This is a genomic window from Paenibacillus oleatilyticus (genome assembly GCF_018998565.1).
In the GTDB taxonomy this organism is placed as follows: domain Bacteria; phylum Bacillota; class Bacilli; order Paenibacillales; family NBRC-103111; genus Paenibacillus_G; species Paenibacillus_G oleatilyticus.
In genome coordinates, this window is record NZ_JAHNZO010000010.1 from 1 (window position 1) to 115,343 (window position 115,343).

101 protein-coding genes (1 of these 101 running past the window's edge) are annotated in these 115,343 nt (G+C 54.2%); 68 read left to right on the forward strand and 33 right to left on the reverse strand.

All coding sequences use genetic code 11. The features are described 5' to 3' along the window. The 10 genes from KQX66_RS14480 to gyrA all read left to right on the forward strand — a co-directional run. Window positions 1–1,911: dynamin family protein (locus KQX66_RS14480; protein WP_253957161.1), on the forward strand; the 1,911-nt coding region annotated here is incomplete at its 5' end. A gap of 413 nt (window positions 1,912–2,324) precedes the next feature. Beyond that, window positions 2,325–4,163, forward strand: a complete 1,839-nt coding sequence (locus tag KQX66_RS14485; protein WP_216793560.1) for an ABC transporter ATP-binding protein — start codon at window positions 2,325–2,327, stop codon at window positions 4,161–4,163. After that, a complete protein-coding gene (locus KQX66_RS14490) occupies window positions 4,160–6,010 on the forward strand; it encodes an ABC transporter ATP-binding protein (RefSeq protein ID WP_438804194.1) in 1,851 nt (616 codons plus the stop codon). Before KQX66_RS14485 ends, KQX66_RS14490 begins: the two co-directional genes overlap by 4 nt. A 113-nt stretch (window positions 6,011–6,123) precedes the next feature. Further along, complete coding sequence (locus KQX66_RS14495; protein WP_216793561.1) at window positions 6,124–6,891, forward strand: sugar phosphate isomerase/epimerase family protein; 768 nt, start codon at window positions 6,124–6,126, stop codon at window positions 6,889–6,891. A gap of 164 nt (window positions 6,892–7,055) precedes the next feature. Beyond that, complete coding sequence (locus KQX66_RS14500) at window positions 7,056–8,480, forward strand: peptidoglycan DD-metalloendopeptidase family protein (RefSeq protein WP_216793562.1); 1,425 nt, start codon at window positions 7,056–7,058, stop codon at window positions 8,478–8,480. A 172-nt stretch (window positions 8,481–8,652) separates the two neighbouring features. Then, window positions 8,653–9,540, forward strand: a complete 888-nt coding sequence (locus KQX66_RS14505) for a GDSL-type esterase/lipase family protein (RefSeq protein WP_216793563.1) — start codon at window positions 8,653–8,655, stop codon at window positions 9,538–9,540. A gap of 18 nt (window positions 9,541–9,558) precedes the next feature. Continuing rightward, window positions 9,559–10,536 (forward strand): ABC transporter ATP-binding protein, encoded by a 978-nt coding sequence (locus KQX66_RS14510; protein WP_216793564.1) that lies wholly within the window; start codon window positions 9,559–9,561, stop codon window positions 10,534–10,536. Beyond that, window positions 10,529–11,521 carry a DUF2705 family protein gene (locus KQX66_RS14515; RefSeq protein WP_216793565.1) on the forward strand — a complete coding sequence of 331 codons (993 nt, stop codon included), beginning with the start codon at window positions 10,529–10,531 and terminating at the stop codon, window positions 11,519–11,521. Before KQX66_RS14510 ends, KQX66_RS14515 begins: the two co-directional genes overlap by 8 nt. Before the next feature lie 54 nt (window positions 11,522–11,575). Next, the gene (gene parE / locus KQX66_RS14520; RefSeq protein WP_216793566.1) at window positions 11,576–13,549 is read left to right on the forward strand and encodes a DNA topoisomerase IV subunit B; all 1,974 of its coding nucleotides are present in this window, start codon (window positions 11,576–11,578) and stop codon (window positions 13,547–13,549) included. A gap of 14 nt (window positions 13,550–13,563) precedes the next feature. Continuing rightward, a complete protein-coding gene (gyrA, locus tag KQX66_RS14525) occupies window positions 13,564–15,999 on the forward strand; it encodes a DNA gyrase subunit A (RefSeq protein ID WP_216793567.1) in 2,436 nt (811 codons plus the stop codon). Here gyrA and KQX66_RS14530 read toward each other — a convergent pair. Next, window positions 15,996–16,163: a hypothetical protein gene (locus KQX66_RS14530; RefSeq protein ID WP_216793568.1), complete on the reverse strand. Its 168-nt coding sequence runs from the start codon at window positions 16,161–16,163 to the stop codon at window positions 15,996–15,998. The genes gyrA and KQX66_RS14530 overlap by 4 nt on opposite strands. 192 nt (window positions 16,164–16,355) lie before the next feature. On the opposite strand from KQX66_RS14530, the gene KQX66_RS14535 reads away from it, so the two are divergent. The 3 genes from KQX66_RS14535 to KQX66_RS14540 all read left to right on the forward strand — a co-directional run bounded on the left by KQX66_RS14535 (window position 16,356) and on the right by KQX66_RS14540 (window position 18,518). After that, window positions 16,356–16,775 carry a MarR family transcriptional regulator gene (locus KQX66_RS14535; protein WP_253957162.1) on the forward strand — a complete coding sequence of 140 codons (420 nt, stop codon included), beginning with the start codon at window positions 16,356–16,358 and terminating at the stop codon, window positions 16,773–16,775. Between the two features lie 150 nt (window positions 16,776–16,925). Next, on the forward strand, window positions 16,926–17,009 hold the full coding sequence (locus KQX66_RS37800; protein WP_220389023.1) for a putative holin-like toxin: 84 nt from the start codon (window positions 16,926–16,928) through the stop codon (window positions 17,007–17,009). Window positions 17,010–17,339: 330 nt separating this feature from the next. Next, window positions 17,340–18,518, forward strand: coding sequence for an oxalate decarboxylase family bicupin (locus KQX66_RS14540; protein WP_216793569.1), 1,179 nt, complete (start codon window positions 17,340–17,342; stop codon window positions 18,516–18,518). Here KQX66_RS14540 and KQX66_RS14545 read toward each other — a convergent pair. Continuing rightward, entirely contained in the window at window positions 18,515–18,889 is a 375-nt protein-coding gene (locus tag KQX66_RS14545; protein ID WP_216793570.1) for a VOC family protein, read from the reverse strand. The genes KQX66_RS14540 and KQX66_RS14545 overlap by 4 nt on opposite strands. 271 nt (window positions 18,890–19,160) lie before the next feature. Here KQX66_RS14545 and KQX66_RS14550 point away from each other — a divergent pair, with 271 nt between their 5' ends. Then, window positions 19,161–20,432: a stalk domain-containing protein gene (locus KQX66_RS14550; protein WP_216793571.1), complete on the forward strand. Its 1,272-nt coding sequence runs from the start codon at window positions 19,161–19,163 to the stop codon at window positions 20,430–20,432. A gap of 72 nt (window positions 20,433–20,504) precedes the next feature. On the opposite strand, the gene KQX66_RS14555 is transcribed toward KQX66_RS14550, so the two are convergent. The 3 genes from KQX66_RS14555 to KQX66_RS14565 form a co-directional block, all read right to left on the reverse strand. Beyond that, window positions 20,505–21,212 (reverse strand): RluA family pseudouridine synthase, encoded by a 708-nt coding sequence (locus KQX66_RS14555; RefSeq protein ID WP_216793572.1) that lies wholly within the window; start codon window positions 21,210–21,212, stop codon window positions 20,505–20,507. Between the two features lie 3 nt (window positions 21,213–21,215). Beyond that, window positions 21,216–22,079, reverse strand: coding sequence for a class I SAM-dependent methyltransferase (locus KQX66_RS14560; RefSeq protein WP_216793573.1), 864 nt, complete (start codon window positions 22,077–22,079; stop codon window positions 21,216–21,218). Between the two features lie 184 nt (window positions 22,080–22,263). Continuing rightward, window positions 22,264–23,391, reverse strand: a complete 1,128-nt coding sequence (locus tag KQX66_RS14565) for a peptidylprolyl isomerase (RefSeq protein WP_216793574.1) — start codon at window positions 23,389–23,391, stop codon at window positions 22,264–22,266. 214 nt (window positions 23,392–23,605) lie between these two features. Here KQX66_RS14565 and glgB point away from each other — a divergent pair, with 214 nt between their 5' ends. The 4 genes from glgB to glgA all read left to right on the forward strand — a co-directional run bounded on the left by glgB (window position 23,606) and on the right by glgA (window position 29,411). Further along, window positions 23,606–25,546, forward strand: coding sequence for a 1,4-alpha-glucan branching protein GlgB (glgB, locus tag KQX66_RS14570; protein WP_216793752.1), 1,941 nt, complete (start codon window positions 23,606–23,608; stop codon window positions 25,544–25,546). Next, on the forward strand, window positions 25,539–26,708 hold the full coding sequence (locus KQX66_RS14575; protein ID WP_216793575.1) for a glucose-1-phosphate adenylyltransferase: 1,170 nt from the start codon (window positions 25,539–25,541) through the stop codon (window positions 26,706–26,708). Before glgB ends, KQX66_RS14575 begins: the two co-directional genes overlap by 8 nt. A gap of 6 nt (window positions 26,709–26,714) precedes the next feature. Beyond that, window positions 26,715–27,824 carry a glucose-1-phosphate adenylyltransferase subunit GlgD gene (glgD, locus tag KQX66_RS14580; RefSeq protein ID WP_216793576.1) on the forward strand — a complete coding sequence of 370 codons (1,110 nt, stop codon included), beginning with the start codon at window positions 26,715–26,717 and terminating at the stop codon, window positions 27,822–27,824. 141 nt (window positions 27,825–27,965) lie between these two features. After that, entirely contained in the window at window positions 27,966–29,411 is a 1,446-nt protein-coding gene (gene glgA, locus KQX66_RS14585) for a glycogen synthase GlgA (RefSeq protein ID WP_216793577.1), read from the forward strand. An 80-nt stretch (window positions 29,412–29,491) separates the two neighbouring features. Here the strand turns inward: glgA and KQX66_RS14590 are convergent, their stop codons facing one another. Then, the gene (locus KQX66_RS14590; RefSeq protein ID WP_308647238.1) at window positions 29,492–29,752 is read right to left on the reverse strand and encodes a hypothetical protein; all 261 of its coding nucleotides are present in this window, start codon (window positions 29,750–29,752) and stop codon (window positions 29,492–29,494) included. A 393-nt stretch (window positions 29,753–30,145) separates the two neighbouring features. On the opposite strand from KQX66_RS14590, the gene KQX66_RS14595 reads away from it, so the two are divergent. Together KQX66_RS14595 and KQX66_RS14600 are read left to right on the forward strand one after the other, a co-directional pair. Beyond that, window positions 30,146–31,447 carry an Nramp family divalent metal transporter gene (locus tag KQX66_RS14595; RefSeq protein WP_216793754.1) on the forward strand — a complete coding sequence of 434 codons (1,302 nt, stop codon included), beginning with the start codon at window positions 30,146–30,148 and terminating at the stop codon, window positions 31,445–31,447. A gap of 135 nt (window positions 31,448–31,582) precedes the next feature. Next, window positions 31,583–32,260, forward strand: a complete 678-nt coding sequence (locus KQX66_RS14600; RefSeq protein WP_216793578.1) for an MOSC domain-containing protein — start codon at window positions 31,583–31,585, stop codon at window positions 32,258–32,260. A 90-nt stretch (window positions 32,261–32,350) separates the two neighbouring features. Here KQX66_RS14600 and KQX66_RS14605 read toward each other — a convergent pair whose 3' ends face one another. Beyond that, a complete protein-coding gene (locus tag KQX66_RS14605; protein WP_216793579.1) occupies window positions 32,351–32,914 on the reverse strand; it encodes a nitroreductase family protein in 564 nt (187 codons plus the stop codon). Window positions 32,915–33,102: 188 nt separating this feature from the next. On the opposite strand from KQX66_RS14605, the gene cls reads away from it, so the two are divergent. The 7 genes from cls to nagA all read left to right on the forward strand — a co-directional run bounded on the left by cls (window position 33,103) and on the right by nagA (window position 40,710). Next, the gene (gene cls, locus KQX66_RS14610) at window positions 33,103–34,548 is read left to right on the forward strand and encodes a cardiolipin synthase (protein ID WP_216793580.1); all 1,446 of its coding nucleotides are present in this window, start codon (window positions 33,103–33,105) and stop codon (window positions 34,546–34,548) included. 181 nt (window positions 34,549–34,729) lie between these two features. Next, complete coding sequence (locus tag KQX66_RS37410; RefSeq protein ID WP_216793581.1) at window positions 34,730–36,118, forward strand: S8 family peptidase; 1,389 nt, start codon at window positions 34,730–34,732, stop codon at window positions 36,116–36,118. A 25-nt stretch (window positions 36,119–36,143) separates the two neighbouring features. Next, a complete protein-coding gene (locus KQX66_RS14620; RefSeq protein WP_216793582.1) occupies window positions 36,144–36,899 on the forward strand; it encodes a hypothetical protein in 756 nt (251 codons plus the stop codon). Between the two features lie 30 nt (window positions 36,900–36,929). Beyond that, a complete protein-coding gene (locus KQX66_RS14625) occupies window positions 36,930–37,508 on the forward strand; it encodes a histidine phosphatase family protein (protein ID WP_216793583.1) in 579 nt (192 codons plus the stop codon). A gap of 30 nt (window positions 37,509–37,538) precedes the next feature. After that, entirely contained in the window at window positions 37,539–38,561 is a 1,023-nt protein-coding gene (locus KQX66_RS14630) for a S8 family peptidase (protein ID WP_216793584.1), read from the forward strand. Window positions 38,562–38,699: 138 nt separating this feature from the next. Then, entirely contained in the window at window positions 38,700–39,464 is a 765-nt protein-coding gene (locus KQX66_RS14635; RefSeq protein WP_216793585.1) for a class I SAM-dependent methyltransferase, read from the forward strand. Between the two features lie 97 nt (window positions 39,465–39,561). Continuing rightward, on the forward strand, window positions 39,562–40,710 hold the full coding sequence (nagA, locus tag KQX66_RS14640) for an N-acetylglucosamine-6-phosphate deacetylase (RefSeq protein ID WP_216793586.1): 1,149 nt from the start codon (window positions 39,562–39,564) through the stop codon (window positions 40,708–40,710). 27 nt (window positions 40,711–40,737) lie between these two features. Here nagA and KQX66_RS14645 read toward each other — a convergent pair whose 3' ends face one another. Then, window positions 40,738–41,793, reverse strand: a complete 1,056-nt coding sequence (locus KQX66_RS14645; protein ID WP_216793587.1) for a LacI family DNA-binding transcriptional regulator — start codon at window positions 41,791–41,793, stop codon at window positions 40,738–40,740. A 240-nt stretch (window positions 41,794–42,033) separates the two neighbouring features. On the opposite strand from KQX66_RS14645, the gene KQX66_RS14650 reads away from it, so the two are divergent. From KQX66_RS14650 to KQX66_RS14675, 6 genes are all read left to right on the forward strand, one after another. After that, complete coding sequence (locus KQX66_RS14650) at window positions 42,034–43,344, forward strand: ABC transporter substrate-binding protein (protein WP_216793588.1); 1,311 nt, start codon at window positions 42,034–42,036, stop codon at window positions 43,342–43,344. Window positions 43,345–43,361: 17 nt separating this feature from the next. Beyond that, window positions 43,362–44,300: a carbohydrate ABC transporter permease gene (locus tag KQX66_RS14655; RefSeq protein ID WP_216793589.1), complete on the forward strand. Its 939-nt coding sequence runs from the start codon at window positions 43,362–43,364 to the stop codon at window positions 44,298–44,300. Window positions 44,301–44,316: 16 nt separating this feature from the next. Then, entirely contained in the window at window positions 44,317–45,141 is an 825-nt protein-coding gene (locus KQX66_RS14660; RefSeq protein WP_216793590.1) for a carbohydrate ABC transporter permease, read from the forward strand. A 39-nt stretch (window positions 45,142–45,180) separates the two neighbouring features. Continuing rightward, window positions 45,181–46,482 (forward strand): alpha-galactosidase, encoded by a 1,302-nt coding sequence (gene melA / locus KQX66_RS14665; protein WP_216793591.1) that lies wholly within the window; start codon window positions 45,181–45,183, stop codon window positions 46,480–46,482. 20 nt (window positions 46,483–46,502) lie between these two features. Beyond that, complete coding sequence (locus tag KQX66_RS14670; protein WP_216793592.1) at window positions 46,503–47,438, forward strand: carbohydrate kinase family protein; 936 nt, start codon at window positions 46,503–46,505, stop codon at window positions 47,436–47,438. Window positions 47,439–47,624: 186 nt separating this feature from the next. Continuing rightward, window positions 47,625–49,175, forward strand: coding sequence for a right-handed parallel beta-helix repeat-containing protein (locus KQX66_RS14675; RefSeq protein WP_438804195.1), 1,551 nt, complete (start codon window positions 47,625–47,627; stop codon window positions 49,173–49,175). 93 nt (window positions 49,176–49,268) lie between these two features. Here KQX66_RS14675 and KQX66_RS14680 read toward each other — a convergent pair whose 3' ends face one another. Next, window positions 49,269–51,032, reverse strand: a complete 1,764-nt coding sequence (locus tag KQX66_RS14680) for a sigma-54-dependent Fis family transcriptional regulator (protein ID WP_306665877.1) — start codon at window positions 51,030–51,032, stop codon at window positions 49,269–49,271. Between the two features lie 247 nt (window positions 51,033–51,279). On the opposite strand from KQX66_RS14680, the gene adhP reads away from it, so the two are divergent. The 6 genes from adhP (at window position 51,280) to KQX66_RS14710 (ending at window position 58,931) form a co-directional block, all read left to right on the forward strand. After that, on the forward strand, window positions 51,280–52,293 hold the full coding sequence (gene adhP / locus KQX66_RS14685) for an alcohol dehydrogenase AdhP (RefSeq protein WP_216793593.1): 1,014 nt from the start codon (window positions 51,280–51,282) through the stop codon (window positions 52,291–52,293). Between the two features lie 95 nt (window positions 52,294–52,388). Then, on the forward strand, window positions 52,389–53,909 hold the full coding sequence (adh, locus tag KQX66_RS14690; RefSeq protein ID WP_216793594.1) for an aldehyde dehydrogenase: 1,521 nt from the start codon (window positions 52,389–52,391) through the stop codon (window positions 53,907–53,909). A gap of 12 nt (window positions 53,910–53,921) precedes the next feature. Next, window positions 53,922–54,287: a DUF779 domain-containing protein gene (locus KQX66_RS14695; RefSeq protein WP_216793595.1), complete on the forward strand. Its 366-nt coding sequence runs from the start codon at window positions 53,922–53,924 to the stop codon at window positions 54,285–54,287. 218 nt (window positions 54,288–54,505) lie between these two features. Then, window positions 54,506–55,759 (forward strand): gluzincin family metallopeptidase, encoded by a 1,254-nt coding sequence (locus KQX66_RS14700; RefSeq protein ID WP_216793596.1) that lies wholly within the window; start codon window positions 54,506–54,508, stop codon window positions 55,757–55,759. 717 nt (window positions 55,760–56,476) lie between these two features. Then, on the forward strand, window positions 56,477–57,196 hold the full coding sequence (gene aac(2')-IIb / locus KQX66_RS14705) for a kasugamycin N-acetyltransferase AAC(2')-IIb (protein ID WP_308647239.1): 720 nt from the start codon (window positions 56,477–56,479) through the stop codon (window positions 57,194–57,196). A 256-nt stretch (window positions 57,197–57,452) separates the two neighbouring features. Beyond that, on the forward strand, window positions 57,453–58,931 hold the full coding sequence (locus tag KQX66_RS14710) for an S-layer homology domain-containing protein (protein ID WP_216793597.1): 1,479 nt from the start codon (window positions 57,453–57,455) through the stop codon (window positions 58,929–58,931). A gap of 74 nt (window positions 58,932–59,005) precedes the next feature. Here the strand turns inward: KQX66_RS14710 and KQX66_RS14715 are convergent, their stop codons facing one another. From KQX66_RS14715 to KQX66_RS14735, 5 genes are all read right to left on the reverse strand, one after another. After that, window positions 59,006–59,704, reverse strand: coding sequence for a response regulator transcription factor (locus KQX66_RS14715; RefSeq protein WP_216793598.1), 699 nt, complete (start codon window positions 59,702–59,704; stop codon window positions 59,006–59,008). Further along, on the reverse strand, window positions 59,691–61,937 hold the full coding sequence (locus KQX66_RS14720; RefSeq protein ID WP_216793599.1) for a sensor histidine kinase: 2,247 nt from the start codon (window positions 61,935–61,937) through the stop codon (window positions 59,691–59,693). The genes KQX66_RS14715 and KQX66_RS14720 overlap by 14 nt, the downstream gene beginning before the upstream one ends. 134 nt (window positions 61,938–62,071) lie before the next feature. Next, window positions 62,072–62,545 (reverse strand): GNAT family N-acetyltransferase, encoded by a 474-nt coding sequence (locus tag KQX66_RS14725; RefSeq protein ID WP_216793600.1) that lies wholly within the window; start codon window positions 62,543–62,545, stop codon window positions 62,072–62,074. Window positions 62,546–62,588: 43 nt separating this feature from the next. After that, entirely contained in the window at window positions 62,589–62,966 is a 378-nt protein-coding gene (locus KQX66_RS14730; protein WP_216793601.1) for a glyoxalase superfamily protein, read from the reverse strand. 57 nt (window positions 62,967–63,023) lie between these two features. After that, window positions 63,024–64,064: a flavin-containing monooxygenase gene (locus KQX66_RS14735; RefSeq protein WP_216793602.1), complete on the reverse strand. Its 1,041-nt coding sequence runs from the start codon at window positions 64,062–64,064 to the stop codon at window positions 63,024–63,026. 366 nt (window positions 64,065–64,430) lie between these two features. Here KQX66_RS14735 and KQX66_RS14740 point away from each other — a divergent pair, with 366 nt between their 5' ends. Continuing rightward, window positions 64,431–65,672, forward strand: a complete 1,242-nt coding sequence (locus tag KQX66_RS14740; protein WP_216793603.1) for an MFS transporter — start codon at window positions 64,431–64,433, stop codon at window positions 65,670–65,672. A 348-nt stretch (window positions 65,673–66,020) separates the two neighbouring features. Here KQX66_RS14740 and KQX66_RS14745 read toward each other — a convergent pair whose 3' ends face one another. The 5 genes from KQX66_RS14745 to KQX66_RS14765 all read right to left on the reverse strand — a co-directional run bounded on the left by KQX66_RS14745 (window position 66,021) and on the right by KQX66_RS14765 (window position 69,854). Beyond that, a complete protein-coding gene (locus KQX66_RS14745) occupies window positions 66,021–66,890 on the reverse strand; it encodes an SDR family oxidoreductase (RefSeq protein ID WP_216793604.1) in 870 nt (289 codons plus the stop codon). Window positions 66,891–66,939: 49 nt separating this feature from the next. Further along, window positions 66,940–67,320 (reverse strand): DUF2188 domain-containing protein, encoded by a 381-nt coding sequence (locus KQX66_RS14750; protein WP_216793605.1) that lies wholly within the window; start codon window positions 67,318–67,320, stop codon window positions 66,940–66,942. 375 nt (window positions 67,321–67,695) lie between these two features. After that, window positions 67,696–68,229, reverse strand: coding sequence for a DedA family protein (locus tag KQX66_RS14755; protein WP_216793606.1), 534 nt, complete (start codon window positions 68,227–68,229; stop codon window positions 67,696–67,698). A gap of 30 nt (window positions 68,230–68,259) precedes the next feature. Then, on the reverse strand, window positions 68,260–68,811 hold the full coding sequence (gene pssA / locus KQX66_RS14760; RefSeq protein ID WP_216793607.1) for a CDP-diacylglycerol--serine O-phosphatidyltransferase: 552 nt from the start codon (window positions 68,809–68,811) through the stop codon (window positions 68,260–68,262). Between the two features lie 5 nt (window positions 68,812–68,816). Further along, on the reverse strand, window positions 68,817–69,854 hold the full coding sequence (locus tag KQX66_RS14765) for an AI-2E family transporter (RefSeq protein WP_216793608.1): 1,038 nt from the start codon (window positions 69,852–69,854) through the stop codon (window positions 68,817–68,819). 195 nt (window positions 69,855–70,049) lie between these two features. On the opposite strand from KQX66_RS14765, the gene KQX66_RS14770 reads away from it, so the two are divergent. The 3 genes from KQX66_RS14770 to KQX66_RS14780 all read left to right on the forward strand — a co-directional run bounded on the left by KQX66_RS14770 (window position 70,050) and on the right by KQX66_RS14780 (window position 74,026). Continuing rightward, window positions 70,050–70,730 carry a response regulator transcription factor gene (locus KQX66_RS14770; RefSeq protein ID WP_216793609.1) on the forward strand — a complete coding sequence of 227 codons (681 nt, stop codon included), beginning with the start codon at window positions 70,050–70,052 and terminating at the stop codon, window positions 70,728–70,730. Further along, window positions 70,727–72,481 carry a sensor histidine kinase gene (locus tag KQX66_RS14775; RefSeq protein ID WP_216793610.1) on the forward strand — a complete coding sequence of 585 codons (1,755 nt, stop codon included), beginning with the start codon at window positions 70,727–70,729 and terminating at the stop codon, window positions 72,479–72,481. Before KQX66_RS14770 ends, KQX66_RS14775 begins: the two co-directional genes overlap by 4 nt. A 156-nt stretch (window positions 72,482–72,637) precedes the next feature. Beyond that, a complete protein-coding gene (locus tag KQX66_RS14780) occupies window positions 72,638–74,026 on the forward strand; it encodes a family 16 glycosylhydrolase (protein ID WP_216793611.1) in 1,389 nt (462 codons plus the stop codon). Between the two features lie 107 nt (window positions 74,027–74,133). Here the strand turns inward: KQX66_RS14780 and KQX66_RS14785 are convergent, their stop codons facing one another. Together KQX66_RS14785 and KQX66_RS14790 are read right to left on the reverse strand one after the other, a co-directional pair. Beyond that, window positions 74,134–76,092 carry a glycoside hydrolase family 15 protein gene (locus KQX66_RS14785; RefSeq protein WP_216793612.1) on the reverse strand — a complete coding sequence of 653 codons (1,959 nt, stop codon included), beginning with the start codon at window positions 76,090–76,092 and terminating at the stop codon, window positions 74,134–74,136. 14 nt (window positions 76,093–76,106) lie between these two features. Next, window positions 76,107–77,132 (reverse strand): LacI family DNA-binding transcriptional regulator, encoded by a 1,026-nt coding sequence (locus KQX66_RS14790; RefSeq protein ID WP_216793613.1) that lies wholly within the window; start codon window positions 77,130–77,132, stop codon window positions 76,107–76,109. Between the two features lie 558 nt (window positions 77,133–77,690). Between KQX66_RS14790 and KQX66_RS14795 the strand changes: the two genes are divergently transcribed. The 3 genes from KQX66_RS14795 to KQX66_RS14805 all read left to right on the forward strand — a co-directional run bounded on the left by KQX66_RS14795 (window position 77,691) and on the right by KQX66_RS14805 (window position 81,244). Further along, the gene (locus KQX66_RS14795; protein WP_216793614.1) at window positions 77,691–78,998 is read left to right on the forward strand and encodes a sugar ABC transporter substrate-binding protein; all 1,308 of its coding nucleotides are present in this window, start codon (window positions 77,691–77,693) and stop codon (window positions 78,996–78,998) included. Window positions 78,999–79,088: 90 nt separating this feature from the next. Continuing rightward, window positions 79,089–80,402: a carbohydrate ABC transporter permease gene (locus KQX66_RS14800; protein ID WP_216793615.1), complete on the forward strand. Its 1,314-nt coding sequence runs from the start codon at window positions 79,089–79,091 to the stop codon at window positions 80,400–80,402. Beyond that, window positions 80,399–81,244, forward strand: coding sequence for a sugar ABC transporter permease (locus KQX66_RS14805; protein ID WP_193394410.1), 846 nt, complete (start codon window positions 80,399–80,401; stop codon window positions 81,242–81,244). Before KQX66_RS14800 ends, KQX66_RS14805 begins: the two co-directional genes overlap by 4 nt. 110 nt (window positions 81,245–81,354) lie before the next feature. On the opposite strand, the gene KQX66_RS14810 is transcribed toward KQX66_RS14805, so the two are convergent. The 3 genes from KQX66_RS14810 to KQX66_RS14820 form a co-directional block, all read right to left on the reverse strand. Beyond that, window positions 81,355–83,097: an alpha-glycosidase gene (locus KQX66_RS14810; RefSeq protein WP_216793616.1), complete on the reverse strand. Its 1,743-nt coding sequence runs from the start codon at window positions 83,095–83,097 to the stop codon at window positions 81,355–81,357. A 178-nt stretch (window positions 83,098–83,275) separates the two neighbouring features. Further along, window positions 83,276–85,426 (reverse strand): alpha-amylase family glycosyl hydrolase, encoded by a 2,151-nt coding sequence (locus KQX66_RS14815; RefSeq protein WP_216793617.1) that lies wholly within the window; start codon window positions 85,424–85,426, stop codon window positions 83,276–83,278. A 268-nt stretch (window positions 85,427–85,694) separates the two neighbouring features. Further along, window positions 85,695–86,429 (reverse strand): TylF/MycF family methyltransferase, encoded by a 735-nt coding sequence (locus tag KQX66_RS14820; protein ID WP_216793618.1) that lies wholly within the window; start codon window positions 86,427–86,429, stop codon window positions 85,695–85,697. A 241-nt stretch (window positions 86,430–86,670) separates the two neighbouring features. Here KQX66_RS14820 and KQX66_RS14825 point away from each other — a divergent pair, with 241 nt between their 5' ends. From KQX66_RS14825 to KQX66_RS14835, 3 genes are all read left to right on the forward strand, one after another. After that, window positions 86,671–87,657, forward strand: coding sequence for an ABC transporter substrate-binding protein (locus KQX66_RS14825; protein ID WP_216793758.1), 987 nt, complete (start codon window positions 86,671–86,673; stop codon window positions 87,655–87,657). 188 nt (window positions 87,658–87,845) lie between these two features. Then, entirely contained in the window at window positions 87,846–88,436 is a 591-nt protein-coding gene (locus tag KQX66_RS14830; RefSeq protein WP_216793619.1) for a TetR/AcrR family transcriptional regulator, read from the forward strand. A 61-nt stretch (window positions 88,437–88,497) separates the two neighbouring features. Further along, the gene (locus tag KQX66_RS14835; RefSeq protein WP_216793620.1) at window positions 88,498–89,727 is read left to right on the forward strand and encodes an FAD-dependent oxidoreductase; all 1,230 of its coding nucleotides are present in this window, start codon (window positions 88,498–88,500) and stop codon (window positions 89,725–89,727) included. Window positions 89,728–89,856: 129 nt separating this feature from the next. On the opposite strand, the gene KQX66_RS14840 is transcribed toward KQX66_RS14835, so the two are convergent. Next, window positions 89,857–90,774, reverse strand: coding sequence for a class I SAM-dependent methyltransferase (locus KQX66_RS14840; RefSeq protein WP_216793621.1), 918 nt, complete (start codon window positions 90,772–90,774; stop codon window positions 89,857–89,859). Window positions 90,775–90,925: 151 nt separating this feature from the next. Between KQX66_RS14840 and KQX66_RS14845 the strand changes: the two genes are divergently transcribed. From KQX66_RS14845 to KQX66_RS14855, 3 genes are read left to right on the forward strand one after another with little or no spacing between them, the layout of a single operon-like run. Further along, a complete protein-coding gene (locus tag KQX66_RS14845; RefSeq protein ID WP_216793622.1) occupies window positions 90,926–91,750 on the forward strand; it encodes a TrmB family transcriptional regulator in 825 nt (274 codons plus the stop codon). Further along, on the forward strand, window positions 91,747–92,481 hold the full coding sequence (locus KQX66_RS14850; protein ID WP_216793623.1) for an AzlC family ABC transporter permease: 735 nt from the start codon (window positions 91,747–91,749) through the stop codon (window positions 92,479–92,481). Before KQX66_RS14845 ends, KQX66_RS14850 begins: the two co-directional genes overlap by 4 nt. Then, on the forward strand, window positions 92,472–92,810 hold the full coding sequence (locus KQX66_RS14855) for an AzlD domain-containing protein (RefSeq protein ID WP_216793624.1): 339 nt from the start codon (window positions 92,472–92,474) through the stop codon (window positions 92,808–92,810). Before KQX66_RS14850 ends, KQX66_RS14855 begins: the two co-directional genes overlap by 10 nt. A 160-nt stretch (window positions 92,811–92,970) precedes the next feature. Here the strand turns inward: KQX66_RS14855 and KQX66_RS14860 are convergent, their stop codons facing one another. Next, entirely contained in the window at window positions 92,971–93,939 is a 969-nt protein-coding gene (locus tag KQX66_RS14860; protein ID WP_216793625.1) for a class I SAM-dependent methyltransferase, read from the reverse strand. Window positions 93,940–94,110: 171 nt separating this feature from the next. Here KQX66_RS14860 and KQX66_RS14865 point away from each other — a divergent pair, with 171 nt between their 5' ends. Together KQX66_RS14865 and KQX66_RS14870 are read left to right on the forward strand one after the other, a co-directional pair. Then, window positions 94,111–94,563, forward strand: a complete 453-nt coding sequence (locus tag KQX66_RS14865; RefSeq protein ID WP_216793626.1) for a MarR family winged helix-turn-helix transcriptional regulator — start codon at window positions 94,111–94,113, stop codon at window positions 94,561–94,563. A gap of 209 nt (window positions 94,564–94,772) precedes the next feature. After that, window positions 94,773–95,687 (forward strand): serine hydrolase domain-containing protein, encoded by a 915-nt coding sequence (locus KQX66_RS14870; RefSeq protein WP_216793627.1) that lies wholly within the window; start codon window positions 94,773–94,775, stop codon window positions 95,685–95,687. A gap of 5 nt (window positions 95,688–95,692) precedes the next feature. Here the strand turns inward: KQX66_RS14870 and KQX66_RS14875 are convergent, their stop codons facing one another. Genes KQX66_RS14875 through KQX66_RS14885 form a run of 3 tightly spaced genes read right to left on the reverse strand, consistent with a single transcriptional unit; the run spans window position 95,693 to window position 97,685 of the window. After that, window positions 95,693–96,928, reverse strand: coding sequence for an adenosylhomocysteinase (locus KQX66_RS14875; RefSeq protein WP_216793628.1), 1,236 nt, complete (start codon window positions 96,926–96,928; stop codon window positions 95,693–95,695). Then, window positions 96,916–97,116, reverse strand: a complete 201-nt coding sequence (locus tag KQX66_RS14880; RefSeq protein WP_216793629.1) for a hypothetical protein — start codon at window positions 97,114–97,116, stop codon at window positions 96,916–96,918. Before KQX66_RS14880 ends, KQX66_RS14875 begins: the two co-directional genes overlap by 13 nt. Window positions 97,117–97,118: 2 nt before the next feature. Continuing rightward, on the reverse strand, window positions 97,119–97,685 hold the full coding sequence (locus KQX66_RS14885; protein ID WP_216793630.1) for a class I SAM-dependent methyltransferase: 567 nt from the start codon (window positions 97,683–97,685) through the stop codon (window positions 97,119–97,121). Window positions 97,686–97,892: 207 nt separating this feature from the next. Between KQX66_RS14885 and KQX66_RS14890 the strand changes: the two genes are divergently transcribed. Both KQX66_RS14890 and KQX66_RS14895 read left to right on the forward strand, forming a co-directional pair. Further along, a complete protein-coding gene (locus tag KQX66_RS14890; protein WP_216793631.1) occupies window positions 97,893–98,546 on the forward strand; it encodes a hypothetical protein in 654 nt (217 codons plus the stop codon). Beyond that, complete coding sequence (locus tag KQX66_RS14895; protein ID WP_216793632.1) at window positions 98,543–99,340, forward strand: metallophosphoesterase family protein; 798 nt, start codon at window positions 98,543–98,545, stop codon at window positions 99,338–99,340. The genes KQX66_RS14890 and KQX66_RS14895 overlap by 4 nt, the downstream gene beginning before the upstream one ends. 71 nt (window positions 99,341–99,411) lie before the next feature. Here KQX66_RS14895 and KQX66_RS14900 read toward each other — a convergent pair whose 3' ends face one another. Next, window positions 99,412–100,692 carry a zf-HC2 domain-containing protein gene (locus tag KQX66_RS14900; protein ID WP_216793633.1) on the reverse strand — a complete coding sequence of 427 codons (1,281 nt, stop codon included), beginning with the start codon at window positions 100,690–100,692 and terminating at the stop codon, window positions 99,412–99,414. Beyond that, window positions 100,679–101,167 (reverse strand): RNA polymerase sigma factor, encoded by a 489-nt coding sequence (locus tag KQX66_RS14905; protein ID WP_216793634.1) that lies wholly within the window; start codon window positions 101,165–101,167, stop codon window positions 100,679–100,681. The genes KQX66_RS14900 and KQX66_RS14905 overlap by 14 nt, the downstream gene beginning before the upstream one ends. A 206-nt stretch (window positions 101,168–101,373) precedes the next feature. Between KQX66_RS14905 and KQX66_RS14910 the strand changes: the two genes are divergently transcribed. The 5 genes from KQX66_RS14910 (at window position 101,374) to KQX66_RS14930 (ending at window position 106,992) form a co-directional block, all read left to right on the forward strand. Then, window positions 101,374–102,069 (forward strand): response regulator, encoded by a 696-nt coding sequence (locus KQX66_RS14910; protein WP_216793635.1) that lies wholly within the window; start codon window positions 101,374–101,376, stop codon window positions 102,067–102,069. A 4-nt stretch (window positions 102,070–102,073) separates the two neighbouring features. After that, window positions 102,074–103,546: a sensor histidine kinase gene (locus KQX66_RS14915; RefSeq protein WP_216793636.1), complete on the forward strand. Its 1,473-nt coding sequence runs from the start codon at window positions 102,074–102,076 to the stop codon at window positions 103,544–103,546. After that, a complete protein-coding gene (locus KQX66_RS14920) occupies window positions 103,543–104,670 on the forward strand; it encodes a WD40 repeat domain-containing protein (RefSeq protein WP_216793637.1) in 1,128 nt (375 codons plus the stop codon). Before KQX66_RS14915 ends, KQX66_RS14920 begins: the two co-directional genes overlap by 4 nt. Before the next feature lie 186 nt (window positions 104,671–104,856). Then, entirely contained in the window at window positions 104,857–105,591 is a 735-nt protein-coding gene (locus KQX66_RS14925) for a polysaccharide deacetylase family protein (protein WP_253957163.1), read from the forward strand. A gap of 15 nt (window positions 105,592–105,606) precedes the next feature. Continuing rightward, on the forward strand, window positions 105,607–106,992 hold the full coding sequence (locus KQX66_RS14930) for an ABC transporter substrate-binding protein (protein ID WP_253957164.1): 1,386 nt from the start codon (window positions 105,607–105,609) through the stop codon (window positions 106,990–106,992). A gap of 714 nt (window positions 106,993–107,706) precedes the next feature. On the opposite strand, the gene KQX66_RS14935 is transcribed toward KQX66_RS14930, so the two are convergent. After that, entirely contained in the window at window positions 107,707–108,453 is a 747-nt protein-coding gene (locus tag KQX66_RS14935) for a hypothetical protein (RefSeq protein ID WP_216793639.1), read from the reverse strand. 306 nt (window positions 108,454–108,759) lie between these two features. Between KQX66_RS14935 and KQX66_RS14940 the strand changes: the two genes are divergently transcribed. The 7 genes from KQX66_RS14940 to KQX66_RS14970 all read left to right on the forward strand — a co-directional run bounded on the left by KQX66_RS14940 (window position 108,760) and on the right by KQX66_RS14970 (window position 114,740). Continuing rightward, complete coding sequence (locus KQX66_RS14940; RefSeq protein WP_216793640.1) at window positions 108,760–109,779, forward strand: helix-turn-helix domain-containing protein; 1,020 nt, start codon at window positions 108,760–108,762, stop codon at window positions 109,777–109,779. A 409-nt stretch (window positions 109,780–110,188) separates the two neighbouring features. Then, complete coding sequence (locus KQX66_RS14945; RefSeq protein WP_438804196.1) at window positions 110,189–110,404, forward strand: aspartyl-phosphate phosphatase Spo0E family protein; 216 nt, start codon at window positions 110,189–110,191, stop codon at window positions 110,402–110,404. Window positions 110,405–110,430: 26 nt separating this feature from the next. After that, window positions 110,431–110,883, forward strand: coding sequence for an AbrB/MazE/SpoVT family DNA-binding domain-containing protein (locus KQX66_RS14950; protein WP_216793642.1), 453 nt, complete (start codon window positions 110,431–110,433; stop codon window positions 110,881–110,883). Between the two features lie 283 nt (window positions 110,884–111,166). After that, window positions 111,167–111,745, forward strand: a complete 579-nt coding sequence (locus KQX66_RS14955) for a hypothetical protein (protein ID WP_216793643.1) — start codon at window positions 111,167–111,169, stop codon at window positions 111,743–111,745. 78 nt (window positions 111,746–111,823) lie between these two features. Continuing rightward, on the forward strand, window positions 111,824–112,693 hold the full coding sequence (locus KQX66_RS14960; RefSeq protein ID WP_216793644.1) for a carbohydrate ABC transporter permease: 870 nt from the start codon (window positions 111,824–111,826) through the stop codon (window positions 112,691–112,693). Then, window positions 112,690–113,580 carry a carbohydrate ABC transporter permease gene (locus tag KQX66_RS14965; RefSeq protein ID WP_216793645.1) on the forward strand — a complete coding sequence of 297 codons (891 nt, stop codon included), beginning with the start codon at window positions 112,690–112,692 and terminating at the stop codon, window positions 113,578–113,580. Before KQX66_RS14960 ends, KQX66_RS14965 begins: the two co-directional genes overlap by 4 nt. A 14-nt stretch (window positions 113,581–113,594) precedes the next feature. Beyond that, window positions 113,595–114,740, forward strand: coding sequence for an efflux RND transporter periplasmic adaptor subunit (locus KQX66_RS14970; RefSeq protein ID WP_216793646.1), 1,146 nt, complete (start codon window positions 113,595–113,597; stop codon window positions 114,738–114,740). Window positions 114,741–114,799: 59 nt separating this feature from the next. Here the strand turns inward: KQX66_RS14970 and KQX66_RS14975 are convergent, their stop codons facing one another. Further along, window positions 114,800–115,343, reverse strand: partial view of a methyl-accepting chemotaxis protein gene (locus KQX66_RS14975; RefSeq protein WP_216793647.1) — the 3' portion only. The gene runs 1,169 nt beyond the window's last position; 544 of the gene's 1,713 nt are visible here — the last part of the coding sequence; its start codon lies off the right edge, out of view — the gene reads right to left on this strand; its stop codon occupies window positions 114,800–114,802.

A 115,343-nucleotide genomic window follows, 5' to 3' on the forward strand; every position in this document is an offset into this window, starting at 1 on the left:
GACGCGCTCGCCGCAGGCGGACACCGGCGGCGGCTGCACGAAGCCGCCGCGCGCCTGGGCGGCGCCGCGCAGGAGCTGGCCGGCGCCGCGGCGCTGCAAAGCATCCGCCGCTCGCTCGAAGAGAAGGCGGAGCGGCTGGCGAACAACCGCTTCACCATCGCGCTCTTCGGCGCGTTCAGCGCGGGCAAATCGTCGTTCGCCAATGCGCTGATCGGCGAACGGGTGCTGCCGGTATCGCCGAATCCGACGACCGCGGCGATCAACAAAATCATGCCACCGGACCCGGAAGAGGGCTGGCCGCACGGCACGGCCAAAGTACGAATGAAAACGCCGGAACGGCTGGCCTCCGATGTCTTTTATTCGTTGGAAGTTTTGGGTGTAGATGTAAATTCGATGGATAAGGCGCTGGCTGCGATTCATAAGCTCGCAGCCGATCAAGTTCCAGGCAAGGGCAAGCCGCATTACGCATTCCTTAAAGCCGTCGAGAAGGGCTGGACGGAGATGAGCCCGCACCTGGGCCAAGAGCTGCGCGTCACGGCCGATGAGTTCGGCCGGTATGCTGCCGACGAGGCCAAATCATGCTTCGTCGAGCTGATCGAGCTGTACTACGCGAACCCGCTTACCGAGCAGGGCGTCGTGCTGGTCGATACGCCGGGAGCGGATTCCATTAACGCGCGTCATACCGGCGTAGCGTTCGATTACATCAAGAACGCCGACGCGATTTTGTTCGTTACGTATTATAATCATGCGTTTTCCCATGCGGATAAAGAGTTTTTGCTGCAGCTTGGACGCGTGAAAGACAGCTTTGAGCTGGATAAAATGTTTTTCATCGTCAATGCCGCCGACTTGGCTTCCTCGGCCGAAGAGCTGGAAGGGGTCGTCAGGCACGTCGAAACGAACCTGCTTCAGCATGGCATCCGGCACCCGCGGATTTATCCGCTGTCGAGCTACTATGCGCTTGAAGGGAAAATCCAGGAGGACCGGGAGACGGTCGAGCAATCGGGCATCTTGCGCTTCGAGCGGGAGTTCGTCCGCTTTACGTTCGCGGAGCTGACCGAGATGGCTGTCCGGGCCGGCGATGCGGATATCCGCCGTGCGGCCGATGTGCTCCAGCGCTGGATGGACAGTGCCCAGGCGGACGCTTCCGAGCGCCGCCGTCAAGCGGAAGCGCTGCGCACGGCGCTTGCCGAAGCCCAGAAGCGGCTTGCCGCCCCGAACACGGACGCGGAAGCCCGCGAGCTGTCCAAGGAAATTCAGGAGCTGCTGTACTATGTCAAGCAGCGCACGTCCTACCGTTTCGGCGATCTGTTCAATACGGCCTTCAACCCGGCCGTATTCCGCGACGACCGCCGCGATTCGAAAACGGTCATGCAGTCCGCTTGGGAGGACCTGAGACGGATGCTGTCCTTTGACTTGAACCAGGAAGTGCTGGCGACCACGCTGCGGATCGAGAACAAAATCAACCGTATGGCGGGCGACGCCTCGAAAAACTGGTCGGAAGCCGTCCGGACCGGAGGAATTCCGTCCTTCGAAGCCCCGGGGTTCGAGCCGTTTAAGCTAAAGACGCCCGAGCTGAATGCGATGCTGGAGGCAGCAGACGTACAGCCGAAGTGGCTGGCAGGCTTCTTTAAAAATGCGAAGCAGTTCTTCGAAGGCGACGGGAAAGCGGAGCTGCGCCGGGAGCTGGAAGCCCGGCTGAACGCGCCGATGACGCGCTTTGCCGATACGCAAGCGGCATTTCTGGAGGAAGCTTACGCGGAGCAGCTGCGAAGCGTGATGCAGGAGCTGGCGGACCGGCTCCGGCAGGCGCTGGAGGAGCATGGCGAAGGGCTGCTGGAAGCGCTAGAAATGAAGATCGATTTGAACGAGCTTCAGGCAAAGCACGGCAAATTGTTGAATTTTATTGGATGAAATGACGATATTTTTAGAGGAATGAGCCTCATTTTTGATGAGTGCCGAACGGTTACATCCGAGGTTGTCCGATGGCGGGCGACCTCGGATTTTTGTTTTCGTGAAAAGGCTTTCATTTCAACGATTTCGTATTATTCGGGAGAAATAGTAGCGCTGTGCTTCTATATTGTGACGATTTGAAGGAATACTCTGGGAAAATCAAGATTATGGGGCAACCCGTATTTGCCGCCCCTTGGGGATGATGCTACACTTCTTCTCATAGCTGAAACGCTTTCGGAGCCATCATTCCGCTTCGAAAGCCATTTTTGCTTTTGCGGCTCTACCGCCGTATTCCATGAGAAAAAAATGTGTCGGCAGAGGCTTTGCGCGGAAAGGAAGCGCTCTCGCAGCAAAGCCGGAGAAGGAGGAGCTCCATGGAAGTATTTAAGCAGCTGAAGGAGTTTTACTGGTCGGAACGAAGGTTTCTGTACGCCTCGATCGTTTGCCTGATGACGGCAACGGCGCTGGGACTCGTGTACCCGAATCTGCTTCGGTACTTGATCGACGAAGTGATTTCGAAAGGGCAGTTCTCGGCCGTCCCGTACCTGGCGCTTCTCGTGGCCGGCGTGATGATCGTCAAGGCGACCTTTCAGTTTCTGCACGGCGCGACCAGTGCACGGCTCGGCAACCAAACCGCATTCAACCTGCGGGCCGCCCTTTACCGGAAGCTGCAGTACTTGTCGTTTCAGTATTACGACAAAGCGCGCACAGGAGATTTGATGTCGCGCCTCACGGCCGATCTGCAAGCTGTACGGGATTTTATCGGCTTCGGCTTCGTCCAGATTTTGAACGTGATCATGATGTTCGCTTTTGGCGTGATCATGATGGTGTCGATCAATTGGCAGCTGACGCTCCTCACCATGATTTGCATGCCGTTCCTCGTCTATACGGCAATCCGGTTCGAGGGAAAAATTCATCCGGCATTCCGGTCGATCCGTCAATCGATGAGCAGCATGACGACCTCCGTGCAGGAGAACATTACCGGGGTAAGGACGGTCAAGTCGTTCGCGAGAGAGCCGCATGAAATCGACAAATTTGCCGAACGCAATGGAAACTACAAGGATAACAACGTGTTGACCGCAGGCATTTGGGCCAAATATTTTCCTCTGATGGAGCTGTTCGCCAACCTGAGCGTCGTCATTCTGCTCGGCGTCGGCGGCTGGATGGTGATGAACGAAAGCATTTCGCTCGGAGAGCTTGTCGCCTTTTTCAGCTTGATCTGGTACATCATCGGCCCGATGTGGGGCATCGGCTTTCATATCAACAACTTTACGCAATCGAAAGCGGCCGGCGAACGTCTGCTTGAGGTACTGCATCAATACGAACACGTGAAAAATAAAGAGAATGCAGTCGTTTTGCAGCCCGACCGGGTACAGGGCCACGTCCGGTTCGACAACGTGACCTTCGCGTATACGGATAAGCAGCCGGCGCTCACCGATTTCAATCTGGATGCGCCTGCGGGTTCGGTCATCGGTCTGCTAGGCGGTACAGGCTCCGGGAAATCGACGGTCATTCAGCTGCTTTTGCGGGCCTACAATGTGAAGGAAGGCCGGATTACGCTCGATGGAACGGACATTCGCGACATCACGCTGGAAAGTCTGCGCAGTCAAATGGCGATCGTTTTTCAGGAGACATTTCTGTTCTCTTCCAGCATCAGAGGCAATATCGCTTACGGCGTTGACGACGTGACCATGGAAGAGGTCATTCAGGCGGCGAAGCTGGCTAAAGCGCACGATTTCATCATGGAGCTGCCGATGGGCTACGATACGATCGTCGGCGAACGCGGCCTGGGCCTATCCGGCGGGCAAAAGCAGCGGATTGCGATTGCGCGGGCGCTGCTGAAAAATCCGAAAATTTTAATTCTCGACGATGCCACGAGTGCCGTAGATATGGAAACCGAGCACGAAATTCAACGAGGCTTCGAAGAGGTGATGAAGGGCCGTACGACGTTTATTATCGCGCACCGGATCTCTTCGCTGAAGCATGCGGATGAAATTTTGGTGCTGGATGAGGGCCGGATCGTGCAGCGGGGCACCCACGCCGAGCTTATGAAGCAGGAGGGGCCGTACCTCGAAACGTACAAAATTCAGTTTGCCGATCAGCCGGAGGAGATCGATGGTGATGCCGGTACCGATGAACAAGTGAAGCACAACGAGTCGACGGCGGAAGTGGCTGCTGCCTCTCAAGCCAACGTAAGGAGGTTTGCCCATTGAGCGGACAACGAAACCATTCATCCGGCGGTTCGAAGCCCGAAGGCGAGGAACTGCTGAAATCCCGGTTCGTCTATCAAGACGACGAGGAGCTTGACAAAGGGTTCGACTGGGTTCAGGTCAAGCGCGTCGGCAAATATATGAAGCCGTATGCGAAGCAGATGGCGCCCGTCATCCTGATTATGATGGCCGTCGGCGCTCTGACGAAGCTGCTGAATCCGCTTCTGATCGCCTTTGCGATCGACAACGCGCTGAAGCAGAAGGACGGCAAGTTGCTCGCACTCTGCGTAGGCGCCATGTTCGTGCTGTATATCATTCAATGGCTCGCGAACAACTACCGGATCCGGTATACGAACGAGATTGGCCAGAGGATCATCTACGATTTGCGCCACGATTTGTTCAGCCATATTCAGCGGCTGTCGTTCCGGTTTTTCGACAAACGTCCGGCCGGCTCGATTCTCGTTCGCGTGACGAACTATGTTAACTCGCTTCAAGACTTGCTGACGAATGGCGCGGTCAACCTGATGATCGACTGTGTGCAGCTGATCGGCATCATCTTCATCCTATTATTTTACAATGTCAAGCTGGGCGCTGCGATTATTGTCACGGTTCCGATCATGTTCCTGATTTCGACTCGGCTGCGCGTGAAAATTCGCCGCGCCTGGCAGGTCGTCCAGACGAAGACGTCGCGCATTAACGCGCATCTGAACGAATGCATCCAGGGCATCAAGGTGACGCAGGCGTTCACGCAGGAAAAGCAGAATATCGCTTATTTCGAGCAAATGAACCAGGATAACCATAAATCGTGGAACCGCGCATCGACCTTGAACCAGTCGTTTAACCCGATTATCGAGGTCACCGGGGCGGTCGGCTACTTTATTTTGTTCCTGCTTGGCGCTTATTTCATTCAAAGCGGGGAGATGACCGTCGGCTTGTTCGTAGCCTTCGCTTCTTACATCGGCAGCTTCTGGGAGCCGATCAACCGGCTCGGCCAAATGTATTCGCAGATGCTCATTGCGATGGCTTCGTCGGAGCGGATCTTCGAATATATCGACGAGCAGCCGAACGTGGCGGAGAAGCCTTCGGCCCGGCCGCTGCCGACGATTCGCGGAGATATCGACTTCAAGCAGGTGGAATTCGAATACGAGCCGGGACGGCATGCGCTTCAGCGAATCGATCTGAACGTGAAGGCCGGCCAATCGATCGCGCTTGTCGGCCATACCGGTTCGGGCAAAAGCACGATCATCAATCTGCTTTGCCGCTTTTACGATGTAACGGGAGGCAGCATTAGCATCGACGGTCACGATATCCGCGACGTGACGATTCAAAGCTTGCGTTCGCAGATCGGGATCGTGCTTCAGGACACATTCATTTTCTCCGGGACGATTCGCGACAACATCCGGTTCGGGCGGCTCGATGCGACCGACGAGGAGGTGGAGGCGGCGGCCAAGGCTGTCCGCGCTCACGAATTTATCGTGAATTTGCCGAACGGTTTCGATACCGAGGTGCAGGAGAGAGGGAACGTGTTGTCGATGGGGCAGCGCCAGCTGCTTTCGTTTGCCCGGGCGCTTCTGGCGGACCCGCGCATCCTCATTCTGGACGAGGCGACGGCCAGCATCGATACGGAGACGGAGCTGAAAATTCAAGAAGCGCTCAAGACGCTGATGGCGGGACGCACGTCCTTCATCATCGCTCACCGGTTGTCGACGATTCGTCATGCCGATCATATTCTCGTATTGGATCACGGACGAATTATGGAACAGGGCAATCACGAGGAGTTGATGCGTCACCAAGGCATTTATCATGGACTGATTCAAGCGCAGTACCGCTTTTTGAAAGAAACGGGTTAACAGATATTGGCCGGTGTGGTATGATTGTTAACGTGAACAATACCCACCGGAAGCGCATTGCCAGGCATCGTCTGCTTATGCGCTCTCCTTAAATCAAAGGAGCTGACATCGTTGTGAAAAACAAGTTTGCGGCACAATTGTATACGCTGCGTGACGAGCTGGAGAAAGATTTTCCGGGCGTGCTGCGGGAGCTGAAACGGATGGGCTGGAGCGGTGTGCAAATTTCCGGTTTGCGGGGCTATACCGCCGAAGAAATCGCATCCGTCCTCAAGGAGACGGGGCTTGGCACCGCCGGGATGCACGTTAGCTACGAAGCGCTGCAAAACGAGCTTGAAACGATCGTCGAGCAGGCCAAGCTGTTCGGTACGCGCGACCTGATCTGCCCGTTCATTGCCGCTGATCTGCGCGGCGAAGAAGGGTACCGGGCGGTACGCGCCAAGCTGAACGAAGTGGCGGCGAAGCTCGCTCCGCTCGGCTTCCGGCTCAGCTACCACAACCATGCGTTCGAGTTCGAGACGACCGTGAACGGGGTATCCGCGCTCGAATATTTGCTGGAGCCGTCCAAGGACAACGCCGTGCTGGCTGAAGTTGACGTATACTGGGTGAAAAAGGGCGGCCTCGATCCGGTGCCGTTTATCCGCCCTTATGCCGGCCGCATGCCGATCATTCACTTGAAGGACATGTCGAATGACGAACGTCAGACGTTTGCCGAAGTGGGTACGGGCGTCATCGACTTCATCCCGATTCTGCAGTGGGGCGAAGTGAGCGGCATCGAATGGTACGCGGTGGAGCAGGACGTTTGTCCGGGCAACCCGCTGGATAGTCTGCAAATCAGCTTAACCAATCTTCATCGCATGGCCGATCAACTGGCGTCCAAGTAAGCGGATCGTCATGTTATGACTGCCCTCGTCGTTTTTGCGCAAGCCGAAACGCCGGGGGTTTTTTGTTTTTTTGTCTACTCGTCGTACCTCCGACATATACATGGGGAAGTGAACTTGTTCGCTGCTACGAACATCGAAACGATCCGTTAAGGGAGGGAATGACGTTGAAAAAGCGCATTGTCACACCCGGCTTGCTGCTGGAGCTGGTGCAATGGGGAACGGCCTTTGCGGTCATCGTCGCCGTCTTGATCTCGGGCCGATGGTTCGCAAAAGCGCAGCCGGTCTATCGGTTTGACGTGTTTTTGGACGATCAGCATGTGGGGACGGTCAGCGACCCGGAAATTGTGAAGAAATGGAAGTTGTCCCGGTACGAAGAAGTAGAGCGGCAGTACGACAATGCGCGCGTCACGTCCAATCTAGAGCGGCTTCGGTTCGTTCGGTTCGAAGGAAACAAAGCGTTCCAAGGCGTATACGACAATGATGCGGTGATCGCCGCGCTGAACGATAAGCTAGTTTTTGCTTTTCTGGCAACGGAGATTCGGATTGACGGTACGGCGGTCGGCGTTGTGAAGGACGTCTTTACTGCCGCAGCCCTCCTGGATGAGGTGAAGGCGCCTTTCTTGAACGCGTCCAAGGAGAAGGGGGTTGCAATCTTGTCGGAAGCAGACGGCGGGTCCCGGCCGAAGGTGAAAGTGACCGCCGAGTTTACCCAGGACGTGCAGCTGCTCGAAACGGCCGTCGCCCCAGGTAAGGTCGAGCCGGTCGAAACGGTGCTGAACCGGCTTTTAAGCGGCGCCGACCAGCCTTTCGCGTATACGGTGCAGAAAGGGGATTGCCTCTCAATAATTGCACAGAAGTTTCAAGTATCTGCCGATGTAATCCGGGCAAACAACCCGCAGATCAAGAAGGATTTGATCCGCGTCGGACAGACGCTTCAGCTTTCGGTCAATCAGCCGCTTTTGTCGGTCAAAACGGTCGAGACGCGTACCGAGCAGGTCCGAATAGCGAGCGGCATTGTTTACGAAAAAGACAGCGAGCTGCAGGCGGGCGTCATTCAGATCGTGGCGAGCGGCAAGCCCGGCTGGAAGCAAGTGACCTACGAAGCCGTTCGCGTGAACGGCGAGCCAGCAAGCGAGTCGGTAGTCGACGAAACGATACTTGAATTGCCGGTACGGACGGTCGTGAAGCAAGGGACGAAAGTGATTCCAGGCGTAGGTACGGGGAAGTTCGCCCTGCCGGTGCTGCAGCCCAAAGTAACGAGCGAATTCGGGCTGCGCTGGGGGAAAAATCACAACGGTACGGATTTTGTCTCGGAGCAAAAGGCGATTATGGCTGCCGATCACGGCGAGGTGACATATGCCGGCTGGAAATCGGGCTACGGCAACTGCATCGTCATCGATCACCAGAACGGGTATGAGACGCTGTACGGGCATCTTAGCAAAGTCGTAGTCCGTGAAGGGGATGGCGTCAAGAAAGGCGAAAAAATCGGCGTGATGGGCAGCACAGGGAACTCGACCGGCGTCCATCTGCATTTCGAGATCATCAAGAACGGCCAACAGCAAAATCCGCTTAAATATTTGAGCGTCTGAACTCCAATTTGACGCTTTTCTTCGCGTGTCGATTACCCTCGGTTATCCCTCTTTCAATCCCCTCTTTTCCCCAAAGTTTGCAAATCGCGCGGCAAACCGCTACTCTAAAATGTATAGTTACTGAAGTGATCAGTCCTTGCAGATGAAGCTGCTGAAAACTGGGGGAGAACGCATGAGATCCACGCGATGGTTGTGGCGGACCGTCGGCTTTGCCGCGCTGTTATCGACGGTGCTGTGTGCTGTCGGATTTGCCTACGGCATCAATCAGATTATTTTTCCGAAGCCCGTTGCGCGCGACGCAACAGAGGCTCCGCAGCAGCCCGCTGCGAAACCGAAGACGGACAATTGGGAAGCGAAGGATCAGATCCGAATCGTGGCGCTAGGAGATTCGCTGAGCGCAGGCACCGGCGATTTGTCGGGCAAAGGGTATGTCGGCGACGTAAGGGACAAGCTGGAGAAGCAGCTGGGAAAGCCGGTGTTCGTCTACAACAATTTTGCGATTCCGGGTTATCGGACGGCCGATTTGCTTAAGGATTGGGACAAGAAAGCCGACATCGCCAAGTCGCTTGCCGAGGCGGATCTGGTGCTGCTGACGATCGGGGGCAACGATTTGTTCCAGGGCGGAGCGGGTATCTTCGGACCGGGCGACGGCGCCGAAGCGCCGAAAAGCACCCCGGGCTCGCCGGATCAGGAGGCCGGAGCGGGCTTTAACCCGAAAGCGGCGGCGGAGCGCATCCCGGATGCATTAAAGAGCCTTGAGCAAATTTTCGACCGGGTTAGCAAGGCGAGCCCGCATGCGCGAATTTTTTACGTCGGCCTGTACCATCCGTTCCTCGATCTGGACCCCCAACGCGAAGGGGCTCCGCTCATCCAGCAGTGGAACGCGGCGGCGTTCGATTTGGCGAACCGGTACCCGAACATCACGCTGGTGCCGACGTACGATTTGTTCGAGCTGAATTTGAACAAGTATTTGTATACGGATCATTTTCATCCGAACCAGGACGGCTACGACCGGATCGCGGACCGGATCGCGGATCGGATCGTCGACATTTTAAAATAGCGGGGAGGACGGAAGCGCATGGCTCAGGCCGGAGAACAGCATCGGAAAGGCAGAGACGCGGACATTGTTCTGGCGGTCGATAACGTAAAAAAGACGATCGGCAAACGGCTGATCATCAAAGGCATTTCGTTCGACGTGCGCGCCGGGGAGATCTTCGGCTTTCTCGGACCGAACGGCTCGGGAAAAACGACGACGATCCGAATGCTGGTAGACTTGATCAAGCCGACGGAAGGCTCGATCCGCATCTGCGGCTACGACGTGAATAAGGAGCATAACGAAGCGCTGCAGTACGTCGGCTGTATCGTGGAAAATCCGGAGCTGTATTCGTACCTCAGCGGTTGGGAAAACCTGGAGCATTTTGCCCGCATGCTGCCGGGCGTGGGGGAGAAGCGTATCCGCGAAGTGGTGGACATCGTCGGCATGGATGCGCGCATTCACGATAAAGTTAAAACGTACTCGCTGGGCATGCGGCAGCGTCTCGGTATCGCCCAAGCGCTTCTGAACGATCCAAAGCTGCTTATTTTGGACGAGCCGACCAACGGACTCGATCCGCAAGGGATCAAGGAGCTGCGGGAATTTATCCGCCAGCTGGCCGAGAGCGGGCTCAGCTTGTTCATTTCCAGCCATCTGCTCAGCGAAATTCAGCAAATGTGCGACCGCGTCGCCATAATAAGCCACGGCGAGGTCATTACGGTCGGCGAGGTATCGTCGCTTGTGGACGAATCCGTCAGCACGGTCGTTTGGAGCGTACTTCCGGCGGAGACGGCGCTAAAGGTTCTGCAATCGCATCCCGAGGTGCAGTCGGTCTCGTTCGCGGATGAGGCCGGGACGGAGATAGGGGTGCCGCGGCTGGTTGCTCTGCAAAATCCGGAGGCGATTCCGGAGCTGTCGAGGCAGCTTATGGAAGCGAGCGTTGCGCTCCACGGCATCGAAATCAAGCTTCCGACTCTGGAAGATTTATTCCTGAAGCTGACGGAGGGTGAGCGCATTGGTTAGTTTGTATCCGCTGGTCAAGAACGAGTGCATCAAAATGATCAAAAAAAAGCGGCTGCTCGTCGTGCTGCTTATTTTGGCCGCGATCATCCCGATGTTCACCTATGCGCAGATGAAAGTGGCGGAGAGCAACCGGAAGCAGTTCGGGACGACCGACTGGCGGGTCGAGCAGCGGCAGAAGATTGTGGACTATACCCGCAGTCTCAGCAGCGGACGCGTGCCTGAGGAATGGAAGCAGTGGCGCCGCGTTGAAGTGAAGCTGGCCCAGTACTATCTGGATAAAGATGTGAATCCGGCCGAGCCGAACGGGGTAACCTTTACTAGAGAGTTTGTGAAAAATGCCGTAAATTTGTTCATTCCTCTCATGGTTATGGTCGTTGCTGCCGATATGGTATCCGGGGAGCATACGACAGGGACGATCAAGCTGCTGCTGACGCGTCCGGTGCAGCGCTGGAAAGTCCTCTTGAGCAAGCTGCTGAGCCTGATCTTGTTCACTTCGTTTATCGTGATTGCGACAGCCATTTTATGCTATCTTATTTCCGGCGTCGTATTCGGCTACGGAGGCTGGGACATGCCAGTGTTCTTCGGGTTTCAGGTGAAGGGGACCGAGGTCGACTTTTCGTTCGTCCGGCCGGTGGACAACTGGCTGTACCTGATCATGGAATTGGGGCTGGTCTGGTATGCGGCGCTCATCGTCGCGGTAATGACACTGATGATCTCGGTGCTCGTGCGCAGCACGGCGGCGGGCATGGGCATCATGCTGGCGCTGCTCATCTCGGGCACGATCTTGACGAATATGGTCTCTTCTTGGGAGGCGGCCAAATATTTGTTCATGGTCAACTTGAACTTGACAACGTATCTCAGCGGGACGCTTCCGCCCATCAAAGGCATGGATTTGCCGTTCTCCTTGGCGGTGTTGACCGTATGGGGAATCGCGTCGGTGATCGTCTCGTTTGCGGTATTCACGAAAAAAGATGTATTGAACTAATCCGTTCAAATGTTATAATGTTGCGGAGACATAGGTGTTTTTAGGGAGGCTGCGATGGCGGATCAACTCGATTTGTTTGGAAAAACGACAGCAGCGCCGGCGGACTACGGTGCAGACGATATCCAGGTGCTCGAAGGACTGGTAGCGGTACGCAAGCGGCCGGGGATGTATATCGGCAGTACCAGCACGTCCGGGCTTCACCATCTGATATGGGAAATCGTCGATAACGCCGTAGATGAGCATCTGGCCAAGCATTGTACACAGATCGACGTGACGATTCATAAGGATCAGTCCGTGACGGTGTGCGACAACGGCCGCGGCATTCCGACCGGCATGCACAAAACGGGGATTCCCACACCGCAGGTGGTGTTTACGATGCTTCATGCCGGCGGCAAGTTCGGCGGCGGGGGATATAAAAAGTCCGGCGGTCTGCACGGCGTAGGCGCTTCCGTGACGAATGCGCTGTCCGAATGGCTTGAAGTGGAAATTTACCGCGAAGGCAAAACACACCGCCAGCGGTTTGAATATTGGGTCGACGAACAAGGCAAGGAGCATGTCGGAGAGCCTGTCACTGGTCTGGAAGTGATCGGTTCTACGCGCAAAAGTGGAACGAAGGTGACGTTCAAGCCCGACAAGCGCGTCTTTCAGGGCGGAACGACGATCAATTTCGATACGCTCTACGAGCGGCTGCAGGAAATCGCCTTTTTGAATTCGGGGTTGAAGGTTACGCTGACCGATCAGCGCGCGGATAAGCAGGAGGAGTTCCAATACGAAGGCGGCGCCAGCCAGTTCGTGCAGTTCCTGAACGAGGAAAAAACGGTGCTGCACGACGTCATTCACTTTGTAGCGGAAAAAGACGAAATCGAAGTCGAAGTGGCGATGCAGTATAACGACGGCTATACGGAGACGATCGTGTCCTTCGTCAACTCGATTCCGACGCGCGGCGGGGGGACGCACGAAACGGGCTTCAAAACCGCCTATACCCGCGTCATGAACGACTATGCGCGCAAGAACGGCATGCTCAAGGAAAAGGAGAAAAACCTGGATGGGCAGGACCTGCGCGAAGGCATGATGGCGGTCATCAACATCAAGATGGGCGAGGTCGAATTCGTCGGCCAGACGAAGGACCAGCTCGGCAGCGCTTCGGCGCGGAGCGCGGTCGATTCGGTCGTCTCCGATAAAATGGCGGTATTCCTCGAGGAAAATCCGCAGGTCGCGCAGATGATCATGAAGAAGGCGATCCAGTCGGCCAAAGCGCGCGAGGCGGCGAGAAAGGCGCGGGAAGAGGTGCGCAGCGGCAAGAAGGGCAAGAGCGAAAGCTCGAACCTTGGCGGCAAGCTGACGCCGGCGCAATCGAAGGACTATACCCGCAACGAGCTGTTCATCGTCGAAGGCGATTCCGCCGGCGGGTCGGCGAAGCAGGGGCGCGATTCGAAGCATCAGGCGATTTTGCCGCTCAAGGGCAAGCCGATGAACCCGGAGAAGGCCAAGCTGCTCGATATTATGAAAAACGACGAATACAAGGCGATCATTGCCGCCATCGGCGCAGGGGTCGGCCCGGAATTCGACGAGTCGGAAAGCAATTATGCGAAAATTATCATTATGACGGATGCCGATACCGACGGTGCGCATATTCAGGTGCTGCTTCTGACATTCTTCTACCGGTACATGAAGCCGCTCATCGACGCGGGTAAGGTGTATATCGCCCAGCCGCCGCTGTTCAAGGTGACGAAAAAAGCGGGCAAAAACAGCACGATCCGTTACGCTTGGACCGACGAGCAGCTGCACGCGCTAACCAAAGAGCTCGGCAAAAACATCGAGCTGCAGCGTTACAAAGGACTCGGTGAGATGAACCCCGACCAGCTCTGGGAAACGACAATGGACCCGGCGACGCGCACGCTGCTGCAGGTGCAGATCGAAGATGCGGCCAAAGCCGAGCGGCGCGTATCTACGCTGATGGGGGATAAAGTCGATCCGCGGAAGCGCTGGATCATCGAGAACGTGGACTTCACGGAATTTGAAGAATAAACGGGGGGCCTTTTGTGAGTATCTCGGAAAATTTTTTGCCGGCCTTTCTGGAAGAGGTTGTAGGCGACCGGTTCGGCCGGTATTCCAAATATATCATTCAAGACCGCGCGATCCCGGACGTGCGGGACGGCTTAAAGCCGGTGCAGCGGCGTATTCTGTACGCCATGTACGATTCCGGGAACACGCCGGATAAGCCGTACCGCAAATCGGCGAAGACGGTCGGGGATGTAATGGGTAATTACCATCCGCACGGCGACGCTTCGATTTATGAAGGCATGGTGCGGATGGCGCAGCCTTGGAAAATGAGCCATGTCCTGGTTGACGGCCATGGTAACTGGGGCTCGATGGACGACGACCCGCCGGCTGCGATGCGGTATACCGAAGCGCGGTTATCCGAAATCGCCATGGAGCTGCTGCGGGACATCGAGAAGCGGACGGTCCAGTTCAAGGATAACTTCGACAATACGACGAAGGAGCCGGTCGTGCTGCCTTCGCGATTTCCGAATTTGCTCGTTAACGGCGTTAGCGGGATCTCGTCCGGGTTTGCGACGGAAATTCCGCCGCACAGCCTGCGCGAGGTGATCAATGCCTGCATTGCGTTGATCGATAAGCCGGACAGCACGCTGGAGGAATTGATGGGCACTATCAAAGGCCCGGATTTTCCGACCGGCGGCATTATTATGGGCTCGGAAGGGATACGCGACGCGTATCGAACCGGCCGGGGCCGCATCTATGTGCGGGCGCGCACGGCGATCGAGGACCTGCGCGGCGGACGCCAGCAGATCGTCATAACCGAAATTCCTTACCAAGTTGTGAAATCCCGCCTGGTAACGACGATGGAGAATATCCGTCTGGAGAAAAAACTCGAAGGCATAGCGGAGGTTCGCGACGAAAGCGGCCGCGAGGGTCTTCGTATTGTCGTCGAGCTGAAAAAGGATGCGGATGCGCAGGGGATTTTGGCGTATTTGTTTAAGAAAACCGACCTGCAGGTAGCCTATAATTTCAACATGGTCGCCATCGTCAACAAGACGCCGAAGCAGCTCGGGCTGCGCGATATGCTGGAGGCCTACATCGACCACCAGAAAGAAGTGGTTACCCACCGCTCGCGATTCGAGCTGGAGAAGGCGGAAGACCGCGCCCATGTGCTCGAAGGGCTGGTTAAGGCGCTCAACATCCTGGACGAGGTTATCGCCGCGATTAAAGCGTCGAAAAACCGTCAGGACGCCCAGAACAACCTCGTCGCCAAATTCGGCTTTACCGAACGGCAAGCCGATGCGATTTTGACCTTGCAGCTGTATCGTTTGACGAATCTGGAGATTCATTCTTTGGAAAAAGAATGGAAGGATGTTCAGAAAACGATCGCGTACCTGAAAGGGATTCTTGGCAGCGAGAAGAAGCTTTTGGCTGTCATTAAGGATGAAATGTCGCAAATCCGCGACAAGTACGGCATCGATCGCCGATCGGACATCCAGGACGAAGTGGAAGAGCTTAAAGTCAATCTGGAAGTCATGGTGACGGCCGAAGACGTCTTCGTTACGCTTTCCAGTGAAGGCTATATCAAGCGTACGGGCAAGCTGTCCTTTATCCGTTCCGGTGGCGAGATTGACAAGACGGGTCTGAAGGAAGGCGACTATCTTCGCTATCTGCTCGACGTCAATACGCTGGAGAGCCTGCTGATTTTCACGCAGAAGGGGCAATACTTCCTGCTGCCGGTGCATCAAATTCCGGAGTACAAATGGAAGGAGAACGGCACCGCCATCGTCAACGTCATCCCGATTTCCAAGGACGACCGCATTATTCACGTGCTGCCGGTCAAGGATTTCGAGGAGCCGGGCAAGTCGCTCGTGTTCGTGACGCGCAAAGGGCAGGTCAAACGGACCGAGCTGAAGGAATATTTTACGAACCGTTCGACCGGGATCGTCGCTTGCAAAGTGGGCGATCAGGACGCGGTGATCAATGTCTTGCTTAGCACGGGCTCAAAGGAGCTGCTGCTGGTGACGAAGCAGGGGATGGCCATCCGCTTCAAGGAGGACGAAGTGAATCCGATGGGACGCGCCGCTGCCGGGGTTCGCGGCATTCAGCTTAAGGATGACGATGAGGTCGTAGCCGCCGATTGGATCGACGGGGACGAAGGCGAAGTCGTCGTCATGACGGAGCTCGGGTATGCGAAGCGTTCGCTCGTTGCGGATTATCCGATTCAAGGACGCGGGGGCAAAGGGATTATTACGTTCGAATTCAAGGAGGGCAAGCGGGTAAAGCCGAACGGATCGGAGCTGAAGGGCGCTTTTGTTGTTAAAGAGCCGTTCGACCTGACCGCCATCCTTAGTACAGGCGGAAGAGTGACGTTCTCGACCGAGCAGACGCCGATCGATGACCGCAAATCTACAGGGAAATACGTCGTACCGGCCAATAAGAACGAAACGGTAACGGATATTTTGAAAATCACTTAATCATAGCTGGTGTATTGCGGCTCGAGCTTTTCGAGCAGCTCCAGCATCAATTGCAGAACGGCCCATACCGGCATCGAATCGTCCAGCTTTTCGAGCCAGTTTGGGTCGTTTATGATTCCTTTGGTCAATGCGTTTTCTCCGATTTTGCGCTTCCAGTCTTCCATTCTTCCACTCCTTGTCTTCCATGGATTGACAAGCTCCGCGTATAGGCGAATGTCCCATGTGCAGTATATGTTGAACTCCGTCAAAAGGTACCTGATTTTATCGTTTTATGTCCTAAAATATTCATGGGGTTAACCTTTAAAAAGACGGAGGTCAATGCTATAATTAGGGAAAAGATTGGTTTTTCGGGAGTGATGATTGTGATAACTCAGGAATTTGCCAAGCTGTGGTGGAAATTGTCCAAAGATTTGCGCACGCATATGGAAACGGAGCTTGCTCCGACGCTGACGGAAGGACAGCTTACGGTGCTCGAAAGGCTGTTGGCTTCCGAGCAAGACCGGATGAAGCCTTCGGATTTCATCGAGTATTTGGCGACGACGCCCGCGGCGATTACGACGCTGCTTGACCGGATGGAAAAGAGCGGGTTAATTGCAAGAGAGCGGGACGAGAAGGACCGCCGTATCGTGTGGGTATTGGTAACGGAGAAGGGGCGCTTCGAATGCGAACGCGGCGTGCAAATCCGCGAACGTTTTTTGCAGCAATATTTGAGCCGAATTTCCTCGCACAATCAGCAATTGCTCGTATACTTGCTGGGCAAGGTTGCCAATGCTTAGCGTTTTCGTAAAGTAAAATACGAAAATATGTTCTCATTTGTCATGGCGTATGGTATAATGTGGATGCAATAGGCAAAGGCACTCAAGGACGGTTGGCACACCCCTGCCATTCATGGGTTCGCATCGGCGAATCCGGAAGGAGGTGATGCCATGGAAGTAAAGGATGCCGTAACGTTGATGTTCATGTTCGGCATGTTTATTCTCGCTTTACTTTCCTACTTAAAAAAGAAGTAGACCTCCCTTGAGCCTTGGAACCCGAGAGGTCTACCGCTTGGTTATTCCTTGCGCCGATCGCCTTGAGGGCAATCTATTGTAGCGAGGTCGCGGATGCTGGAACATTCGCGGCCTTTCTGGTTTGCAGGCAATAACTTTTTTTGTAAATCCATCATACCATATCCCCGCTTGCTTTGAAAAGACGTTCGGCGATTTTGTACAACCTTGTCGGATGACGGCGCATGGTCTTTTTCCAATTTCGTCACATATGCGCCGAACGCCGCTCATAGACTTATATACTGGGGCGAAGAACGTCGACGGATTCGATTCGGAAGCAGAGGAGTGTGTTCCATGGATAGACGACCTTTGGAACATTGCGGCTTTGTGCATGTGCCGCAGCCGATAAGGGAGGATGGCGCAGGCGCGGACGATCCCGGGCCGAGGGATGTGCTGCGGGACCTGGAGAATCCGAACATGCTGGTTCCTCCGGTAACTGACGCCGGCACGGTCCCGAATCTGAAGTTTTCCTTCTCCGATACCCATATGCGGCTCGAGCCTGGCGGATGGTCCCGGGAAGTTACGGTAAGAGAGCTGCCCATCTCAACCACGATCGCAGGGGTCAACATGCGGTTGACACCGGGGGGCGTGCGCGAGCTGCATTGGCACAAAGAGGCGGAGTGGGCGTTCGTCATGATCGGCAGGGCGCGGATCACTGCGGTCGATCAGAACGGCCGCAATTTTATTGCCGATGTAGGCGTCGGAGACCTGTGGTACTTTCCTCCCGGCATTCCGCATTCCATTCAAGGGCTGGAAGAAGGCTGCGAGTTTCTGCTCGTGTTCGACAACGGCAACTTCTCCGAGAACGATACGTTCTCCATCTCCGATTGGCTGGCGCATACGCCCAAGGACGTGCTGGCGGCAAATTTCGGCGTGCCCGAAAGCGCCTTTGCGCATATTCCGAAGCGGCAGCGCTACATGTTCCAGGCCCCGGTGCCGGGTCCGATTCCAACACAGCAGGTTCCCGATCCGTACGGCAACGTCCCGCAGAGCTTCACCTACAGGCTGCTAGCGCAGGAGCCGATTCGGACGCCGGGCGGAACGGCGCGGATCGTGGATTCCAGCAATTTTCCCGTCTCTGTGACTATTGCCGCCGCGCTGGTGGAGATTGAACCGGGAGGCATGCGGGAGCTGCACTGGCACCCGAACAGTGATGAATGGCAGTACTACCTGACGGGTCAGGGCCGGATGACCGCATTCGCAGCGAACGGTACAGCCCGCACATTCGACTACAGAGCCGGCGACGTAGGCTATGTGCCCGCCGCTTTCGGCCACTATATTCAGAATACCGGCAGCGAAACCCTGTGGTTTCTGGAAATGTTCAAGAGTTCGCGCTTCGCCGACGTGTCGCTCAATCAATGGATGGCGCTGACTCCGAGCGAGCTGATTCAGGATACCTTGTTCGTCGGTCCGGAGCTGCTGGAAGCGCTGCGAAAGGAGAAGTGGCCGGTTGTCAAATACCCCAGGTCTTAAGCGTTCGGGTTCGGCTGTATGGCGCCCCAGAGATTTCCGCTCGGGTCGTAAAACTTCAGTACCCAGCCGAACCCTTCGTCCTTGTAAAAAGCGATTCGCGCGCCTATCCCCTTAAGCCTGTCGTGAAGAGCATGAATATCCGACGTGCGATACAGCAGCACCGGCATCGTTTCTCCACCGACTGTGAAATTGGCGTGCGTTTCCTCACGGGTTTCCCACAGCATCAGCATAGGACCGGAAGACAAGGTCAAGAAGGCGTGTCTTCCCGCTGTTTGGCCTTCCAAGCGGAATCCGAGATGAAGCGTGTACCATTGAACCGCTTCCTCCACGTTATGGACGGGGATTTGCATATGCTCTATACGTTCTAGCATCGGATAAAGAAGCCTCCTTAGGACGGGCGGTGCAACTAGAAGTCACCCGGTCTTCAAATTGGAATATCATGTAATTATGATAACAAACATTTGTTCTTAGGGGAATAAGCTTTCTCTATTTCAAGGAAGTAAAACCAATGTAGGAAAAAGCTCCCGGCCGGATGGGTCGGCAGATTCATTTTTTGCATGAAAAGAAGGAAATGCATTCCATCTATCGAAGTACTTGCTCCTGTATGTCATATCTTACATACTTACAAGCAGGAGGAACGCTATGACGAAGAAAAACACCATGATAACGATGGCGCTGCTGGCCGGTTTTGCGGCGGCGAGCGTCATCCCGGCAAACGCCGTGCCTCAAGCGTATGCGGCGAATTACGATAAGGCGCTCATTCAGGAGGTCAACGATCGGTACGAACGGCTGGAAGCGAAATACCGGGGGATGTACGACGAAGACAAAAAGAAATCGACCGATGCTTACAACGCTTTCTACGAGCAAATTCATGGCGAACAGCGCACGTTCGATAAGCTGATCGAAGAGGACCTCGACTACTTGACGACGCTGTTGGACAAGGATTATAAGAGTCTGGCCGAACAATACAGCGGCAGCAGCTATCGCGATGCCCTGAACGCGTACAAGCGGGAAATCAATCCGAATTACTCGTCCGGAGCGCTGTGGAAATATGCGACGGGCAATAACGAGAACTATTCGTCAAGCACGCATTGGAACTTCGCTACGCAAATCAATGAAAATTACAGCTCGTCGCTGATGTGGAAATATCATAACGAGAACAATCCGAACTATTCGGGAAGCACCATGTGGGGCTTTTCCAACGAAATGAACCCGAGCTACTCCGGCAGCAAGATGTGGGAGCTTCATAACGAGTCGAACGAGAATTACTCCGGCAGCACGATGAACAAGTACCGTCACGGCAGCTTGTCACGGGCGGATGCGGAGGAAAAAATCAATAAAATCTTGACCGATGGCGAAAAAGACCTGCAATCGATTCGGGATAAAGCCGTCGCTTCGTTGGAGAAAACGCAAAAGAATACGATTCAAGAGCTGACAGCTCTGCGCGATACGACGGTGAAGAAGGTGCTGCGCCAGCGCTCCGATTCCCTGGAGGAAATTATGGCGCTCCGTAAACGGCATTTCGGCGGGGGGCTGGAGATCAAGCCGCTCTACATCAGCTTCGATGCCATCAAAGTGATGATCGATGGGGAGCTTCAAACCTTCGAGCAGCCTCCGGTTAACAAGGACGGCAGCGTACTGGTGCCGATGCGTGCGATTTTCGAGCGGCTCGGCGCAGTGATTTCCTGGAACGAGACCGAACGTTCGGTGACGGCGACCAAAGGCGGCACGACGATCTACCTGCAAATCGGCAGCACGCAGCCGACGGTGAACGGGACACCGAAGCCGCTGGAAGTTCCGGCGCAGCTCGTCAATTCCAGCACGATGGTGCCGGTACGCTTCATCAGCGAGGCCCTTGGCAGCGAAGTGAGCTGGGACCAGGCGGCCCAGACGGTGTTTATCAAGACGAAATAAAGGCCATATATATCGAAAAAGTAAAACCTCCGACACCACCTGAATCGTGGTTTCGGAGGTTTTATCGCGTCTTTAGACCGCTCCTGCGGCTTTCAGGTCCCAGAGCAGCCAAGGAAAGGCTCCCGGCGGCTCCGACGTGAAGCGGAGCGCTTCTTGCGTCACCGGGTGCGTGAATTCGAGCAGGGTAGACCACAGCGCGATCTGCTGACCGGGTTTCGCCTGGGCACCACCGTACCGCTGATCGCCTACGAGCGGGCAGCCAATGGCCGCGAACTGGACGCGGATTTGGTGCGGCCGTCCGGTGTGCAGTTCTACCTGCACGAGCGACAAGCCGTCCCGGCCGGACAGGACGCGGTAATCGAGTACCGCCTCCTTGGCACCGGTCTTCGAGGCGGGAACGACGGATACCATATTGGTCTTGGTATCTTTCAGCAAATGATGCCGCAGCGTTCCTTGAGGCTCTTTGGGCCGCCCGTTCACGACGGCGGTGTACACCTTGCGGATCGTACGCGTACGGACCGCATCGGAGAGCCGGGAGGCCGCCTTGGAAGTTTTGGCGAATACCATGACGCCTCCTACCGGTCGATCGAGCCGATGAACCAAACCGAGGTACACGTTGCCCGGCTTCTTGTGCCGTTCCTTGAGATCGGCTTTGATCAGCGTCAGCAGATCGGGGTCGCGGGACGCGTCCTCCTGCGTCGGAACGTTCGGCGGCTTAACGACGACGATCACGTGATTGTCCTCGTAGAGCACCGGCACGTGCGGATGAGAGCCGCCCATACGCTAAGCCTCCCAGCGGCCGAGAATGCCGCACGGCAAAGTCAGCTTCGAGGCCGTAATCGGCAGGCCGATCTCGCCGCAAGTGATCGTTCCGCCATGGCTCCGGCCGAGAGACAAGGCAAGCGTGTTGTGAAGCACCGTGGCGGAAATACCCGTCGTATAGGAATTGATGAGGAAAAACAAAGGCTTGTCCGTCAAAATGCTCATGCACGTTTCCACAAACGGATACAGGTTCGTCTCCAGCTTCCACGTTTCGCCGTTTGGTCCGCGTCCGTAGGACGGCGGGTCCATAATAATCGCATCGTATTTGCTGCCGCGGCGCTGCTCGCGCTGGACGAATTTGAACACGTCGTCCGTAATGAAGCGCACAGGACGGTCCCCGAGACCGGACAGCTGCAGGTTCTCTTTCGCCCACTGCACGACGCCCTTGGATGCGTCGACATGGCATACCTCGGCGCCCGCCGAAGCGCACGCGACGGAAGCGCCGCCGGTATAAGCGAACAGATTCAGCACGCGGATCGGCCGGCCGGCGCTGCGGATTTTATCCATCATCCAGCTCCAGTTGACAGCTTGCTCCGGGAACAGGCCGGTGTGCTTGAAGCCGGTCGGTTTAATATGAAACGACAATCCGCGGTACGAGATCGTCCACCGCTCGGGAATGTCCTTGCGGTATTCCCAGCTGCCGCCGCCGCTGGAGCTCCGGTGGTAATGGGCATCGGCTGCGCGCCATACGCCCGTCTCCTTGGGCAGCGGCCAAATAATCTGCGGATCGGGACGCCGCAGCACGATACTGCCCCAGCGCTCCAGCTTCTCACCGCCTCCGGTGTCGATCAATTCGTAATCTTTCCAATCTTGTGCTGCAAACATAAGTAGCGACCATCCTTTAATTTGATTTCCAGTCTCAGCATTGCCCATTCGGCAGAGCCGTTATTCTTCAACATTTTACACGATTCCGGCAGACGAATCCATCGGCCGGACGCAAAAAACCGGAGACGCCCCGAAAGAGCGCTCCGGCTTGTTCATCATTGTGCGATTTTTTTCGTAAAATGTATTACTTTGCCTTAGGCAGGTCGAGCTTCTCGATCAATCCCGGCAGCTCTTGATCCATAAACGTTCGGTAAGCTTTGGTCATCGTGTCATTCTTAAGCTCGTCCTTCACTTCGTCGAACGATTGCGTGGAACGGGCTTCGACGCGCATGATATGGTAGCCGTACTCGGTCTCGATCGGATCACTGATCTTGTTCAGCTCCAGCTCGGTAGCCGCTTTCTTAAACGCCTCAGTCCAATCCGTTACCGGCTGGTTTTCGTACAACCCGCCCGTATCTTTGGAGCCCGGGTCATCGGTATACTGCTTGGCCAGTGCGGCGAAATCCTCGCCGTTTTTCAGCTTTGCGGCGATGTCGATCGCCAGCTTCTTGGCGTCATCCTTCGAGCGCTCTTTGCCGGCGGAATCCTCGAAGCCGATCAAAATATGCCGCACGGACGCTTTCACGTACTCGCCGGTTTTCGCTGCAATGGCGGCATCGTAGGTTTCTTTCAGCTTCGCGTCGGTCGCTTGGGCGGAGAGGGCCTCTCCGGCGGCGAGGTAGAGGCCGAGATAGTCGCGCACATCCTGCTCGCTCAATCCTTCCTTGGCCAGCAAGGAGGCAATGTCCTCGGTTTGGTGCAGTTCGATCAAAAATTTTTTTATTTCCCCGTATTCTTTGTCGACTTCAGCGGGGAGGGCGGCTTTCTGCTCCGCGGTAATCCGCCCTGCTAACAATTTGTAGGCGATCATATGCTTTAGGAACTGTTCGTCAACCTCTCCGGAACTATTCAGCAAGTGCAAGACCGAAGCGAACTTGTTGGCCTCGCCCCATGTCATCTGCCCGCCCTTGTAGGTTGCGACGACGGCGTTCGGATCGCCTTTCTTGCCGACCCAGATCGTCCCGCTGTTCTCGTCCCAGCTGACATCCTTGCCGAGCGCTTCGCTGACGAATCGGAGCGGCACGTAGGTCGTGCCGTTATAGATGAAACCTTGCCCCTGCTCGTCGGTCGGTTTTTTCTCTACACCGTCGAACATATATTTGAGCTGCTTAAAATATACCTCAATTTGAGTGCCGCTCGCATAGGCGACCGATCCCGTCAGCATAACGCCCAGCGATAAGCCCAGCGCCAAACCTTTCAGCTTGTCATTCATACATTAATCCATCCTCTCTCTTTGGGTGTGACTTACTACTTCCACAAAGGGAAGCAAAATCCTTTTTTTTCATCTTTTCGGAATGACGCCGTTTTTGCCAAATTCTGAATTCACGAAGAATTTGCACTTTTCAGACAGGAATTTATTCAAGCGCGTAGTATTTGTGTAAGTAGAGACAGAAACAATCATCGAAAAGGGGGATGAACGGAACGTGATGAGCTTGATCCCCGGTCCGGAGGACTTGTATCTGTTCCACGAAGGCAATTTATTCCGAAGCTACCGGATGCTTGGCGCCCACCTGGCCGAGTCGGAGGGGGAACGCGGCGTCCGCTTCGCCGTCTGGGCCCCTCACGCCCGCGAGGTCCGGGTGGTCGGCGACTTCAATTGCTGGGACGGCTCGGGTCATGCGATGCACAAGGTCAGCACCTGGGGCGTCTGGTCGTTGTTTGTGCCCGGCGTCCGGGAAGGAGAGTACTACAAATACGAAATCGTCACCTCTGCCGGAACGCTGCTGTATAAAGCCGATCCGTACGCGTTCTGGTCCGAGCTCAAGCCGGGAACGGCTTCGCGCATCTGCTCCCTGGACGGCTACGAATGGACCGACCAGGAATGGCAATCGCGCAAAGCGTCCCAATCCGTTTACCGCTCCCCGTTAAACATCTATGAAGTGCATCTTGGCACCTGGAAAAAAAAGCCCGACGGTGCCTACTATTCCTACCGCGAACTCGCAAGCGAACTGGTCGATTACGTGAAAGAGATGGGGTATACCCATATCGAGCTGCTTCCGCTTGCCGAACATCCTTACGACCGGTCCTGGGGCTATCAGGCAACCGGCTACTATTCGGTCACCAGCCGCTTCGGCACGCCGAAAGATTTCATGTATTTCGTCGACTGCTGCCACCGGGCGGGGATCGGCGTCATTATGGACTGGGTGCCGGGCCACTTCGTCAAAGACGAGCACGGTCTGCGGCAGTTCGACGGCCAGCCGCTTTATGAGCACACCGATCCCGCCTTAGCCGAGAAGCCCGAATGGGGCACGCTCGCCTTCGATTTTTCCAAGCCGGAAGTCGTCAGCTTCCTGATCTCGAATGCGCTGTTCTGGATGGATATGTACCATATTGACGGACTGCGCGTCGATGCGGTCGCGAGCCTCCTTTATCTGAATTTCGGGAAGCCGCGCGAGCAGTGGATCAAGAACGTCGACGGGGGAGACGAGAATCCCGACGCGATCGCTTTCCTGAAAAAGTTGAACCGCACGGTATTCGCTTGCCATCCCGATGCGCTGATGATGGCCGAAGATTCGACCGCCTGGCCGCTTGTGACGGCGCCGGTCGATGCCGGTGGCCTCGGGTTCAACTACAAGTGGAATATGGGCTGGATGAACGACATGCTGAAATACATGGAGACGGACCCGTATTTCCGCCCCGGAAGCCACGGTCTGTTGACGTTCAGCTTCATGTACGCCTTCTCCGAGAACTATGTGCTGCCGCTGTCGCACGATGAAGTGGTGCACGGCAAGAAATCGCTGCTCAATAAAATGCCCGGAGATTACTGGCGGAAGTTCGCGAATTTGCGGGTGCTTTTCGGCTATATGATGGGTCATCCGGGCAAAAAGCTGCTGTTCATGGGCGGCGAATTCGGACAGTTTGACGAGTGGAAGGACCTGGAGGATCTGGATTGGGAGATGCTCGGCTACGACAGCCACCGCAGCATGCACCGGTACGTCCGGGACCTGAACCAATTGTATCTGCGCGAGCCGGCGCTGTGGGAGCTGGACCATCAACCGGAAGGGTTCGCCTGGATCGACCCCCACGACCAGCGCCAGAGCGTGACGACGTTTATGCGCAGCTCCGGCAATCCGGAGGACGTGCTCGTGATCGTCTGCAACTTTACGCCCGTGTATCATGCGAAGTACCGGATCGGCGTACCGTTCGCCGGAGAGTACGTGGAGCTGTTCAACAGCGACGCAGGCGAATACGGCGGCTCCGGCAAGCTGAATGAGGGTATGCTGCGGACGGAAAGCATTCCGTGGCACGACCGGCAGGACAGCCTGCATATTTCACTGCCTCCGCTGGCGGCCGTCATCTTCAAACCCGTCAAAATCAAACGCAGGCGTATCAATGCGACAATGAGGAGGGGGAAAGCCGATGCGTAAAAAAGAATGTGTGGCGATGCTGCTGGCCGGCGGGGAAGGAAGGCGTCTGGGCGTCCTGACGAGCAAGCTGGCGAAGCCTGCGGTTCATTTTGGCGGCAAATACCGGATCATCGATTTTACCCTCAGCAACTGCACGAACTCAGGCATCGACACGGTCGGTGTCTTGACGCAGTACCAGCCGCTGGTGCTGAACACGTATATCGGAATCGGATCACCGTGGGATTTGGACCGCAAGAGCGGCGGCGTGACGGTGCTGCCCCCTTATATGGAGCAAAGCGGCGGCGATTGGTACAAGGGAACGGCGAACGCGATCTACCGCAACATTTCGTTCATCGAGCAGTACGACCCGGAGTACGTGCTGGTCATCTCCGGCGATCATATTTACAAGATGGATTACGACCGGATGCTCGATTTCCATAAAAGCAAAGCGGCCGACTGCACGATCGCCGTCATCGAAGTGAAGTGGGAGGAAGCGAGCCGCTTCGGCCTGATGAGTACGGATGACGAAGACCGGATTACCGAGTTCGCCGAGAAGCCGAAGGAGCCGAAGAGCAACCTGGCTTCGATGGGCATTTATATTTTCAATTGGCAGGCGCTCAAGGAATACTTGATCAAGGATGAGGCCAATCCCGAATCGAGCAAGGACTTCGGCAAAGACGTCATTCCGCTGATGCTGAGCGACGGGCGGCCGCTCTTTGCGTATCCGTTTGAAGGCTACTGGAAGGATGTCGGGACGATTCAGAGCTTGTGGGAAGCCAATATGGACCTGCTGGAGGATGAGCCCGAATTCAACCTGAACGATAGGGAATGGCGCATTTATTCGGTTAATCCGTGCCAGCCCGGGCAGTACGTGGCTCCGACGGCGCAGGTGCGGCGGTCGCTGATCAACGAAGGCTGCTGCGTGTTCGGCGAGGTCGATCATTCCGTGCTGTTCTACGGCGTGGAGGTCGGCGAGGGCAGCGTCATCCGGGACTCCGTCATTATGCCGAACGTGACGATCGGCAGCAACGTGAGCATCCATAAGGCGATTATCGGCGAAGGAACGATCGTGGAAGACGGGTGCGTCATCGGACAACCGGACGGGGACGGCGGCGGGGATATTGTGTTGATCGGCAGCAACGAGCGTATCGGCAGGATCACAAGTGCCTCTGGGAAAGGGTGAAGCCGCATGAAGCGAATGATGGGCGTAATCAATCTTGTCAACGAGCGGGACGATTTGGAGGAGCTGACCTATTCCCGTTGCGTCGCGTCGGTGCCGTTCGGCGCAAGGTACCGGCTGATCGATTTTGCATTGTCCAACATGGTGAACTCGGGCATTGAGAATGTCGCCGTATTCACACAGCATAAATACCGGTCCCTGATGGACCATCTCGGGTCTGGAAAAGAATGGGACCTGGACCGCAAGCGCGGCGGATTGTTCATCCTGCCCGCCGTCCTTCACGGGGACACCGGACTGGCGCGGGGCGACCTGTTCCAGTTCTACAGCCACCGCGATTACTTTTACCGCGGGCGGCAGGATTATGTGATCATCTCCCGCAGCCATATCGTTTGCAATATCGACTACAATGCCGTGCTGGATTACCATCTGGAGAAGGGCGCCGACATCACGGTCGTCTACAAAAAATCGGACAACGACGAATGCGCCTCCTTCCGCCGGATGGCCATCAAGGAAGACGGCCGAGTCACGCTGATCGAAGACCATTCGGGACGGCTGCGTACCGACAACATATCGATGGAAATGTACGTCATGAGCAAAGAGCTGCTGCTCGATATGGTCGAATCGTGCCTCGCCCAAGGCTACGATCATCTCGTTCGCGACGGGATTATGAAGAACGTCGACAAGCTGGGCGTTTACGGCTACCTGCACGAAGGCCATACTGGCATAGTGAACACGATCCAAAGCTACTACAAGCACAGTATGCAACTGCTCAACCCGAAAATATGGCGCGAGCTGTTCTTCCAGAAGAACCTGATCTACACCAAGGTCAAGGACGAACCGCCGGCCCGCTACGCCGAGAACGCCCATGCCCGCAACGCGCTGATCGCCAACGGCTGCATCATCGAAGGCAAGGTGGAGAACAGCATCCTGTTCCGCGGGGTCAAAATCCGCAAGGGGGCATACGTCAAAAACAGCATCATTCTGCAAAACTGCGAGATTGAAGAAAATGTCATTATCGAGAACGCGATCTTGGATAAAGACGTGTTTATCAGCCGCGGCCGCGTGCTGACCGGCGATAAGCAAGCGCCGTTTATCGCTTCGAAGACGAAGGTGATTTAATAGATACCGGTGAAAAACAAGCGGAGCGGGCGGAATCGTTCCGGAGACACGTCAGACCGGTGGACCGGCAATCGGAAGACCGGTCCGCTCGCGAAGCGGTTTGTTGATTCACCGGATTTTAAAAAGGAGGGAGAGGAAGCCATGAAAGTGTTATTTGCCGCGTCAGAAGCCGTACCTTTTGTCAAGACGGGAGGACTTGCCGATGTCATCGGCTCGCTGCCCAAGGAGCTGGCGAAGCAGGGGATCGACGTCCGGGTCATCCTGCCCAAGTACGAGGACATTCCGGCACGTTTCACGGAACAGATGGAAACCGTCGCTTCCTTTACTCTCCAGATGGGCTGGAGAAACTTATACTGCGGCATTCAGAGGCTGGAGCACGAGGGAATTACGTTTTATTTTGTCGATAACGAATATTATTTCCGGCGCAAGGGCTGCTATGGCTACGGTGACGATGCGGAACGATTCGCCTTCTACTGCCGCGCGGTGCTTGACGCTCTGCCGCATATCGGTTATATGCCGGACCTGCTTCACTGCCACGACTGGCAGGCGGGTATGATTCCGGTGCTGTACAAGGCGCATTTCAGCCATCAGCCGCTGTATTCCCATCTCAAAACGATCATTACGATTCATAACCTGAAGTACCAGGGCGTCTTCGGCAAAGAGCAGTTTCAGGACTTTTTTGCCCTAGGCGAAGAGCATCTGCACGGGTATGCGCTGGAAATGCACGGCGGGGCGAGCTTCCTGAAGGGCGGTCTGCTGTACTCGGATTATATTACGACCGTCAGCCCGACGTATGCGGAAGAAATCCAGACGCCCTATTACGGGGAGCATCTCGATGGGCTGCTGCGCAGCCAAAGCAGCCGACTGCAAGGCATACTGAACGGGATCGATTACGAGGAATTCGATCCGATGACGGACCCGCATCTGGAGGTCAACTATCGGGATTCTTATGCGAAAAAGCAGGCGAACAAGCTGAAGCTGCAGGAGCGCCTTGGCCTCCCGGCCGACAAGGACGTGCCGTTGATCGCGCTGGTGACGCGTCTGGTTGACCAGAAGGGGCTGGCGCTCATCGATCGGGTGATTGCCGAACTGATGGCGCTTGACGCGCAGTGGGTCGTGCTGGGCACCGGAGAGCCGCGGTTCGAAGAGCTGTTCCGCTGGGCCGCTGGTGCGTTTCCGGACAAGCTGTCGGCGCAAATTTTGTTCGACGAAGCGCTAGCCCGCCAAATTTATGCCGGGTCGAATCTGTTCTTGATGCCCTCGCTCTTCGAGCCGTGCGGGATCGGCCAGTTGATTGCGATGCGGTACCGCTCCGTCCCGGTCGTCCGCGAGACCGGCGGGCTGCGGGATACTGTGACGCCTTATAACGAAACAACCGGGGAAGGGACTGGCTTCAGCTTTACGAATTATAACGCCCATGACATGCTGTACACGATCGAACGCGCCGTCCGGTTATATAGGGAGCCGGAGGTATGGACGAACTTGATGAACAACATCAAGAAAAAAGACTTCAGCTGGCGCAGATCGGCCCAGCAATATGCCGACTTGTACCGTCAGCTGGCGGCGGCATCGGAAGTTGGGCAGTGAGCGAACCCGCATCTTCGTCCAAATGGAGCGAAGGCCGGGCAGCGCTATTCATGTGCGCGTATCCGGCCTTCTTTTTTTGCTCAGGCGCCGTCAGGCTCCTCATCATAGTACATGGTCTCCCGGTTAAAGGAGCGGTTGATCGCCAGAAAGGCGTGCAGCAGTTCGAACAGCTCGGCCTGGTTCAGCACCAGCGCCGGCTTGCCTTCCGACCCTGCCGTGTCCGAAACCTGGAACAGGATCGACTTGTACGTCGGATTCATCCGAATTTCGAACTGATCTTTTTTTAGCACGCTTTCCCACATCGTCTCATCCAACCCTTTCGCTTTCGATGGTCGCTCCACGAATGGAACGCTGTTTCCTACGATATGCGCCGTGCTGCAGATGTATTCCCCGCTAGATTCTCGGTCAAGGTTTTATTCCCGCCGCGCCTCCAAAAAAATAATTCTTGACGAAAACGAATAGACGAGTAAAATTTTTAGTATAGAATTATTCTAATCTGAATAGTATTTTCTACGACTATTTTTTTACTCTAAAAGTTGCACTAGGACAACAAATTTAGCCCGGGACATGAATGTTAGATGATGACATCATTTTTTGACAGGGGCATCTTGTTGCTGGAATATATACAGATTGAGGTGTAGACCATGAATGAAGAACTGGGAGTACAAACGAAAATCGAACAAAGCCCGAGAACCAAAAGAAAAGAGCGTACGGAGAACGGCAGCGGCTGGAGATTGGAAAGAACGCAGCATACGCTGCCAGAAGTATACCGTTCCATGAAAATCCCGAAGAGCGGCAGCTGGATCAAAAAGTTTCTGGCCTTTGCCGGACCCGGTTACTTGGTTGCCGTAGGGTATATGGACCCGGGGAACTGGGCTACGGATATTGCCGGAGGCTCCTTATTCGGCTACTCGCTGTTATCGGTGATTTTGATCTCGAATCTGATGGCGATCCTGCTGCAGGCACTGGCCGGGAAGCTCGGAATCGTCACCGGGCGGGATCTTGCACAAGCATGCCGCGACCACTATAGCAAGCCGGTCTCGATGATGCTGTGGGTGCTGTGCGAGCTGGCCATTGCGGCGTGCGATTTGGCCGAGGTCATCGGCTCCGCCATTGCGCTGCAGCTGCTGTTCGGCATTCCGCTGCTGTACGGGGTTATGATCACCGTGCTGGACGTGCTGCTGGTGCTGCTGCTGCAAAACAAAGGTTTCCGTTACATCGAAACGTTGGTCATCGTGCTGATCGCGACGATCGGCGCCTGCTTCGCGGTCGAAATCTTTTTGTCCAAGCCGGACATCGGCGGTATCGCCATGGGATTCGTTCCGACGACGCAGATCGTCACCAATCCGGCAATGCTGTACATTGCCATCGGTATTTTGGGCGCGACCGTGATGCCGCATAACCTGTACCTTCATTCGTCGATCGTGCAAACGCGGCAATTCGAGCAGACGACGGCCGGGAAGCGGCAGGCGATCAAATATGCCACTTGGGACTCGACGATCGCGTTGTTTTTTGCGCTATTCATCAATGCGGCGATTCTGATCTTGTCGGCTGCGACCTTTCACCGGGCGGGCTTAACCGAAGTGGCGGAAATCAACGACGCTTATCAACTGCTGACGCCGCTGCTGGGAACCGCGCTCGGAAGCATTTTATTCGGCGTAGCGCTTCTGGCTTCCGGACAAAACTCGACGTTAACCGGGACGCTGGCCGGACAGATCGTCATGGAAGGCTTCCTCAATTTCCGGATGCCTTCATGGCTGCGTCGCTTAATCACGCGGCTGATCGCGATCATCCCTGCCGTCATCGTCACGGCGATTGCCGGAGAGAGCGGAACGGCAAAGCTGCTCATTCTCAGCCAAGTTATCTTATCTTTCCAACTGTCGTTCGCCGTCATACCTCTCGTAAAGTTTACGAGCGACAAGAAAAAAATGGGGGAGTTCGTCAACGCTCCGTGGCTGACAGTCTTATCCTGGATTGTGGCGATCTTCATCGCCGTCTTGAACGTTTACCTGCTCTACGCAACGTTCGCGGACTGATCAGCATGGGAATAGGAACGGAAATTGGAATTGGATGCTCTACGTTACGCTCCGATTGGTTCTTTTATACCGGCGTATTTTCCTGTATAGTGGAATGAATAATGCAATTTTCGATGGCAGGAGCTGGAACAAAGAATGATCAAGATTGTTTCTCTCAATGTAGGCAAACCGCAGTCCGTTCCGTTTGAGAAAAAAGAAGTGTCCACGGGCATTTACAAGCATCCGGTCGAGGGTGAGGTCTTCCTGACTTCCTTGAATTTCGACGGGGACGGACAGGCGGATCTCGTGCATCACGGGGGCATTGACAAAGCGGTGTGCGTCTATCCTTACGAGCATTATGCTTATTGGGCCAAGCAGCTCGGAAGAGAGCTGCAATACGGCGCATTCGGGGAAAATTTGACGACGCAGGGCTTGCTGGAAGACGACGTCTGTATCGGGGATACGTTTCAGGTAGGCGGTGCCGTCTTGCAGGTCAGCCAGCCGAGGCAGCCTTGTTTCAAGCTGTCGGTCAAATACGGTGTACCCGAGCTGCCGCTCTTGGTGCAGAACACCGGCTATACCGGCTATTACTTCCGGGTGCTGCAGGAAGGAAATGTCGCCGCAGGGGACGAGCTAATCTTGCTGGAGCGTCATCAGCACGGCAGAACGGTGACGTTCGGCAACCGCATGATGCATCATGAGAAGAACAACGCAGAAGGAATGCGCGCCTTGCTGGCTGTTGATCAGCTGTCCGACAGCTGGCGCAAAACGTTCGAGAAACGGCTGGGCGGCATCGAAACCGATACGAAGGAACGTTTGACCGGTCAAGCCTAAGGAGCCGGGCCTGGCGGCTTCGGCTTTATGAAAAAAAGGACGTGTCTCCATGTGATAAAAGCATGGGGCACGTCCTTTTTCCGATTCAGACTACAGCCACGTAGTTTTTTCCGTGAACGGCGTTCGCTTCGTCGGTGCAGCTTCGCCTTCGGGGTAGCCGACGCAAAGCGTGGCTATGATTTTCTGCCCTTCCGTTGCGCCTACGAATCGGTGAAGCCTTTCGTCCCGGACCAAGCCGACGCCCCGGGTTCTCCAAACCATCCCAAGGCCAAGCTCTTCAGCCGCCAGCCACATGGAATGGATGGCGCAGGCAACGGCGTATTCGTTGTCCTCGGACGCTTCCGTATCGCCCGGCACGATATCCGACGCGACAATAATAAGAAGCGGCGTATTCCGGACCGCCGCCATGGAAGCTTCGATCAGCTCCGGCTTCGTAGGAAACCGCTCCTTCAGGAAAGCAAGCGCCAGCTCGGTGTAGCGTTCTTTAGCCTCGCCGCGCACCACATAGAAGTGCCACGGCTCTCGAAGCCGGTCGTTCGGTGCCGAAGTCGCGGCATCGAGCAGCTTTTCGATTTTTTCCGTTTCGACTTCACGGGCTTGAAAATTGCGCACGGCTCTACGGCGGCGCAGCGCTTCCGCAATCGTATGATTCATAAGTTCCGTTCCTCCAAACCGTCCGATAAATGATGAAATCAAGAATGATGATCATCGATTATTGTATGCTTTTTCCGGCATGTTTTCAATTGCAGCGACGGCTTTACCCTGTTGCCCAGGTTAAGGTCCGGTGCTACAATGAGAGGACCATAAGGTCCGTTAGGCAGTGAAAAAAGGTGGCTGGCAGCTTGAACATCTTCGGAAATTTGTACTTCGTGCTTTCGTTTATCAACATCATGTTTGCGTTTGCCGTCATCTTCCTGGAGCGACGAAATATCGGAGTCACTTGGGCGTGGCTGATGGTCCTGCTGTTTTTGCCGGGGATCGGATTCGTCGCCTATTTGCTGTTCGGGCAAAACCTCAGCAAGCGCAAAATTTATAAAGCGCAGGAAGCGCAGCTGCACAACATGGCGCTGCTGGTCGAGAAGCAGATTGAAGCGGTCGCCATGCGCCGGATTGAATACCATGATCCGGTCATGTCCGATTACCACGATATGATCTATATGAATTTGCAGAACGGCTATGCCTTCTTTACGCAGGATAACCGGATCGACATTTTTACGGAAGGCAACCGCAAATTCGACTCGCTCTTCGAGGCGATCGCCGGGGCGAAGCATCACATTCATCTGATGTATTACATCGTCAGGGACGACGGATTGGGCCGAAGGCTGATCGCCGCGCTCAGCGAAAAGGCGAAGGAAGGCGTGCAGGTCCGTTTTTTATACGACGATATCGGGTGCGCGGGACTATCCAAACATTTCTTCCGGCCGCTTCTGGCGGCGGGCGGACAAGCGTCCGCCTTTTTCCCATCCCGTATTCCGTATGTGAACATGCGGTTGAACTTCCGGAATCACCGGAAGCTGGCGATCATCGACGGAACGTGCGGTTACATCGGCGGGTTTAACGTCGGGGACGAGTATCTGGGGCTGGATTCGCGGTTCGGTCCGTGGCGGGATACGCATCTGCGAATCGAAGGCAGCTCCGTTCTTCAAATGCAGGCACAGTTCATTATGGATTGGAATCTGGCTTCGCGAATCAAGCTAAACCCGGTCGCGGAATATTTCCCGCTGCCGATTCATGAGGGGGATGCCGGCGTGCAAATTTTATCGAGCGGCCCCAACAACGACCGGGAGCAGATCAAGAACGCCTATATTAAAGTGATCAACTCCGCCAAGGAGTCCGTTTATTTGCAGACGCCGTATTTCATTCCTGACGAAAGTTTGCTGAATTCGTTAAAGATGGCCGCGTTATCCGGGGTAGACATCAAAATTATGCTTCCTGCCGTACCCGATCATAAAATCGTATATTGGGCGTCATTCTCGTATTTGGGAGATCTGCTCGATGTCGGCGTCAAGTGCTACTTGTATCACCGGGGCTTCATTCATGCCAAGACGATCGTAGCCGACGGGAAAGTCGGGTCCGTCGGAACGGCCAACATCGATATCCGCAGCTTCAAGCTCAATTTTGAAGTCAATGCTTTGATCTACGGGGGAAATACCGCGTCCAAGCTGAAAAAAATATTTGAGCACGATTTGAAGCACTGCACGGAATTGACGCTGGAGCGGTATTACAGCCGTCCGCGCTTTCACCGCGCGCGCGAGTCGGTCACCCGGCTGCTGTCGCCGATCTTGTAAGCCGAAGATGTAGCGAAGCATCTTTGTCATAAATGATCTTAGCCGATATCGGAATTTCTCGATGTCGGCTTTTTGTTGTGGTTTCCGCGGCAGCCTCCTAAATTTTAGAGGGTATAGGCGGTTCATTGGAAGAGAAAATTATCAGAGGAACAGGCAAAAATTAAACTCCGGAGGTGTTCATGTGGGTCGTCAGCTTGTTGTTATCACAAAATCCGACAGCGACTTCCTATTTAGAGAAGGACGGGTCTCTGCAGAAACTCCGCCTGCCTTTGATTTGTTGGAGGTGCTTTCGTCCGAAGGCGCGTCCCTTCAGCCGGTATTTGAATTAAGCGGGGTTCATGGAGATGCGGTTCCTTCCGAAATCGACCGCAGCCGCTCTGATCTGTCCAGATATTATAGGGTAATGGCCCCCGAAGAAAAATTGGAGCAGTTGGCCGAACGTCTTCGGAAGCAAAACTTTGTCGAGGCGGCTTTTATAAAGCCGGATGCGGAGCCTGCACAGATCAGCGTGGAAACGGAGAACGAACTGCCCGCCTCCCCGGATTTGACGCCGCGGCAAAATTATCTTCAACCCGCTCCCGGGGGAGTCGACGCCTTATTCGCGTGGACACGGCCCGGAGGGCGGGGAGCCGGCGTCAACATTATCGATATTGAAGGAGCCTGGCAGTTTACGCACGAAGATCTCGGACAAAATCAGGGCGGCGTTGCTGGAGGTGTGCCCAAACGGGACTTGCATTGGAGAAATCACGGAACAGCGGTAGTCGGGGTGATGAGCGGCGACCAAAACGCGTTTGGCGTCACGGGAATATGTCCGGATGCCAAGGTCCGGGCCATATCCATCTTTGATTCCCAAGGAAATGCGAATTCCTCCACTGCGATTGTGCAAGCGGCCAACATGCTTAATCCGGGCGATATTATTCTAATCGAGCTTCATCGGCCGGGCCCTCGCGCTACGGGGGGCGGGCAACAAGGCTTTATTCCGATCGAATGGTGGCCGGACGATTTCGAGGCGATTAAATTCGCAACCAACCGCGGAATTATTGTTGTGGAAGCCGGGGGGAACGGAGGAGAAAATCTGGACGATCCGATTTATAATACCCCTTCCGCCGGATTTCCTTCAACATGGACCAACCCGTTTAACCGGAACAATCGAGATTCTGGCGCGATCGTTATCGGAGCCGGAGCTCCGCCCGAAGGAACGCATGGCCGCAATCACGGCCCGGACCGGTCGCGTTTGGATTTTTCGAATTACGGGCAAATCATGGATGCTCAAGCGTGGGGCCGAGAAGTTACCTCGACGGGATACGGTGATTTGCAAAGCGGAACCGATGAGAATAAGTGGTATACCGATTTATTTAGCGGGACCTCCAGTGCTTCTCCGATCGTGGTTGGGGTTATTGCCTGCCTGCAAGGGATATTGCGTGCCGGCGGAAGAGCCCTTCTAAATCCGAAGCAGGCTAGAGAACTGCTCCGAAGCACCGGGTCTCCCCAGCAGGATGCGCCTTCCCGTCCGCGAACCCAGAGAATCGGGACCCGTCCCGATCTGCGGCAGTTGATTTCCAGAATATGAAGGTTAGGGATCAGGTGATAAGACGATGACATCGAACGGCAAAATTCAATACGAAATGAAGCTTTTTCTCGTCCCTAGAAAAGTTCTAAATGCTAATCGGGAACTTCAACCAGATAGCTTGGTTGGCATAGCCTTTTCAGAGCATAAACAATGGAAAATTCATTTCTTGGAAACGCCTGACAGGGAACTGTTGAATACCGGCTGGATACTCCGTAATCGCATTAAAAAAGCCGATAAGGCCGAATTAACGTTTAAAAAACGGTTTCCAATCCGGCAGGATGATTTAAATCTAACGCTGGCGGAAGTGAGGCGGGAAGGATTCGATCTCGAAGACCCCAATCTAAAGCTGGAAGTGGACTGGGGATATGCCGCTAAAACATTGAGCCTTTCTTATGGTGTTGACATCACACGGCCCGATGCTGCCAGTTTATCGTCGGATGAATGGAAAATGTTGTTTGTGAATGAAGCGCCTGACGCATTTCTTCATTGGCAACAAGGCTGGGGCAGAAAAACGATCGATAAGACGATTGCATTAGGCCCCATCGAAGCCAAGAAATATAAAGCCGAATGGGAAGGGACGGAAGTTGTAATCGAAGTGTGGTCGATCGGTGAAGAATCCGTCGTGGAGATTTCTTTGGATACGACGGATGAATCTATTGCCGCGTTACGCCACGACCAGTTAGCGGCGTTTTTGAAGACCAATGGCTTGCTGATCGAACAAGATTTTTCGAAAACCCGATGGGCCATCGACAAGCTTCTGCCAGTACCTGCTGCATTCTAGATCAAACCGGAGAAGAGGGTTTCTGGAAAAATGACAAACTTGGAAAACTCTACAAATGAAGAAACGGACAGTGGGTTGCTGAAAGCTATTCGTCAAGGCGGATATGTACTTTATTTTCGTCATGCGAAGCCGGAAGATAACTCGGCAGGATCGGATTCGGGGCTCAGTGAATTAGGGAAGCAACAAGCCAAACAATTGGAAGCTCTATTCAAAGAGCAGAACATAACCGTCCAACTTCCTGTATTGACAAGCTCCGCCAATCGCGCGCGGCAAACGGCAGAAATGGCGTTCGGCGTGCAGAACGTCAAAGTCGAGCCTGCGCTTTATCAGATAGGAGTACTTCAATCGGAGCATCCGAATGAAGCCGAACAGAGCGTGAAGACACGTTTGCTTCACATCTTGGAGTCAAGACCTGCCAATGGCTCGAATACGGTTCTAATCGGGCACCACTTTACGTTCGGAGATGCGTTTCCGGAGCTTCCGTATCTGGGCATGGTTATTTTGGAGCCGGCAGGGCAGGGGAAAGGATATCGATTCCTAAGCATGATCCGTCTGGAGCAATTCGCGAAATGGTCGGAAGAACATCGTCCGGAGCAAGTGCTGGTCTAAATACGAAATAACCAAACGGAGGAACACAGAATGCCAAACTTCAGCTTTATTCCGTATACGGTTGAATCGACATTGACTGCCGTAAATGAAATTCCGGAAGGCGTCAAAATGATCCAGGCGCCGGAAATTTGGGAGGAGAGCAGGAAAGGAACAGGCGTTGTCGTAGCTGTCATTGACAGTGGCTGCGATGTGAATCATCCCGATTTGAAAGACCGGATTATCGGCAAGCAAAATTTTGCCCAAGGCGAGGGCGGCGTGGACGATGTGACGGATTACAGCGGTCATGGCACGCATGTAGCCGGAACGATAGCCGCAACGGAAAACAATACCGGAGTACTGGGAGTGGCGCCTGGGGCAAAATTGCTCATTTTAAAAGTGATGAAACGTATTCTGAGGAACGGTCAAACCGTCTTTGGCGCAACGAATGAAAGCATTGCACAAGCTATTCGATACTGTGTGACATGGAGAGGCCCCAACAACGAACGGGTCAGGGTCATCAATATGTCCTTGGGCGGACCGGAACATGATCCTGAATTGCATAAAGCGGTCCAAGATGCGGTCCTAAGTGACATCCTGGTTGTTTGCGCGGCAGGGAACGAAGGAGATTTCAATCGCGGAGGCGATTGCAGCCCCGTTGGGGACGAATTTAGCTATCCGGGCGCGTATCCGGAAGTCGTGTCGGTAGGGGCCATTGGTTTGGACGGGAAATTCCCATGCTTTCCGAATACAAATCTGGAAGTAGATGTCGTGGCGCCGGGAGTTAATATTTTGTCCACGTATACTAATCCCCCATACGCCAAACTTAGCGGGACCTCGATGGCATCGCCGCATGTGGCCGGGGCCGCGGCTCTGCTAATCAATTGGTGCGAGCAAAAATTCGGAAGGCCTTTTTCTGAGCCGGAAATTTATGCGCAGTTGATTAAAAGAACCGATGCGCTTGGGAATGACCCGAAGCTTGAAGGGAATGGTTTACTTGTTTTGGCTGGTAGATGCTCAGCTTCTCCTGAACGTTCCGGCCCTATTGAAACACGTGAACCGGTTTTATCACGTTAGATCGGAGAAAATTGTTATAATCGTTGAATAAAATGAATTTTTATTCCATAATGAATAGCGAGGCCTGTCGGACGCTTTGACGTTGCGGCGGCGCAGCGCTATTTTTTTGTTTTCATACCGAAAACAGGGGTGAAAAAGGTGATTCAACCTGCTCCAACCGAATTCGAATACTACTTGAACGAGACCGATCAACCGTTTGCCGGATGGGATTTCTCGCGTCTGACCGATACGGGAAGAATGCGGGAGTTTCCGCTTCGCTGGAATTATTACGTTCACGTCCGGGAACGGCTGTCCGCTGTCCGGTCGCTGCTGGACATGGGCACGGGAGGAGGTGAGTTTCTCGCTTCGCTCGCGCCGCTTCCGGCGGATACCGTGGCGACCGAAGGCTACGAGCCGAATATCCCGGTTGCCGCAGAACGGCTGAAGCCGCTGGGCGTACCGGTCGTGCGGGTGAAAGACGACGAGCGTCTTGCATTGGAGGACGCCCGATTTGAGTTGGTCATCAACCGTCACGAATCGTTCGCTCCGCAGGAAGTCGCCCGCATCCTGAAGCCGGGCGGCACGTTTCTAACGCAGCAGGTAGGTGGGGACAACGATCGGGAAATCAACGATTGGCTCGGCGCACACCCGTTCGAGCTTGCCGATTGGCGCCTTGAAGCGGCGGCGGAGGGGCTGGAGCGTGCCGGACTGCGGATCACATCTCGCGACGAGGAACGCACGAAGACGAGGTTTTACGATATCGGAGCCATCATTTATTATTTGCGGGCGATCCCGTGGCAAATTCCGGATTTCTCTGTCCAAAAGTATGAAGGCGCCCTGAGAGAAATACATGCCCATGTCCGGAAGCGCGGCTATATCGATACGACGTGCAGCCGGTTTATTTTGACGGCCGTCAAGCCGTGAGTTGAGTGCTTGGATCGGGACAAATTTTTTTGTTCGATGCGGGATTCCCGTCATTGCCATGATTTGAATTCTATTATACTTGGAGGTCGTACGTCCCATGACAAACCGTTGGATAACGAACGTTCGGGTTGCGCTTGCCGATCAAGTGCTGCCGCTGGCTTCCGTGCTCGTAGAAAACGGGCGGATCGCCGCGGTGAAGGAAGGGGGGCATGAGGGGCCGAACGTCATCGACGGCCAAGGCGGGCTGCTGATTCCCGGGATGATCGACGTCCACATCCATGGAGCGGACGGCTTCGACATGATGGACGGTACGTCCGAAAGCATTGAAGCGGTGTCCCGCGCTTGCGTGCGGACCGGCTGCACTTCGTTTCTGGCGACTTCGGTCAGCTCGACGATCGAACAGCTTCTGGCGATGATCGAGCACGTGAGCCATGTGGCCGGGCACGAACCCGGAGCGCGGATTGCCGGAATCCACATGGAAGGGCCGTATCTGCATCCGAAGCGGAAAGGCATGCAGAATGAGCGCTACCTGCGGCATCCCGATCTCGCGGAAATGGAAGAGATCCTCCGGCGGACGGGCGATCTGATGAAAATGGTGACGTTGGCTCCCGAGCTTCCCGGCGGCAAAGAGCTTGTGGCGTATTTGGCTGCCAAAGGAATCATCGTTGCTCTGGCGCACTCCGATGCGACGTACGAGGAAGCGAAAGAGGCGTTCGCGCTGGGCGCCAGTCACATGACGCACTGCTTCAACGGGATGCGGCCGATTCATCATCGCGAACCCGGTCTCATCGTTGCGGCGCTTGAGGACGAGCGCGTCAGCTTGCAAGCGATTGTCGACGGCGTCCATCTGCATCCGGCTATCGTCCGGCTGATGCACCGGGTGAAAGGCCCGGAAGGCATGGTGCTCATTACCGATGCGCTGCAGGCGATGGGGCTTGGTGACGGCACGTACTTGTTCGGCGGCCATCAGGTGGAGGTGAAAGACGGCGTCGCCCGGCTGCAGGACGGCTCGCTTGCCTCCAGCACGGTCACGATGAACATGGCGCTCCGCCAGACGGTAGAGCTGGGCATCCCGCTGCATGAAGCCGTAGCGATGGCTTCGACGACACCGGCCCGCATTCTCGGCTTAACCGGCAAAGGGCGAATCGAGCCGGGCGCCGACGCCGATATCGTGCTGCTGGACGCGGACTATAACGTCCGCTGGACGATGATCGAAGGCGAAATTGTGTACGGCCAAGCGAAATAAACGAAAAAGGACAGACCGAGCGGAAGTTCACTCGGCTGTCCTTTTGTTGTTATGGGCGGTTTCTCCCGGCAGTATCCATTCGCTCGATTGCCGGAACATCGGCTCGAATGGCACCAAAATTTTGATCGGCAGCGGGTACGGATCGCGGATGCATTGCAGCATCGTTTTTGCGGCAATAACACCGATTTCGTACGTCGGAATATGAATCGTAGACAGCGGCGGAATTGTGTAGCGCGAAGGCTCGTTGTCGTCGAAGCCGACGATGGCGAACTCGCTCGGAATGCGGTAACCCTTCTCGGCAATCGCCCGCATCGCGGCCATCGCCATAATGTCGCTTGCGGCAAAAACCGCCGTCGGCAAATCCTCAACGTGCTCGTCCAAATAGCGCAGCATGAGCTTGTAAGCGTTGTTCGGCTCCCATCCGGCGTCGATGATCCGCTGCGCCCGGATCGGCAGCCCCGCCTGCTCCAAAGCCGCACGGTATCCCCTGTAGCGCTTCTCCTTCTCGAATTTGCCGGAGCGTCCGGTGCCTCCGATAAACAAAATGTCGCGGTGGCCTTGTTCGATCAGATGATGGACGGCCTGCCGCGCCGCTTCCACCCGGTCGTACGATATCGTTGGAATGTCGGGGTCCGACACGTCGATACCGACGACATTGCGCATGTGCTTTTTCAGATGGTTGTATAATTTGGCCTCGATGCCCTCGATGACGATCAAGCCCTCGACCTGGCTGTCTTGTACGGCATGCTTCAAAATTTCCGGCTTTTTCAGCTCTTCCTGCGTATAGGTGAAGGCGATTTTATAGCCGTGTCTGGCCAGTTCCTTCTCGATGCCGTCGCAAATGACCGAGAAGTAAGGATGATAGTGGCGGTTCTGAAGCGTCGACACGATACAGCCTATGCCACGCGTGGCTCTGCCGTCGTCGCCGGACGATTTGATCTGGTAGCCGAGCTCCCGGGCGACGTCCCATATTTTTTGTTTGGTTGCGGTATTCACGGTCCGGTTGGCGTCGTTGGCCAAGACGCGGGACACCGTGGAGACGGACACGCCGACGCGGTCCGCGATATCTTTCAGTGTTGGCATAACGTAACCCCGCTTCTTATCGGATAATGAGAAAATTTGCCGCAAATTCTACTTTTCATGTTACGCAAAACGACGCGTCAGGTCAACTGAAATGATCACTGCAAAACAAAATATATTTTTGCAATTATTGCCGCAAATAACTGAAAAATAATTGTTGACTTTGCGCAATGAAAGCGGTACATTTTGGATAGGCAATCGATTCCAATCTACGATGACGATCTACGAGAAAGGGGAACTCGAATGAAAGGTGCACAACGATTGACGAAGGCATCGCTTTTCGCCGCTCTGGGCGTATCCGTGGCACTGTCCGGGTGCTCGCAAGCGCCGTCGTCCGGTGCAGCTGGCGGCAGCGCAGGCGGGGGGAACGGCCAAAAGGTGAAGCTGGTGTTTTGGAGCCATCAGGCGGAGGCATTCAACGATAATTATAAGAAGCTAATTGACAGCTACATGAAAGCGCATCCAAATGTGGAAATCAGCTATCAAAGCTTCCCGTACGACGTCTATAACCAAAAGCTGAAAGCGTCGTTCTCCGCACAAAATCCGCCGGATATCGCCGAAGCGTTCGGCACGTGGGTGCCGGAATATTCCAAGAACGGCCTGTTGTCGGAGGTTCCGGGCGGTGAGGAAAGCGGAAAGGCATACTACGAGGCCCCGCTCGGCGGGTTTAAGTGGGACGGCAAGCTGTACGGGCTTCCGCTCGAATTCAATATCGAGAACGGCGGCATGCTGGCGCATCCCAAAATGTTTAGCGACAAAGGACTCGCTTATCCGCCGAAGACATGGACGGAGCTGGTCGACAGCGCCAAGGCTTTGACGGTGCGCGACGGCAACGGGATGAAGGTGAAAGGCTTCGATTTCATCTCGGGGGACAACATCACGTTTACGTTCCTGTCGATGATTTTGCAGCAGAACGGCAAGTATTGGGGCAGCGACGGCCATGTCAATTTCCAGACGCCGGAGGCGGTGAAGGCGATGACGGCGCTCAAGGATCTGGTTGTGCGGGATCAAGTGACCGATCTGACGGCCTTCGGGGGACAGCTCGATTCATCCGACTACTTCTTCAAGGGCGGGGCGGCGATGACCTACCGCGGACCGTGGACGATTGCCGCTGGTCTCGACAATTACAAGGCCAAAGATTTCGAATACGTGTCGGTGCCGTCCTTTACCGACAATCCGCCGTCCTTTGCGGCCGAGTCCGGGTGGGGACTGGTCGTTTCGAAGAAGAGCAAGGCGTCCAAGGAAGCGTGGGACTTCATTCAATTTCTCTCGTCGAAAGAAAATCTGAAGGCGTGGAACCTCGGCACTTTCACGGTACCGGCGAAGAAGGAGGTTGCGGAGGACCCGGAGTTCGTGAGCAAAAATCCGTTCATGAGGACATCCGTCGGCTTGCTGCCGCACGGGCAATGGATCGGTCTCATCTGGGACCGCGACCATTTCTTTAAGCAAATCAACGATCATTTTCAGCTCATGGTCAGCGGGAAGGAAACGGTGGAAAACGGATTGAAAGCGATCGAGAAGGCCGTCAACGATAGTCAAGATCAACACAAGTAAACCGGGAGTGTTAAGGGATGGAAAACAGCTCTAGTATACCCAGCAAGCCCGGCGGCAAAGCGCTCCGGAGCAGCGCAGCCGCCCAATACCGCAAGGAAAAACGGTTCGCGTTCGTATCCTTGACGCCGATTCTGCTGCTGTTCGGCCTGTTCGCCTTCGCTCCGATCGCCTGGAGCCTGATCTTATCGTTCTATAAATTCAGCCCGCTGGCGGACCAATCGCCTTTTGTCGGATTGGACAATTATGTCCGGCTGTTTCACGACGCCATCTTCTTGAAATCGCTATGGGTGACGTTCAAGTTCGTCGCGTTCACGGTCGTCGTCAACATTGTCATTACACTGCTGATTGCGCTTGGGATTCACCGGGTCCGGTCGCGGCGGCTGCGCAGCGTGTTCCGCACCGTCTTTTTCCTGCCTGCGATTGCGCCGCTGTCCGGGTCGGCCGTCGTCTGGGGGACGATGTTCAGCGATCAAGGCCTGTTCAATCTGGTGCTGAGCAAGCTGCACATCCCGCCGGTGCATTGGCTGAGCGATCCGAACTATGCGCTGCTGTCGGTTATTATGATGACGCTGTGGGCGGACATCGGCTACAATATCGTCCTGTTCATCGCCGGGCTCGATTCGATCCCCGACATGTACTACGAAGCGGCGACGCTCGACGGGGCGAGCCGATGGCACATGTTCCGGCATATCACGCTGCCGCTGCTGAGCCGCTCGACGCTGTTCGTGACGGTCACGACCGTCGTCTCGTATTTCCAGGCGTTCCCCCAATTCCAAGTCATGACCAAGGGGGAGCCGTTCAACGAAACGCGGGTGCTCGCGCTGAACATCTACGATCAGGCGTTCGGCAACTCGAATATGGGCTACGCTTCGGCGATGGCGGCGGTGTTTTTGCTTATTATTTTGCTGGTGACGCTGCTGCAGCTACGATGGGGACGATCCCAATGGGAGCATTGAGAGGAGGCTGCGGAACATGAAAACGAAAACGACCCTGTTCGACGGCGTGCTGATCGCGGTTTTAACCGTGGCCGCCTGCATTATGCTGCTTCCTTACGTGTGGATGGTGCTCTCATCGCTCAAAAGCAACATGGAGATCATCTCCGCGACGCCGACGCTGCTGCCCGAGCAGCCGAGCTTTGCCGGGTATGAGACGGTGTTCCGGGAGGCGCCGTTCTGGAGATGGCTGGCGAACAGCGCGGTCACTTCGGTTCTGGTTACGGCCGCGACGTTGTTCACGAGCGCGCTCGCCGGTTACATTTTCGCCAAGTACGAATTTCCGGGCAAAAAGGTACTGTTTGTTCTTGTGCTTGGGACGATGATGATTCCGTTCCAGGTCATTATGATCCCGACGTATCTGATCGTCTCCAAGCTGGGCCTGATCAACCATCTGGCGGCGGTCATCCTGCCCAATCTGGTCAGCTCGTACGGCGTCTTTCTGGCGAAGCAGTTTATCGAGGATATTCCGAAGGATCTGATGGAGGCGGCCCGGATCGACGGAGCGGGCGAGCTGAAGGTGATGTGGCGGATCATTACGCCGCTGATTATGCCGATGCTGTCGGCGCTTGGGATTTTTACGTTCATGGCGTCGTGGAACAATTATTTGTGGCCGCTGATTGTGCTCAACGATACGGACAACATGACGGTTCCGCTCGCGCTGGTCTTTTTCAACGGGGCGCATACGGTCAACTACAATGTGGTCATGTCCGCCGCCGTGCTGATTACGGTTCCGGTTATTATCGTGTTCCTGATTTTCCAGAAGCAGTTTATTAAGGGTCTGACAATGACGGGGATGAAGTGAGTTTTACATATGTAAACAAAAGGACGGGAGAAGAGAACTATGACAAAAATTGCGATTATCGGAGCAGGAAGCGCGTTTACCCGGGAGATTGTGATGGATATTTTCGGGATTTCCGGCATGGACGAGGGGATTATCGCCTTGGTCGATATCGATCCGGCCCGGCTCGCCATTGCGCGCGGATTGGTCGAGCGCATTGTTGAGATGACGGGTAAACGCTGGCAGGTGCTGGCGTCGACGGACCGCCGGGAGGTGCTGGTCGGCTCGAATTTTGTAATTAACCAGATCGAGGTCGTCGGATTGGAGACGGTCAAGTACGAATTCGAAATTCCGCTAAAATACGGCGTCAAGCAGTGCATCGGCGATACGCTGGGGCCCGGCGGCTTGTTCAAAACGCTGCGCACGCTGCCGAGCTGGATCGAGATCGTCCGGGATGTGGAGGAGCTGTGCCCGGATACGATCATTCTGAACTATACGAATCCGATGTCGGCGGTCACGCTGCTGACGTCGCGCATTACGGATATTCCGGTCGTCGGACTGTGCCATTCGATTCAAAATTCGTCGCGCCAGCTGGCGAAGTACGCTGGCGTTCCGTACGAGGAATTGAAGTGGAGAGCGGGCGGCATCAACCATATGTCCTGGTTCGTCGAATTGACGCATCAAGGGAAAGACTTGTATCCGGTGCTGCTCGACAAAATTCAGGACCCGGAGCTGCTGCGCAAAGACCCGGTCCGTTTCGACGCCATGAAGTACCTTGGCGCGTTCGTTTCCGAATCGAGCGGCCATTTCTCGGAATACATTCCGTATTACCGCAAAAGGCAGGATTTGATCGACCAGCATTGCAGCACGGGGTATAACGGAGCCACCGGCTTTTATGCGAACAACTGGCCGATTTGGCGGAAGACGAACGACGACGAAATTTTGCAGCAGCTGTCGGGCGAGCTTCCGCTCGAAATGAAGTCGAGCCATGAGTACGCCGCCGTCATCATCGAGGCGATGGTGAAGAACGAGCCGAAGGTCATTTACGGCAACGTCGTCAATCAAGGGCTAATCTCGAACCTGCCGCAGGATGGCGTCGTCGAGGTCGCCTGCATGGTGGACCGCAACGGCGTGAATCCGTGCCGCTTCGGCCGGCTGCCGGAGCATTTGGCCGCCTTGTGCCGCAGCAACATGGCGTTCTTTGAGCTGGCCGTATCGGCCGTACTGGAACGGGACAAAGACATGGCGCTGCACGCGCTGATGGTCGATCCGCTTACTTCCGCCGTCTGCTCGCTTGATGAGATCAAGGCGATGTTCGAGGAGCTGTACGAAGCGGAGCGCGCGTTCGTGCCGGAGCTGAAATAGAAAAAAGGGAGGAAGAAACCATGTCTGTCGTCGTGCTTGGCGAATTGAACGTAGATATCATTATTTCGGGGAACGATCTGATGCCCGAATGGAACCGGGAGAAGCTGATCGACTCGTTCGACATCGTGCTCGGCTCCTCCTCGGCCATTACGGCGTGCGCGCTGGCCGGACTCGGGCAGGACGTCCGGTTCGTCAGCGTCGTGGGCGATGACGATTTCGGCCGGTTCTGCATCCGCGAGCTGGAGCGAATGGGCGTCGATACGGCGCATGTGAAGCTCGATCCGGAGCTGAAAACCGGCGTGACCATGTCCTTCTCGACCCCGAGCGACCGGGGGCTGATGACGTATCCGGGCAGCATTCCGATGCTGCAGCCGCAGGATGTGCCGGATACGCTGCTGAAGCAGGCGGCTCACGTGCATTTTGGCTCGTATTTCCTGCAGGACGGCATGCGCGATCATTGGAAGCCGCTGTTCGAAACCGTGCGCAGCCAGGGAAGCAGCACGTCGTTCGACACGGGATGGGACGTGCGCCAGCAGTGGCACCGGGCTTCGATTCATGCGCTGCTCGGCGCTACGGATCTGTTTATCCCGAGCGAAGAGGAGCTGCTGCACATTTACGGTGCCGCGACGCTCGAAGCGGTGTGGGAGCTGCTGCCGCCGGACGCGCGGCTGGTGGCGGTCAAGCGCGGCGCGGCCGGCGCAGCGCTGTTTCAGCCGGACACGACGCCGATGTCCGTCAAAGCCTACGATATCGTCCCGGTCGATACGACGGGGGCGGGGGACGCCTTTAACGCCGGGCTGATCCACGCCTATCTGGGCGGCCAGCGGGGCGAAGCGCTTCTCCGCTACGCCTGCGCCTGCGGGGCGATCGCCACGCAGGGCGTCGGCGGAACGGGACGGCTGCCAACCGTGGAAGCGGTGGAGCGGTTGCAGACTTCCGTGGCGATCCGAAGCTGAGGCGCAGTTCATGAGACGCGGGCGGCCTGTCTTCGGGACATTTTTTACAAGGGGGCCGCCTGACGTTCAGCTAAAGGAGGTGGTGCGCACCGGGCGACAGAAGTGGTTTTAGGGGAAGTCTGCAATGCAGCAGGTAATAACTATGCCGAAATTCAACGTTAAAGGAGATGAACGTTTGTGATCCGAATTCGAAATCAGGCGCCTCGCGTCATTGCCGCCGCCGCCATCCTTTTCGGCATGCTGGCAGCAAGTGTGGGAACGCCCCAAGCGCAAGCGAATCCCGTGACGTACTATGTGTCGACGTCAGGCAGCGACAGCAATCCCGGCACGAGCAGCAGCGCCCCGTGGAAAACGCTCCAATATGCTGCCGATCATGCCGCCCCGGGGAGCACTGTCTATGTATTGGGCGGCGTGTACAACCAGAAGCTGAAGATTACAAAATCCGGATCGGCCGCCGCCGGCCCGATCACCTTCGAGAGCTCTCCGGCCCAAGCGGCGATTATCGACGGAACCGGCTTGTCCGTGTCCGGCAGCGAGGGTCTCGTGGACATTGCCGATGCCAGCTACGTCACGCTCAAAGGCTTCGAAATCCGCAACTACGCAACATCGGCCAAGGGCAAAATGCCGGTCGGCATCTTCGTCCACGGAGCGGGCAGCCATATCGAGCTTCGCAACAACAACGTTCACCACATTAAGAACACCGCGACGCTCGGTTCGGATTTGGCCGGCCGGGATGCGCACGGTATTGCCGTGTACGGCACGAAAGCACCGGCAGCGCTGGAGCGTGTCGTCATCGACGGTAATACGCTGAGCGATCTGGTGCTCGGTTCCAGCGAATCGTTGGTGGTGAACGGGAATGTCGATTCGTTCGAAATTACGAATAATCTCATTCACGACAACGACAATATCGGGATCGACGTCATCGGCTTTGAGGGAAAAGCGCCTAACCCGGCGTACGACCAAGCCCGGAATGGCCTGATTCGCGGCAATACCGTCTACAACATTACGTCCAACAACAACCCTTCCTACGGCAAAAAGCTTCCGAACGATTCGAACGCGGCGGGCGGTATCTATGTGGACGGCGGAAAAGACACCGTGATCGAGCAAAATTACAGCTACAACAACGACATCGGCATTGAAATCGCCAGCGAGCATCAAGGAAAATCGACCAGCGGCGTCACGATCCGTAACAACCTGGTGTACGGCAACCGGTATACAGGCATAGCCATGGGCGGATACGATACGAAGCGGGGATCGACGGTCAATTGTATCGTCGTCAACAATACGCTGTATAAGAACGATACGAAAAATCTCGGCGGCGGCCAACTGCTGCTTCAATACGACACGCAGAACAACATCGTTAAAAACAATATTATGGTGGCCAGCGCATCGAACATTTTGATTTATAACGAATATACGAAAAACAGCGGCAATGTTGTCGATTATAACTTGTACTTTGCGCCGGGAGGCAATTCGAATGCAACGTGGACTTGGAAAAACAAGGAATACACCGGTTTTGCCGCCTATAAGTCGGGGACGGGGAACGATGCGCACTTGAAGTTTGCCGATCCCGGGTTTGTGAACGCATCGGCAAACAATTTTCATTTGAAAGCGACCTCTCCTGCGATTAACGCCGGGTCGACGGAACCGGCCATCATTGGCGGCGCGGATCTCGACGGGCAGCCGAGAGTGCAGGGAAGCGGCGTCGATATCGGCGCGTACGAAGTCACGCCTTGAATTGGAATGCGTTATGATAACCAAATAAATCCGGGAGAGCGCCGTATGCCGTATGGATGCGGAAGCTCTCCCGTTTTTTATTTTACCAGACTGTTATGGCTCGATGCCGTACTGCTCGATCTTCCGGTACAGCGTCGTCCGGCCGATGTCGAGGAGGGCAGCGGATTTGCTCAGGTTCCAGCCGGTCGACTGCAGCGCCCGCTGGATCGCCCCGATTTCCGCATCCTTTAATGTCGGCACGGACGGGCCGTCATTCCGGTATTCATAGGTGTCCGTTTGGTCGAGCTCGTCAAAATGCAGATGCTCGGGACGGATCGGCCCTTCTCCTGCGAGGAACGAAGCTTGCAACAGTACGCCGTGCAGCTCGCGGATATTGCCGGGCCAGCTATAGCGCAGCAGCTTGCGCTTCGTTTCTTCCGGCAGCTGGCGGTAAGGGCAGCCGTTCTTCTGCAGCCAATGCTCGACGAGCGTCAGCAGATCGGAGCGTTCCCGCAAGGAAGGCAGCGTGATCTGGATGCCCTTCAGCCGGTAGTACAAGTCCGCGCGGAAGCGTCCTTCCTTGATTTCCAGCGGCAAATGCTTGTGCGTGGCCGCAACGATCCGCACATCGATACGTCTCGATTTGGTGCTGCCGACAGGCGTGACGGTACGCTCCTGCAGCACGCGCAGCAGCGCGGCCTGTGCGCGCAGTGACATGTCTCCGATTTCGTCCAAAAAAATCGTTCCCGTATGCGCCGCCTCGAATTTACCCGTACTGCCTTCCCGGTTTGCTCCCGTGAACGCTCCGCGCTCGTAGCCGAACCATTCGCTTTCGACCAGACTATCCGGAATCGCGCCGCAGTTCACGGCGATGAAAGGGCGGTCTGCCCGCAGACTTGCCGAGTGGATCGATTGGGCGAACAGTTCTTTGCCCGTACCGCTTTCGCCGAGCAGGAGGACGGGAATATCGGTGAGTGCCGCTTTGGAGGCCAGTTCCTTCTTTTCCACAAAATTGGAGCACGTCCCGGCAATGTCAGAGAAGCTGTAGAGGCCGTGACGGCCTTCTTGCGGCTTGCGGACAGCGACGGAGCGCCAGACGGTGCGGCTGCTGTCTTGGATGGTTTTGACGGAGAAGCCTTCGATGCCGTTGAACGGCTTGCCGATCGCATCTTTGCCTACGGCACGCAGCGCCGCCTGGTTCGCCCGAATGATCCGGTTGTCCCTGTCGAGCGACAGCAGCGGGAGCGGGTTATGGTTCGCAGTGAATTCAAGCTCTTGAAGCGTAACGAGCTGATCCTGCTTCGCTTCCTCCAGCAGCAGCCGGTTTTGCAGCGATTCCGCGACCATGACGGCAAGGGTCAGACTGTATTGGTGGTAGGTTTCCCGTTTGCCGCTGAAATTGATGACGCCGATCAGCTCGCCTGTCGGACTGAAAATCGGGGAAGAAGCACAGGTAAGAAAAGCGTTGGCCCGGCAAAAATGCTCCGCCGCATGGACGCGGACGGGAATTTTTTCGGTGATGGCGACGCCGATCGCATTGGTGCCTTTGCGTTTCTCGTCCCATACGGCCCCGACCTGAAGCTGAACAGCTTCCGCCCGTTTCGAAAAGCCGGGGTCCCCGGCAGCGTACAGAATGCAGCCTTGGGCATCGATGAGCAGGGCCGTTTGGCCGGATTGCTGAATAAAAGGTTTGATCGTGTCGAAAATTTGCGAGGCATGACGAACGAGTGTTTCGTTTTCTTTCAATCGCTCCTGAAAGAGCTTTCCGGTCAGCAGACGGTCATCAAACGGGTCGGTCGGCTTCAATCCGTACCGCTGGCAGCGCTTCCATGAGCTGGCTACAACCTCCGAATAAGTCTGAATGTCCAAGGATGACAAGAAAGACACCTCCGGAAACATCAATATAAGTATAGAATATCACAACCTGCAAAGGTTCACCAATTGTTCACAGTAATTGTTCCATTTTGAACCGGAAAGAACGGAGGAAGTGTTCCGGAATGAAACAACTTTTAATAAAACGCTTACAAAACTTCCTTGTGTGACGCGGCTCACTCGTATTGGCACGCTTTTTGCTTTATTTATAGCGAAGTCAAAAAACATATCTCAAGGGGAGGAATTCATCAAGATGAAAGCGGCCGTTGTAAATGAGTTTCACCAGCAATTGGAGATTAAAGACGTACCCGTGCCGGAGATTGGCCACGGCGAAGTGCTCGTCAAGATTAAAGCGTGCGGGGTTTGCCATACCGACCTGCATGCCGCTCACGGGGATTGGCCGGTCAAACCGAAGCTGCCGCTTATTCCCGGGCATGAAGGCGTTGGCGAAATCGTCGCGCTGGGCGAAGGCGTGACTTCGCTTAAGGTCGGGGACCGCGTCGGGATTCCTTGGCTCTATTCCGCGTGCGGCGAGTGCGATTATTGCTTGACGGGGTGGGAGACGCTCTGCAAAAACCAGCTCAACGCAGGCTATTCGGTGGACGGCGGGTATGCCGAGTACTGCAAAGCGCCGGCCGCCTATGTGGCAAAAATTCCGGATAGCTTGAGCTACGTGGACGCGGCCCCAATTTTCTGCGCAGGCGTGACGACGTATAAGGCGCTTAAGGTGACGGGGGCGAAGCCCGGCGAGTGGATTGCCATTTACGGTATCGGCGGACTCGGCCATGTTGCGCTCCAGTATGCTAAAGCGATGGGTTACCATGTCGTCGCCGTCGACATTCATGACGATAAGCTGGAGCTTGCCATGGCTTTAGGGGCCGATTTGACGGTCAACGGGCTGAAGGAAGACCCTACGGAAGCGATAGAGCGGGAAATCGGAGGAGCGCATGCCGCGATCAGCGTCGCCGTGACGCCGAAAGCGTTCGAGCAGGCTTACCGTTCCGTTCGCCGGGGCGGTACGCTGGTCGTCGTCGGACTGCCGAATGCGGATTTGCCGATCCCGATTTTCGACACCGTGTTGAACGGCGTCACGGTCAAGGGCTCGATTGTCGGCTCGCGAAAAGATTTGCAGGAAGCGTTGGATTTTGCCGCCCGAGGTAAGGTGAAGACGAATATCGAGACGCAGTCGCTGGACCGGATCAATGAAGTGTTCGACCGGCTGCAAAAAGGCCAGATCAACGGACGTGTCGTTCTGACGCTCGATTAACGGTACAAGGCATACATTCGAATCCGCAGCATACATCTGTATCAAGACATACCAATTACCTACTCTATCCAATTCAACCGTGGGAGGACGAAACGATGATCTATGCACAACCAGGACAAACCGGAGCCAAGGTAACGTTCAAGAAGCGCTACGAAAACTTTATCGGCGGTCAATGGGTCGCGCCGGTGAAAGGGCAGTATTTTGACAACATTACGCCTGTGACGGGTCAAGCCTTCTGCGAGGTTCCCCGCTCTACAGCGGAAGACATCGAGCTGGCCCTGGATGCAGCCCATGCCGCCAAAGACGCTTGGGGCCGCACGTCGGCAGCCGCCCGCGCGCAAATTTTGAACAAAATCGCGGACCGCATGGAAGCGAATTTGGAGCTGCTCGCCGTCGCGGAGACGTGGGACAACGGCAAGCCGATCCGGGAAACGCTCGCGGCCGACCTGCCGCTGGCCATCGACCATTTTCGCTATTTCGCCGGTTGCATCCGTACAGAGGAGGGCACGCTAGGGGAAGTGGACAACGATACGGTTGCCTATCATTTCCATGAGCCGCTAGGCGTCGTCGGGCAGATCATTCCGTGGAACTTCCCGCTGCTGATGGCAACGTGGAAAATCGCGCCTGCGCTGGCGGCCGGCAACTGCGTCGTGCTCAAGCCTGCGGAGCAGACGCCGGCGTCGATTCTCGTGCTCGCGGAGCTGATTGCCGACCTGCTGCCGCCAGGCGTGCTGAACATCGTAAACGGCTTCGGTCTGGAAGCCGGCAAGCCGCTCGCTTCGAGCAGCCGCATCGCCAAGATCGCATTCACTGGCGAAACGACGACGGGACGCCTGATCATGCAATATGCTTCGCAGAATATTATCCCCGTCACGCTGGAGCTCGGCGGGAAGTCGCCCAATCTGTTCTTCGAGGACGTGTATGCCAAGGATGACGCCTTCCTGAACAAGGCAATCGAAGGCTTCGTGCTGTTCGCGCTGAACCAAGGCGAAGTGTGCACCTGCCCGTCCCGAGCGCTCATTCAGGAGTCGATCTACGACCAGTTCATGGAGCGGGCTTTGCAGCGGGTAGCGGCGATCAAGCAAGGCAACCCGCTCGACACGGAAACGATGATCGGCGCGCAGGCGTCCTCCGAGCAGGTCGAGAAGATCATGTCGTATCTGAGCATCGGGAAGCAGGAAGGGGCCGAATGTCTGATCGGCGGAGACCGGGCGGCGCTTGGAGGAGACCTGAGCGGCGGTTACTACGTTCAGCCGACGGTATTTAAAGGCCACAACAAAATGCGTATTTTCCAAGAGGAAATTTTCGGTCCGGTCGTTTCCGTCACGACCTTCAAGGATCAGGAGGAAGCGCTGGCTATCGCCAACGATACGCTGTACGGGCTCGGCGCCGGACTATGGACGCGGGATATCAACACGGCATACCGGTTCGGAAGAAACATCCAAGCGGGGCGCGTCTGGACCAACTGCTATCATGCCTATCCGGCGCATGCGGCGTTCGGCGGGTACAAGGGCTCCGGGATCGGCCGCGAGACGCATAAGATGATGCTGTCGCATTACCAGCAAACGAAAAACCTGCTGGTCAGCTACAGCACGGACGCCTTGGGCTTCTTCTGATCTGGAGACGCGATGGATACGGTCTCGAAGGTGCTCGCAACGGACGAAGCGCTGGCCTTAATCCGGCTGCTCCAGGACAAACACGGCCCCGTCATGTTCCATCAATCGGGAGGCTGCTGCGACGGCAGCTCTCCCATGTGCTATCCGGAGGGGGAATTCCTGCTCGGGGAACAGGATGTCCGGCTCGGCGAGATCGGCGGCGCTCCGTTCTATATGAGTCATGCGCAGTATGACTATTGGAAATATACACAGCTAATCATTGACGTGGTGCCGGGAAGAGGCGGCATGTTTTCGCTCGAAGGCCCGGAGGGCGTGCGATTTTTGACCCGGTCGCGCGTGTTTACCGACGAGGAACGGAAAGCGCTCGGACTGCCGTAATCGACCGGCAGGTTGTTGCGAAGAACGCTTTTGAATATGCTAGGGCTGTACATCCGATGCCCCTTCGAGTACAGGGAGTAGACGATGACAGCCTAATCTGATCGCAAAGTCCTTGTGATAAGCAAGGGCTTTTTTGCCTTTCCAATCTAACGTATAAAGGGGTCGTTAAAAAAACATTATATTACAGAACTATATCATACAAACCAAGGAGGATCTGCATGTCACAGTTATTGGATGCCCGCGCGAGAGAGCAAGGGACCAGATTTCTCATTTACCCGCAAAACAAAACGGTGCCAGGATTCGAACAGCCCGAAGTGGTATACATCAATGTTCCGCCCGGATCCGTTCAAGCCGGTCCTGAAGATGAAAGAATGTATGTCGTCGATGCTTTGGATAAGATCCCGTTCGGGTTCAACGGTTCACCTGATTTTGCGTACCGATATCAAGGGCCTCATTCCCCTCCGGTTCAACCCAATGCTCAAGGTCATTTCGATCATCTCCGTCCTGGAGATCGCGCTTTTTCGGCAGCCACGATGTACGCGACGGTTCGGAGGGTGATGGATATTTGGGAAGATTATTTCGGGAGGACGATTCCTTGGCCGTTTAACCCACCCAAGCTCCTGTTAATTCCTCGGGTCGAATGGGGGAATGCCCATTCCGGATTGGAAGGTTTTCTCGAATTTGGTTTTCCCGCTAGGCCTGACCGACATGGTTTGGATTACGATAATCCCTACTGCGAAAATTTTGACGTTCTGGCGCACGAGATGGGACATACGATCAAATTCTCCGTCATCGGCGTACCGCAAAATCAAATTACGGATGAATACGGAGGACATCACGAAGCTTTTGGCGATCTTGTGGCTATTGTATCCACGTTACATTTTGATTCGGTTCTCGATCGTCTGTTGCACAACACCAAGGGGAACTTGTTTTCGGTAAACGAATTGTCTCGGATGGGCGAATTGAAAAATGGACGATCCATCCGGATAGCATTCAACAATAAAAAAATGTCAACGGTAGGCCGGGAGGCACACGATTTGTCCGAACCGTTTACAGGCGGGGCGTTCGATATTTTGGTGGAAATGTTCCAAATCAATTTGATCGAGCGCGGACTCATCTCGCAGCAGTTGGGGGATCGCGCTTATTCCGCTCATTTTGAACAGGTTCCGGAGGTACAGCAGCAATTCACGGCACTGTATCAAGGCAAGGAAAAAGAATTCAAAGATGCGCTGTTAGATGCAAGGGATCGGTTCGGTAAGCTAATGGCAACCGCTTGGAGCAATACCTCCAAAGAAGATCTGCATTATGGTAAGGTGCTGCAGGATATCTTGAACGCCGACCGGCAGTTATACAATGGAAAATACGAACGGACAATCCGCAGCTGCTTCGATTGGCGCGAAATTACGACAAACACAGCGGTCGAGGCCCCGCGGCTTGAAACCCATCTTGTGGATGAGCTTGTAATGGTATGAACAGGGTTAGCTATATAGGCCGCAGGAATCCCAGACGCATTCCCGAAGATCATTTTCTGCGTTCCGCCGCTATGATTATAAAGCAAGATGGATTTTGAAACGGGCACCTGCCAATCGATTGATACATCTGAAGAATCGTAAGTTTGACGGGAATTGAGACAAGGAAAGAGCAGGGGGTTTTTACGCCTCTGCTTTTTTATTTGTTGAGAAGGATTAATGCTCGTAATGTTGCAAACGGCCGCATCTATGATAGAGGAACAGGGATGCGCTAAATGACTTCACGGTGACCGCCGCGTGAACTAGAGGAAGTGCGATTCGCTATCCGTGTCGAAAAATATGAAAAAGCTTTCTACGCAGCATAATAGCTCATCTGGGTTCCTTTAAGCTGTCAAATCGGCTGGAGGGAGGCCGGATAGAGCATTGTGGTTCCTCTATGATTAGCTCAGGGCGGTATCCTTTTGCAGGGTTCCAAAAAAGGTACGAACAGGATAATTCGATTATCATGAGCTTGTTGAGAAAGTGGTCTAAGCAAAAATAGAGAAACATACGGAAGTGGATACCCCACCCCTTCGTTACCTCTATAATCCCGTTTGACCACTTTCTCAACACTCTGAGGATAATTTGATTATCATTATGTTTTCTCAAGTTATTTCGGATCCTTTTTGATACTCTTAAAAAAGAGTAACTAGTTGTAGTAACGGATTGGAGAGTGGAAGCGTGAGCAATAGGGAACAAATCAAACCAACCGCCCATGAATTGATGGAAATGCATGTTGAAGCGATGTTTACGCATGATCGGAACATGAGGATCCGTACGATAAACGAGCCATGGCCCGGAGAGCCTCTCGCCCCCCGATTTTTCTTAGGGCGAACGATCGAGGGTTCGGCTCTTTGCCGGTTTCGGTATGATGTCCCGGAGACGCTTGCCCGACAACTGGAGGAATTGTGCGCCGACGAACCGGTCGTACGAGATTTTCAAACGAAGCCGAAGCATTTCGAGGCCTATATGAACCTCCTTCAAAGCGAACGCTTCACGATGGGACCTTGCTATCTTATTCCTCATACCACCGTGCCGACAATGGATGTAGTCAGCGTCACTCGTGAAAATTTGACCGAATTGTTGCGCGGCGGCTTCGAATGGCTGATCTCGGAAATCGATTATGCCCAACCCTGCATAGCGCTCGTACGCGAAGGCAGGGCCGTCTCGGTCTGCCGCAGCGTCCGCATCACATCCCGGGCGCACGAAGCAGGGCTGGAGACTTTGGAGGAGTTTCGCGGGAGGGGATATGCCGCGGACGTTGTTGCCGGCTGGGCGAAGGCGGTGCGGAACACGGAGTGCATCCCGTTATACAGCACTTTGTGCGATAACTTATCGTCTCAGAATGTGGCAAGAAAATCAGGCTTGTCCTTCTACGGAGTCAATTTCACCATAGCTTGACCTCATGCCGTGTCACTGATATTTCGAGAGCTCGTCAGCTTTTGCAAACGTGTCTTTGTAAAGCAGGGAGCGGGCATTTTGACGATGAACTTTAGCCTGAGCGAGAAGGTAAGCTCAGGTTTTTTTACGTTTTTGTAATGCGGCCGCCGTTTTTTTTATTCGATTGTAACGGCTCGGGCGGTAAGATAGGCCTTGTACGAAACAACTTCATAAACCCCTGCTTAAAAATACGTTCCCTGAAAGCGAGATGACTTTGATGAAAACGAAAAAGATGATCACGACCATGGCATTGACGACTGCCGTCACGCTCGGTTCGCTTGCTCCAATTCATGTATTGAATGTGCAGGCAGCGGCCTCATTCACCGATGTCAGCGCATCGGCCCCTTACCAGACGGCGCTGGAAGCGCTCGAAAAAAGCCAGGTCGTTCAAGGCTACGGCCAGCATGACTTCCGTCCGAGCCAAGCGATCACCAGAGCCGAGCTTGCGACGATGGCGGTTAGAGCGTTCCAGCTTCAGGCTGCAGGTCAAGCTGCCGCGTGGAGCGATGTCAAAACATCCGACTGGTTCTACGAATTCGTGAACGCTGTTGTTGGCCAAGGCGCCATGACCGGGGAGAACGGCAGCTTTAAGCCGAGCGGCTCGCTGTCGCAGGATCAATTGATCGCGATTGTGGCCAAGGCATCCAAAGCCGATGCGGCCACGTTGAAAAATGCGCTGGGCACGGCTTATTCGGGAAGCAGCGCCATGACCCGCGGCGAAGCCGCTATCGTCATCCATGCTGCGCTCCAGGTCGCTTCCATTCAAGTGACGGAGTGGAAAGCCGTGAACCCGATCACGCTGCAAATTACGTTCTCCGCGCCGCTGCCGAAGGAAGAGATCGACGTGGAGAAGGCCAAAGCGAACTTTACGTTCGACAACGGCTTGACGCCGCTTAACATTCCGCAGCTGAAATCGGGCTCGAAATCGACCTATATTTTGCCGGTTTCCCCGCAAAAAGCAGGCACGACCTACACATTCTCCTACAAAGGCAAAAAAATCGGCACCTTCGAAGCGATGACGAACAAAATTTCGATGAGCTCCGCGCAGCAAGTGGCTTCCGATACGTTCGAAATCGAATCGAAGCTGGAAGACGGCGTTACCGACTACGGCAACGTGGTCGTAGCCTACCAAGGAAAGCGCGGCGGCCTGGAGTTTGTCTTGGACGATAACAACATGTACAACGGCAAAACGTATCAGCTGATTTCGTCCATGAGAGGCAAGCAAGTTACGATTACACCGGAGAATGGAGAGCCGATTGTCGCTTCGTACGTACCGTTCACGCAAGCGACGGACGGGCGCCAGGCCCCGAAATTCCGCTTGCCGGAAGGTCAGATGCTGAAGCCGGGCGTTAAGTATACGGTCACCTCCGATTGGTCGACCGTTGCCAATCCGACGTTTACGGCGAAAGAAATCGCGCCGCTTCAAATTCAAACCGTCGAACAAGCCGATGCCGCTTCGCTGAACGTGACTTTGTCGGCAGACCCGAAAGACGAGCTGTTCGCTCTCCGCAGCATCGTACTGACAGCCGCTGACGGCACCAAGCTGAATGCGACTTACAGGCTGACCTCGCGCAAAGGAGCTGTCGGGACGTTCGATCTGCAGAACGGCAGCAAGCTGACGCCGGGCACGACGTATACGGTTGCGCCGCTCGGAAACTGGGCAACGGCAGCGAACGTTACACTCACCGCGAAATAAGAGCGGTAGGGACGCGCAATAACGCAAACTAAAAATCCATCGGTCCTTGGAAAAGGGCGATGGATTTTTGGCGTTTAACCGCCGTTCTGGATCATATAGCCTACGCCGGGGTAGGTTACGATCCATTGACCTTCCGGGAGGACGGCTTTCAGCTTCTGCCGGATGCGTGCGATGGTGACGCGCAAATATTCGACATCGTCGCGGTATTCGCTGCCCCAAATTTCGGTCAGCAGCTGCTCGTGGGTCAGCACCTTGCCTTCGTGCTGAAGCAATTGGACAAGCAGCTTGTATTCCGTGTCCGTAAATTTGATTTCGCTGTCGCCGTGCCACGCCCGGCGCTGGGCCAGATTGACGACGACGGGGCCGAGGCGCAGCTCCTTGGCGGCAGGCATTTGTCCGCTGCCGCGGTCAAAGCGCCGCAGCACGGCGCTGACGCGGGCGAACAGCTCGTCCAGCGAGAACGGCTTGGTTAAATAATCATCGGCCCCCAGATTCAGCCCCTGCACCTTGTCGCTGGAGTTGCTCCGCGCCGTCAGGATAATGACCGCCACGTCCGTATAGGTCCGGAGCCGGGTCAATACCTCGAAGCCGTCCATTCCCGGCATCATGACATCGAGCAGAATAAGATCGGGATCGAACAGGTCAAGCGCCTCCAGCGCTTCCGCGCCGCTTGCGCACGTGGCGGTTTCATAGCCGGCCGATTTCAAATTGGCGGCGATAAACCGTAAAATTTTCGGTTCGTCGTCTACGATCATAATTTTATGCTTCTTCATTGTCGTCCTCCGTTTGGCCGTAATAGCTTGGCACCGAGACGATCATCGTCGTGCCCGCGCCTTCCGTGCTGTGCACTTCGATCGAGCCGCCATGTGCGTCGATGATGCCTTTGCAGATCGCAAGCCCTAGTCCCGTTCCTCCGGTACGTCGGCTGGACGAAACGTCGACCCGGTAGAACCGGTCGAAAATATGGGGCAGATGCGCTTCGGGAATGCCAATGCCGTTGTCCTTGACGAAAATCCGCACATTCAGCCCGTCCGGCTCCGCCGTGACCCGGATATGAGGCTTCGATTCGTTGTAGCGGATGGAGTTGGTGAAGAGATTGATAAAAATTTGCTCCATTCTCCGTTTGTCCGCATAGAGGAACGGCAGTTCCTCATCCAAGTCAATATGAAGCTGCGCATCGGCCGAAAGGGTGTGGGGCAGTCTCTGCCAAGCTCCTTCGACGACGGAGCGGACCCGGACAGGAGCAGGATGAATGCTCAGCGCTCCGGCTTCGATCTTGGAAATGTCGAGCCATTCGTCGATCAGCTCCTGAATCCGGCCGATATCCTCGTGAATGCCTTCCAGCAGCTCCTGCTTGAACTCCTCGTCCCATCCGGCATGCTTGCGCAGCAGCGTCTCGACGCTTCCTTTGATGCTCGTAATCGGCGTCTTGAACTCATGCGAGGCGAGTGAGATCAAGTCGTTCTTCAGCGAGTCGATCTCATGCTCCTTCGTCATGTCCCGGAAGACGTAGCCGCGCCCGAATTCCTTGCCGCCGTCCGTCACTTGGAACGAGGCCAACTGGACGACCCGTTCGTCGCCGGGGGAGCGGAGCAGCGTAAATTTACCGGTCGGATTCGGCTTGCGGCCTGTTCGGGCGAAGTCCTCGTCCGGCTGCGGCATTTTGCGGGCGATTCGACTCAGTAGTTCCTCCTCCGTCAAGCTTAGGAGCTCCTTGCCGTCAAACCTGAACAGCTCGGACATCCGGCGGTTGGCAAGCACGACCTGCTGGTTCACGTCGATAAGGACGATGCCGTCGGAGTAGCTCTCCAGGACGGCGGCGAGCGTGGCATGCTGCTGCTGCAGGCTGAGCGTCCGCTCCTCGACCCGCTGCTCCAGCTCGCTGTTCAGCTCAAGCAAAGCCTGCCGATTGTCATGTATCTGCTCGGCCATCTGCGCAAATTGGCTTGCCAAATAATGCATCTCGTACGGCGCGCCCGGCGAAGACAGCGGCTCGCTTGGCACGGTATAGCGGTCAGCCGCGAGTGACTGCGTGTAGCGCACCAGCGCATGGATTGTCCGGTTCAGCCTCTTCGCCAGATAGGAGCCCAGAAGCACGGTCAGGCCTAGCGTAAGCAAGAGCAGCAGAAACGTCGATTTAAGCGAGGCGAAGAAAGCTTCCTGCACCGCAGCGTAAGAGCGGCCGACCCACACCGTCCAGCCCAGACTGTCGATTGTTTTGAAGGAAACGAGCTCTTTCTGTCCGTTGGCGCCGGAGACGAATTTGTCCATCCCTTCCTTGAGAGAAGCCGCCGCTTGGACTGCCGGTTCGCCGGACAAATCCGCGATGGATTGCACCAGCTCGCTCCGGGGGTGATAGATGACCTTGCCGGCCGGACCGAGCACGGCGGGATAAGCGCCCGGCCCGTAATCGTATTGGGTGACGAGCCTTGCGATTTGGCTCATGTCGAGTATTCCGATCACAACGCCTTCAAAAGCCCGGCTTTCGCTGTAAAGCGGAGCGGCGATGGCGACGAACGGCGCAGATCCACCCTCGGCGCCATGCATCGGTTCGGAAATTGCGGGCTGCAGCGTCAGCTTCACTTTGCTCCAATACTCCCGAGAGCTTAAATCGGTGCCGACCGGCAGCGCATGCGTATTGCCGCTTTCCGCATCCGGCGAGAGAGCTTTGATCGCGCCGCTCTTATCCGTCACATAAAGCTGAGAGAAGCCGGGCAGGTTGTTTTTGACCGACTGGATTTTGCGTGTCAAGCCGGCTCGGTCGCGAAACCCGGGACCGGACGCGCTGATCGTTGTGGCGAGCGTATCTACAGCGTTGCGATAATAATAAACATACGTCTCGACGGCGTCGGCGAGACGCTTCGTGGCATGATCTTGCGTCTTGTTATATTCCTGCGTCAGCTTGTTGATTTGCTGCACTTGAATGGTGCCCAGGATCAGCACCGGCACAATCGCCATAACCGCAAAGGCCAATGTCAGATGAGTGCGTAGCGAACGATGATTCACGGGTTCCTCCCGGTTTGTTAGAATGGGTGGGAAAATAGAAAAGCAGAAGCCTTTCCATGCGGCAGCCCGCTGGAAATTCCCCTGCTTGTACTTTCTAGTGTAGCTTGTATTCGGTCTCAGGTCAATAGACGAGGCTATGAGCGGAGCATTCCTTTGTAGATCCCCGGCTTGGAATCCGGAATTTCGATCGCGCCGACCGTCTTTTCGTAAAAAGCGACTGGACCCGCGCCGCCGATCACGGCATAGCCGTACCCTTGGGCTCGCATGTCGTGCAAGCAGGCCAGCAGCAGACCGGTGCCGACGCCTTTGCCGCGGCATACGTCGTCTACGCCGGTCGGGCCGAAGAAGCCTTTGCAGGTCGCGTCGTAACACGCGAATCCGACCAGCTTGTCCTCTAAAGTAGCGATAAAGCAGGAGGTCGGATGTCCGCTAATCGCGACGTCGCATTCGCTCTCCCAATGGGGATTGAATTTTTCTTTCACCCAGCTTCGGATCAGATGCTTCTCCGGCACGAGCGCCCTGCGGATCGTAAAGCCTGCGTCCTCCAGTTTGGCCCGGAGCGGGGCGTCGTCCGGAAGCTCGTACAGCTTCACTAACATATCAGGCATCGTTCTGTTATTCCTCCTGATGTGATGTGCCTTTTGAGGTTCGTTATGCCTCTTCGAAAAAAACGAGGCGGTTCCCGAATGGGTCCTTTACGGTAAGCTCCCGGGTATCCCAAGAGGTGGTTTCAATGCCGGGCCGGGCGTACTTGTAGTCTTTAGCTCCAAGCTCCGCATGGAACGCTTCGAGATTCTCGGCTTCGATGCGGACCGCAGCCCCCGGGCAGCAATCCCCATGATGCTCGCTTAAGTGGAGAGTACACGCTCCAAGCGAAATTTGCATGTATAAGGGCAGGTTTTCTTCGAAACGGTGCTCCCAATCGGTCTGGAAGCCGAGATAGTCCAGGTAAAACGCTCTTGCCTTGGTTTCGTCGAATATTCGAAGAATCGGGGTAACTGATTTCAAAGCGAATGACCTATCGCTCATAGACGCACCTCCGTCACATTTATTTACTTTATTGTATAACAAAACCGGACAGTAAATCTACGAAAAGCGGATCTTTTCCGCCAATCTCGCCGCATCGCGGCCTACCCAGCCGAGCAGCGCCGAGCCCCGGGAAGACTGCCATGGCAGGCCGAGATAAAAAAGACCGGATACCGGGCTGACTCCGCCTTGGTGGACAGGGCTCCCCTGTGAATCGATGGCTCCGTCGATCCGTATCCACCGGTAGTCGCTGCGGTAGCCGGTCGCCCATACGATATTGCCGACTTCCGCCTCGGTACTGTTTTCGAAAACAATGCGGTTTTGCTTCGTCCCAATCGCTCTCGGCTTAAGCAGCACTTTTTGATCCGCCATAAGCGATTTCAGTTCAAGTCCGTAAATTTGCTCGGGCTGCCTCTTCAGCCACGAACCGAGAAGGGAGCCTTTATCCGCCTGGATAAATCCGAACAGGTCGAAATACCAAAAAATACTTTTGCCCAGTACATGCATCGGTTTAAAATGCAGCTCACTTCCGGCGGACAAATAAACCAGTCGCTCCCGTGACAGCTCTGCGGCGATCTGCGCGCCCGAATTGCCGGCGCCGACGACAAGCACAGGTCCGTCACGCAGCTCGCGGGGATTCCGGTATGTGCTGCTGTGCGTTTGATAGATTTCGTCCGGAATCCCGGAGGCAAAGCCGGGGACGAAAGGCGTGTGGAACGGACCGGTCGCCACAATGACTTTGCCCGCCCGATAGGTGCCCCGATTCGTTTCAAGGAGGAAGCACTGACTCGTCTTGGCCATCGAAATGACCTGTGTCTGCAGTTGAACCGGCAGGGAATAACGATCCGCGTAAGCTTCAAGATAGTCTGCTACTTCGTCCTTGGCCGGCAATCCGTTCGGATCGCCAGGCATAGGCATGCCCGGCAGCGCATATTTTCGAGGCGTGAACAGCACCAAGGAGTCATACCGGTTCCTCCAGCTGTTTCCGATGCGGTCGCTTGCATCCAGCAAGACAAACGACACCGCCTGTTGTTTCAAATAATATCCCATCGCAAGACCGGCTTGTCCGGCTCCGATCACCAGCACGTCAACCTGATTCATACCCATCGAGCTCCTTAAGCAACATTGTAGTTAAATAAAAATATAATATATGATCATTTTTTCATATAAATATTGTAAAATAGTTCATCCAACAATTCAAGAGAAAAATGGAGGGGAGATTCGTTACTTATTAATTTTACTCTTTTCTATATTTTGTAAGCTGTATATAATGGTGGGTATACCAATCGGAGGTGTTTCATTATGCAAAAAAGCTTGACCTATTCACTCAACCTAAAACCTAAGGATTACAGGAAAGTTAAAACAACAAACGGCATGACCCGTCCATCGGTGTGCAAGAGGCGGTAGCGAAGAAAACCGTATTGCCCTGTGTGACGTGCCGTCTGCCGGAAAGGCGGATCTGACTACATGAAATTTCGCGCGTCACAAGTATATAAGACTAAAGTCTTTATGACGTCGCTCGCCAATGCGACGGCCTTTACGACCTATGCGGTCTATTACATAAGTCAACTCGGGTTAAATCCGTTTGAGCTGCTGCTCGTTGGTACGGTTTTGGAAGTGACGGTATTGATTTTCGAAGGAATTACGGGGGCGGTCGCCGATACGTATGGCCGGCGGCTGTCGATTATTGCCGGGATGCTGGTGATCGGGGGCGCATATGTGCTGGAAGGCAGCGCGCCGTGGCTTGGAGGCATCAGCCCTTTGCTTTCGCTGTTCGTGTGGATTCTGATTGCGGAATGTATCCGCGGGGTCGGCGAGACGCTGATCACTGGGGCCGACACGGCTTGGATCGTTGACGAAGTCGGCGAGCAGCATGTGGGGCGCCTTTTCCTGGAAGGCAAGCGATTATCGCTGATTGCCACGTTGATCGGCATTGCACTCAGCGTCGGGTTGTCCACGCTTGCGCCTAATCTGCCGTACGTTATCAGCGGTCTGATGTTTCTCATCCTTGGGGCGTTTTTGTTCCTTTTCATGAAGGAAACCCAATTCGTCCGTCCGGAGCGGCTGGACAAGTTCTCTTATTGGCAGGAGATGAAGTCGACGTGGCTGTCCGGAGCACGGGTAATACGCGGCCAGCCGGTACTGCTGATGATTCTCGTTGTCACGCTGTTCAGTGGCGCGGCGTCGGAAGGCTACGACCGGCTCTGGGAAGCGCATCTGATCAAGGAGATCGGCTTTCCGGCAGAGCAGCCGTTCTCGATGGCGATGTGGTTCGGCTTGATCTCCGTCCTCACGACGTTCCTCAGTTTGATCGTCGTACGGCTGGCCGAGAAGCGGCTGGATATGAGCAGCGAACGGGTGGTCGTCGTGGCGATGTTCGTTTTGACCGGCTTGCGGGTTGCCGCCATCTTGTCGTTTGCTTTTGCTCCCGGCTTTGCTTGGGCGCTTGGCTCCGTACTTGCGCTTGGTATCATTGGTGCGCTCAGCGGGCCGATCTACGACACGTGGCTTAATCTGAACATCGAAGGCAAAGTCCGGGCGACCGTGCTTTCGATGATCAACCAATCGGACGCGTTAGGCCAGACGGGAGGCGGTCCGTTCGTCGGATGGATCGGCAGCCGCCTGTCGCTTCGGGCATCCCTTGTGACCGCCGCAGTGCTGCTGCTGCCGATTCTGGCCGTCTTCGGCCGGACGCTGCGTAAACGATAAAGAACGGCAAGAGGCTGTCCCAAAAGTAACTATTTTAGAAATCTGCAGGACAGTCTTACATGGTAAAAAAGGTGAATCGTTGAATGAATCAAGGAGCTAAGCGGCTTGTCTGTGCTTAGCTCCTTGATTTCGACACCGTATCCAGCGTCGGCGATAACGGTGCCCGGCAGCTTACCTGGCTGCGACTTGACTTTTTTCAGATGAAATGATCAGGTTTTATCGGTAGGTCGCTGGTGCACACTGTAGCCGAGGATAAATTGATTTTCAGTGCCAAAGGATTAAATGTTCTGCAAAGTTCAGCTGCGTCGCATGGCAGTTCGTACAAACCGTCCGCTGCAGGCGGCGCTTTTATCCGTTGACAATCTCGCCGCCGTTGATATGCAGAAATTGGCCGGACATATAGGAAGAATCGTCCGACGCAAGGAACACATAGGCCGGCCCCAGCTCTTCAGGCTGCCCGGGCCGTTTCATCGGTGTGTCGCCGCCGAATTCCGCCACCTTCTGCTCATCGAATGTCGAAGGGATTAGCGGCGTCCAAATCGGTCCCGGCGCGACGCCGTTCACACGGATGCCTTTGCCGGCCACGTTCATCGAAAGCGAACGGGTGAAGGAGACGATCGCCCCTTTGGTCGCCGAGTAATCGATCAACTGGGGATTGCCCCGGTACGCCGTAATCGAGGCCGTGTTGATGATGGACGATCCTTCCTTTAGATGCGGCATCGCCGCTTTCGTCATATAAAAGAACGAAAACAGATTCGTCCTGAACGTCTGTTCCAGCTGCTCCTGCGAAATATCCTCGATGTCGGGCTGCGGATGCTGCTCGCCCGCATTGTTCACGAGAATATCCAGCTTGCCGAAGGTACCGACCGTCCGCTTCACGGCTTCCCGGCAAAACGATTCGTCCCCTATATCGCCCTGAATCAGCAGACATTTCCGCCCTTCCGCTTCAATCAGACGTTTCGTCTCCTCCGCATCCCCGGTTTCGTTCAAATAGACGATGGCCAGATCCGCTCCTTCAGCCGCAAAGCAGACCGCCGCTGCGCACCCGATGCCGCTGTCCCCGCCTGTAATCACCGCAACCTTCCCATGCAGCTTTCCGCTCCCTTTATAGTTTCGGTCTACCGATTTTGGCTTAGGGGTCATGCGGCTTTCAATGCCCGGCTGCCGATCCTGATGTTGTGCCGGCATCGTTTGCTTCTCCGTTTGACCTGTGCTCATGTTCGATCGCTCCTCTCGAGGTTTTAAATTGTATTTGTTAAGCGAAAAGCTAAGAGTAATTGTGCGATGTCTCCACAGTGCCGTCTTTGCGGTGCACGATCGCGCTCGTATTCGTGTCGGAGGCCCATTGCTTCGCCTGCTTCACCGCCTCAGGCTTGGTGTCGGATTGATAACGGACCTTCCCGCCTTCCTCTTTAACGGCCCACCCGTTCTCATGAGGAACGACGTGGAGGTTGGTGGGGCGTTTCTCCTGCGGATGCTTCGGATGCTCTTCGTTCCATTCCTTCGCTTGAGCGGTAGCAATCGCAATTGCCCGCCCTTCTTCGTATCCTTCATCCAGCAGAGCATTGGCGATGTCGACGGCCTTTTCCCTCACTCGAGGCTCCAGGTTTTTCATGGAAACCGGATAATCTCGTTTGTTCCATGGCATGGAACACCCTCCTCTCCTGAATGGCCTTACGCTTCTTACTTACCCGCCGGGCCTGCGATGAAACAAGCGTCCCGAAGCTTCCCTACTATAAAATAGACGCCTGGGGAGGCAAGGCTCGTTCGATCTCCTGGTTCTCCCAATGGGACGCCGACGTCAGGTCGGCTGGAAATGGCCTCGCTGTTCCCCGGAGAGTCGGAGCTGACGATTCCCCATAACTGTTCATTCGTCCTCCTTCAACGCGGTGAACCGTCTCTAGCTTCGCTTTGACCGCATGCAAAACAAAAAAGCCGCCGCCCGACGATCCGTCAGGCGCGCAGCCTTTTCCCTTTCTTGCGTATGAACGCTTTGCAATCGCATCATAGCTTGTCCGAGCTGTTATTTCGAGAAAAACCGGTGCATCAGCGATGCATGGAAATGCGAGAAGTCGATCTGTGCCCCGATAAAATAGCCGATGGAGATAAAAAGTACACACCAGCTGAACGCGCCAACAGCCGAGAACAGCAAATATTTGCGTTTGCCCATGCCGATGACGCCGGACAAGTAGCAGGTCAAGTGACGGATGCCGGGGATGAAATAGCCGAAGCTGACCGTCCAAGGCCCGTAACGCTGGAACCAGGCTTCCACTTTTTCCAGTCGCTCCGGGGTCAGCTTAATCCATTTGCCGTGCTTCCACAGCAGCGGCTTGCCGAACTTGCGGCCAAGCGTGTAGCTGCAAAGCATGCCGGTCATCGCTCCCGCGAGACTGACGGCGACCGAGATCGAATAATTCAGCATACCGACCGACGCCAAATAACCGATAAAGGTCATCAGCAGCTCGTCGGGGATGGGCAAGCCTATAATGCCGAGCGCCAGGCTGAAGAATAAAGCGATATATCCGTACTGTAAGATCATCTCCTGTATAAATTGCATGCGGACACAGCTCCTCTCCAGCCGTAGGTGCTAGACGTTCTCAGTATCGTAATCGTACACGGCTTTGTTTGGACGAAATGCGGGGATCTTGATCGTGCTGATCATCAGGAAAGAAAGCCCGACAATGACCAGTACCGTCACCGCCAAAAGATGCGATGGGGGGTTCCACAAGGCAAAAGCGGACAACAGACAGCCGGCTCCGGTAATTGGCAGACCGATATGACAGCGGTTTTGACAGGTTTTTACGTTGAAGCGGGCCAGCCGCAGCGCGCCGCATACCATGAACAACCCGGTCAGCAGCGTACCGTATACCGGCAGCTCGCGCAGGGCGACGACATATATAATGATGGCCGGCGCGGCGCCGAAGGAAATCAGCTCCGATAAGGAACGAAGCTCCTTGGCGAATTCGCCCGACAGCTCCAGCTTTTCCGCAATGTAGCCGCCGAACAAGTCCAGCAAGGCCGCAATCGCGACCAGCAGCACCGCGGAAAGCACTTTGCCGTGGAACGCCAGCAGGAGCGAAACCATGCCTATACCCAGCCCCGCCGCTACGAACACAAACGGGATCGATTTTCTTAACATTGTGATCATTCCTCCTTAGGGGATGGGGGAAGCGCAAGACGAATCGGCTGCCCCACCGTTTGAACCTCCAATAAATCAAGGATAAATACGAATGTCGGAATTCCGACGATCAGGCCCCAGATTCCGAAGAAATGCTCGGAGAACAGGAGCACGATAAAGGTGTAAAAGATCGGCAGATGCGTCTTGGATGCCATCAGCCGCGGATTGAGCACGTAGGCTTCCAAGGCGTGAATCAAAGTAATCGTCACGATCAGATAGATGACATAGACGAACCCGCCAAGGCTGAACGCAATAGCGCACAGCGGAATCAGCGAGATGAATACGCCGGCGACAGGAATCAAGCCAAGAACGAAGATTAAGAGCGCCAGGCCGAACAGATTGGGAAAGCCCATCGCCCATAAGGCGATTGTCGTCAGCACGCAGTTGATCAGCGCAATCAGCAGCTGGGTTTCGATCACTTTGCCGAAGGTGAGGACGAATTTTTGGCCGAAGTATTCGATTTCTTCCACCAGCCATCCGATCTTGCTCGCCCGAAGCTTGTGCGTGAACCGGATGACGCTCGATTTGCTGAGCAGTAAAATCAAGCTCATAATGACGGCCAGAAACCATTCGAAGCCCCAATGGCCGACCCTCTTGATCATATCCAATCCGGGCTTGATGATGCTGTGAAGGTCGAGCTGATGAACGACGGAGACGAGATAGCTCACGATTTCATTCTGCGGATGAGCGTATACGTGCTTGACGGTGACGATCAGTTGACCTATTTCGTGAACGAGGGAGGGAAACACTTTGAAGCCCCCGGCCACCAGTACGGCGACAAACAATACGTACAGAATGGAGAGGAGCAGCTTGGAATCGACAGGAATGATCGGTTTAATCCAGCGATGGACCAAGTGATGAAGACGATCCATGAGGAACGTCATCAAAAATGTCAACAAGATGAGGTTCAGCATGCCTTTCAGCCAGAACAACAGCAGGCAGAAGAGGGCGAGAATGCCGAAGCGCCGCACATCTTTTCTTTGAAGAAAGGCCATCATATTCATACGAACATCCTTTCGATGGGAACGCGCCAAGTTTGTCTGCCGACATTATAACGCGCCGTTGTGTACTTCATGTGTCCTATCGGCAAAAGAAGGCTCTTGTTTTAATTGCTCCCCGGGACACACGAAAAACACAAGACTCATGTATAATGGAACAGGTAAAAGCACGTTACCGGATAAACAGGAGTTGTCATTGCTATGGAACGAAAAGTTCTTCTCATCGAAGATGAGAGCCTCATTCGCGAGATTGTGGCGGATTATTTCGAAAGGGAGCAGTGGACCGTCTACGAGGCGGAGAACGGCAGGCAAGCATTGGACATGCTGGATGGTCTGAATGCGGACCTCGTCATTCTTGATATTTTAATGCCGGAGCTGGACGGATGGGCCGTATGCAAGCGGATCCGCGCCAAATCGGCGATTCCGATCATCATCCTCACTGCGAAGTCGGAGGAAGACGACAAAATGCTCGGCTTCGAGCTGGGTGCCGACGATTACGTTACCAAGCCATTCAGCCCGAAGGTGCTCGTTGCCCGCGCTAAAACGCTGATGAAGCGAGTCGAGGGGACAGTCGGAAAAGAGGATCATATGCTCAGCTTTGGCCGGGTCACGATCAATAAACGGTCACACCGCGTCGAAATGGAAGGGCTGGAAGTCGAGCTGACGCCCAAAGAATATGAGCTGCTGCTTTATTTGGTCAAAAACGAAGGGATCGTACTATCCCGCGAAGCGATCCTGAATCAGGTATGGGGGTTCGATTATTTCGGCGATCCGCGGGTCGTCGACACCCATATTAAAAAATTGCGCGGGAAGCTGGGGGACGAGGCGCGGCATATCCGCACCGTCATCCGCGCCGGCTATAAATTCGAGGAGGACCGATGAGAAAAGGCGGCGTTACCTTCAAGCTGTTCGCGATCACAGCGTCTTTTTTCTTGTTGTTTTATGCAATCGTTCTACTCGGGCAATTACTGTTTTTTGAGAAGTTTTACCAGAATCAGAGATTGGCCGGATTGGAAAAAAAGCTGCAGTCCTTTAGCGAGCAGTATGCATCGAACCGTTGGGACGAGCCGCGTATCACCCGCGAGATGGGGCTGTTTATCAGCCAAAATAAAGCGCAGCTCGCAATCTTGAATCCGGAAGGAAAAGTGAAATACGACAATTTTTTTCGCATCGTCATCCGTGACGATAAAGGGGTTTCGGTCAAGATTTCCTTGATGCTGCTGTCCGAGTCCGACCAGAAGGAATTGCTGGCGGCCCACTTGCAGCGCGGCGACCGGATTCAGGTCGAGGGCGTGTTCGATGACGAACAGACCAAAGAATTGATCTACCCGCTCGTCATAAAAAAAGCCGGAATGAAGGACATCGGCAGCGCGGAAACCAGCGGTATCGAAGGTCCGTTGGAGCGAATTTCCGGCGTCATCACCGACGCGCTGCTGCCCAGCCCGAATATATGGAACTTGCGCCAGGGCTTATTGTACCTTGCCATTGACAATTGGTTCCCGCTTACCGACGAGCAGAAAACCGATTTGCAGAGCGGCAAAATGATCGAAAAGGAATGGACGGAGACGCTTACCGGCGTACGCAGCTTTATCGCGGTTCAGCCCGTGATCCGCGAGGGCAAAGTAAGCGAGCTGCTCTTCGCGGTCACATCGCTGCAGCAGATTAGCGAGGCCTACGACGCGCTGCGGCTGTTCTACCTGTATATCGCGGTGGGCGGCATTGTGCTGATTTTGCTGCTCTCGCTGATTTTTTCCAAATTCGTGACCAAACCGCTCCTTGCGCTTAACAAAATCGCGCTGCGCATGGCCAAATTGGATTTTTCCGCCAAATCGCCCATCCGGAGCAACGACGAGTTCGGCAGCTTGTCCCTCAGCTTGAACAGCTTGTCCGAAACGCTGGATCATACGCTCAAGGAGCTGCATCAGGCCAACGAGCAGCTTCGGGCGGATATGGAGCAGAAGCAGCGGATGGAGCAGCGGCAGAAGGAGTTCGTCTCCAACGCCTCCCATGAATTGAAGACGCCGCTCAGCATTGTCAAGGGATTCGCCGAGGGGCTGCGGGACGGCATCAGTGAAAGCAAGCGCGAGAGATATTTGGAAGTGATTCTGGACGAAACCGGAAAAATGGAAGACCTCGTCAAAGATATGCTGGAGCTGACGAAGCTGGAATCCAAGACCATCAAGCTGAAGAAGAGCCGGTTTATGGTAAGCGAGCTGATCGAGGATATCGTCGACAAGCTGTCGCATCATTTGAACGAAAAGGGATTGAAGGTCGTTCATATGGCCGCGGGCGAGCATCCCGTCTATGCGGATCAATCCAAGATCGAGCAGGTGCTGTTCAACATCTTGATCAATGCGATCCGTCATGCCGTGCCCGGCAGCGAAATTACCGTCCGCATCGAAAGCGACGGGGAGCGGCTCAAAGTCTCCATCGATAACGAGGGAGAGAACATTCCCGAGGATCAGCTGGATGACATCTGGGAACGATTTTACCGTGCGGAACGCTCTCGCAACCGGAAAACCGGGGGAACGGGGCTGGGCCTGGCGATCGTCAAGCATATCTTGGAGCTGCACGAAAGCCGTTACGGGGTAACGAATACCGAGAAGGGCGTCAGTTTTTATTTTTTGTTATAAGCCGGAAAGCAAGTCACGCAAAAAAGCATCGGTTGGATCGACTCCGGGTTCGGAGCTCGACGAGACCGGTGTTTTTCATGTTATTTACAGAAAAGGTTGACGCATTCCTGGGGCTCGTTTATGATAATCCAAATGATGGAAGGGAGGAAGGTTGTTATGAATCAAAAGACCAAGCGAAGTTTTCGCGTTGTTGTAAGCGCTCTTCTGGGATTGTCTTTGCTCTCGGCCTTGATTTATTCCGTCCCGGCGCCGTCACTTGCCGCAGGGACGCTTCCGGCCGATACGAATCTGGTGAAAAACGGAGGCTTCGAGCAGGGCAAGGCCGAGTGGGAGGATTGGGGAGCGGCGACCGTGGTCACCACCGACGTTCAAAGCGGAACCAAGGCACTGAAGCTTGGTCCCACCGAAGGCGGCATGGGGCAAAAGATTGACGGGATAGGCGAAAATACGATCGTCACGCTAAGCGGCGCGGGCAAAGCCGGCACCCCGGGCGAAAAAGCCTGGATCGGGGCGGACTGCCTCGATGCCTCCGACAAGAAGCTGGCGGGAGGCAAATTTGTGCTTGGCTTCGAATCTGCGGCTTACGAGCAGAAGTCACTCTCGTTCCGGACGGTTCCCGGCACCCGGAAAGTACAGGTTTACGTATACAAAAATCCGGACAATGGCAAATTCGCCTATGTCGATGACGTCGCTCTCAAGATCGGCGGCAGCTTGCCGGATGAAGACCCGCCGGTCAAGTCGGTAGGTCCGCTCCCGCCGCCACATCCCCCGGGCGTGTTCTTTGACGATTTCAAGAACGGCATCGATCCTGAAAAATGGCTGATCGCGAAGCAGCAGTGGGGCGGTCAAGACGTGAACGGCGGCGTGCTTCCGGCCAATGTGGCCGTCACCCGGGACGGCATCGTGGAGCTAACCGGCAACGGCGACCTGTACAGCGGACCGGTCCGGGGAATTAACCGCGACGGCTCGACGCGGGCGGACGGCAAGCGAACCGGGGCGTCCATCGTGACGAAATATGCCTATGCGTCGGGAAGCTATGAAGTGAAGGCCAAAATATTGCCGAAGCTCGGCGCGGTGTCGGCCTTCTGGACTTTTTTCAACAACGGCGAGGTTAATCATGAAATCGACTTCGAAGCGCCAGGCGACAAGAGCCTCCGCAAAATCATGACAACGACCTGGGTCGTCGAAGCGCGGAATACTTCGCAGGTAACGGACTTTCCGGAGCAGATCGACGGCAATTGGCATGTGTACCGGTTCGATTGGCATACCGATCCGAAGAGAGTCGATTTTTACGTCGACAATAAGCTGATTTATACGAGCTATACGAACGTGCCCCGGGCGGCCTCAAAATTTTGGCTTGGCGTCTGGTTTCCGAAGGAATGGGCAGGCATGCCTAACTTTGCCACCGACAAGATGTACATCGATTGGGTAAAAATTACGCCGTTTCTGGAGAAGGGGGATGTCCGGGCAGGGAACGGGGAAACCGGCGAAATTGGTCCGGGCACCGGCTGGGCCGGCTTGAACGAATATCCCGCTCCGCGGTAAACGCGTCAAGCAACTAATCGGTCTCTGTCGTACTCGCAGCGAAATATCCAGGAACACAAATCAAGCCCTTGGCCGCTCCCGCTGGGAGAACCAAGGGCTTGTACGTTTTAATCCAACTGTCCATGCTCCGCCAGCAGGGTGACGGCTAAAATAAACATTGCGTGCGACCAAGTTAGCGGCACGACCCAGGCGGTTTCGCCCGTTTGCTTATCGACCTGTTCGGGCAGCAGCCCTGCCGCCGTCCGGTGATCTATCGCCCATTGCAGGAGCGACTTGGCTTCGGTGTATTGTCCGCGATGAATGCGGTAATGGCACAGCCACAGCGTCGTTAAAATCCACGGATTGCCGCCGATGTAATGGTCGTTCTCGTACCGCTTGATGCCGCCGACTGCGGGGGACGTCAAGTATTGCTCGATCGTATCCGCTGTACGGACCATGCGCGGATCGTCGGCAGGGAACACGCCGAACGGAACGGAAATGCCGATCAGGCTGATATCGACGATCGGGTCGTGCTCCAGGAAGTAGGTCGTGTACCCTTTCGCATTGACGCTTACGGAGGTGCCGAGTCCTTGCTGCCGGGCTTCGCGATATACCGCCTCCGGCACCGCCAGCTTTAAAGCGCGGTAGAAGGCGCCTTTCTCCTCGTTCCAGCACAGCTCGCCGATCGACTGGCGGATGCGCTCCGCCACGAGGCTCCATTCGCTTGCCAGTTCCGGCTTGCCGAGCCGTTCGGCAAAAGAGGCTGCCGCCGTCAAGCCGCCAAAAACCGCGCCCGCCGAATACGTGTGCTCGGCGAATCGCTCTTCCCATAGGTCCATGCTGCAAGCGGGCAATCCGGTTTCCGCATCGATGTAGCCGGCAAGGAAGCGGGCGCCCCGTTCGACGGCCGGCCATACGTTTTGCAGGAAAGCCTCATCTTGCACCTGCAGATAATGCTGCCACATGCCCCAAATAATCGAGGCGCCTTCGTCGATCTGCAATCCCCAGGACGGAGCCAGCCAGCCATCGTGGTAATGCCGCTGCTGCCAGGAGCCGTCCGGGTCCTGAGCCGTGAGGGTCCATTCGTAAAACTTCGCGGACAACTCCGTCAGGCCGACGCGGTCCAGCGCCGTCGTAATAAACGCGGCATCGCGGCCCCAGCAATAGGAGTAGCCCCCGCAGCGGGAAAATTGCTCGTCGAACTCGGGAGCGGCCACGACGCTGCCGGACTTCTCGTCGCTCATTAGCTTCATCACCAGCAGCGAACGCTCGTACAGCTCGCGGATATCGCTTCGCGATCCGGGAGCCGGCACGGCGTCGTTCAGGAATCGATGCCAGTAGCTCTCCGTGAAGTCGTACCAGTACGTATGCGGCTGGCTCTTCGCTTTGGCCAGCGATTGCTGGGAGGCAGTGCGCGTCTGGCCCGCCGCAATGTACACGGGCACCTCCACAGCCGCGCCCGGCTCCAGCTTTTCAATGTGCCAGCACAGCGCGCCGTCCGGCTTCATGTCAATCCCGTTCCCGTTTAAATGGCCGGATTGCGCGTTTTCCCACACGCCAGCTCCGGCTTGATATCCTGTGCAAACGTTTGAACTGGAGACCGAAAAAATATACTCGTGCCGCAGGTGCATGAGCGAATCGTGTGCTTCCTCAAACTGGGTGGTATGGTAAAAAGGCGTTTCCATCGAGCGGAACGACGAGTAATACATAAAGCGGAACGATACCGGCGCCTCGCCGCGGTTAGTAAATGTATACTGGCGGACAACGAAATCTTCGCCCGGGACGGCGTAATCGACCGTCTCCGCGGACAGCGGGAAGCGCTCGGACACGGCGGTCGTCTTGAACATGTTCGTCCGGGGCACGTAGGAGGCTTCATGCCGCCAACCTTCTTCCTCGCCGTCGAACCAGGTTGTCACTGGTGTGGTTCCCTCGATGTACAGGCCGCTGCGGATTTCGTCCACATGCTGCGGATAGTCGATATGCGGCCACCACAGGCGGTACATCCGGCCCGTGCGGCCCAGGGAGGCGAGAAATCGGGAATTTCCGACGATCGCGTCGATCAAGTAAGGCTTTTTCGTTGTGTACATGTGCTGCATCTCTCCTAGTTTTTGACTTGAACGAGGGACGATTCCCGCACGATCAGGCGGTGGGGAATGATCACGCGCTTTTGGGGCATGGCCTCGCCCTTTACGGCCCGGATGAGCGTTTGCGAAGCGGTGTAGCCGATCTGGTAAATCCCGATATCGATGGAGCTGATCGGCGGCGTGGACAGCTCGGACAACGAGATGTTGTTGAAGCCGACCAGACTGAGATCGTCCGGGACCTTGTAGCCGAGCTCCGTCAGCCCCCGCAGTACGCCAAAAGCGACGACGTCGTCAATCACAACAATCGCCGTCGGCCGTTCGGGGAGACACATGAAAAACGACATCGCCCGGTAGCCGCTTTCCTGCAAAAAGTCCCCTTCGACGATCCATTCGGGGCGGGCTTCGATCCCGGCGTCCTTAAGCGCTTGCAAGTATCCTTTCATCCGGTCGCCCGAAACGATCAGATTCGGTGGGCCGCTCACGAATCCGATGCGCTTGTGCCCTTGGGCGATCAAGTGGCGGGTAGCATCGTAAGCCGCCTGCACATTGTCGTTGTCCACCGACAAAATATCGGGAAACTCTTCGCTTCGCCCGATCAGGACAAAAGGGAAGCCGTGCTCAAGCATGAACGAAATGAGCGGATCGCTTTGGCGCGAATACAGCAAAATCACGCCGTCGACCCGCCGACCCTTGACAAGCCGGGTAACGGCTTCAAGCTCTTCCCGCTCCGTTGTCCCTGTCGTCATCATAAGATCGTACCCCGTACGCGCCGATTGGGTAACGATGCCGCGGATCACCTCGGAGAAGAACAGGTTCTGGAACAGCTCCTCGGCCGGTCTGGGCAAGATTAAACCGATCGTATTTGTCGTCTTGGAGACGAGGCTCTTGGCCATGATGTTGGGGTGATAGCCGAGCTCCTTCAGCACTTCCCGCACCTTCGCCGCGGTCGCCGGACTGATCCGGGGATGATTGGAAAGAACGCGCGATACGGTGGAAGGAGAGACGCCGGCTTTTTTGGCGACGTCGACGATTGTGATTGCCATGGATGTGTAACCTCCAGATGTTCTGTTGATAGGAGAGCCGCTTTCTTGCGGGATGTCGGGCACTTGGATGCTTCTTGCACAAGTAAGGAAGCATGTTTCTCCCATGGTAACATATCAGAGGCGGCTATTGTAAAAAACAGCTTGTGCAAACGTTTGAACAAAAGCCGGCGCAGAAATGGATGCCGTTTATTTTTTTATGTTAGCGCAAAAGCCGGTCCGTTGTAAATAAACATTTGAGAATGATCAAAAAAGGACTCGTTTTCCCTAAATTGTGGAATTAAAATGTAGGAAAGCTGAGAAAATGGAAGGATAAGGGGGATGGGAGCAGGGATTTCAGTAAAAACCGGCTAAAATAACCAGTGCAAACGTTTTTACAAAATGTTCTGCGTGAGTTATGATATGTCGAGAATGAAACGTTTTCATTCGCGGATTCCATGGAAAGAAAGTTGTTTGTGGCACTTTTTACGGCATTTTGCGCAAAGGTTTGCACAAGCTAGAGCTGCCGCAAGCGCGAAGGCAGAGCAATTATTTTGGAAACTGAAAGGGGTACTTACAAAAATGGAATTCAAAAAGAAGCTCTTGGCGCTGGTTGCCGTATCCTCCTTATCCGTCTCGATGACTGCTTGCTCCGGCACGAACAAACCGGAAGCCGAGACTCCGGCAGCGAACAACAATGCGCAGTCGCCGGTGGCAGCAGGAGAAACGGGCGCGTTGACACCGGAAGCGGGCGCAAAGCTGGTGATCTGGGAGAGTAAAGATGAACGCGTGTTCACTGATGAAATCGCGAAGCTTTTTACGGAAAAATACAATGTTCCGGTTCAAATCGACGAAATCGCTCCGACGGATCAAGTGACCCGACTGACCAACGACGGTCCGGCGGGCGTAGGCGCCGACGTGGTGGTGTTTCCGCACGACCACTTGGGCCGGGCCGCATCGGCGCAATTGATTCTCCCGAACGATTCGTTTGCCGAGGAAACGAAGAAAAACAATACGGACAACGCGATTCAAGCCGTTACCTTCAACAACACGCTGTACGGTTTTCCGCGGGCTGCCGAAACCTACGCGCTGTACTACAATAAGGAGCTGGTGAAGGAAGCTCCGAAATCGTTCGAGGACGTCGTCGCTTTTAGCAAAACGTTCACGAACAAAGACAAAAATAAATTCGGCATCATGTGGGAAACCGGCAATACGTACTTCAACTATCCGTTCATCGCTTCAACAGGCGGGTACTTGTTCGGCAAGAACGGCACGGACAAAACCGATATCGGCTTGAACAACGAAGGCGCACTGACAGGAATGAAAGTGTATGCCAGCCTGAGAGAAATTTTGCCCGTGAAATCCGGCGATATTAACCCGGACATTAAGCGGGGACTGTTCACGACGGGCGATGTGGCGATGGACATCAACGGTCCGTGGGAGCTGACCGGCTACAAGAAAGCGCTTGGCGACAAGCTCGGCATCGCTCCGATTCCGGCGATCGGAGGCAAACCGGCGGTATCGTTCTCCGGGGTAAAAGCATGGTACGTCAACTCGTTCTCGAAATATCCGAACGCGGCCAAGCTGTTCGCCCAATTCGCTTCCGGCAAAGAAGCGCAGCTTCTGCTGCACAAGAAGGTTGGAGCCATCCCGACGAACAAAGAGGCGCAAGAGGACTCGCAAATCAAGAACGATCCGATCATTTCCGGTTTTGTCGCGCAGTTCAAAAACTCGCAGCCGATGCCGTCGATCCCGGAAATGGACAGCGTCTGGAATCCGCTTGATTCTGCGCTGACGGAAGTATGGAACAACGGCAAAGATCCGAAAGAGGCGCTCGATACGGCGGCTACCCGTCTGAAAGAGCTCATCAACAGCGGCAAAAAGCAATAACGGTCCGGGAGGCTGAGTCTGGGTTCACCCGTCGCGGAATACGGCGGGTGATTCCATATTTTTTTACGGGGAGAGGAGCTTCGTCATACTATGTCTCAACATCGGATCACCGCAGCGGTGCTGTCATGCGTCGGATTAGGCTTAGGACAATGGTATAACCGGCAATGGCTTAAAGGGCTGGTGCTGCTGCTCATCGAGGTGGCGGCGCTGAAGTATTTCGTCCAAAATTTAGGCCAGGCGCTGTGGGGCATTGCAACGCTTGGCGAACAGGCGATGCATTTGGAGAAGGTTAACGGCATTGCCAAAATGGTTCCGGGCGACCACTCCATCTTTTTGTTGATTCAGGGCGTCATTACTTTGCTGGTGCTTGGCTTGTTCATCCTGCTGTACGTGCTTGTTGTCAAGGATGCGTATCTCGTCGGAAAGCTGCGGGAGGCGGGGGGAAGGCCGAATAATTTCATCCAGTCGCTTGCCTATATCCGGGACAGAAGATTTGCGGAAGCGTTTCTGATGCTGCCTGCGGCGGGCATTTTGTTTTTTACCATCATGCCGATCATCTTTATGATTCTGCTGTCCTTCACGAACTATTCTTCTCCGAACCACATGCCCCCGGCTAAACTGGTCGACTGGGTAGGGTTTCAAACGTTTAAGGACCTTGTCGGACTCAAGACTTGGAGCCATACATTCTTCGGCGTCTTGCGCTGGACGATCATTTGGGCGGTATTGTCGACCGTCACGACCTTTTTCGGCGGGTTTCTGGTGGCCCTGATCATTCAGCAAAAGGATATCCGCTTCAAAGGGTTTTGGCGGACGATCATGATCATCCCTTACGCCATTCCGCAGCTGATCTCTCTGCTGGTGATGCGAAATCTGTTCAACGGCCAGTTCGGACCGATCAACCAATATTTATCGTATTTCGGACTGGAGAAACTGCCGTGGCTGACGGACCCGATTTGGGCCAAGGTGACGGTTATCGTCGTGAACATGTGGGTCGGCGTGCCCGTTTCGATGCTGCTGATCATGGGCGTGCTGACGACGATCCCGCGCGATATGTACGAGGCGGCGGAGGTGGATGGGGCGACCGCGTTTCAGAAGTTCCGCATCATTACGCTGCCGATGGTCATGTTCACGACGGCTCCGATTCTGATTACGCAGTTTGCGGGAAATATCAACAACTTCAATGCGATTTTTCTGCTGACGGACGGCAATCCGGTCGAAGGGGAGTATCAATACGCGGGCGCAACCGACCTGCTTGTCACCTGGTTATATAAGCTGACGCTGAATCAAAGCCAGTTCAACATGGCCTCGGCCGTCGGTATTATCATTTTCCTGATCATCGCTTCGTTCTCGATCTACAATTACCGCAGGACCCGTTCGTTCCGGGAGGAGGATATGATCCAATGATAGGGAGAAAATTAAGCAACGCGATTCGGCTGACGTTCAGCTATCTGTTTCTGATCGTGGCGTGCATATGCTGCTTATATCCGGCGCTGTGGGTCATTCTGGCCTCCTTCCGGCCGGGCCGGTCCTTATACAGCAAAACCTTGCTTCCCGAGCAATTCGTGTTCGAGCATTATACGGAGCTGTTCACGTCCAAAAGCTTCCTGTTCGGCACCTGGTACTGGAATACGCTCAAAATCGCCACCTTATCGATGATTTTCGGCACGCTGATGGTGCTGCTGTGCGGCTACGCGCTGTCCCGGTTCCGGTTCAAAGGACGCAAAACCGCGCTGTCCACCTTGTTGATTCTCGGGATGTTTCCCGGCTTCATGAGCTTGATCGCCATTTACATCTTGCTGAAGGAATTGAACCTGCTGGATACGCATCTGGCGATGATCATCGTCTACTCTTTCGGTGCTCCGCTGCTTGGAAGCTTTATTGCCAAAGGCTTTTTCGATACGATCCCGCGCAGTCTGGATGAAGCGGCAAGAATCGACGGGGCGAACAACATTACGATCTTCGTCAAAATCATGCTTCCGCTTTCGAAGCCGATGCTGGCGTACGCCGCGCTGACGCAGTTTGTCGGCCCTTGGATCGATTTTATTTTCGCGCGGATGGTGCTGCGCACAAGAGACAAATGGACGCTGGCCGTCGGCCTGTACGACCAGATCAGCAGCAACCAGAACAGCAATTTTACGCTATTTGCAGCGGCGGCCGTGCTGATCGCGGTTCCGATCTCGCTCCTGTTCATTTATTTACAGCGTTTCCTGGTGGAAGGGCTGACGGCGGGGGCAAGCAAAGGTTGAGGCGCGTTTGAAGACCAATCGAAGCGGCAAAAAGGAAAGGGGACAAGTCCCGCATTCTTGCGGAGCTTGTCCCTTTTTTCGTGCAGACATTGGCTTTGGGCAGGCACCCTTTATTGCGCCAGCAGAAGACGGAAGCCGTTCGCAGGCAAGCGCAGTTGCAATTCGCCGTTGTCTGCGATCAGGTCTTCTTCGGTCAATAGATCCTTCCAATGACGGCCGGCGACCGGCAGGGCCAGCGTATCGGCTTCGGTTCCCGCATTGACGGCGACGATCAAGCGGTCGCTGCCCAGCGAACGTTCGTAAGCAAGGCGCATATCGTTTTCCTGCGTGAACAGGAAAGTCAGGTCGCCGGTGCGCAGCGCTGCGTATTGTTTGCGCAGCGCGATGACTTGCCGGAAGAACGCGAACAGCTCGCGGTCCTGCTTCGCTTCGTCCCATTCCATGCATTTGCGGCAGCCGGGGTCGTAGCCTCCGGTCAGGCCGATTTCGTCGCCGTAATAGACGCAGGGCGTACCGGTCAGGGTAAATTGAAGCAGCGTGGCCAGCTTCATCCGCTGCTTGTCTTCATCGCAGAGAGTCAGCAGACGCACCGTGTCGTGGCTTCCGAGCAGGTTAAAGGCGGCCTCGTTCGCCTGCTGCGGATAGCTGGCCAGGAGGGCGCCCAAGGCGTTGGCGAAGCTTGCGCCGTCCCGTTCCTTTTTGGCGGCAAACTCGATGATGATATTCGTCAGCGGATAATTCATCACCGCATCGAACTGGTCGCCCATGAGCCATGGCATGGAGTCGTGCATAATTTCGCCCAGGATGTAGGCGTCGGGCTTCGCCTTCTTCACCACGTCGCGGAACTCGCGCCAGAAGCGGTGGTCGACTTCGTTGGCTACGTCAAGACGCCAGCCGTCGATGTCCACTTCTTCAATCCAGTACTTGGCTACATTCAGCAAGTATTGTTTGACTTCGGGATGCTCCGTATTCAGCTTGGGCATGATCGGCTCGTAAGCGAACGTGTCGTAGGTCGGAATGCCGTCCTTGACGTCGAGCGGCCATTCCCGCACGTGGAACCAGCCGGCGTAACGGGAATCCGCTCCCTTTTCCTTCACGTCGAGGAAGGGAGGGAACGTGTGCCCGCAATGGTTGAAGACGGCGTCCAGCAGCACACGGATACCGCGTTTGTGGCAAGCCTCGACCAGTTTCTTCAGCGTCTCGTTCGTGCCGAAGTGAGGATCTACCGTCATATAATCCGCGGTATCGTATTTATGGTTGGTGGTCGCTTTGAAGACCGGGTTGAAATAAATGGCGTTGACGCCAAGCGCGCTCAGGTGATCCAAATGGTCGATGACGCCTTGCAGATCGCCCCCGAAATAGTTTTTGGGCGTCGGCTCGCCGCCCCACGGTTCCACGCCTTCCGGATCGTTACTCGGGTCCCCGTTGGCGAAGCGTTCAGGGAATATTTGGTAGAAAATAGCATCTTTGACCCAAGCCGGGGGCGTAAACACGTCCGCCGGATTCAGGAAGGGGAAATCGAACATTTTGATGCTGTCCTTCGGCGCGTCGTTCAGCATGCCGGTCTCGACAAACCAGACGGTTTCTTCGTCCGCTTCCAGCCGGAAGGCGTACTTCATACGGCGCATGAGCGGCTGGACCGCAACATGCCAATAATCGAACAGCGTGTCGCTGACCCACTTGGTCATGGATAACTCTTCGACGGTGCGGTCCCACGCGTACTTGTCGCCGACGATCAAGGTAACCCGTTCGACGTCATCCCGCTTGGTGCGCAGGCGCAGATGGATCGTGCGCTCGTCATAGGCATAGGCCCAGTTGGATTTTGGACGATGGTAAATAGCTTCCAATAACATGATGTCATCCTCCTTGGCAATAAAAAAAGGCACAACCCCGATTAAAACGCGAGGTTGTACCTTTTTGCTTGGTAGCATTGCCTTTAATTTTAGCAATAATATAGCATCTCTTCGGCGGAAACTCAAGAGTGATTCGACCTATGCGCCGAGTTTTTTTGCCGGCTGCAATACGGCGGCCTTACGGCTGCCAGTTCACCGTTACGGTTGCCGTGCCGCTGGAAGGCGTTGTGAACGTATGGTTGGAGCCGCCTTCCCAGGTGACGGTGCTGCCGTTTTTCTTGAGAAATTTAAATTCGATGGCCGTTCCTGCCGGAACGCTGACATCGTAATACCAGGTCGGATAAGCGTACATCACCTTGTTAAACAGCGGACCGATCGCTTTGGCCGGTTCCCATTGCCCGAGCTCGCTCACGCTTCCCGTCAGATAAACGTTTTCCCCCAGCGTCGTCGAGGCGTTGTTCACCACGAAGCGAACGCTGACCTGCTCCTTGGTCAGGAGGTTGAAGCTGCCGTACACGTTGCTGTCCGCCGCGCCGGCCGTTCTGACTTTGATGCCGTATTTACCCGCTGCGGCCGCCGGTACGACGACTTTGATCTCGGTATCCTCCCAAGAGACGATATTGGCGCCGGTAACGGCTGTCGTGCCGAAATAGACCGTGCCCTTCGTCGAGCCGAAGCCTCTGCCGTCAATGGTGACGGTATTGCCGGCTTTCGCCATCATCGGGCCGACATGTCCGATCGCCGGAGCCGTTTGCGCAGCCGTGTACTGCCATACCGATACGCCGCCGGCGGCTAGCGTAAACGCGGATGCGGCGCCGCCGCTGCCTACCGTCAGGCCGCCACCGTTAAGCAGTCCTCCTAGCGCATCGGTGTAAGTGCCTGCCGGCAGCGAAGTAACGAGCCCGCTGATCGAGGCGGGGGAGGTCAGGCTGCGGTTGATGGCGACGACCGCCGTGCTGCCGCCGAATTTGCGCTCGTAGATGTAGACGTCGTTGTTGATCCACCGCTGCTGTGTTGTTCCGTAAGCGATCGCCGGATTCGATTTGCGGAGCGGGGCCAGCTTCTTGATGACGTTATAGGCGGTAGTCGCCGTCGAGAAGGAAGCCATCTTCGCCCGGTTGTTCGGATCGCCGTTCCCGGTCATATACTGCTCGGTTCCGTAATAAATGGCCGGCACACCACGGGAAGTCAGCGTAAAGGCAAGCGCCTGCTCCAGCTTCCGGTTGCTTGCGCCCGACACCTGGAAACGATCCATGTCATGGTTATCGATGAAGGTCACCTGATCGTTCACTTGGGCATAATCTGCGGCCGTCCCGGCAATCATGCTGTCCAGGCCAAGCATGGAATCCGTATTGTCGCGGAACACTTGCCGAACTTTTTGCCCGAACCGGAAGTCGAGCAGGCTCATGCCGCTTTCGTTGGCGAACTGATGATTGGCGGGATCCACCTCATTCGTACCCAGAAACCATTCGCCGAACGTGAAGACGGGCTTCGTGTTGTAGATGGAAGCCATCCAATTTTTTTGCCAGCCGAAAGGCATATGCTTGACCGCATCTACCCGGATGCCGTCAATACCGAGATCCAGCCATGCCCGGATTGTTTCTTTAAAATACGTATCGATGAAGCTGTTATTATGGTCCAGATCCGCAAGATCGAACAGGTTTTTGTAGATCCCGTTTTCCAGCGTCGAAAAATCCGTTCCGCCGTTATGGTGGAAATAACGGTTCGTATCTCCGGTATAGCTTCCGACCAAGGCGCCGTTATTGTACAATTTGCCGTTTTCCGCGAAGGCGGTATTCGTCTCCATGGCCGGGGACGTATGGTTCGGCGCAAAATCGATAATGACCTTGATGTTTTTGGCGTGAGCGGCATTGATCAGGTTCTGAAAATCGGTCATGCTGCCGAAGGCGGGATTGGTCTTTTTGAAATCGCGCGCCCAGTAGCCGTGGTAGGCGGTGCTGTTTGCGCCGGAGTAGCTGATGACGGAATAAATATTTTCGACAGGCTGGGAAATCCAGATCGCGGTAATGCCCATACCGGTCAAGTAGCCGTCATTGATTTTATTGACGATGCCCTGCCAGTCGCCGCCGCAATACAGCTTCAGATTGCTGCTGCAGGTGCTGTCGAACGCGTTCCCCGTCGGATTGTTGCCCGGATTGCCGTCGGAAAACCGGTCGGTGACGATCTGGTAAATAACGTCCGTCGAAAAGTTTTGCTTGTTGGACACGGACGTATCCGGTGAGGCCGAAGCCGACGGCGAAAGCGGGGACAGGGTTGCGGTCAGCGATATCGCGAGAACGGCTGCAAGAAGTTTCGGCAAAGTTTTCAATATAATGTCCTCCTGGTTCCAAAGTTTTGTGCAAAAATGAAACGCTTACATTTTTGGTGTTTGAGTATGGTTTCCGATAGATCACCCCCTAAAAAGCGAACAACCCCGGCGTCTCCTAAGAGATACCGGGGTTGTTTTTCGAACCGACAGCGGTCTGAAAAATGCATGGCCCTTATGTTGATCTTCTACAAGGTTATTGTAAAATCGGTTGCATCTATTTGTCAATGGAGAGATTTTTTTCTTCTGCATCCCCGCACAGCTCGAACCTTTACGGCTTCGTCTTGCGCCAATAGACGCCGGTCGTATCGATCGGAATGAGCGGGTCCTCGATGTTGTGCGCTTTCCGGTAATCGTGTACCGCGGCCGAGCAATAGCCGATCGAATAGTCGTCGATAATGACATAGCCTCCGACAGATACTTTGGGGTACAGGTTCGTCAAACTGTCCATCGTCGAGGAATACATGTCGCCATCGAGCCGGGCAATGGCGATTTTCTCAATCGGCGCCGTCGGCAGCGTGTCTTCGAACCAGCCTTTCAGGAAGCGTACCTGATCATCCAGCAGATCGTACCGCTGAAAATTTTTGATCACGTCGGATAACGAGACTTTCAGAAACTCCTGTTCGTGAAATATCGCCCCTTTATCGACGGGATAGCGGGCTTCGTCCGGGGCGGGCAAGCCTTCGAACGAATCGGCCACCCAGACGCGCCGGTCCTTCACGCCATTCGCTTTCAGGAAGCCTCTCATAAAGATGCATGCCCCGCCACGCCATACTCCCGTCTCGATAAAATCGCCTTCGATGTTGTCCGCGAGCACGGAATCCATATGCTGATGCAAGCTGTCCATGCGCAGCCTGCCGATCATGCTGTGCGCGAGCATCGGCCAGTCCAAGCCTTGCCTGCGGTTTTCGACGGTAGCGCCGGGTTCGTGTTCCAGCCATATTTCATACAAAATCGTTTTCTTCAGCAACTCGAGATACAATTCTTTTGCCGTATCGCTCGGCATGCTCCCACTTCCTCTCGGTGTCGTTCCACTAAATCCAATATATTCGGTTCCACCGGCAAGGTGTGAGCGTTTGTCCAGCATGTGCGGGCGGGGAGGGCCGGTACAGCCGAAAATGTATTGACAAAACAGCTAATATCAGGTAATTTCATTCATGACAATGATAATCATTATCATTTTTTGTGGCAGCCGTTTATTAAACACATTGGGGGAGAGCTAGTTGTTAAAACAGTTTCAATTTAGAATGTCTGCTTTTTTTCTGCTTTGCATGATGATCGTCCTTGCGGGCTGCGGAACGAAAGCGCCGGAAACGGGCGGGAACGCAGCTAACGGTACCGACAGCAAAGGAGCGGCTTCTGCATCCGCACCTGCGGCCAATGCGGACGAGGTACGGAAGATCAAGCACATCATGGGCGAGACGGAAATCAAGGGAACGCCGAAGCGCGTCGTCGTCTTGACGAACGAGGGGACGGAAGCCGTGCTCGCGCTCGGCATCAAGCCGGTCGGAGCCATTCAATCGTGGGAAGGCGAGCCGTGGCACGATCATATCAAATCGGAGATGGACGGCGTTGCGGTGCTCGGCTATGAGGATCAGCCGAATCTCGAAGCGATTGCCCAGCTCAACCCCGATCTTATTCTTGGCAATAAAACGCGGCACGAGAAGATTTACGAGCAGCTGTCGAAGATTGCGCCGACCGTTTTCTCGGAAGATTTGACCGGCAGATGGAAAATAAACTTTAATTTTTACGCCGATGTGTTGAACAAGAAAGCCGAAGGCGAAAAAGTAATGAAGGAGTTCGATCAGCGCGTAGCTGACGCCAAAACCAAGCTTGGACCGAAATTGGCGAGCAAAGTGTCCATCGTCAAATTTTCGTTCAAAGGCACGCAAATCTACATGAAGGATACGTTCAGCGGCGTGCTGCTGGAGCAGCTCGGGTTCGCCCGTCCGGCATCACAGGACAAGCCGGAGTTTGCCCAAATGATCTCGCAGGAAAAAATGGATCTCATGGATGGCGATGTTTTGTTCTATTGGGTGTCCGAATCCAAAGGGAAAAACGATGTTTCGAACAAAGCGAAAGAATGGTTCGACAGTCCGGTATTTAAAAACTTAAACGTCGCCAAAAATAATAAGGTGTTCAAGGTGAATGAGACGATCTGGAACACGGCGGGCGGCATTAAAGCGGCCAATTTATTGCTGGACGACATCTTGAAGCGTTTTGAAGTGAAGTAGCATCTCGCTCAGGCGCGAAACAGTCGGAATTCTGTTTTAGACAGGAATTCCGGCTTTTTTTTGCATTGGAGGGAGGCTTTTCGTAAGCGGCTCATACGGTGGTTGACAAAGCAGACGGGGGTGTATATCATTTTGCTAAGTGATCACTTAACGAATGTGGATTCCATTGCGCAAAAGGATGAGTTCCGATGAAAACTAGAACAAGCCGCCAGCAGCAGGCGTTGGAAACGAAAAGCAAGCTGATCGATGCCGCTCTCCGGACGTTTTCCCGCAAAGGCTTCAGCGAAAGCACGACCAAAGATATTGCCAAGGAAGCGGGAGTTACGGACGGCCTGATCTATCACTATTTTCAGTCCAAGGAAGATTTGCTGTGGGCCATATTGGACAAATACACCCTCCTGCATTCCATCCGGCAAGCGCTGGCGGCCATGGACAAGCAAGCTTCGCTAGAGCACAATTTGACGGCGTATTTTCAAGCCTTGTTCCGCAATTTGCGCGAGCAGCTGGACTTGGTCGTGATGTGCTTCGGCGAGGCCCAGCGCAATCCCGAGATTCGCGCCCAAGTGGAGGACATTATACGGGAAGGCGTCGAGCTGCTGTACGCGTTTGTTGCGCCGCAGGTTCATTTGGACCGGCAGGAGCTGCTGGTCGCGATCCGCAATGTGCAGACGTCGATGGTTTTTTATTTCTTAATGACCGCCCGGTTCGCTGATGATGACACGCAGAGTACGGAGTATATCCGGATCTCGGTCAAGCAGTTTTTGAACATCGTCGCCTAAATTTTTTTTAGCCATTTCATTAACTAATTACTTAATAAACGAAAATGGAGGTTGGTTTGCTATGAAAATAATCGACGTAGACGTCGCGGTCGTCGGAGCCGGACCCGGAGGGTGCATGCTCAGTTATTTGCTTGCGCGGAGCGGTGTGAGAACGGCGCTGCTGGAACGGCATAACCGTTTGGACCGCGAATTCCGGGGCTATTTTTTTCAACCGTCCGTCGTTAAGCTGTTCGATCAGATCGGTGCGCTGGAAGACATCTTACATATTCCGCATCAGCATGTGCCCAAATTTACGTTTGTTGACCATGGCAAGACGTTGTTCGAGGTTCGCTTCGACGAGCTGGAGCCGCCTTACAATTACGGCCTGAACATTCCGCAGCCTCCGCTGCTTGAGTTTTTCATCGGGCAGGCTGCTCGTTACTCTAACTTTACGTACTTCGGAGGGACGGCGGTGACGGACCTGATCGAAGAAGATGGCGCGGTGCACGGCTTGATCGCCAAAAACCACGAGGGCGAGGAATTGGAAATGCGCTGCCGGCTTCTTGCCGGAGCTGACGGACGCCACTCCACGATTCGCAAGCTGGCGGGCCTAGACCAGACGATGGGGGAGTTCGAGTTCGACTTCGTATGGTTCGATATGCCCAAAGTCCCGGGCAAAGATTACCCGCTGCAAATCCAGATTGAAGATGAAGGCATGCTGATCTATATTCCAAAAGGCGAGGATCAAGTACAGGTCGGCTGGGTGATTCCGAAAAAGACATATCCGGAGCTCGTGAAAAAAGGAATCGAAGGTTTCGTCCGTACCTTAATTGCCGTCGAGCCGGATCTGCAGAACGTGCTTCCTTGCCATCTCAGGAGCTTTAAGCAATGTTCGGTGTTGGACATACAGGTTGGCATGACCGATACATGGGTGAAGGACGGCTTGCTTCTGCTCGGCGATGCGGCGCATATCGCTTCACCGTTTTCCGGGCAGGGCAACAGCCTGGCCATTCAGGACGCGGTCGTCGCGCACGATACGGTGATGAAGGCGTTGGAATCCGGAGGCCACGGCATTGTGCCTGCCGAGCTTCTGAAAAGGTACGAGCTTTACCGCAAGCCGGCGGTAGCTGAAATTCAGAGCATGCAAGCGATGCAGGCTCGCTTGATCGCCATGAAGTCCCCGGGGCTGCTCAGACTGCGGCGCATGCTCGCGCCGGTGATGCGCCGGACACCGCTTTTTCATCAGATGAGGAATAAGATTGCTCTAGGCGTTCAGCAGGTGGACGTGAACACCTCATATTTTACGAAGTAAATTCGTTGATACCGGGCTTGAACCTCAGATTCGGGAATTCGGCGCCGGAAGAAGCCAACACGCCGGATTCTTACGACGCGAATCCCAAGCGACAATGTTAAGTTGCCGCAGATCTATGCGATGGATCGCTTATACGACAACCGCGTTTGCAAAATGCGAGTGTTCGTATGCGTAATAGCCGTCTGTGCGTCCTTGAAAGTAGTGTCCTTGGATGTGGACTGGGCTCCAATGCTCTTGAAGACGCAAGCGGATGTCCAGCAGTTCGTCCGGGAGAGCGGACGGATCAAGACCCGTTAGCATAGGCTCGCCTGCACTTCGCAGCATCTCCTGCATCAGCTTTACGCGCTTGGCCGTCCGTTCGGCGTCGAAGGCGTTCGTATCCCAGTAATCGAATATGACCGAGCTGCCCGCCGGGCAGAGGCTGGCGATCGAATGCAGTGTGGAGAATACCGCTTCCCGGGGCAAGTAATGGATGACACCCAGCCAACTAAAGAAACTTAATGACTGCGTATCGAATGACGATCTGGCTAGTGCCGTCTCCAAATTCTCCTTCGTAAAATCCACCGGCACAAAGTGGAGGTTGGACGGGAGCTCCCATCCCAATTCCGTAAGCCTGCGGCGTTTAAACGCTTGCGTAGCAGGATGGTCGATTTCGAACACTTGGATATCCTTTAACGTCTCCGGATGCCTGAACGCAAACGTATCCATTCCGGCTCCGAGAATCAAATACTGCTTAGTCCCTTGCCTGATAGCGCTCTCAAGACGATCCTCCGCATACCGTGCCCGGCTGAGAAAGAGCGAGGTCGGAAAATAGCTTTGCAGCATGCATGCCACTGCCGCCGTCCGGTCTTCGCAAGCGGCAGCGCGTTCAGGATCGACGAGCTGAAGCGTCGTCACCATAGTCTGTTCGAATGCGGCGCGTTCCTCTTCCTTCAGCAAATGATGGGCCAGAAAATCATTGAAAATTTTTGGCGTTTCGTGAACGGCATGGTAACCCCGCAGATATGCGCTCATCAGGGCGGAGCGTTTGACTTTTGAATCTTCCACTGTCATCCTCCTTTACCAACAACCTAATTAAAATGAGATTATTTAACAATTATAACCCATTTTCAGCAGCAGGGATATATTTTTTGACAACTCGGAGCCGTTTCGTTTAAAGTAGGTAGTATACTAACTACTATGAATCGGAGGGTGATCTATGGAAGACGTGTTCAAGGAACTGCAAAAGCTCGGCTTTTCGCCATACGAGTGCAAGGCGTACGTCGGCCTGCTGAAATCGCATCCCGTCACCGGCTACGAAATCAGCAAGCGTTCGGGCGTGCCCCGATCGATGATTTACGAGGTACTCGGGAAACTGATGGACAAAGGCGCGGTTCATCTTGTCCCATCCGAGCCGGTAAAATATGCTCCGGTGCCGGCAGACGAATGGATCGGCCGGTTGCGGAAGCAATTCGACCAGTCCTTTGCGTATTTGGAGAAATCGTTGATGATGCTTCAGCAGGAGCGGGAAATGGACGTCATCTGGCATATCCGCAGCGACGAATCGGTCATGAACGAAATCGCGGATCTGATCGGCAGAGCGGAGAAGGAGCTGTGGCTTTCCGTCTGGGAGCCGCAGGTTCCCGAGGTCAAGGCATCGGTGGAGCGTCATCTCCGGAGGGGCGTTCCTGTTTTTTCCGTTCTGTTCGGAGCGCCGGAGACGCAGATCGGGACGACGTTTCACCATGACTACATGACGCCGGAAGTGGTGAAAGAGCGGACCGGGGGCTATTTGACGATTGCCGCCCGGGACGGCGAAGAGGTGCTGATCGCCAACTTTTCGGGCGAATCGACCACTTGGGCAGTCAAGACGCACGACCCGGCTCTCGTGCTGGTAGCGACAGAATATGTCCGACACGACATCATGATCGAAGAAATCACGGCCCAATTCGGCCCGGAGAAGCTGGATGCGCTGTGGCGGAATAACCCGGCCCTGACTCATGTCGTGACCGGAAAACGGATCGACGGGCGGGAGGGACCATGAGCGAGAAACCTATTCATGCGGCTTACCCGGGGAGTACCGGAAACGAGGAAAGCTTTCTTCAAGGCGTGAAGGACTGCCTGCCTACGGTGCTTGGCTACTTGAGCATCGGCTTCGCGGCCGGCGTCGTGGAGAAAACGGCAGGGATGTCCCTTGCCGAAATTGCGCTGATGTCCTTGCTGCTGTATGCCGGTTCGGCGCAGTTTATCGCGGCCGGCATGATGGCGGCTGGAAGCCCTGCCACGGCTATTATTTTTACCGTCTTTTTCGTCAATCTGCGCCATCTCCTCATGAGCGCTGCGCTGGCGCCTTATTTTCGGCATCTGCCGGCATGGAGGAATGCGGGGATCGGCTCCTTGTTAACCGACGAGACGTTCGGCGTTGCCGCTTCCCGATTAACGGGCAAGTCCAAGGGCAGCGAGAAGTGGATGTTCGGCTTAAATGTAACTGCTTACCTCAACTGGCTTGTCGCCAACGTGGCCGGGGGCATTTTCGGTCAATGGATCCCCGAACCGGAAAAATTCGGACTGGACTACGCTTTGCCGGCCATGTTCATCGGGCTGTTCATGCTTCAACTGATGGAGCGGTCGAAGCCTGGCGTAGATCTCCTCGTTGCATTTAGCGCCGTGGTGACGGCCATTGCCGGAAGTGTTTTTATATCCGAAAGCGCAGGCGTGCTGATCGCGATCTTGTTCGCCGCAAGTATAGGAGTGTGGATTGAAAAATGGAAATAAGGCCGAGCTTTCTATGGATGCTTCTGGGAGCATCGCTCGTGACGCTGCTCCCGAGAATTTTGCCGCTTATCGTACTAAGCCGCATCCGTTTGCCGGATTGGGGGCTTCGCTGGCTCGGACATATCCCGATTGCCGTCATGTCCGCTTTGCTGGCGCAAGAGCTGCTCGTTTCGAAAGGCGCTTTCTCGCCGCAGCCCGTCGCTCTGCTGGCTGCCGTTCCTGCCTTTGCCGTAGCTTATTTTACGCGGAGCTTGTTGGGCACGGTTGTGACGGGCATTGCGGCGACGATGCTGTTCCGTTACCTTTCATCGCTGCTTGCCATATCATGAAAAGAGGGGATAGGGAGTTCTGCGGATGATTCTTGTCTGCCCTGCACGGCGAGAAGCGGGACGGCCGGCCATCGACATCGAGCAGATCCGGGCGATGTGTCAGGAAGGGCTGGAGCGGCTTCGCTACATGGATTAAATGGCGCAGACCAGGCATTCGACGCTAGGATTGAGGCTTCCGCAAGGTGGTCATCGAGAAGCCGCAGCCTTGCAGCAGCGTATCGATAAACCGGTTTAAAGCGGGATTGCCCGTATCCGCAACGCGGGATTGCGTGAGCTCGTTGCCGTAGATTTGCAGCAATTGGTCGGTTAAGTATTGGTTGAACCAACCCATGACAAGGTCTGCTGCGATGCGGCTCGTCGGATTGTCGATGTCGGCGAACGCCGAGCAGAATTCCTCCCCCCAGAACCGGCTATTGAGAATATTGCCGATGTTGAGAAGAGGGCGGATCGGAAAAGGGAATGCCTGAACGATGTCGAAGTGCTTGGAAAACCGGTCGAGGATATCTTCCAACGTTTCGACGCCGATATGTCCTTCCATGTACACGTATTTGCGCACGATATCGTCATGGTTTTTGGGGTTGCAGTTCAGATAGTCGATAAACCCCGACTCAATCCCGTGGAAGCCGTATCCGCCGGGCTTCGTAATGCGGCTTAGTTCCGCAATCATTTGATCCTTGCTCCGGAACTCCACATGACCCAAGAAGTCCATCGTATAGATGAAATCGAACTCGTTATCGGCATACGGCAGCCCTTGCACGACATCGTACGTCACAGCATGGTCGAAGCCGTTCTGCTTGGCGATTTCAATGCAGCTTGAGCTCATATCGACGCCGAACAATTCAATTTCCGGGAAAAAATGCTTCAGTCTCGCGCCAAAGGTTCCAGAGCCGCATCCAACTTCGAGCACCTTGACCGAGTGGTTGCCGGTATCGGTCAAGCAGCGGCGCAGCGCTTCATGCAGGTAGTGGGCTTTTTGGTAGACAAGCGTATTCCGCGTTACCCGACTCTCGTTCGCTACGACACCCACTACATTGCCATATGCGTATCTTTCCTGATAATAAGCGGCAGGGTCGATGTCGAAAAGGGCGTAGGTAATATCGTCCTTCGTAAAAGGAGATTTTTCGCTCAACGTGCATTCCTCCTCGGATCGTGCGCAACCCGCGCAGTTGTTGCATAAACCACTATATTCTACGACCTCATGCGGCGAAACCTCAAAGACGACTTCTTGCGAAATTTGACATTCGGCCAGGAAACCGAGTAAACTAACGTTGAAGTAAACTTAATAGTTAAGGTGATTAAGATGAATGAAGAGCTGATCCGTTACGTGAAAGAGATCAACAAAGCCGAATACGACACCAATGTGATGCTAACGCTGGAATATGCTGCGCTGGTCGATGAGACGATTACGGATAAGCAGCTCATTGTGCTTGGTATGGTTCATGAGCACGGCCGGCTCAATACGGGCGAGATCGCCGATAAAATGGGAATTACGCCGAGCGCCGTCAGCCAGTTTCTCGGCAAGCTGGAAAAAGCGGGGTACATCAAGCGGTCGATCAATACGAGCAACCGCAGGGAGATCATTGTTGAGCTGGATCGGCGGGGCACCGAGTATATGGCCCGAAACGAGCAGATCGAGCGTTCCATTATTGAGCGTTATTATTCGAAGCTGGGGATGGACGATATTTTGACTTTGAGAAACATTGTTTTGAAGCTGAAAGCGATTGTTGAAGAGGAGCAGGCGAAAGGAAACTAATTTTTTTGACTTATTGTTAAGTTTGCTAAAATATTAATTGAAATTAATTATTGATAACGAAATCGGCACCAAGAGAGGAGATCAACTCGAATGAGCGTGAATCGTACGATGAATATTGAACAAGCTGTCGAGCGTATCGTTCAGCCTTATGTCAGCAAAAGGAAGCATGCGGTGCTGTCGGTCGGCATCTTGCGCGGAGGGGAGAGGGTTTGTTCGGGTTCGGGGATTTGCGGTCGTTCGGAGCGGTGTCCTGCGATCACCTTATATACGAAATCGGTTCGATCACGAAAGTTTTTACCACCTCGCTGCTCGCGCTGTTGATCGCCGAAGGGGCGCTCCGCCCGGATGATTTGCTCGGGAAGTTCGAGCCATCGCTTCCCGGCAATCATCCGGTGACGCTGGCCCATCTGGCCACGCATACGTCGGGGCTGCCGGGCTATCCGGTCTTCAAAGCTTGGCGCAACCGTTTCGATAAATCGCAGCATCGCGATCCATACTGCCACTTTACGCTGCAGGATGCTCTTTCCTATCTGCAAAACGTACCTCCGGGCAAAGTGGGGCGAAAATTTCGCTATTCAAACGAGGGAACGGGGATACTCGGCAGGATTCTTGCGGGATGGCTTGGAACGGACTACGAGACGGCCATCGCCAGACGTCTATGTGTGCCGCTTCATTTACCGGATACCGGCATCACGCTGACTTTGGAGCAGCAGGCGAGAATGGTTCCGGGCTATGCGGGGAAAGACGTGCAGCGGCCCGAGACGCTGCTGCGCGATTATGCGGGAGCGGGAGCGCTTCGCTCAACGCTCAACGATCAACTGACGTTCCTGTCCGCCCATTTGGGCGACCATCCCAACGATGAGCTGTGTCACGACCTGTTGGTCAGCCAACAGGCCTATGGACGACACAGCAAGACGATCAGCGTCGGTCTGGGATGGATCATTGACGAGCACGGCAAGTTCGTTTGGCATAACGGATCGACGCACGGCTATTCCAGTTTTATGGGATTTCATCAAGACCGGTCGTCCGGTATCGTCGTGCTCTCGAATTACCGGTCCGGTCTCTTGAGCGATTCCGTCGACCGGATCGGCCTTGAGTTGCTCGATCTGTTGAACAACCCATAGCCCTGCTACCGGTCCGCAGCCTCGTCGATATTCGCTCCGAGCGATTGGAGCTTTAAGACCGCGATTTCCTCGTCCAGCGAGTAAGGCGCCTTCATGACTTCATTGCCCAGCCGGTCGTAATGCTCGTTCATATATTGGAGCGACAGAGCTATCAGGGCCAAATGCATATCGGTCACCTCGGCACAGTCATCGTCCCCGGCCGCCTCGCTTGCGGGCGGTTTGGCGTCATAGATATAAATGTTCCGTCCGTCGATAAGCTCGTACCGCTCCAGATTGTTCCGAACGGTGCAGTGCGATACGGCGATATCCGCAAGCTCGTTCGTATTGATCTCGCCGCCGCCGGCAAGCCCGGTCTGGCAGAGCAAGACACCGTCTTTCATCAAAAAGCAATGCTTCCCGCTGATCGTATCCAAAGCTCCGGTGGCGGTGACCAGAAGGTCTCCGATCAAGGCCGCTTCCTGCAAGCGCATGACTTGACAGCCGTCCATAAATGCCTCGACCGCTTTCAAGGGATCGATTTCCGCGACGACGACATGGGCGCCGAGGGCTCTGGCCTGCATGGCGATCGCTTTGCCGCGCCTGCCGTAGCCTGCGACCACGACGGTTTTGCCTGCTGCGGCGAAGTTCGTCGCCTGAAGCATGGCATCCCATACGGACGGTACGGTTCCGCACCGGCGGTCGAACGTATTCATGCCGAGAGCATCGTCCAGAACGATCATCGGAAACGGAAGCCGCTGTTCCTTTTCCAGCCTCGTCAGGCGCAGCAGGCCGGCTCTCGTCCGCGCCACGCCGCCGCGAATGTCCGCCAACAAGTCCGGGTGCTCCGACTGGAGCGTGCCGATCAACTCCCCGCTGTCGTCGACGACCAGATGAGGCCGCCCCGTCTTCATGGTGCAGATAAGCCGTGCCTTGGTAGACTCCGGCTCCGAATCGGATTCGGCGATCACAGTGATCCCGTCGGCTGCCAAGGCGGCGTCTATCTCGTCATCGTTCGAACGGGGGCCGCTGCCGGCTATGACCAGCTCCGCACCCCCGGCCTGGAGCGTCTTCCCGAGACAGGCCGCCGCCGCTTCCAGAGGAAGAGCAAGGACGATCTTCAGTCCCTTGAGCGGCTGCCCGAGCGCGAACCGATCCCGAATTCGGCCCAGAACGGGCATTTGCGAGCTTGCCCGGCTGATCTTCAGCCGTCCTTCCTGCACCAAGGCGCTATCGTCAATCGAAGAATGGACTATGGCTTGCATCGTTGTTTATCCCTTCCTTTCCGCGGTAGGATTAGAAATACGCAAACGATTAATAGTGCGATCATCCGATAGGGAGATTCGAGCCAGCCCAGGGCATAGCCATAAATAAGATAACCAAGTTCTTGGAACGGAATCGTTTCGCCCGTCGCCATCCGTGAGATCCAGGAGAGCAGCGACACGATATCCATCGTCAGCCCTCCTCCTTACGGCATACATACACGAACGCCGGAGGGACATTAAACGGAACGAAATAAATCCCTTCAATGGCAAATTGTTTGCTGAACTGCTTGCGCATTTGCTGCGAATATTGAAAAGCGATAAACCGTCCGCCCGGTCTGAGGGAGGCCGTAATTTCGCTGAGGAGCTGATCGCGCAAGCTTTGCGGGAAATTGAAATATGGAAGTCCGCTGATCACGCAGTCGAGCGAATCGATTCCTTCCGTTCGTAGAACGGATTGCAAGCATCGGGCATCGTCGTAACAGGCGCAGTCGACAAATCTCTCCTGCAACCGGTCGCGCAGCTCCGTATCTCTTTCGAACAAAAGAACGCGGGTATTGTCCTTCTTGGCCTTCTGAATATATTCCGTAATCGCACCTGTACCGGCGCCAAGCTCCGCGACAGCGCTCATTTTCTCCCAAGCCACCGATTCGACCATCTTTTTCGCCAAAAACGCGGAGCTTGGCGTCACGCTGCCGATTTGTTGAGGATCGCGCGAAAATTTATATAAAAACAGCAGTTTTTCCTGAAGCGTGCTCATGTCAATATCTCCCTTCTCCATCTGCTTTCTTCATCCTATCGAATAAATCTTCAGAACGAGCGCAGAAATTTCTAAAGGAATTCTGAAGAATTTATAAAGCGGGATTAATCCAAATTATTCGGCGTATGGGTTTGCGGCAACATTTTTGGTAAAATGGTACATGTTCCACATGTACTGAACTTCTGCATATGAAGAAAGGGGATCGAGATGACATCACGGACTGTTTTGCCGACGCCGGATGATTTGAAGCGGCGCTTGCTGACGCTTGCAGCCTTGGACGTGATCTTATGCCCGGAAGAGTGGCTCCGGTATCATACGTTTATTCCGAATTGGGCGCCAAACGTCTCGCTTGCGAAAATCGACAACGGCGCCGGAGACCACTTGTTCGTTTTGTTTGCGCCGGAGGGCGTCATTTTGAAAGGGTTCGACCACGAATCCGAGCTCAGCCCGCACGCCCGGGACGAGTATGCGGTATGGCCGGGAATCTACGACGGGGCGCCGGAAGTTTTGCTGGCTTTCCTTGAGGATGAAGCGTTGGAGAAAGAAGACGTAACCTTCTGTATATGGCGCGAAACCGGCGACTCGCAGTGGAGAACGGGGAAAGTGCGGATGCCGAAAGGCGCAGACGACGGCTCGGAGTTTTTGCTCGGAACGATCTGCGAAACGCCGGAGGACTATGCGGACTGGGCGGAAGGCTACTTCGACATGCCGATTCCGGTCGAGCCCGTCAAAGCGTTGTATGCAGCCCCGGCGATCAGCGTAGAGGCGATCCGTTCCCTGAATCCGGAACGAAACGTCGAGGAAGCTCTTCCGGCGCTTGAAGCTTTAGGGATTACGGTGACGGACCGGGATAGGCCATGATGAGGATCGAATCGCTTGGCGCGGAGCCTGTAGAATGGTTCGCTTATCGGACCGCGACCGGCTCGGGCGGTATTGAGGAAGCGCAACTGCCTGTGTACGTGGGACAGATGAGCGGTTTGCCGCCTTCGATCGACGCGCTGATCGTGACCTCCGATTTGCAGGGAATGATGCAGACGACGGACGGGAACGACGTCATGCTCGGTGAAGGACTCCCTGACTATTTGTCGCTGCTGATCGGCATCGAGCTGCCCGATCTTGATCCCGATCGGATCGGCGCTCTGCTATGCGGCGATCTGTACGGCGACCTCCGGCGAGGGGGCAGCGGCGATCCGTCCGGCGTATGGTTTAGATTCGGCGAAACGTTTCGCTGGGTCGTCGGGGTGGCCGGCAATCACGACCTGATGGACGATGCCAAGAAGCGGCAGATCTCCGACCGAAGCAACATCTGTCTGATCGACCGGCCGGGAGTCGTCGAATTCGGCGACGCGGCATGGGGCGGTCTCGGAGGCGTGATCGGCAGACCGGACAAGCCGAACCGGATGACGGAAGCGGACTATCTGCAAGCGTTACGCAAGCTGCTCCGCAAGCAGCCTCATGCGCTGCTGCTTCACCAGAGCCCGGATGTGCCGGAGCGGGGATGCGCAGGAAGCCCCGAGATTCGCGCTGTACTGGAGAGCGTGCCGGAAGCGCTCGTATTCTGCGGCCATTCGCATTGGGATGATCCGCTGGCTTGCCTGCCGGGCGGAACGCAAGTCTTGAACGTCGATGCCAAGGTGTGCATCTTTACAAGATAGGGCGGGGGCAGGGAGAAGCAACAAGAAACACCGGCTATATGGGGCCGGTGTCTCTGTTCTCTAACCTGCGGCTAAGGCTGATCCTTTCGCCGCTCCGGATCGAACGCCCGATAGCTGCGGGGCAAATCCTGCTCCGTCGTCAGTTTGGTCAGCTCTACGGTTTGAATGTTCCCGCTTAGGTCCATCGCTTTAATCTCGACGCTATGATAAGTCAGCTTCCGCTCTTGCAGCGTACGCAGAATAGCTGCGCTTTTGGCCAAAAACGATTCCTTCGTCAGCTTCTCGTATCTTGCATCGGACGCGCCGAATAGGATCACGTAGCGCAGCTTCCCGCTCTCGCTGGCCCGCAGCTTCTCCGCTTTGACCAGTTTGTCGGGGGCCAAATAATAGAAGTTGGCGTCCAATTCGTCCTGCGTAATCTCCAGCTTGGCTTGTGGAGAAGCTTGCACGTTGAGCGAAGGCATCGGATCGACCGCAGCGGCAATCGCAGTTTTCAAATCGTCGCTGCGTTCTTCGCTAAATTGGTTGTCCAGCTTGAATTTATACTCGTCGTTCACGCTGCCGTCCCGGTAGAAGCCGATGCTCGCCGTCTGCCGCACGCCGTTCATCACAAACTCGAACTTTCCGTAATGCCGCCTGTCTTTGAAGTTGAAGAACACTTTCTTGAAGTCGAGCGTCCCTTGTTCATACGTCCGGTTGACGTAGTCGTTCGTTTGAAGCAGCGCCTTCGTATATCCGACCGGATTGCCCCAGAAGGAGAAATGACCGGCGCAGCCGAAGTAAAGGATCGCCGCTCCAAGTGCCATTAATCCCGCTTTGGCTACGAGTTTCGCCTGCTTGAGCCCATGCTTTACCAACAGCGCAGCCCCGACGCCAGCCGCCGCATTGACAAGAGCGATAACGGTAAAGAACGGAATGTAGCTCGAATTGTTCTCGCTTAACAGCCCGCCGAGCAAGCCGAACGGAATTGTTGAAGCAACAATCGGCAGCGAACGGGAGTAGTACAAGCGGCACACGAATGGAGTGAGGATCAGGAACGGAATCGTCGACAGAAAGTGAACCTCCGCACCGCTGATGATGCAGGTCATCAGCATCGCCACCAGTACGCTGACCAGCTTGATCCTGCGCTGATATTTGCCGAGCTGCGCGATCAGTTCCTCAATCTGCCGCTTCTTGTCCGGCTCGGGCCGACTCTGCTCGTGGCTCTCGTAATCCTGCTTCATCGTCTCATAATAGCGGCGGCACTCCTCACATTCCGCGATATGCCGCTCCAAAAGTGCGGCGCTTTCTTCGCTTGCAAGCCCCTCTACATGAAGCGGCATTAAATCTTTCACGATACTACATGTGTTCATCCTCGCCGTACTCCTTTCTCAGCTTTTCCTTCATGCGGTAAAAATTAACACGGCAGTACGTTTCGGTCCGGTCGGTCAATTGCGCAATTTCCTTAAAAGATAGCCCATGGAGCAGCCGCAGCCGCATAATATCCCGATGGGGCGGATCAAGCCGGTTTAATCGTTCCACGATTTGCTCAGCCAGCACCTTGTCGCTAAAATCCGTATGGGCAGCGAGCTCTGCTTCGGGAGAATCGTCCAGCGGAAGCTGAAGTTTGTTTTTTCGCAGGCTCCGGTACAGCTGATGCTTGGCGATACCGAACAGCCACGTTTTGATCGAAGAGTCGCCCCTGAAGCTGTCCATATGCCGGAGCGCTTCGAGGAACGTATTCTGTATAATGTCATCGATATGGTCGGGATTCGGGTACCGGGTAACCAGGAAGCGATACAAATCGTCGTAATAAAGCAGATAGATCTTCGTTATCGGATCATACATTAACGCACCTTCTTGTCGGCTCGGTTTCGTAAAAGCTTCTTCTCTCACATATTAGTGCCCGCATGCCCCGTTTTCGTTACAGCCGTTATATCCAAAATTGTAAAAGAGCCCGCACGTTTTGTCAGCCAAATCTGGCGCTTTTAACATCGAAGTGGATCGAAAGCCACGAGGTATGCTACCATGTTCGGTAGAATGGAGTGGACAAGATGGACAAAGTGAAAATTTTAATAATCGAAGACGAAGAAGCGATCGCGGACTTGCTGGCCTACGGCTTGAATAAAGATGGCTTTCTTACGTCTATCGCCCATACCGGAGCGGACGGGCTCAAGGCCGTCGAGCACTTCCAGCCGGATTTGCTGCTGCTCGACTGGATGCTCCCGGACGTCAGCGGGCTCGATATATGCAAAAAGGTAACGGAAACCCGGAACATGCCGATCATCATGCTGACGGCCAAATCGGACATTACGGACAAAATTGTCGGCCTGGAGTTTGGCGCTGACGACTATATTACCAAGCCGTTCGACCTCCGGGAAGTGATCGCGCGCATCCGGACGATACTTCGGCGAATGACCCAGGCCCATAAGCCTGCGGAGGAATCGGCCGACGAGCCGGTCCGCTTCAAAAATATTGATATCACCGAAAGCGAGCGGCTGGTCCGGAAAAATAACGAGATCGTCGAGCTGACGCCCAAGGAGTTCGATCTGCTGATGACGCTGTACCGGCACCGGGGCAAAATCTTTACCCGGACGGAGCTGCTGGACTTCGTATGGGGCTACGAATATGTCGGGGATACGCGGACGGTCGATATTCATATCCAACGGCTGCGCAAAAAGCTGGAGGCGGGCGACGTGATCGTGACCGTGTTCGGGGTGGGGTATAAATTTGACAAACAGGTGGACTAAAGGTATGATCCCGGCTCCGACCATCAAAGTAAAATTTTTGTTGGGACTCTTTGTTATTTTTGCCGCCTCGTTTTTGCTGCTCAATCACTTTATCGTGCAGATTATCGAGACCAGCAACGAGAAGATCATTACGCAAGATTTGATCGGCCTCAAGAAGAACAGCAGCGTCTATGTGAAGCAGGCTTTTATGATCAATCATTTCGGCAACGACGAGATCTATTTCCGCCAAATGGCGAAAGACGTCGTGGAAGAGCTTCGGCAGGTTACTTCCAGCGAGATTAGCGCTTACGGCGTGAATGGCGAGCTGATCTATGCATCGGGTAACTGGAAGAATTCCAATAAGGCGGGCGACGATCTGGACCATGCCTTAAACGGCAAAACTTCTTACACGATCAACTACACGGACAGCACGGCCGAAGCTTACTACTCGTACCCGGTCGTCATCGATGGGAAAAAGGTTGGGATTTTGCGCTTCGCCAAAGACTTCTCCTTGCTGTATGAGCAGAGCAGGCATATTTTGGATGTTATTTCGTACGTTACGATCGCCATCTTCGCTGCTGCGTTTATCTTTTCGTATATTTTATCGCGCAACATCACGATCCCGATCGTCAAGCTGACCAAGACTTCGACGGAAGTGACGAACGGCAATCTGGATATCCGCCTCTTGTTCCGAAGGAAAGACGAGATCGGCCAGCTGGCGGATAACTTCGGGACGATGATCGAGAAGATCAAGGCCCAGATCGGGCGCATCCAGAAGGACCGGGACCGCTTGGAAGAATTGAACCGCCATCGCAAGCAGTTTTTCGACAATGTGACGCACGAGTTAAAAACGCCGCTGACGTCCATCCTGGGCTACGCCCAAATGATCAAGGAAAACGGGCAAACCGACGAAGCCTTCTTCGAAAAAGGAATGAACCATATCGTCGACGAGAGCAAGAGGCTCCACGATATGGTCGTTAAATTGTTAGAGCTTTCCCGGGAAACGTCCGACCTGGAAGCGTTCGAGCCCGTCTTGGCCGGACGGCTGCTTCAAGACGTCTGCGAGGGCATGAAATTCAAAGCCGAGCGATACCGGAAAACGATTCGCTGCGAGGTGGAGGACGGGCTGTGGGTTGATGGAAGCGAGCCTAAATTAAGGCAACTGTTCATCAATATTATCGATAATGCGATTAAGTACGGCTTTGCGCATACAGCGATTTCGGTCAAGGCGAAGCTTGTCACAGACCGCGTGCACATGACGGTTGCGAATCAAGGGGAAGACATCCGCCCGGAAGATTTGGCGAAAATTTTCGAGCCGTTCTACCGGGCCGATATGCGGAAGTCCAAAGAGATGGGCAGCTGTGGCTTAGGGCTCAGCATCTGCAAAGCGATTGTCGACGACCATCAGGGGAGCATCGAGATCCGGAGCGCCCATCAGGAAACGAGCGTGGCGATTGAACTCCCTTACACGAAGCCGAAGAGAGGAAATACAGAATGAAGCGGATATTCCTATGGGCGGCGGCGTATGTTCTGCTGGCCGTTATCGTCACCGGCTGTACGGGGGCGCTGAAATCGAAGACCGTTATTATTCCCGACGCGGAAGAAGGCCGCGAGCTGCAGAGCTTAGGCGAGACATTCGAAGTGAGCAAAATTTATAAACTGCCGGAGAACGAGGAGGGCGAGCTGTTCGGCTGGACAGACAAGGAGCATGTGCTTGGATATTTTGGCAAAAGAGGCCGGGAGCGAAGCTTCGAGCAGTTGGACTACGAACTCAAGACCCGGCAGCCCTTGCCGGATATCCATGGATTTGTGCATGGCGTCAAAATATCTGCGGACGGCGCGTATGCTTCGTTTTCCGTTCAGACCGGCGGCAAAGAGAAATTAATGCTGCTTCGTTTGGCGGATCAAAAGCAAACCGTCCTGCGGGAGTGGACCAACAAAGAGGGTGCTGTCGTGGCGGGACAGATGTCGTGGTCGAATAACGGGCGCTACGTCTCCTTTGTACAAGAGAACGGGAACCAGGAGGCTGTCATTGTCGTTTATGACGTGACACGTCAGGAGACGAAGGAATTCAAGTTCACCGGGAAAACGGAGAACGATCACATTTACTCCGTTCAGGTTTCGGATGACGGGGCAAGCGCGTTACTTTTCAAAATAGCGGCTCGTCAGGCATACATCGTTTTCGGTTCATTTCAGGGCGATGCCTTCGTAAGCCAGTATGAGCATCCCGTAAGCAGCGAGGGAAACGGCGATTTTGTGAATGACGATCAAATTGTCTTTGTCGGGGAGGAAGGCTCGTTAACGTTATTCGACCGCCGGAATGCGAAGACAACGATTCTGCTCGAACGGAGCGGCGTGTTTCAGCTCTCGCGCGACCGCAAATATATCGCCTACTCTAAAGGCCGCGAAAATCTGTACGTGGCCAAGCTGCAAGGAAACAATATCATGAACGAAAAAGAAATCTACAAGGGAATCGTTCCCGAGCAAATCGAGTGGAGTCCGGACAACCGGAGGATGCTGCTGAACGGCAGGAAATTGTACGAATCTCGTCCTGTCGTCAGCGCTCCGAGTCCCGCCCCTTTTTCCCAGAACAGCTCCTTTTTTATCATCGAATTTAAGTGAAGCGTCCCCGTGTCTTGCTGCGCAAGATACGGGGATTTTTTTGTTGAAAAATTGTCCTTTTTGGCTGCGCGGTTACATTTTGTTTACAACTCGGAGAAGTTTTGGTAACAACGTTGACTTATAACTAGGTTCAGGGAAACCAATTTCATAGAAAGGTAGAACGAGATGAAGAGGACAAAACAACTGTTGCGTTTGCGGATTGGTATTGTTGTGCTCGCGATACTGTCCGGCTATTTCATCGCCGATGCGATGCTGCCTCAGACGGAGGCGAAAGTAAGAGAGGCAAAGAGTGAGCAAGTCCAGAGTCAGGCGAACCTGAAGCCGCCGAAGAAGGAGAAACAGGTCGCATTGACCTTTGACGATGGCCCGGATGCGAAATATACCGTCAAAGTTTTGGATATTTTGAAAAAACATAACGCGAAAGCGACTTTTTTCGTCGTCGGCTATCAGGCGGAGAAATACCCGGACGTTCTGTCCCGTATCGTCAAGGAAGGGCATTTGCTGGGGAATCATACGTGGAGCCACAAGGATCTGACCAAGCTGAGCGGGCAGCAAATCGAGAATGAACTCGTCAAGATGAACAAGGTGATCCAGAACGTAACGGGCGAGGCCCCTAAGTATGTCCGGACGCCTTACGGCGCGGTTTCCAAAAAAGTAACCGAAGCCATCGAGCAGAACGGTCAGCATAATGTGCTGTGGAATGTCGATACGCGGGATTGGGCCGGAGCGACGCCGGAGAACATGCTGAAGAACGTCAAAACGAATCTGAAGCCCGGGGGCATCATTCTGATGCACAGCTTCGGCGGCAAAAAGGGCGATCTGAGCAATACGATCGAATTGCTGCCCAAGATGATCGAGGAGTTGCAGGAAGAAGGCTATTCGTTTGTGACGGTAGATGAATTGACATTGAAAAGCTCTTAACAGGAGGAACAGAACATGAGAAAAGCATGGCTAAGCCTAAGCGGCTGCTTATTGATGATCGCGGCGACGGCTTGCAGCGCCGGTGGAGGCTCCGGAGAAGCGGCGCAGCCGGAAGGCGGCCCGAACAAGAACGAGGCGCAAGCGGAAACGGCAAACAAGACCACCGAAACCGCTCAATCGCAGGGCGGCAAGAAGACGGTTGTGCTTTCGACGTTGTTTCATGGCGATTTTTTCAAAGACGCGAAGCGCAAATATGAGGAAAAGCACCCGAATATCGAGATCCAGATTAGCTATCATCAAATGGACGAAGGCGATCCTCACGCCGAGGAGAAGATAGAAAACTTTATCAAAAAGACGAACACGCAAATGTTATCCGGGAAAGGGCCAGATCTGGTGGAGATGGACCATCTGCCTATGGATAACTACGTGAATAAGAAAGTGCTTGCCAATTTGAGCGACATGATGGAGAAGGACCCCGAGTTCAAGAAGGAACAATATTTCCAGAACATTTTGGAAGGGGTCAAGCTGAACGGCAGCGTCTACGGGATGCCGACCAGCTTCTTCTTGGACGGTCTTGTCGGGGACGAAGAGGCGATCCGGAAAACGGGGGTGACCTTCGACGACGCCCGTTGGACCTGGAGCGAATTCAGCGAGACCGCCAAAGCGATGGCGAAAAAAGGGGATCAGCGTTATGGCTTTATGAGCTATCCCGCCGGACTGTTAAATGTAATGGTAAAAAGTAACTATTCCTTATATGTCGATCAGGTCAATCGGAAAGCCAATTTCCAATCCGAGCCCTTTATCAACTTAATGAAGCAAGTCAAGTCGATGTTCGACGAGAAGGTCGTGACGCAAGAGCCGCGCCAAGCGTATTTCAGAATGCAGCATATCATCTCGCCCGCGGATTATATTTTGACGCCGAAGGAAATTTTCGATCAACCCAAGCTGTATTCCAAACCGAAGGGAGAAGGCCAAAAAGCCGGAGGTTTTTTCCATGCTTACCGGAAGATGGGCATAAACGAGAAATCCGCCGTGAAGAAGGAAGCCTGGGATTTTATCAAATTTCTGATGTCCGAGGAGATGCAGCCTTCACCGGAACGAGCCGGCTTTCCTATGAACAAAGCCATATTTCACAAGCAAGTGAAGCAATTGCTTCAGACCGGCACCGTCAAGGCTCATGAGGAAGGACCGCTCAAGGGCAAGACGTTCAAAGTGACCGAAGCGGATCTTCAGGGATTGGAGCAGCATGTGTCGGGGGCTATCTATCATGTGCCGTTCCAGCCTTCCAAGCTGGAAGGTATTATTATCAAAGAGTCGGAAGCCTTCTTCAAGGGCCAAAAGTCCGCGGAGGACGTGGCAAAGCTAATTCAGAATCGGGCGACGACTTTCTTGAACGAATGAAGATGATAGGAAACATTTTGTTTATAAGTTGGAGAATTCAGGAGAGGTGCTTGTGCGGAGAGAACTTTCGGTCGGTCGAGGTTTTTATTAGCCGGGATCGACCCGGTTGATAGAATAAGAACCTTCGCAGGGAATGCGAAGGTTCTTTGTTTACGCTCATTCGTTGAAGAAAATAAAATAGAAAGTAACACAATATCCAATAAAGGTCAGTATAATACTCAGTAAAATTAACTTCGCATACGGAGTGCTACGGATCTTATAGTATGCTATCCCCAACGACAACATGCTGACTAAAAAGAAGATAAGCATTACAGTCGCAAAAATTTAGATCATTCCTTTCCTTATGTCAGCTAAACCTGTGGTAATAATATTTTGCATCCTTCGAAGCCGACCACCAAATGTACGAAGGGCGGAGAAGCCTATGTTAAATGCGGGGACGCGAATCTCTAATGAGCTGCGGAAGGCGTCCGGGCAACCAACAACATAGAATTTAAAGAACAAGGGTCACACCGCAATATAAGCGATAGTGACCCTTGTTTCTAGCGCTTTCTCTTAAAATTAATTACTAGTGCCAAGGTAGCAAGCGGACCGATAATAAGAGAAATGAAAAACCAGAATAATCCATTCAGATTCTTACTTTGAGCAAGTCCTGCGTTTACAAGCGCAAGCGAAAGCCAATATATAAGATGGTATTCTATCTAAAGCACCTCCCAATTATTTCAAGGTATGGGTGCTATCATTATACCAAATTTGCTGCCAAATGCCTTTATTGATGTTGTTTAGAGCTGGAGTATTCCCTTCAAATTTGGCATATCCTGCATTCCCATCTCCTTTTAAATAGCCGATAAGAGCATATTCAACGAAGCCTCCAGCGGGAACCATTTTTGCCGTCCAATTCTGCCTTGCATATGCTTCGCTGCCGGAAGTCTCCTTTGATGCTGACCCAGACTCGCTGATAATAACCCCGGGGTTATAATTTCGGTGTGCTCCATTGGCATCGACAACTTTTGTGACACGCCCACCATTAGCGAGATCGAACCTGTACGTAAGTGTCAGGTAAAAAGTTGTAATGCTAACACCTAACACAGTTGACTCCCATTGAGCATTCAACGTATTAGGTAGGTCAGAAACAAAAGTAGCTTTTGTTTCTACTGGTACTCCCTCAATCATCACAGTCTGATTTTTGAGTTCCAACACTTTCCCAATTTCAGAGGATTGAAGAACTTTCAAAAATTTTTCTTGATCGTAGGAAGAAAGCGCTTTGAATTTTTCCAATACCTCAGTTGCGCCGGGATCAGTCTTTTGTTTCTCCGTCAAATATTCCACATACCCGGAAACCGTTAAGGAATTGTTTTGACTAGGGGCAGCAGATGCAACGGTGGAGAACATCGCCAAAAAAATGCATACAACGAGCGACCAAAGAGTTACTTTTTTGAAACCATTCGTCATTGATAAAGTCATTCAAACCGCTCCTTAAAAAATATTTTGAACAATGGTCGGCCGACTGACTTGTTCAAACATAAATTATCACAATAATACAAAATATGGGATAGGAATAGGAGTCTATTTTCGTTTTGATAATTTCCTCAAAATGTACAAGTGATTACAGTGATTACCAAATAACAGTTAAGCTTTGTAGAAGTTTATCGAATCGTCGTGTTTTGTGTAAGAATTTAGGCTGAGAAAATCAATTAATTGTAAGACGAAACTTACTTTGCTATAATTAAAAATTGTAAAAATATACATTTAAAAGGAAGGTTATGTGCTATGGTGGGCGTTAAATTAAAAACCATCTCAGATATTATCTTCCAACTTAGAAAAGAGAAAAATTTGACATACGCAAAACTTGAAGAGCTAACAGGGGTAAGTAAAAGTGTACTAAATCGTATAGAGCGCGGGGAAACGAAGCGGCTTGAATTTAAAAATTTGAAGGCTATAGCTACCACTTTTCCTGCACAATATTTCGAGATTATGGAGTGTTACCTACAAGAAGAAAATCGGATAAACACTTTGTTTGAAGTACTCGAAGAAGTGACTACCTGTGAAAAGAACTTTTTGCTAGTTCCGAAAGTGGGGACGCGGATATTGGAGTTGCATACGGTAGAGACGGAAGAATCGCTTCGACGATTGTTTGACTTTACCAGAAAAGTAAACCATGATTCACTGAAAATATCGCTCTATGCAATAATCATAAAGTATTCCAGAGAACGCGGAGTGCCGTATTACGTAGCCAAAGGGCTGCTTCAAAAGTATTTGATTGAGAGGAACGATTTCGATAAATTGGAAGAATCCTTTCAATCAGGCCAAGAAATTTTACACTACACTAATTTTTTATCACGTGAGGAGAAAATTACTTATTACTTTAGAATGGTTTTACATGCATATAACATCAAAAAGTTTAAAGAATGCATACAACTCTGTGAGGAAGGTCTTCCGCTAGAAAAAGAAGATACTGAACTTAAAGCGAGGGCCTATTTGACGATGATTAATTCATATTCGCAATTAAAAGATTACGATGCGGTTGAGAAGCACCTGGATACTTTTGAAAACATGAAGAATGATTTTGTTATCGAATCCGCCAAGATTACTCGGGCCTTAACAAAAGCAAGAAAGAAAGAGTTTGATATAGCTATACCTTGCTTAAAAAATATATTGACGAGGTCAGCTTGGATAATAAGATACACATTGCAGATGAACTACTTGAAATTTATTTTCAATTGGGGGATTTTAAATCTATTGAAGAAATATTGGAAAGGGAAAAAGAGTTTTTACCTAAACAGCCACTAACACCACATAAATTGGCGACTATTGGAAAATTCCATAGATACAAAGGATATTACCAACTTAGTATCGGCTTGCTTGGTCAACAGGTAAAGAGCAAAAAGATCACGGCTGATAACTTGGCGGAAATGTTCCACGAAGTCGGTCTTATTGCATCTCGTTTGAATCATCAGAGTGATCAGCTTGTCGGTAAAGACGTCATTGGAAGAGGTTAAAGTAGATGTAACGGGCCGGAATGAATATAAGCCATTATAAATAAGTGTTTTCGGTTAAAACAGGTGATCATAAACCTGTTTTTTTATTTTTTGAAGTTGCACAAAATGGAATTACAAGTTTTCTATGAGATGTATGGTACAGTTAATTTTGTAAAAAAACAAAATTGCAATAGTTGAAAAAAGTGGACTGCCATATGACCATGTTAGCAAATGGAGAGGAGGCTTGTGTAACCCTTGGACTAAACAATTTAGATGATGGTGCGTTACTCAATGCCATGAAAAACATTCGGAACCAAATGAAAGAAGCAGTACAGCAAGGCGAAAGCTTAACGAGTGAATATGTGGTCCAGTTGAGTCAACAATTAGATACATACGTTTTAATTGCTCAAATTCGAAAAATGCGGTGTGTGAGCTAGAAATCGTTTTTGTTTGAGGTGTGCTTATGCAAGAGGATAGAAGAACCGGAATTGTTAGAGTGGTCGACAATGTAGGTAGAATCGTAATTCCTACGGAGCTTAGGCATATGTTGAATCTTAATCCCAATGTTCAGACGGAGTATTTTTGTGATGACGAGAGAAAGGCGATTTTGGTTTATAGATATCACGGCAAAGAATGTTTGTTTTGCTTAAGTGAGAAACAAACCATTCACTTCAAAAAATTTTATATTTGTATGTCCTGTATTCAAAGCCTTCCGGCGCTTCAAGTTTTCTTGGCGCGGGTAGAACGTGAACGAGCAAGTGAGAGAAACAAGAAAGAAAATACTTCAAGAAGAAAAAAAGCATTGGATCGGCTACATCGAGCAATGAAGGAAAACCCTGGAGCCTCACAAAAAGAGTTAGCCAAAATCTTGGGATTTTCAGAGGCCTGGGTTAGTAAGTTGATTAGGGACCTATAGATGGATCGGGTGCTAAACACCATATAAAAGAGTTCTGGCCAATGGTCAGGACTCTTTTATATGGTGATGCATTCCATGAATGCCGTTGCCCTTCTTCATGCATCTTCAAGTTTTCGCACCCCCCAAAAACCTGCGAACCCGCTAATTTACTGGATTTTGTACCAAGTTGTTCATCGTTGTCCAACTCCGTTACATTTTGTTTACAACTCGGAGAAGTTTTCTTTACATCCTCCATTTATAACTGAGAATAGGGATGGACAACAATAAAGGAGTGAGAGACAAGATGAAAAAAACAGGAGTGCTACTGCTCAGCTTCACCTTAATCGCGATGTTGGCCGCTTGCAGCAGCGGTGCCGTTAAGCAAGGTAATAAGGGAGGCAGCTCTGCAAATCAGACAAAGACCGGGCAGCAGGACGGTTCATCGACGGAGGGCAAGACATCGACCGAGAGCAAGACGCTATCGGAGGATAAAACCTCAACCGACGATAAAACGGCGGCCGGAGATAAAGGGACGAACGATGAGAAATCGCCGGCAGGAGGCACGGCAGTTGCTGGCGCATCGCCCGGAGGCGGAGCGTCACCGGATGCGAAGGCTCCGGCGGAAAGCAAAGGAACGGCGGAGAGCAGGGCTTCTGCAGACAGCAAGTCTTCTCCGAGAGCAGCGGAGTCAAAAGGTACTGTGGTTTCTCCGGGAGCGGCACCGTCATTAGGCGGAAAGGCCGCGTCGGAACGCAAGCCATCGTCCGAATCCGGGCCGGTGAGGGGGAGCAAAGCTCCGGCGGAAGCGACGCCATCCGGAACGGATCAAGTGCCGGCAGGCTCTGCGCCTGCGAGCGTAGTCCAGCCTGCGACGTCGTCGTAAACAGGGGGAATTTGAACGAATAAAGGGCATGGACGCGGGGGCGCCGTTGGCTTTCCCGCGTTTTGCATGGAGGCCGGCATGAAATTTCCCGCATTCCTCAAGAAAGACACGGTACTGGCTCTGCTGTTCCTTGCGCCGAGCGTTGGCGGGTTTGCGCTTTTTTATGCAATCCCGTTTGTAATGGGGCTCGTTTACTCCTTTATGGACGGCACGATGGACGGAAAATTCGTAGGCCTCGCCAATTATCAGGAGCTGCTGGCCAGAGGTTCGTTTCGGAATGCCGCGTGGAACACCGCTCTCTTTACATCCGTCAGCGTACCGTTGATGATCGCTATTTCTTTAGGGCTGGCGCTGCTTTTGAACGGAAATGTGTTTTTTCGCCAATGGCTGCGAACTGCCTATATTTTACCGCTTGTCGTGCCGGTCGCCTCGATCGTGCTGATCTGGCAAATCGGCTTCGACTGGAACGGCGCGGTCAACGGGTGGCTGGACCGCTTCGGGGTTCAGCGGATCGACTGGATGAAATCGGAATGGGCCATCGTCGTCATCACGGCGATTTATATATGGAAGAACATCGGGTACAACATGATTTTGTTTTTGGCGGGGGTTCAAGCGATTCCCGAGAGCTATTACGAAATCGCCCGTCTTGAAGGGGCGGGGCCGTTCACGAAGCTGCGGATTACCCTTGTCTATTTAATTCCGACGATGTTTTTCGTCGTTCTGATGTCGATTATGAATTCGTTCAAAGTGTTCAGGGAAGCGTACTTGCTGGCCGGCGGCTATCCGCACGACAGTATTTATATGCTTCAGCATTACATGAACAATATGTTTCTTTCGCTCGATATTCAGAAGCTAACGGCGGCTGCAAGCCTTATGGTCGGCTGTATTATGATCATCGCGCTTGGATTATTCAGGATGGAACGCGGTTTCCGGAGGTTTATGGAATGAAGCTGGGGGAGAAGAAAGCGGCGCTGCTGCAAAAATGGCTGATGACCTTCGTGCTGCTCGTCCTTGCTCTGGTGATGCTGTTCCCTATCGGGATTACCTTCACGAATTCGCTCATGACGGAGCGTGAGATCGGCATTAACTACGATCTGGTCGGAAAAATGCTGGGCGCGGATTCCGGAAGACAACACGAATTTGTCAATTTAAAGCTCATCCCCGATTGGGTATCGTTGGAGCAATTTAACAAAGTGCTGATCCAGTCTCCGAAGTTTTTGTTTCTGTTCTGGAACTCCGTGCTCATGGTCGTGCCGATCGTATTCGGTCAAACGGCCGTTGCCGCCTTGGCGGCCTATGCTTTCGCCATGCTTCGGTTTCCCGGCAGGGACTCGTTGTTTCTTATTTATATTATGGCGATGCTGATGCCGTTTCAGGTGACGCTGGTACCTAACTATATTATGGCCGATAAGCTCGGCATCCTGAACAGCGTCGCCGCCATTATTTTGCCGGGCGTATTTGCGACCTACGGCGTATTCCTGCTGCGGCAGTTCATGCTGCACATTCCCGCTCCGCTAATCGAAGCCGCCCGGCTGGACGGAGCGGGAGCCGGAACGATTTTTCTTACGATCGTTCTGCCGCTGGTGAAGCCGGGATTGGCGGCGCTGACGGTTTTGCTGTTCGTAGATTACTGGAACATGGTCGAGCAGCCGCTTATTTTTTTGGAGGACCCGCTCCGGCATCCGCTATCCGTCTATTTGGCGAGCATTCAGGAGGAGGCGCGGGGCGTAGGCTTTGCCGCTTCTTTGCTCTACATGAGCCCGGTTGTTCTGCTGTTTCTGTATGCGGAGTCTTATTTTATCAGAGGAATCCAGTCATCCGGCATTAAAGGATAGGAGAGATGCATACGGTGGAGCCGCAAGGGATAGAGCTGGCGGAGGCTCGAAAAAAACGAAAAGTGGTGGTGATTTCGGGGGTATTCTTCGGTCTGCTGCTTGTGCTCACGTTATTCAGCAATACGCTGCAGGCGATCACGCTGCCCAAGGTTCGGACGGAAACGCCGATTAAGGGGAAGCTGGTCCACAGCATCGAAGCGAACGGTACGCTTAAACCAGTGGAGGAAGCCGAATTGAAAAACGAGACCGGCTGGAAGGTGAAGGCCGTTCATGTGAAAGTGGGGGATGCCGTCGTCAAGGACCAGCCGCTGATTACGTATGACAGCAAACCGGCCGATCGGCAAATTGCGGATGAGCAAACCGCCTTGAAGCAGCAAAAGCTGCAGCTGGAAGGGCTGTTCGAAAGCTTCGTCGAAGCGAACCGGACCGGGGATTCTACGGTGATCGGCAAGGCCAAGCGGGACATCGAATCGCGGCAGCTCGACATTGATGTCCGTGAGCGCAAGATTCAGGCCCTACAAGAAGACTTGGCGGCCCAGCGTCAAATTGTAGCTCCGTTTGACGGAATTGTCACAAGCGTCCGCGCGACCGAGGGGCTTCCTTCTTCGCCGGGCCAGTCGGTTGTCCGCGTATCCAATGCGAGCCGGGGCTACGGAATGTCCGTGCCGGTGGCGGCCGACCTCGCAGCGCTTCTGTCCGTCGGGGAAAAGATTGAGGTGGAGGTAAAGGACCAGACGGTCCAAGTGATGGAAGGCCGGATTGAGGAAATCGCTGATACGCAAATGGAGCTGGCAGGTGGCGCAGGGGAGAAGCAGGACGCCCCTCCGGTCATGAAAACGGTCCGCATTGCCGTTCAGGGCGAAGGCCTGAAAGGAGGGGAGCGGGCGGCAGTCCGGCTGCTAAAATCGGTGTCGGCTGACGAGCAGCTTGTGATTTCGAATGAGGCTATCCACAAGGATCGCGAGGGGAAATTCGTCTATGTGATCGAAGAGCGGAAAGGCCCGCTAGGCAACGGCTTTTATGTGCGCAAGAGCTATATTCGGACCGCCGATGCGAACACGAATCAGACCGCCGTCCGGGAAGGCATCTTGCCGATTGATCAAGTCATCGTCGAAACCAGCGAGCCCTTGCAGGCAGGGAACCGGGTACGACTGCAATAATGGGAAAGGCCCTTCCGCTATCCGAAGCGAAAGGGCCTTCTTGCGACTGGGGCAGAGGGCTAGCTCTTAAACCGCAGCGTAATGTCATGCATTTCTTGAGCCATCTTCGTCAGCGCGTTGACGGCATCCGAAATTTCCTCCATCGTGGCGAGCTGCTCTTCCGAAGCGGCGGCTACGCTCTCCGTCCTCGAGAAGGCGGCTTCCGAGATGCTCTTCATCTGATGAAGGGAAGCCGTGATCTGCTCGGTACCGGCAGACATTTCCTCCGAAGCGGCGGATACCTCTTGCATTTGATTGGCCACCTCTTGAACCGCAACCAAAATGTTGCGGAAGGCTTCTCCGGCTTCCTTCATAACGACCGTGCCGTTCTCGACTTCCCGGTTTCCTTTGTCCATCGCCACGACAGCCGTCTTGGTCTCGCTCTGAATCTGCTTAATGATCCCGGAAATTTGCTCGGCCGATTGGCGCGATTGCTCGGCCAGCTTCCGCACCTCGTCCGCCACGACGGCGAAGCCCCGCCCGTGCTCCCCGGCTCTTGCCGCTTCGATAGCGGCATTGAGAGCGAGCAGATTCGTTTGTGCGGAAATATCCGTAATGACGTCG

Excerpts from the sequence above, each read along its gene's own strand:
- KQX66_RS14565 (WP_216793574.1), bottom strand. The coding sequence starts at position 23,391 with ATGAATGACAAGCTGAAAGGTTTGGCGCTGGGCTTATCGCTGGGCGTT.
- KQX66_RS37800 (WP_220389023.1), top strand. The coding sequence starts at position 16,926 with ATGGAAGTAAAGGATGCCGTAACGTTGATGTTCATGTTCGGCATGTTT.
- KQX66_RS14740 (WP_216793603.1), top strand. The coding sequence starts at position 64,431 with ATGAAATTTCGCGCGTCACAAGTATATAAGACTAAAGTCTTTATGACG.
- KQX66_RS14935 (WP_216793639.1), bottom strand. The coding sequence starts at position 108,453 with ATGACTTTATCAATGACGAATGGTTTCAAAAAAGTAACTCTTTGGTCG.
- KQX66_RS14575 (WP_216793575.1), top strand. The coding sequence starts at position 25,539 with ATGCGTAAAAAAGAATGTGTGGCGATGCTGCTGGCCGGCGGGGAAGGA.
- KQX66_RS14660 (WP_216793590.1), top strand. The coding sequence starts at position 44,317 with ATGAAAACGAAAACGACCCTGTTCGACGGCGTGCTGATCGCGGTTTTA.
- KQX66_RS14865 (WP_216793626.1), top strand. The coding sequence starts at position 94,111 with ATGAATGAAGAGCTGATCCGTTACGTGAAAGAGATCAACAAAGCCGAA.
- KQX66_RS14710 (WP_216793597.1), top strand. The coding sequence starts at position 57,453 with ATGAAAACGAAAAAGATGATCACGACCATGGCATTGACGACTGCCGTC.
- KQX66_RS14725 (WP_216793600.1), bottom strand. The coding sequence starts at position 62,545 with ATGCCTGATATGTTAGTGAAGCTGTACGAGCTTCCGGACGACGCCCCG.
- KQX66_RS14795 (WP_216793614.1), top strand. The coding sequence starts at position 77,691 with ATGGAATTCAAAAAGAAGCTCTTGGCGCTGGTTGCCGTATCCTCCTTA.
- KQX66_RS14955 (WP_216793643.1), top strand. The coding sequence starts at position 111,167 with ATGAAAAAAACAGGAGTGCTACTGCTCAGCTTCACCTTAATCGCGATG.
- KQX66_RS14790 (WP_216793613.1), bottom strand. The coding sequence starts at position 77,132 with ATGGCAATCACAATCGTCGACGTCGCCAAAAAAGCCGGCGTCTCTCCT.
- KQX66_RS14945 (WP_438804196.1), top strand. The coding sequence starts at position 110,189 with ATGTTAGCAAATGGAGAGGAGGCTTGTGTAACCCTTGGACTAAACAAT.
- KQX66_RS14810 (WP_216793616.1), bottom strand. The coding sequence starts at position 83,097 with ATGTTATTGGAAGCTATTTACCATCGTCCAAAATCCAACTGGGCCTAT.
- KQX66_RS14885 (WP_216793630.1), bottom strand. The coding sequence starts at position 97,685 with ATGAGCACGCTTCAGGAAAAACTGCTGTTTTTATATAAATTTTCGCGC.
- KQX66_RS14950 (WP_216793642.1), top strand. The coding sequence starts at position 110,431 with ATGCAAGAGGATAGAAGAACCGGAATTGTTAGAGTGGTCGACAATGTA.
- nagA (WP_216793586.1), top strand. The coding sequence starts at position 39,562 with ATGACAAACCGTTGGATAACGAACGTTCGGGTTGCGCTTGCCGATCAA.
- KQX66_RS14730 (WP_216793601.1), bottom strand. The coding sequence starts at position 62,966 with ATGAGCGATAGGTCATTCGCTTTGAAATCAGTTACCCCGATTCTTCGA.
- glgB (WP_216793752.1), top strand. The coding sequence starts at position 23,606 with ATGAGCTTGATCCCCGGTCCGGAGGACTTGTATCTGTTCCACGAAGGC.
- KQX66_RS14715 (WP_216793598.1), bottom strand. The coding sequence starts at position 59,704 with ATGAAGAAGCATAAAATTATGATCGTAGACGACGAACCGAAAATTTTA.
- KQX66_RS14755 (WP_216793606.1), bottom strand. The coding sequence starts at position 68,229 with ATGCAATTTATACAGGAGATGATCTTACAGTACGGATATATCGCTTTA.
- KQX66_RS14895 (WP_216793632.1), top strand. The coding sequence starts at position 98,543 with ATGATGAGGATCGAATCGCTTGGCGCGGAGCCTGTAGAATGGTTCGCT.
- KQX66_RS14825 (WP_216793758.1), top strand. The coding sequence starts at position 86,671 with ATGTCTGCTTTTTTTCTGCTTTGCATGATGATCGTCCTTGCGGGCTGC.
- KQX66_RS14765 (WP_216793608.1), bottom strand. The coding sequence starts at position 69,854 with ATGAATATGATGGCCTTTCTTCAAAGAAAAGATGTGCGGCGCTTCGGC.
- KQX66_RS14780 (WP_216793611.1), top strand. The coding sequence starts at position 72,638 with ATGAATCAAAAGACCAAGCGAAGTTTTCGCGTTGTTGTAAGCGCTCTT.
- KQX66_RS14555 (WP_216793572.1), bottom strand. The coding sequence starts at position 21,212 with ATGGGCGGCTCTCATCCGCACGTGCCGGTGCTCTACGAGGACAATCAC.
- KQX66_RS14770 (WP_216793609.1), top strand. The coding sequence starts at position 70,050 with ATGGAACGAAAAGTTCTTCTCATCGAAGATGAGAGCCTCATTCGCGAG.
- KQX66_RS14625 (WP_216793583.1), top strand. The coding sequence starts at position 36,930 with ATGACAAACTTGGAAAACTCTACAAATGAAGAAACGGACAGTGGGTTG.
- KQX66_RS14655 (WP_216793589.1), top strand. The coding sequence starts at position 43,362 with ATGGAAAACAGCTCTAGTATACCCAGCAAGCCCGGCGGCAAAGCGCTC.
- KQX66_RS14695 (WP_216793595.1), top strand. The coding sequence starts at position 53,922 with ATGGATACGGTCTCGAAGGTGCTCGCAACGGACGAAGCGCTGGCCTTA.
- KQX66_RS14910 (WP_216793635.1), top strand. The coding sequence starts at position 101,374 with ATGGACAAAGTGAAAATTTTAATAATCGAAGACGAAGAAGCGATCGCG.
- KQX66_RS14540 (WP_216793569.1), top strand. The coding sequence starts at position 17,340 with ATGGATAGACGACCTTTGGAACATTGCGGCTTTGTGCATGTGCCGCAG.
- KQX66_RS14670 (WP_216793592.1), top strand. The coding sequence starts at position 46,503 with ATGTCTGTCGTCGTGCTTGGCGAATTGAACGTAGATATCATTATTTCG.
- KQX66_RS14620 (WP_216793582.1), top strand. The coding sequence starts at position 36,144 with ATGACATCGAACGGCAAAATTCAATACGAAATGAAGCTTTTTCTCGTC.
- KQX66_RS14785 (WP_216793612.1), bottom strand. The coding sequence starts at position 76,092 with ATGTACACAACGAAAAAGCCTTACTTGATCGACGCGATCGTCGGAAAT.
- KQX66_RS14900 (WP_216793633.1), bottom strand. The coding sequence starts at position 100,692 with ATGAACACATGTAGTATCGTGAAAGATTTAATGCCGCTTCATGTAGAG.
- KQX66_RS14965 (WP_216793645.1), top strand. The coding sequence starts at position 112,690 with ATGAAGCTGGGGGAGAAGAAAGCGGCGCTGCTGCAAAAATGGCTGATG.
- KQX66_RS14630 (WP_216793584.1), top strand. The coding sequence starts at position 37,539 with ATGCCAAACTTCAGCTTTATTCCGTATACGGTTGAATCGACATTGACT.
- glgA (WP_216793577.1), top strand. The coding sequence starts at position 27,966 with ATGAAAGTGTTATTTGCCGCGTCAGAAGCCGTACCTTTTGTCAAGACG.
- KQX66_RS14835 (WP_216793620.1), top strand. The coding sequence starts at position 88,498 with ATGAAAATAATCGACGTAGACGTCGCGGTCGTCGGAGCCGGACCCGGA.
- pssA (WP_216793607.1), bottom strand. The coding sequence starts at position 68,811 with ATGTTAAGAAAATCGATCCCGTTTGTGTTCGTAGCGGCGGGGCTGGGT.
- KQX66_RS14820 (WP_216793618.1), bottom strand. The coding sequence starts at position 86,429 with ATGCCGAGCGATACGGCAAAAGAATTGTATCTCGAGTTGCTGAAGAAA.
- KQX66_RS14645 (WP_216793587.1), bottom strand. The coding sequence starts at position 41,793 with ATGCCAACACTGAAAGATATCGCGGACCGCGTCGGCGTGTCCGTCTCC.
- KQX66_RS14545 (WP_216793570.1), bottom strand. The coding sequence starts at position 18,889 with ATGCTAGAACGTATAGAGCATATGCAAATCCCCGTCCATAACGTGGAG.
- KQX66_RS14915 (WP_216793636.1), top strand. The coding sequence starts at position 102,074 with ATGATCCCGGCTCCGACCATCAAAGTAAAATTTTTGTTGGGACTCTTT.
- KQX66_RS14960 (WP_216793644.1), top strand. The coding sequence starts at position 111,824 with ATGAAATTTCCCGCATTCCTCAAGAAAGACACGGTACTGGCTCTGCTG.
- KQX66_RS14605 (WP_216793579.1), bottom strand. The coding sequence starts at position 32,914 with ATGAATCATACGATTGCGGAAGCGCTGCGCCGCCGTAGAGCCGTGCGC.
- KQX66_RS14845 (WP_216793622.1), top strand. The coding sequence starts at position 90,926 with ATGGAAGACGTGTTCAAGGAACTGCAAAAGCTCGGCTTTTCGCCATAC.
- KQX66_RS14775 (WP_216793610.1), top strand. The coding sequence starts at position 70,727 with ATGAGAAAAGGCGGCGTTACCTTCAAGCTGTTCGCGATCACAGCGTCT.
- KQX66_RS14800 (WP_216793615.1), top strand. The coding sequence starts at position 79,089 with ATGTCTCAACATCGGATCACCGCAGCGGTGCTGTCATGCGTCGGATTA.
- KQX66_RS14745 (WP_216793604.1), bottom strand. The coding sequence starts at position 66,890 with ATGAGCACAGGTCAAACGGAGAAGCAAACGATGCCGGCACAACATCAG.
- adh (WP_216793594.1), top strand. The coding sequence starts at position 52,389 with ATGATCTATGCACAACCAGGACAAACCGGAGCCAAGGTAACGTTCAAG.
- KQX66_RS14510 (WP_216793564.1), top strand. The coding sequence starts at position 9,559 with ATGGCTCAGGCCGGAGAACAGCATCGGAAAGGCAGAGACGCGGACATT.
- KQX66_RS14855 (WP_216793624.1), top strand. The coding sequence starts at position 92,472 with ATGGAAATAAGGCCGAGCTTTCTATGGATGCTTCTGGGAGCATCGCTC.
- parE (WP_216793566.1), top strand. The coding sequence starts at position 11,576 with ATGGCGGATCAACTCGATTTGTTTGGAAAAACGACAGCAGCGCCGGCG.
- KQX66_RS14650 (WP_216793588.1), top strand. The coding sequence starts at position 42,034 with ATGAAAGGTGCACAACGATTGACGAAGGCATCGCTTTTCGCCGCTCTG.
- KQX66_RS14805 (WP_193394410.1), top strand. The coding sequence starts at position 80,399 with ATGATAGGGAGAAAATTAAGCAACGCGATTCGGCTGACGTTCAGCTAT.
- glgD (WP_216793576.1), top strand. The coding sequence starts at position 26,715 with ATGAAGCGAATGATGGGCGTAATCAATCTTGTCAACGAGCGGGACGAT.
- KQX66_RS14750 (WP_216793605.1), bottom strand. The coding sequence starts at position 67,320 with ATGCCATGGAACAAACGAGATTATCCGGTTTCCATGAAAAACCTGGAG.
- melA (WP_216793591.1), top strand. The coding sequence starts at position 45,181 with ATGACAAAAATTGCGATTATCGGAGCAGGAAGCGCGTTTACCCGGGAG.
- KQX66_RS14830 (WP_216793619.1), top strand. The coding sequence starts at position 87,846 with ATGAAAACTAGAACAAGCCGCCAGCAGCAGGCGTTGGAAACGAAAAGC.
- KQX66_RS14700 (WP_216793596.1), top strand. The coding sequence starts at position 54,506 with ATGTCACAGTTATTGGATGCCCGCGCGAGAGAGCAAGGGACCAGATTT.
- KQX66_RS14550 (WP_216793571.1), top strand. The coding sequence starts at position 19,161 with ATGACGAAGAAAAACACCATGATAACGATGGCGCTGCTGGCCGGTTTT.
- KQX66_RS14560 (WP_216793573.1), bottom strand. The coding sequence starts at position 22,079 with ATGTTTGCAGCACAAGATTGGAAAGATTACGAATTGATCGACACCGGA.
- KQX66_RS14905 (WP_216793634.1), bottom strand. The coding sequence starts at position 101,167 with ATGTATGATCCGATAACGAAGATCTATCTGCTTTATTACGACGATTTG.
- KQX66_RS14735 (WP_216793602.1), bottom strand. The coding sequence starts at position 64,064 with ATGAATCAGGTTGACGTGCTGGTGATCGGAGCCGGACAAGCCGGTCTT.
- KQX66_RS14505 (WP_216793563.1), top strand. The coding sequence starts at position 8,653 with ATGAGATCCACGCGATGGTTGTGGCGGACCGTCGGCTTTGCCGCGCTG.
- KQX66_RS14880 (WP_216793629.1), bottom strand. The coding sequence starts at position 97,116 with ATGGATATCGTGTCGCTGCTCTCCTGGATCTCACGGATGGCGACGGGC.
- KQX66_RS14530 (WP_216793568.1), bottom strand. The coding sequence starts at position 16,163 with ATGGAAGACTGGAAGCGCAAAATCGGAGAAAACGCATTGACCAAAGGA.
- KQX66_RS14850 (WP_216793623.1), top strand. The coding sequence starts at position 91,747 with ATGAGCGAGAAACCTATTCATGCGGCTTACCCGGGGAGTACCGGAAAC.
- KQX66_RS14930 (WP_253957164.1), top strand. The coding sequence starts at position 105,607 with ATGAGAAAAGCATGGCTAAGCCTAAGCGGCTGCTTATTGATGATCGCG.
- KQX66_RS14600 (WP_216793578.1), top strand. The coding sequence starts at position 31,583 with ATGATCAAGATTGTTTCTCTCAATGTAGGCAAACCGCAGTCCGTTCCG.
- KQX66_RS14920 (WP_216793637.1), top strand. The coding sequence starts at position 103,543 with ATGAAGCGGATATTCCTATGGGCGGCGGCGTATGTTCTGCTGGCCGTT.
- KQX66_RS14940 (WP_216793640.1), top strand. The coding sequence starts at position 108,760 with ATGGTGGGCGTTAAATTAAAAACCATCTCAGATATTATCTTCCAACTT.
- KQX66_RS14485 (WP_216793560.1), top strand. The coding sequence starts at position 2,325 with ATGGAAGTATTTAAGCAGCTGAAGGAGTTTTACTGGTCGGAACGAAGG.
- adhP (WP_216793593.1), top strand. The coding sequence starts at position 51,280 with ATGAAAGCGGCCGTTGTAAATGAGTTTCACCAGCAATTGGAGATTAAA.
- KQX66_RS14890 (WP_216793631.1), top strand. The coding sequence starts at position 97,893 with ATGACATCACGGACTGTTTTGCCGACGCCGGATGATTTGAAGCGGCGC.
- KQX66_RS14535 (WP_253957162.1), top strand. The coding sequence starts at position 16,356 with ATGATTGTGATAACTCAGGAATTTGCCAAGCTGTGGTGGAAATTGTCC.
- KQX66_RS14875 (WP_216793628.1), bottom strand. The coding sequence starts at position 96,928 with ATGCAAGCCATAGTCCATTCTTCGATTGACGATAGCGCCTTGGTGCAG.